This window comes from Metabacillus dongyingensis, assembly GCF_019933155.2.
Taxonomy (GTDB): domain Bacteria; phylum Bacillota; class Bacilli; order Bacillales; family Bacillaceae; genus Bacillus_P; species Bacillus_P dongyingensis.
This window is the reverse complement of the sequence record NZ_OK052578.1, coordinates 173,014-288,356: the sequence shown is the minus strand read 5'-3', so window position 1 is coordinate 288,356 and position 115,343 is coordinate 173,014. Positions and strand designations below refer to the sequence as shown.

109 protein-coding genes, 11 pseudogenes, 1 riboswitch and 2 other annotated features (2 of these 123 only partly in view) are annotated in these 115,343 nt (G+C 35.7%); of the genes and pseudogenes, 27 read left to right on the top strand and 93 right to left on the bottom strand.

Annotated elements, in window-relative coordinates:
- The 3 genes and pseudogenes from K8L98_RS26165 to K8L98_RS26155 form a co-directional block, all read right to left on the bottom strand.
- Nucleotides 1-329: the 5' end (the start) of a ring-cleaving dioxygenase gene (locus K8L98_RS26165; protein ID WP_243551263.1), read on the bottom strand. The gene continues 619 nt to the left of window position 1, outside the view; only the first 329 of its 948 coding nucleotides appear in the window; the start codon lies at nucleotides 327-329; the stop codon falls past the left edge of the window.
- 105 nt (nucleotides 330-434) lie between these two features.
- The gene (locus tag K8L98_RS26160; RefSeq protein WP_243551261.1) at nucleotides 435-1,376 is read right to left on the bottom strand and encodes a ring-cleaving dioxygenase; all 942 of its coding nucleotides are present in this window, start codon (nucleotides 1,374-1,376) and stop codon (nucleotides 435-437) included.
- Between the two features lie 29 nt (nucleotides 1,377-1,405).
- Nucleotides 1,406-1,869 (bottom strand): annotated as a pseudogene (locus K8L98_RS26155) (MarR family winged helix-turn-helix transcriptional regulator).
- Nucleotides 1,870-1,976: 107 nt separating this feature from the next.
- On the opposite strand from K8L98_RS26155, the pseudogene K8L98_RS26150 reads away from it, so the two are divergent.
- From K8L98_RS26150 to K8L98_RS26130, 5 genes and pseudogenes are all read left to right on the top strand, one after another.
- Nucleotides 1,977-2,051: pseudogene (locus K8L98_RS26150) on the top strand (NADPH-dependent FMN reductase); the annotation flags it as partial.
- Between the two features lie 86 nt (nucleotides 2,052-2,137).
- Complete coding sequence (gene ycaC / locus K8L98_RS26145) at nucleotides 2,138-2,782, top strand: isochorismate family cysteine hydrolase YcaC (RefSeq protein WP_243551259.1); 645 nt, start codon at nucleotides 2,138-2,140, stop codon at nucleotides 2,780-2,782.
- A gap of 130 nt (nucleotides 2,783-2,912) precedes the next feature.
- Entirely contained in the window at nucleotides 2,913-3,557 is a 645-nt protein-coding gene (locus tag K8L98_RS26140; protein ID WP_053535280.1) for a hydrolase, read from the top strand.
- Complete coding sequence (locus K8L98_RS26135; RefSeq protein ID WP_243551257.1) at nucleotides 3,554-4,147, top strand: antibiotic biosynthesis monooxygenase; 594 nt, start codon at nucleotides 3,554-3,556, stop codon at nucleotides 4,145-4,147. Before K8L98_RS26140 ends, K8L98_RS26135 begins: the two co-directional genes overlap by 4 nt.
- Before the next feature lie 13 nt (nucleotides 4,148-4,160).
- Nucleotides 4,161-5,996 (top strand): amidohydrolase, encoded by a 1,836-nt coding sequence (locus tag K8L98_RS26130; RefSeq protein WP_243551255.1) that lies wholly within the window; start codon nucleotides 4,161-4,163, stop codon nucleotides 5,994-5,996.
- A 123-nt stretch (nucleotides 5,997-6,119) separates the two neighbouring features.
- On the opposite strand, the pseudogene K8L98_RS26125 reads toward K8L98_RS26130, so the two are convergent.
- A pseudogene (locus K8L98_RS26125) lies at nucleotides 6,120-6,200 on the bottom strand (IS6 family transposase); the annotation flags it as partial.
- A gap of 482 nt (nucleotides 6,201-6,682) precedes the next feature.
- Nucleotides 6,683-7,219, bottom strand: coding sequence for a nitroreductase family protein (locus tag K8L98_RS26120; RefSeq protein WP_243551657.1), 537 nt, complete (start codon nucleotides 7,217-7,219; stop codon nucleotides 6,683-6,685).
- A 214-nt stretch (nucleotides 7,220-7,433) separates the two neighbouring features.
- Here K8L98_RS26120 and K8L98_RS26115 point away from each other — a divergent pair, with 214 nt between their 5' ends.
- Entirely contained in the window at nucleotides 7,434-7,784 is a 351-nt protein-coding gene (locus tag K8L98_RS26115; RefSeq protein ID WP_243551253.1) for a winged helix-turn-helix transcriptional regulator, read from the top strand.
- 279 nt (nucleotides 7,785-8,063) lie between these two features.
- Here the strand turns inward: K8L98_RS26115 and K8L98_RS26110 are convergent, their stop codons facing one another.
- The 13 genes from K8L98_RS26110 to K8L98_RS26055 form a co-directional block, all read right to left on the bottom strand.
- On the bottom strand, nucleotides 8,064-9,170 hold the full coding sequence (locus K8L98_RS26110; protein ID WP_243551251.1) for a phosphatidylglycerol lysyltransferase domain-containing protein: 1,107 nt from the start codon (nucleotides 9,168-9,170) through the stop codon (nucleotides 8,064-8,066).
- Nucleotides 9,171-9,546: 376 nt separating this feature from the next.
- On the bottom strand, nucleotides 9,547-10,134 hold the full coding sequence (locus K8L98_RS26105) for a hypothetical protein (protein WP_243551249.1): 588 nt from the start codon (nucleotides 10,132-10,134) through the stop codon (nucleotides 9,547-9,549).
- 93 nt (nucleotides 10,135-10,227) lie between these two features.
- The gene (locus tag K8L98_RS26100; RefSeq protein WP_243551247.1) at nucleotides 10,228-10,566 is read right to left on the bottom strand and encodes a nucleoside/nucleotide kinase family protein; all 339 of its coding nucleotides are present in this window, start codon (nucleotides 10,564-10,566) and stop codon (nucleotides 10,228-10,230) included.
- Between the two features lie 268 nt (nucleotides 10,567-10,834).
- On the bottom strand, nucleotides 10,835-11,272 hold the full coding sequence (locus K8L98_RS26095; RefSeq protein ID WP_243551245.1) for an NUDIX hydrolase: 438 nt from the start codon (nucleotides 11,270-11,272) through the stop codon (nucleotides 10,835-10,837).
- 107 nt (nucleotides 11,273-11,379) lie between these two features.
- A complete protein-coding gene (locus K8L98_RS26090; protein ID WP_243551243.1) occupies nucleotides 11,380-11,901 on the bottom strand; it encodes a DUF4279 domain-containing protein in 522 nt (173 codons plus the stop codon).
- A gap of 314 nt (nucleotides 11,902-12,215) precedes the next feature.
- Nucleotides 12,216-12,437: a hypothetical protein gene (locus tag K8L98_RS26085; RefSeq protein ID WP_243551241.1), complete on the bottom strand. Its 222-nt coding sequence runs from the start codon at nucleotides 12,435-12,437 to the stop codon at nucleotides 12,216-12,218.
- 139 nt (nucleotides 12,438-12,576) lie between these two features.
- A complete protein-coding gene (locus K8L98_RS26080) occupies nucleotides 12,577-13,410 on the bottom strand; it encodes a hypothetical protein (protein WP_243551239.1) in 834 nt (277 codons plus the stop codon).
- A gap of 210 nt (nucleotides 13,411-13,620) precedes the next feature.
- A complete protein-coding gene (gene metG / locus K8L98_RS26075) occupies nucleotides 13,621-15,255 on the bottom strand; it encodes a methionine--tRNA ligase (protein ID WP_243551237.1) in 1,635 nt (544 codons plus the stop codon).
- Between the two features lie 51 nt (nucleotides 15,256-15,306).
- Nucleotides 15,307-15,574, bottom strand: a binding site (T-box leader).
- A 243-nt stretch (nucleotides 15,575-15,817) separates the two neighbouring features.
- Complete coding sequence (locus K8L98_RS26070; protein ID WP_243551235.1) at nucleotides 15,818-16,267, bottom strand: hypothetical protein; 450 nt, start codon at nucleotides 16,265-16,267, stop codon at nucleotides 15,818-15,820.
- 394 nt (nucleotides 16,268-16,661) lie between these two features.
- Nucleotides 16,662-17,198, bottom strand: coding sequence for a GNAT family N-acetyltransferase (locus K8L98_RS26065; protein WP_243551233.1), 537 nt, complete (start codon nucleotides 17,196-17,198; stop codon nucleotides 16,662-16,664).
- 98 nt (nucleotides 17,199-17,296) lie between these two features.
- Nucleotides 17,297-17,413 (bottom strand): hypothetical protein, encoded by a 117-nt coding sequence (locus tag K8L98_RS26970; RefSeq protein ID WP_420828887.1) that lies wholly within the window; start codon nucleotides 17,411-17,413, stop codon nucleotides 17,297-17,299.
- A gap of 204 nt (nucleotides 17,414-17,617) precedes the next feature.
- On the bottom strand, nucleotides 17,618-18,541 hold the full coding sequence (locus tag K8L98_RS26060; RefSeq protein ID WP_243551231.1) for a cupredoxin domain-containing protein: 924 nt from the start codon (nucleotides 18,539-18,541) through the stop codon (nucleotides 17,618-17,620).
- A 318-nt stretch (nucleotides 18,542-18,859) separates the two neighbouring features.
- Nucleotides 18,860-19,063: a PleD family two-component system response regulator gene (locus K8L98_RS26055; RefSeq protein ID WP_243551229.1), complete on the bottom strand. Its 204-nt coding sequence runs from the start codon at nucleotides 19,061-19,063 to the stop codon at nucleotides 18,860-18,862.
- A 154-nt stretch (nucleotides 19,064-19,217) separates the two neighbouring features.
- Here K8L98_RS26055 and K8L98_RS26050 point away from each other — a divergent pair, with 154 nt between their 5' ends.
- On the top strand, nucleotides 19,218-19,541 hold the full coding sequence (locus K8L98_RS26050) for a four-helix bundle copper-binding protein (protein ID WP_243551227.1): 324 nt from the start codon (nucleotides 19,218-19,220) through the stop codon (nucleotides 19,539-19,541).
- Between the two features lie 137 nt (nucleotides 19,542-19,678).
- Here K8L98_RS26050 and K8L98_RS26045 read toward each other — a convergent pair whose 3' ends face one another.
- The 10 genes and pseudogenes from K8L98_RS26045 to K8L98_RS26000 form a co-directional block, all read right to left on the bottom strand.
- Nucleotides 19,679-20,125: a TVP38/TMEM64 family protein gene (locus tag K8L98_RS26045; protein WP_338037052.1), complete on the bottom strand. Its 447-nt coding sequence runs from the start codon at nucleotides 20,123-20,125 to the stop codon at nucleotides 19,679-19,681.
- A 463-nt stretch (nucleotides 20,126-20,588) separates the two neighbouring features.
- A complete protein-coding gene (spoIIP, locus tag K8L98_RS26040; RefSeq protein WP_243551225.1) occupies nucleotides 20,589-21,758 on the bottom strand; it encodes a stage II sporulation protein P in 1,170 nt (389 codons plus the stop codon).
- A 268-nt stretch (nucleotides 21,759-22,026) separates the two neighbouring features.
- A pseudogene (locus K8L98_RS26035) lies at nucleotides 22,027-22,247 on the bottom strand (C40 family peptidase); the annotation flags it as partial.
- Nucleotides 22,248-22,528: 281 nt separating this feature from the next.
- On the bottom strand, nucleotides 22,529-22,798 hold the full coding sequence (gene rpsN / locus K8L98_RS26030) for a 30S ribosomal protein S14 (protein WP_252201418.1): 270 nt from the start codon (nucleotides 22,796-22,798) through the stop codon (nucleotides 22,529-22,531).
- A gap of 112 nt (nucleotides 22,799-22,910) precedes the next feature.
- On the bottom strand, nucleotides 22,911-23,267 hold the full coding sequence (locus tag K8L98_RS26025; protein ID WP_243551223.1) for a hypothetical protein: 357 nt from the start codon (nucleotides 23,265-23,267) through the stop codon (nucleotides 22,911-22,913).
- A 252-nt stretch (nucleotides 23,268-23,519) separates the two neighbouring features.
- Nucleotides 23,520-24,722 (bottom strand): GTP-binding protein, encoded by a 1,203-nt coding sequence (locus K8L98_RS26020; RefSeq protein ID WP_243551221.1) that lies wholly within the window; start codon nucleotides 24,720-24,722, stop codon nucleotides 23,520-23,522.
- A gap of 121 nt (nucleotides 24,723-24,843) precedes the next feature.
- On the bottom strand, nucleotides 24,844-26,001 hold the full coding sequence (locus tag K8L98_RS26015; protein ID WP_243551219.1) for an FAD/NAD(P)-binding protein: 1,158 nt from the start codon (nucleotides 25,999-26,001) through the stop codon (nucleotides 24,844-24,846).
- Nucleotides 26,002-27,267: 1,266 nt separating this feature from the next.
- Nucleotides 27,268-28,404, bottom strand: coding sequence for a zinc-dependent alcohol dehydrogenase (locus K8L98_RS26010; protein WP_243551217.1), 1,137 nt, complete (start codon nucleotides 28,402-28,404; stop codon nucleotides 27,268-27,270).
- A gap of 16 nt (nucleotides 28,405-28,420) precedes the next feature.
- Entirely contained in the window at nucleotides 28,421-28,783 is a 363-nt protein-coding gene (locus K8L98_RS26005; RefSeq protein ID WP_243551215.1) for a spore coat protein, read from the bottom strand.
- 10 nt (nucleotides 28,784-28,793) lie between these two features.
- Nucleotides 28,794-29,009: a spore coat protein gene (locus K8L98_RS26000; RefSeq protein WP_243551212.1), complete on the bottom strand. Its 216-nt coding sequence runs from the start codon at nucleotides 29,007-29,009 to the stop codon at nucleotides 28,794-28,796.
- A gap of 140 nt (nucleotides 29,010-29,149) precedes the next feature.
- Between K8L98_RS26000 and K8L98_RS25995 the strand changes: the two genes are divergently transcribed.
- Together K8L98_RS25995 and K8L98_RS25990 are read left to right on the top strand one after the other, a co-directional pair.
- Nucleotides 29,150-29,362 carry a hypothetical protein gene (locus K8L98_RS25995; RefSeq protein WP_243551210.1) on the top strand — a complete coding sequence of 71 codons (213 nt, stop codon included), beginning with the start codon at nucleotides 29,150-29,152 and terminating at the stop codon, nucleotides 29,360-29,362.
- A complete protein-coding gene (locus K8L98_RS25990) occupies nucleotides 29,355-29,654 on the top strand; it encodes a spore coat protein (protein ID WP_243551208.1) in 300 nt (99 codons plus the stop codon). Before K8L98_RS25995 ends, K8L98_RS25990 begins: the two co-directional genes overlap by 8 nt.
- A 198-nt stretch (nucleotides 29,655-29,852) precedes the next feature.
- Here K8L98_RS25990 and K8L98_RS25985 read toward each other — a convergent pair whose 3' ends face one another.
- From K8L98_RS25985 to K8L98_RS25920, 15 genes are all read right to left on the bottom strand, one after another.
- A complete protein-coding gene (locus K8L98_RS25985) occupies nucleotides 29,853-30,800 on the bottom strand; it encodes a sigma-70 family RNA polymerase sigma factor (RefSeq protein ID WP_243551206.1) in 948 nt (315 codons plus the stop codon).
- A gap of 641 nt (nucleotides 30,801-31,441) precedes the next feature.
- Nucleotides 31,442-32,008: a GNAT family N-acetyltransferase gene (locus K8L98_RS25980; RefSeq protein WP_243551204.1), complete on the bottom strand. Its 567-nt coding sequence runs from the start codon at nucleotides 32,006-32,008 to the stop codon at nucleotides 31,442-31,444.
- Between the two features lie 95 nt (nucleotides 32,009-32,103).
- Nucleotides 32,104-32,289, bottom strand: a complete 186-nt coding sequence (locus K8L98_RS25975; protein WP_243551202.1) for a hypothetical protein — start codon at nucleotides 32,287-32,289, stop codon at nucleotides 32,104-32,106.
- 314 nt (nucleotides 32,290-32,603) lie between these two features.
- Entirely contained in the window at nucleotides 32,604-32,948 is a 345-nt protein-coding gene (locus K8L98_RS25970) for a hypothetical protein (protein WP_243551200.1), read from the bottom strand.
- Nucleotides 32,949-33,080: 132 nt separating this feature from the next.
- Nucleotides 33,081-33,872, bottom strand: coding sequence for a lipid II flippase Amj family protein (locus K8L98_RS25965; RefSeq protein ID WP_420828891.1), 792 nt, complete (start codon nucleotides 33,870-33,872; stop codon nucleotides 33,081-33,083).
- On the bottom strand, nucleotides 33,832-33,954 hold the full coding sequence (locus K8L98_RS26965) for a nucleotidyltransferase domain-containing protein (protein ID WP_420828890.1): 123 nt from the start codon (nucleotides 33,952-33,954) through the stop codon (nucleotides 33,832-33,834). Before K8L98_RS26965 ends, K8L98_RS25965 begins: the two co-directional genes overlap by 41 nt.
- A 155-nt stretch (nucleotides 33,955-34,109) precedes the next feature.
- Nucleotides 34,110-34,628, bottom strand: coding sequence for a GNAT family N-acetyltransferase (locus tag K8L98_RS25960; protein ID WP_243551195.1), 519 nt, complete (start codon nucleotides 34,626-34,628; stop codon nucleotides 34,110-34,112).
- Nucleotides 34,629-35,044: 416 nt separating this feature from the next.
- A complete protein-coding gene (locus tag K8L98_RS25955; RefSeq protein WP_243551193.1) occupies nucleotides 35,045-36,496 on the bottom strand; it encodes a spore germination protein in 1,452 nt (483 codons plus the stop codon).
- A 519-nt stretch (nucleotides 36,497-37,015) separates the two neighbouring features.
- A complete protein-coding gene (locus K8L98_RS25950; RefSeq protein WP_154318603.1) occupies nucleotides 37,016-37,399 on the bottom strand; it encodes a VOC family protein in 384 nt (127 codons plus the stop codon).
- Nucleotides 37,400-37,497: 98 nt separating this feature from the next.
- Nucleotides 37,498-37,776: an ArsR/SmtB family transcription factor gene (locus K8L98_RS25945; protein ID WP_243551651.1), complete on the bottom strand. Its 279-nt coding sequence runs from the start codon at nucleotides 37,774-37,776 to the stop codon at nucleotides 37,498-37,500.
- Nucleotides 37,777-38,219: 443 nt separating this feature from the next.
- Complete coding sequence (locus K8L98_RS25940) at nucleotides 38,220-39,389, bottom strand: MFS transporter (RefSeq protein ID WP_243551191.1); 1,170 nt, start codon at nucleotides 39,387-39,389, stop codon at nucleotides 38,220-38,222.
- 96 nt (nucleotides 39,390-39,485) lie between these two features.
- Nucleotides 39,486-39,674, bottom strand: coding sequence for a cyclophilin-like fold protein (locus K8L98_RS25935; protein WP_243551189.1), 189 nt, complete (start codon nucleotides 39,672-39,674; stop codon nucleotides 39,486-39,488).
- Nucleotides 39,675-39,770: 96 nt separating this feature from the next.
- A complete protein-coding gene (locus K8L98_RS25930) occupies nucleotides 39,771-39,920 on the bottom strand; it encodes a hypothetical protein (RefSeq protein WP_243551187.1) in 150 nt (49 codons plus the stop codon).
- Between the two features lie 100 nt (nucleotides 39,921-40,020).
- The gene (locus K8L98_RS25925) at nucleotides 40,021-40,590 is read right to left on the bottom strand and encodes a cyclophilin-like fold protein (protein ID WP_243551185.1); all 570 of its coding nucleotides are present in this window, start codon (nucleotides 40,588-40,590) and stop codon (nucleotides 40,021-40,023) included.
- A gap of 545 nt (nucleotides 40,591-41,135) precedes the next feature.
- Nucleotides 41,136-42,221: an alpha/beta hydrolase gene (locus tag K8L98_RS25920; RefSeq protein WP_243551183.1), complete on the bottom strand. Its 1,086-nt coding sequence runs from the start codon at nucleotides 42,219-42,221 to the stop codon at nucleotides 41,136-41,138.
- Nucleotides 42,222-42,458: 237 nt separating this feature from the next.
- Here K8L98_RS25920 and K8L98_RS25915 point away from each other — a divergent pair, with 237 nt between their 5' ends.
- A complete protein-coding gene (locus tag K8L98_RS25915; protein ID WP_243551181.1) occupies nucleotides 42,459-43,004 on the top strand; it encodes a TetR/AcrR family transcriptional regulator in 546 nt (181 codons plus the stop codon).
- A 75-nt stretch (nucleotides 43,005-43,079) separates the two neighbouring features.
- Here K8L98_RS25915 and K8L98_RS25910 read toward each other — a convergent pair whose 3' ends face one another.
- Nucleotides 43,080-43,232, bottom strand: coding sequence for a hypothetical protein (locus K8L98_RS25910; RefSeq protein WP_243551178.1), 153 nt, complete (start codon nucleotides 43,230-43,232; stop codon nucleotides 43,080-43,082).
- Nucleotides 43,233-43,497: 265 nt separating this feature from the next.
- Between K8L98_RS25910 and K8L98_RS25905 the strand changes: the two genes are divergently transcribed.
- A complete protein-coding gene (locus tag K8L98_RS25905) occupies nucleotides 43,498-45,261 on the top strand; it encodes a Rieske (2Fe-2S) protein (RefSeq protein WP_243551176.1) in 1,764 nt (587 codons plus the stop codon).
- 378 nt (nucleotides 45,262-45,639) lie between these two features.
- Here K8L98_RS25905 and K8L98_RS25900 read toward each other — a convergent pair whose 3' ends face one another.
- From K8L98_RS25900 to K8L98_RS25865, 8 genes are all read right to left on the bottom strand, one after another.
- Nucleotides 45,640-46,608: a cell wall-binding repeat-containing protein gene (locus tag K8L98_RS25900; RefSeq protein WP_243551174.1), complete on the bottom strand. Its 969-nt coding sequence runs from the start codon at nucleotides 46,606-46,608 to the stop codon at nucleotides 45,640-45,642.
- A gap of 700 nt (nucleotides 46,609-47,308) precedes the next feature.
- Nucleotides 47,309-48,208, bottom strand: coding sequence for a fumarylacetoacetate hydrolase family protein (locus K8L98_RS25895; protein WP_243551173.1), 900 nt, complete (start codon nucleotides 48,206-48,208; stop codon nucleotides 47,309-47,311).
- Between the two features lie 214 nt (nucleotides 48,209-48,422).
- Nucleotides 48,423-49,349, bottom strand: coding sequence for a dihydrodipicolinate synthase family protein (locus tag K8L98_RS25890; RefSeq protein WP_243551171.1), 927 nt, complete (start codon nucleotides 49,347-49,349; stop codon nucleotides 48,423-48,425).
- Between the two features lie 202 nt (nucleotides 49,350-49,551).
- On the bottom strand, nucleotides 49,552-51,018 hold the full coding sequence (gucD, locus tag K8L98_RS25885; protein WP_243551169.1) for an alpha-ketoglutaric semialdehyde dehydrogenase GucD: 1,467 nt from the start codon (nucleotides 51,016-51,018) through the stop codon (nucleotides 49,552-49,554).
- A gap of 62 nt (nucleotides 51,019-51,080) precedes the next feature.
- Nucleotides 51,081-52,256 carry a UxaA family hydrolase gene (locus tag K8L98_RS25880; protein WP_420828886.1) on the bottom strand — a complete coding sequence of 392 codons (1,176 nt, stop codon included), beginning with the start codon at nucleotides 52,254-52,256 and terminating at the stop codon, nucleotides 51,081-51,083.
- On the bottom strand, nucleotides 52,246-52,548 hold the full coding sequence (locus K8L98_RS25875) for a UxaA family hydrolase (protein WP_243551167.1): 303 nt from the start codon (nucleotides 52,546-52,548) through the stop codon (nucleotides 52,246-52,248). Before K8L98_RS25875 ends, K8L98_RS25880 begins: the two co-directional genes overlap by 11 nt.
- Nucleotides 52,549-52,600: 52 nt before the next feature.
- The gene (locus tag K8L98_RS25870) at nucleotides 52,601-53,503 is read right to left on the bottom strand and encodes a fumarylacetoacetate hydrolase family protein (protein ID WP_243551165.1); all 903 of its coding nucleotides are present in this window, start codon (nucleotides 53,501-53,503) and stop codon (nucleotides 52,601-52,603) included.
- 77 nt (nucleotides 53,504-53,580) lie between these two features.
- On the bottom strand, nucleotides 53,581-54,354 hold the full coding sequence (locus K8L98_RS25865; protein ID WP_243551163.1) for an IclR family transcriptional regulator: 774 nt from the start codon (nucleotides 54,352-54,354) through the stop codon (nucleotides 53,581-53,583).
- 1,023 nt (nucleotides 54,355-55,377) lie between these two features.
- Between K8L98_RS25865 and K8L98_RS25860 the strand changes: the two genes are divergently transcribed.
- A complete protein-coding gene (locus K8L98_RS25860; protein ID WP_243551161.1) occupies nucleotides 55,378-56,355 on the top strand; it encodes a 2-keto-3-deoxygluconate permease in 978 nt (325 codons plus the stop codon).
- A 522-nt stretch (nucleotides 56,356-56,877) separates the two neighbouring features.
- Here the strand turns inward: K8L98_RS25860 and K8L98_RS25855 are convergent.
- The 8 genes from K8L98_RS25855 to K8L98_RS25825 form a co-directional block, all read right to left on the bottom strand.
- Nucleotides 56,878-58,128: an ATP-binding protein gene (locus tag K8L98_RS25855; protein ID WP_243551159.1), complete on the bottom strand. Its 1,251-nt coding sequence runs from the start codon at nucleotides 58,126-58,128 to the stop codon at nucleotides 56,878-56,880.
- A gap of 1 nt (nucleotide 58,129) precedes the next feature.
- Nucleotides 58,130-58,387, bottom strand: a complete 258-nt coding sequence (locus tag K8L98_RS25850) for a GNAT family N-acetyltransferase (RefSeq protein ID WP_243551157.1) — start codon at nucleotides 58,385-58,387, stop codon at nucleotides 58,130-58,132.
- 843 nt (nucleotides 58,388-59,230) lie between these two features.
- On the bottom strand, nucleotides 59,231-59,605 hold the full coding sequence (locus tag K8L98_RS25845; protein WP_243551155.1) for a hypothetical protein: 375 nt from the start codon (nucleotides 59,603-59,605) through the stop codon (nucleotides 59,231-59,233).
- A gap of 179 nt (nucleotides 59,606-59,784) precedes the next feature.
- Entirely contained in the window at nucleotides 59,785-61,341 is a 1,557-nt protein-coding gene (locus tag K8L98_RS25840; RefSeq protein ID WP_243551152.1) for an NACHT domain-containing protein, read from the bottom strand.
- 173 nt (nucleotides 61,342-61,514) lie between these two features.
- Nucleotides 61,515-61,994: an SIR2 family NAD-dependent protein deacylase gene (locus K8L98_RS25835; RefSeq protein ID WP_243551139.1), complete on the bottom strand. Its 480-nt coding sequence runs from the start codon at nucleotides 61,992-61,994 to the stop codon at nucleotides 61,515-61,517.
- Nucleotides 61,995-62,179: 185 nt separating this feature from the next.
- Nucleotides 62,180-62,302: a hypothetical protein gene (locus K8L98_RS26645; RefSeq protein WP_275976773.1), complete on the bottom strand. Its 123-nt coding sequence runs from the start codon at nucleotides 62,300-62,302 to the stop codon at nucleotides 62,180-62,182.
- A gap of 286 nt (nucleotides 62,303-62,588) precedes the next feature.
- Nucleotides 62,589-62,768, bottom strand: a complete 180-nt coding sequence (locus K8L98_RS25830; protein ID WP_243551137.1) for a hypothetical protein — start codon at nucleotides 62,766-62,768, stop codon at nucleotides 62,589-62,591.
- A 1,009-nt stretch (nucleotides 62,769-63,777) separates the two neighbouring features.
- Nucleotides 63,778-64,398 (bottom strand): recombinase family protein, encoded by a 621-nt coding sequence (locus K8L98_RS25825; RefSeq protein ID WP_243551135.1) that lies wholly within the window; start codon nucleotides 64,396-64,398, stop codon nucleotides 63,778-63,780.
- A 1,414-nt stretch (nucleotides 64,399-65,812) separates the two neighbouring features.
- Between K8L98_RS25825 and K8L98_RS25820 the strand changes: the two genes are divergently transcribed.
- Nucleotides 65,813-66,634 carry a putative protein N(5)-glutamine methyltransferase gene (locus K8L98_RS25820; RefSeq protein WP_243551647.1) on the top strand — a complete coding sequence of 274 codons (822 nt, stop codon included), beginning with the start codon at nucleotides 65,813-65,815 and terminating at the stop codon, nucleotides 66,632-66,634.
- Nucleotides 66,635-66,932: 298 nt separating this feature from the next.
- Here the strand turns inward: K8L98_RS25820 and K8L98_RS25815 are convergent.
- The 5 genes and pseudogenes from K8L98_RS25815 to K8L98_RS26760 form a co-directional block, all read right to left on the bottom strand.
- Nucleotides 66,933-67,094, bottom strand: a pseudogene (locus K8L98_RS25815) (HAD family hydrolase); the annotation flags it as partial.
- Nucleotides 67,095-67,151: 57 nt separating this feature from the next.
- Complete coding sequence (locus K8L98_RS25810) at nucleotides 67,152-68,369, bottom strand: MFS transporter (protein ID WP_243551131.1); 1,218 nt, start codon at nucleotides 68,367-68,369, stop codon at nucleotides 67,152-67,154.
- A 53-nt stretch (nucleotides 68,370-68,422) separates the two neighbouring features.
- Entirely contained in the window at nucleotides 68,423-69,457 is a 1,035-nt protein-coding gene (locus tag K8L98_RS25805; RefSeq protein ID WP_243551129.1) for an ROK family transcriptional regulator, read from the bottom strand.
- Nucleotides 69,458-69,881: 424 nt separating this feature from the next.
- Nucleotides 69,882-70,550, bottom strand: coding sequence for a 2OG-Fe(II) oxygenase (locus tag K8L98_RS25800; protein ID WP_420828889.1), 669 nt, complete (start codon nucleotides 70,548-70,550; stop codon nucleotides 69,882-69,884).
- A 564-nt stretch (nucleotides 70,551-71,114) separates the two neighbouring features.
- Nucleotides 71,115-71,238: pseudogene (locus K8L98_RS26760) on the bottom strand (NUDIX hydrolase); the annotation flags it as partial.
- A gap of 62 nt (nucleotides 71,239-71,300) precedes the next feature.
- Between K8L98_RS26760 and K8L98_RS25795 the strand changes: the two are divergent.
- Complete coding sequence (locus tag K8L98_RS25795) at nucleotides 71,301-71,867, top strand: RBBP9/YdeN family alpha/beta hydrolase (protein ID WP_243551125.1); 567 nt, start codon at nucleotides 71,301-71,303, stop codon at nucleotides 71,865-71,867.
- A gap of 517 nt (nucleotides 71,868-72,384) precedes the next feature.
- Here the strand turns inward: K8L98_RS25795 and K8L98_RS25790 are convergent.
- Nucleotides 72,385-72,702, bottom strand: a complete 318-nt coding sequence (locus K8L98_RS25790; protein ID WP_243551123.1) for a MazG-like family protein — start codon at nucleotides 72,700-72,702, stop codon at nucleotides 72,385-72,387.
- A 95-nt stretch (nucleotides 72,703-72,797) separates the two neighbouring features.
- Between K8L98_RS25790 and K8L98_RS25785 the strand changes: the two genes are divergently transcribed.
- Both K8L98_RS25785 and K8L98_RS26755 read left to right on the top strand, forming a co-directional pair.
- Complete coding sequence (locus tag K8L98_RS25785; RefSeq protein ID WP_243551121.1) at nucleotides 72,798-73,379, top strand: LOG family protein; 582 nt, start codon at nucleotides 72,798-72,800, stop codon at nucleotides 73,377-73,379.
- Nucleotides 73,380-73,604: 225 nt separating this feature from the next.
- A pseudogene (locus K8L98_RS26755) lies at nucleotides 73,605-73,784 on the top strand (ATP-binding cassette domain-containing protein); the annotation flags it as partial.
- A gap of 130 nt (nucleotides 73,785-73,914) precedes the next feature.
- Here the strand turns inward: K8L98_RS26755 and K8L98_RS25775 are convergent.
- From K8L98_RS25775 to K8L98_RS25740, 8 genes and pseudogenes are all read right to left on the bottom strand, one after another.
- On the bottom strand, nucleotides 73,915-74,553 hold the full coding sequence (locus tag K8L98_RS25775) for an NAD(P)-dependent oxidoreductase (RefSeq protein ID WP_243551119.1): 639 nt from the start codon (nucleotides 74,551-74,553) through the stop codon (nucleotides 73,915-73,917).
- 190 nt (nucleotides 74,554-74,743) lie between these two features.
- Complete coding sequence (locus K8L98_RS25770) at nucleotides 74,744-75,073, bottom strand: hypothetical protein (RefSeq protein WP_243551117.1); 330 nt, start codon at nucleotides 75,071-75,073, stop codon at nucleotides 74,744-74,746.
- A gap of 196 nt (nucleotides 75,074-75,269) precedes the next feature.
- A pseudogene (locus K8L98_RS25765) lies at nucleotides 75,270-76,067 on the bottom strand (tyrosine-type recombinase/integrase).
- A 313-nt stretch (nucleotides 76,068-76,380) separates the two neighbouring features.
- Nucleotides 76,381-76,758, bottom strand: coding sequence for a lipoprotein (locus K8L98_RS25760; protein WP_243551115.1), 378 nt, complete (start codon nucleotides 76,756-76,758; stop codon nucleotides 76,381-76,383).
- 114 nt (nucleotides 76,759-76,872) lie between these two features.
- The gene (locus K8L98_RS25755; protein ID WP_243551113.1) at nucleotides 76,873-77,835 is read right to left on the bottom strand and encodes a proline dehydrogenase family protein; all 963 of its coding nucleotides are present in this window, start codon (nucleotides 77,833-77,835) and stop codon (nucleotides 76,873-76,875) included.
- A 198-nt stretch (nucleotides 77,836-78,033) separates the two neighbouring features.
- A complete protein-coding gene (locus tag K8L98_RS25750; RefSeq protein WP_243551111.1) occupies nucleotides 78,034-78,486 on the bottom strand; it encodes a GNAT family N-acetyltransferase in 453 nt (150 codons plus the stop codon).
- 136 nt (nucleotides 78,487-78,622) lie between these two features.
- The gene (locus K8L98_RS25745; RefSeq protein WP_243551109.1) at nucleotides 78,623-79,048 is read right to left on the bottom strand and encodes a hypothetical protein; all 426 of its coding nucleotides are present in this window, start codon (nucleotides 79,046-79,048) and stop codon (nucleotides 78,623-78,625) included.
- A gap of 160 nt (nucleotides 79,049-79,208) precedes the next feature.
- Nucleotides 79,209-79,787, bottom strand: coding sequence for a phosphatase PAP2 family protein (locus K8L98_RS25740; RefSeq protein WP_243551107.1), 579 nt, complete (start codon nucleotides 79,785-79,787; stop codon nucleotides 79,209-79,211).
- Nucleotides 79,788-79,987: 200 nt separating this feature from the next.
- Between K8L98_RS25740 and K8L98_RS25735 the strand changes: the two genes are divergently transcribed.
- Nucleotides 79,988-80,515 (top strand): isochorismatase family protein, encoded by a 528-nt coding sequence (locus tag K8L98_RS25735; protein WP_243551106.1) that lies wholly within the window; start codon nucleotides 79,988-79,990, stop codon nucleotides 80,513-80,515.
- 573 nt (nucleotides 80,516-81,088) lie between these two features.
- Here K8L98_RS25735 and K8L98_RS25730 read toward each other — a convergent pair.
- Together K8L98_RS25730 and fbp are read right to left on the bottom strand one after the other, a co-directional pair.
- Nucleotides 81,089-82,366 carry an IS110 family RNA-guided transposase gene (locus K8L98_RS25730; protein ID WP_243551104.1) on the bottom strand — a complete coding sequence of 426 codons (1,278 nt, stop codon included), beginning with the start codon at nucleotides 82,364-82,366 and terminating at the stop codon, nucleotides 81,089-81,091.
- 471 nt (nucleotides 82,367-82,837) lie between these two features.
- Nucleotides 82,838-84,769: a fructose-1,6-bisphosphatase gene (gene fbp, locus K8L98_RS25725; protein ID WP_243551102.1), complete on the bottom strand. Its 1,932-nt coding sequence runs from the start codon at nucleotides 84,767-84,769 to the stop codon at nucleotides 82,838-82,840.
- A gap of 927 nt (nucleotides 84,770-85,696) precedes the next feature.
- Between fbp and K8L98_RS25720 the strand changes: the two genes are divergently transcribed.
- Nucleotides 85,697-86,266 (top strand): biotin transporter BioY, encoded by a 570-nt coding sequence (locus K8L98_RS25720; protein WP_243551100.1) that lies wholly within the window; start codon nucleotides 85,697-85,699, stop codon nucleotides 86,264-86,266.
- Between the two features lie 130 nt (nucleotides 86,267-86,396).
- Here K8L98_RS25720 and K8L98_RS25715 read toward each other — a convergent pair whose 3' ends face one another.
- Entirely contained in the window at nucleotides 86,397-86,840 is a 444-nt protein-coding gene (locus tag K8L98_RS25715; protein ID WP_243551098.1) for a GNAT family N-acetyltransferase, read from the bottom strand.
- A gap of 184 nt (nucleotides 86,841-87,024) precedes the next feature.
- Entirely contained in the window at nucleotides 87,025-87,732 is a 708-nt protein-coding gene (locus tag K8L98_RS25710; protein WP_243551096.1) for a DNA alkylation repair protein, read from the bottom strand.
- A 637-nt stretch (nucleotides 87,733-88,369) separates the two neighbouring features.
- Here K8L98_RS25710 and K8L98_RS25705 point away from each other — a divergent pair.
- The gene (locus K8L98_RS25705) at nucleotides 88,370-89,968 is read left to right on the top strand and encodes an APC family permease (protein ID WP_243551094.1); all 1,599 of its coding nucleotides are present in this window, start codon (nucleotides 88,370-88,372) and stop codon (nucleotides 89,966-89,968) included.
- A gap of 113 nt (nucleotides 89,969-90,081) precedes the next feature.
- Here K8L98_RS25705 and K8L98_RS25700 read toward each other — a convergent pair whose 3' ends face one another.
- Both K8L98_RS25700 and K8L98_RS25695 read right to left on the bottom strand, forming a co-directional pair.
- The gene (locus tag K8L98_RS25700; RefSeq protein WP_243551092.1) at nucleotides 90,082-91,440 is read right to left on the bottom strand and encodes an amino acid permease; all 1,359 of its coding nucleotides are present in this window, start codon (nucleotides 91,438-91,440) and stop codon (nucleotides 90,082-90,084) included.
- A gap of 59 nt (nucleotides 91,441-91,499) precedes the next feature.
- Nucleotides 91,500-91,755 (bottom strand) — a binding site (T-box leader).
- Nucleotides 91,756-92,070: 315 nt separating this feature from the next.
- A pseudogene (locus K8L98_RS25695) lies at nucleotides 92,071-92,232 on the bottom strand (helix-turn-helix domain-containing protein); the annotation flags it as partial.
- Nucleotides 92,233-92,367: 135 nt separating this feature from the next.
- On the opposite strand from K8L98_RS25695, the gene K8L98_RS25690 reads away from it, so the two are divergent.
- Nucleotides 92,368-93,372 carry a DUF3231 family protein gene (locus K8L98_RS25690; protein ID WP_243551090.1) on the top strand — a complete coding sequence of 335 codons (1,005 nt, stop codon included), beginning with the start codon at nucleotides 92,368-92,370 and terminating at the stop codon, nucleotides 93,370-93,372.
- A 360-nt stretch (nucleotides 93,373-93,732) separates the two neighbouring features.
- A riboswitch (SAM riboswitch) is annotated at nucleotides 93,733-93,839 on the bottom strand.
- 245 nt (nucleotides 93,840-94,084) lie between these two features.
- On the opposite strand, the gene K8L98_RS25685 is transcribed toward K8L98_RS25690, so the two are convergent.
- Nucleotides 94,085-95,824 carry an ABC transporter ATP-binding protein gene (locus tag K8L98_RS25685; RefSeq protein ID WP_243551089.1) on the bottom strand — a complete coding sequence of 580 codons (1,740 nt, stop codon included), beginning with the start codon at nucleotides 95,822-95,824 and terminating at the stop codon, nucleotides 94,085-94,087.
- A 137-nt stretch (nucleotides 95,825-95,961) separates the two neighbouring features.
- On the opposite strand from K8L98_RS25685, the gene K8L98_RS25680 reads away from it, so the two are divergent.
- The 3 genes from K8L98_RS25680 to K8L98_RS25670 all read left to right on the top strand — a co-directional run bounded on the left by K8L98_RS25680 (nucleotide 95,962) and on the right by K8L98_RS25670 (nucleotide 100,792).
- On the top strand, nucleotides 95,962-97,410 hold the full coding sequence (locus K8L98_RS25680; protein WP_243551087.1) for an ABC transporter permease: 1,449 nt from the start codon (nucleotides 95,962-95,964) through the stop codon (nucleotides 97,408-97,410).
- Nucleotides 97,411-97,423: 13 nt separating this feature from the next.
- Entirely contained in the window at nucleotides 97,424-98,935 is a 1,512-nt protein-coding gene (locus K8L98_RS25675) for an ABC transporter permease (RefSeq protein WP_243551085.1), read from the top strand.
- Between the two features lie 75 nt (nucleotides 98,936-99,010).
- Nucleotides 99,011-100,792, top strand: coding sequence for an ABC transporter substrate-binding protein (locus tag K8L98_RS25670; RefSeq protein WP_243551643.1), 1,782 nt, complete (start codon nucleotides 99,011-99,013; stop codon nucleotides 100,790-100,792).
- A 622-nt stretch (nucleotides 100,793-101,414) separates the two neighbouring features.
- Here the strand turns inward: K8L98_RS25670 and K8L98_RS25665 are convergent.
- The 4 genes and pseudogenes from K8L98_RS25665 to K8L98_RS26960 form a co-directional block, all read right to left on the bottom strand.
- Complete coding sequence (locus K8L98_RS25665) at nucleotides 101,415-101,855, bottom strand: SRPBCC family protein (RefSeq protein ID WP_243551083.1); 441 nt, start codon at nucleotides 101,853-101,855, stop codon at nucleotides 101,415-101,417.
- Nucleotides 101,856-101,983: 128 nt separating this feature from the next.
- Entirely contained in the window at nucleotides 101,984-102,376 is a 393-nt protein-coding gene (locus tag K8L98_RS25660; protein ID WP_243551081.1) for an ArsR/SmtB family transcription factor, read from the bottom strand.
- Nucleotides 102,327-102,758 carry an SRPBCC domain-containing protein gene (locus K8L98_RS25655; protein ID WP_243551079.1) on the bottom strand — a complete coding sequence of 144 codons (432 nt, stop codon included), beginning with the start codon at nucleotides 102,756-102,758 and terminating at the stop codon, nucleotides 102,327-102,329. Before K8L98_RS25655 ends, K8L98_RS25660 begins: the two co-directional genes overlap by 50 nt.
- Nucleotides 102,759-102,997: 239 nt before the next feature.
- Nucleotides 102,998-103,330: pseudogene (locus K8L98_RS26960) on the bottom strand (CBO0543 family protein); the annotation flags it as partial.
- A 276-nt stretch (nucleotides 103,331-103,606) separates the two neighbouring features.
- On the opposite strand from K8L98_RS26960, the gene K8L98_RS25650 reads away from it, so the two are divergent.
- Genes K8L98_RS25650 through K8L98_RS25640 form a run of 3 tightly spaced genes read left to right on the top strand, consistent with a single transcriptional unit; the run spans nucleotide 103,607 to nucleotide 107,288 of the window.
- On the top strand, nucleotides 103,607-105,091 hold the full coding sequence (locus K8L98_RS25650) for a spore germination protein (protein ID WP_243551077.1): 1,485 nt from the start codon (nucleotides 103,607-103,609) through the stop codon (nucleotides 105,089-105,091).
- Entirely contained in the window at nucleotides 105,088-106,176 is a 1,089-nt protein-coding gene (locus tag K8L98_RS25645) for a GerAB/ArcD/ProY family transporter (RefSeq protein ID WP_243551075.1), read from the top strand. Before K8L98_RS25650 ends, K8L98_RS25645 begins: the two co-directional genes overlap by 4 nt.
- A complete protein-coding gene (locus tag K8L98_RS25640; protein ID WP_243551634.1) occupies nucleotides 106,176-107,288 on the top strand; it encodes a Ger(x)C family spore germination protein in 1,113 nt (370 codons plus the stop codon). The genes K8L98_RS25645 and K8L98_RS25640 overlap by 1 nt, the downstream gene beginning before the upstream one ends.
- A gap of 418 nt (nucleotides 107,289-107,706) precedes the next feature.
- Here the strand turns inward: K8L98_RS25640 and K8L98_RS25635 are convergent, their stop codons facing one another.
- Entirely contained in the window at nucleotides 107,707-108,117 is a 411-nt protein-coding gene (locus K8L98_RS25635) for a GNAT family N-acetyltransferase (protein ID WP_243551632.1), read from the bottom strand.
- Nucleotides 108,118-108,383: 266 nt separating this feature from the next.
- Here K8L98_RS25635 and K8L98_RS25630 point away from each other — a divergent pair, with 266 nt between their 5' ends.
- Nucleotides 108,384-109,364: an aldo/keto reductase gene (locus K8L98_RS25630; protein ID WP_243551630.1), complete on the top strand. Its 981-nt coding sequence runs from the start codon at nucleotides 108,384-108,386 to the stop codon at nucleotides 109,362-109,364.
- 384 nt (nucleotides 109,365-109,748) lie between these two features.
- On the opposite strand, the gene K8L98_RS25625 is transcribed toward K8L98_RS25630, so the two are convergent.
- The 7 genes and pseudogenes from K8L98_RS25625 to K8L98_RS25595 all read right to left on the bottom strand — a co-directional run.
- Complete coding sequence (locus K8L98_RS25625; protein ID WP_243551627.1) at nucleotides 109,749-110,549, bottom strand: phosphotransferase; 801 nt, start codon at nucleotides 110,547-110,549, stop codon at nucleotides 109,749-109,751.
- Nucleotides 110,550-110,956: 407 nt separating this feature from the next.
- Nucleotides 110,957-111,508, bottom strand: a pseudogene (locus K8L98_RS25620) (IS110 family transposase); the annotation flags it as partial.
- 207 nt (nucleotides 111,509-111,715) lie between these two features.
- A complete protein-coding gene (locus K8L98_RS25615; protein WP_243551624.1) occupies nucleotides 111,716-112,333 on the bottom strand; it encodes an NUDIX hydrolase in 618 nt (205 codons plus the stop codon).
- 215 nt (nucleotides 112,334-112,548) lie between these two features.
- A complete protein-coding gene (gene tatC, locus K8L98_RS25610; RefSeq protein ID WP_243551622.1) occupies nucleotides 112,549-113,271 on the bottom strand; it encodes a twin-arginine translocase subunit TatC in 723 nt (240 codons plus the stop codon).
- Between the two features lie 57 nt (nucleotides 113,272-113,328).
- Nucleotides 113,329-113,550, bottom strand: coding sequence for a twin-arginine translocase TatA/TatE family subunit (gene tatA, locus K8L98_RS25605; protein WP_243551620.1), 222 nt, complete (start codon nucleotides 113,548-113,550; stop codon nucleotides 113,329-113,331).
- Between the two features lie 27 nt (nucleotides 113,551-113,577).
- On the bottom strand, nucleotides 113,578-114,132 hold the full coding sequence (locus K8L98_RS25600) for a Rid family hydrolase (RefSeq protein ID WP_243551618.1): 555 nt from the start codon (nucleotides 114,130-114,132) through the stop codon (nucleotides 113,578-113,580).
- A gap of 54 nt (nucleotides 114,133-114,186) precedes the next feature.
- On the bottom strand, nucleotides 114,187-115,343 hold the 3' portion of the coding sequence (locus K8L98_RS25595) for an FAD-dependent oxidoreductase (RefSeq protein ID WP_243551616.1). 469 nt of this gene lie beyond the right edge of the window; the window shows 1,157 of its 1,626 coding nt (coding positions 470-1,626); the start codon falls outside the window, past its right edge — the gene reads right to left on this strand; it ends in the stop codon at nucleotides 114,187-114,189.

Genomic DNA, 115,343 nt, shown 5'->3' with positions numbered 1-115,343 from the left:
AAACGTACTGATTGAATAAACCTAATTCTAAATTTTTTCAAACGATTTTCCCAAAATTCAATTGATTGATTCGGGATGATAAAACTGGTTACTCCAACCTGTCCTGTTCCAATTCGACCTTTTAACTGCTTTGGCCATGGAAAAAAAGTTATAACAGACCCAGGTTGACCTGTTTCATTTCCAAAATAAAGATGATAGACTTCTGGACGATCAAAGTTTATCGTCTTTTTTACAAGTCTTAACCCCAGTATGCCAGCATAAAAATCAATACTTCTTTGGGCATCGTTCACCATTGCTGTTATATGATGGATCCCTGTTGTTTTTTGCAACCTCACCATTCCCATTCTTTTCATTAATTTGATCAAGAAATTAATTAGGTCTCTCTATGGAAAAAATCTCACCTGATTTTGCATAATTTGTACCAGCTAAACAGCTCACAACTCTAACTCTCTTACCTCAAATGGTAATAAACTTTGTTTAATCTGCCCTCTAGACTGTTCATACTGCTCTGGCAACATTAATTTTTCTCCCATCGTCGCTTCAGATTCATCGTGAGCAAATCCTGGAGGATCTGTTGCAATCTCAAAGAGAATTTCCCCGTGTTCTCTAAAGTAAATCGCATTAAAATAGTTTCGATTACGGACAGGAGTTACCCCATATCCGTTTTCCTCAACATATTTTTGCCATTCCAATTGGTCTTGATCATCCTTTGCCCGCCATGCAATGTGGTGTACGGTTCCAACACCCATTGTCCCGCGTCCTATTGGCGTTAATTTTAAGTCAATGACATTGCCAATTTCTGCTGAAGAACGGTAACGTGCAAAATCGCCTTCCTTGCCGATTAATTCTAGTCCAAATATATTTTCTAACAATGCAGCCGTTTTGTCAGGGTAGGTCGATAATAAAGTAGCACCGCCAAAGCCTTTAATAGCTACCTCAGGTGTTACCCCGCCAAAGGTCCATGTATTTACTTCCCCTTCTTCCCTTTCAACAATTTCCAAGTGTAGCCCATGAGGGTCATCTAATTCCAAGTATTCCTCGCTAAAGCGCTCCCTTACAGTAAAAGGAATATTGAAGGATTCCAGTCTTTTTTTCCAGAACTTCATAGCTCCTTTTGGAACAACATAAGATGTAACGCCTACTTGACCATCACCAATTTTCCCTTGACTAGCTCCTGCCCATGGAAAAAAAGTCATGATTGTTCCTGGTTTTCCACCCTCATTACCAAAATAAAGATGGTAGGTACCTGGGTCATCAAAATTGACAGTTTTTTTCACTAAACGTAAACCTAATACACCTGCATAGAAATCAACATTCTCTTGAGGATGACCAACAATTGCAGTAATGTGGTGAATACCCATCGTTTTTTTACTCATTTTATTTTCACTCCTATTTTTATTTCTGGTTAGACAATAACCTTAAAAAGCATCGCCAATTTGTCGATAATTGTATATACGACTTTATGGGTGTTTTTTCCTTTACCCGAAGGAAATTGTGATGCCTGAAATTGTTCTTGTTTTGAAACAACTTCATAAAAAAACTCTTTTCCAACCTCAGTCAATGAAAGGTATTTTGTTTTCCATTCCTGTTTCCGATTAATCAATCCCAAATCTTCCATTTTCCTTAACAGTTGAGTAATATTGCCTTTCGTAACAAAAAGCTTGTTTGCTAGTTGTTATTGTGACAATCGCTCATGAGAACCCACTTGAACTAAGATATCGAATTGAGCTGCAGTTAGATTCCATTTTTTAAATGTTGATTGAATTCCCGAATACTCTGGTTATATATTCGTGTTATTCGAAACCATAACATTAATCCTAGCCGTTCCTTTTTTTTAGTTGAGGAGCGATTCGTTATATTATCTTTCATAAATGTCACCTCATTCTTTTAATAGTCTGAATATTAGGTATAAGGCCACTTCTTTTATTTTGGTATATTATGGTACAATGAGATGATTTTAACAAAGGAGGAAATGTATTACTAAGACAATAGGCCTTATTTGTGGTAGTTTACGAAAAAACTCTTATAATCGAATCATTGCTCAATCATTAAACTGATTGTTACAAACGAAGAAATTTATGATAATATTCCAGTTTTAAACTTTCTTCGATTACTTAATTTTTAGGAGGAATACATAATGTCTGATCTCTATTCTCGTATTAATAAAGATGATGCTGTCGTTCTTTTAGTGGATCATCAAACTGGTCTTATGGCTGGACTAGTGCGTGACTATGGTGTTGATGAATTCAAGAACAATGTTTTGGCTCTTGCTCACACTGCTAAGTTTTTTGATTTACCAGTTATTTTAACAACAAGCTTTGAAAACGGACCTAATGGACCACTAATGCAAGAATTGGTTGATCTTTTTCCTGACGCGCCAAAAATAGCTCGTCCTGGACAAATTAACGCATGGGATAATGATGATTTTGTAAAAGCAATCGAAGAAACTGGAAGAAAACAACTTATTATTGCGGGTGTAGTTACAGATGTTTGCGTTGCGTTCCCGGCACTTTCCGCTATAAAAGCTGGGTATGAAGTATTTGCTGTTACTGATGCTTCAGGAACTTTCAGCAAACAAGTTGCAGATGCCGCCAATACGCGTATGGCACATAGTGGCGTGCAACTTTTGAACTGGTTTAGCGTAGCGTGCGAATTACAACGCGATTGGCGCAACGATGTTGAAGGTTTTGGCAATTTACTTGCTAGTAATCTTCCAGGTTATCAAAATATAATTGGAAGCTATATGGGAGCTCAGCGAGATCTTAGTAAACAAAATGCATAAATTTAGCGCTGATTTAATCAGCGCTCCTTTTTAAATAAGAAGTATAGCAAGGCTTTTATTTTTACGATTACAGCTGAAACTAATAATTGCCTTTAAGATGAAACAATTTTAAAAAAGGAGTGTTTTATGTATGAGTAATTTAGAATTGTTAACTCCGGAGAACAGTGCATTAATTTTGATCGATTTTCAGCCTCAAATGACTTTTGGAGTTGCAAGCATTGACAGACAAACATTAATGAATAACGTTATGCTGCTTGCTAAATCAGCAAAAGCTTTTAACGTACCTACTATTCTTACTACAGTTGAAACACAAAGCTTTTCTGGTTATTTTTGGCCACAAATTCTTGACATATTCCCAAACCATGAAATTATAGAACGTAGTTCAATGAACTCTTGGGAAGATTCAAAATTTGTTGAGGCAGTTAAAGCAACAGGTAGAAAGAAATTGATATTTGCAGCACTTTGGACTGAAGTTTGCCTTGCATTCCCTGTGCTTGAAGCAATTAAAGCTGGCTATGAAGTTTATGCAGTTGATGATGCTTCAGGTGGTACTAGTTTGACAGCACATAACGCTGCTATGCGTCGTGTAGAACAAGCTGGAGCAATTCCAGTGACAGCAATTCAAGTGTTACTTGAATACCAACGTGACTGGGCACGCAAAGACACTTATGATGCTGTTATGGAAATTGTAAAAGAACACACTGGCGCTTATGGTCAAGGCGTGGAATACGCATATACTATGGTACATGGCGCGCCTCCAAGCAGGAAAATATGAATCAAGAAAGAGAAACTGTCGGAGAAACTCATACAGGGAACACTATGGATGCTGGTGGTCCAGTAACAACAATTGTTACATGGGAAATTCAAGAAGGTAGAGAAAAACAGTTTGAAACATGGAGACATGAAATCGAAGCTGCCGCTACTAAATTTCCAGGGCATTTAGGCGTAAATCTAATAGTCCCCAATAACGGATCCAGAGAGTATACTGTTGTTTTTCGCTTTGATACGTATGAGCATCTACGTGCTTGGCAAGAATCAGATATTCGTCGAGATTTGTTAAAAAAGGCAGAACCATTTCAAGCTACTAATCCAACTTACAAAACTGAAAGCAGTTTGGCTTATTGGTTTGTTACTCCGAAAACGCCAGTTCCACCGCCAAAATGGAAAATGTCTATTGTTACCGTTCTTGGTGTATGGCCTCTTAGCATGTTAGTTCCTATAGTGATAGGACCTATAATAAAAAATATGAATCCAATTATGTCAGCCTTTTTTGTTTCTGTATGTATAGTATCCTTGCTATCATGGGTAGTAATGCCGATTCTCGGTAAAATATTTCATCCATGGTTACAGAATAATAGGAAGTAGACGAGGTGTGAACATGAATTTACCGGATATGATTTTATATAACGGAAAAATCACTACTCTTGACCCATCTCAACCTGAGGTATCGGCTATCGCCATAACTGATGGTTTAATCACTGCAGTAGGTGGAGATGAGCTTCTTGATAGTGCCACAGAAAAAACCAAAAAAATAGACCTTAAAAGAAAGAGAGCTATTCCGGGCTTGAATGACTCTCATATACACGTTATTCGTGGCGGTCTTCATTATAATATGGAATTGCGCTGGGAAGGTGTGCCATCACTTGCTATTGCTCTGGAAATGCTTAGAGATCAGGCAAGGCGTACACCTGCTCCTCAGTGGGTAAGAGTAGTTGGAGGCTGGTCTGAATTTCAATTTAAAGAAAGACGGATGCCAACTTTGGAAGAGATTAATGCTGTTTCTGAAGACACGCCTGTCTTTGTGCTACATCTTTACGATAGAGCACTTGTAAATCGTGCAGGACTGCGTGCACTGGGATACACAAAAGATACCCCAGACCCTCCGGGCTGTTTAATTGAGCGAGATAAACGAGGTAATCCAACGGGTCTTTTAATTGCCAATCCTAATGCTTCTATTCTTTATTCAAGTTTGGGTAGAGCTCCAGTACTTAATTTTGATGACCAGATTAACTCAACTCGCCATTTTATGCGCGAATTAAATAGATTAGGTATCACAAGTGCCATTGACGCAGGTGGTGGATTCCAAAATTATCCTGATGATTACAAAGTTGTTGAACATTTAGCCGAGAAGGATCAATTAACTTTGCGTATTGCTTATAATCTATTTACACAAAATCCAAATCATGAATATGAAGACTTTGCTTCATGGGCAAAAATTGTTTCTCCGGGTCAAGGAAATGATAAGTATAAAATGAATGGTGCCGGAGAAATGTTAGTATTCTCGGCAGCCGATTTTGAAAAATTTCAAATGCCGCGGCCCGACCTAGCTACGGTGATGGAAGCTGACTTAAAAAAAGTAATTTCTCTATTGGTGGAAAACCGTTGGCCATTCCGTTTACATGCAACTTATGACGAGTCAATAACACGTTTCTTAAATGTTTTTGAGGAAGTCAACAGAGAAATTCCTTTTAATGGTCTACGCTGGTGGTTTGACCATGCAGAAACAATCTCAGATCGCAGTATGGAACGTGTTAAGGCTTTAAATGGCGGTATTGCCATCCAAGACCGCATGGCTTTCCAAGGTGAATACTTTGTTGATTTATACGGAAAGGAAGCTGCAAAGCGTACTCCTCCGATTTATCGTATGCTAGACCTGGGTATACCTGTTGGCGCCGGTAGTGATGCAACGAGGGTTTCCAGCTATAACCCTTGGGTTGCTCTTTACTGGATGGTTGCAGGAAAAACCATTGGTGGTCTTTCGATATACGATGAAAAAAATAAACTTGACAGAAAAGTAGCCATGGAACTATATTCCAAAGGAAGTGCATGGTTCTCCGGTGATGAAGATAAAAAGGGAACCATTGCAGTAGGTCAGTTTGCTGATATTGCTGTATTGTCTGCTGACTACTTTACTGTGCCAGAAGAAGAAATCAAAGACCTTGAATCATTACTCACCATTATGGGTGGGCAGGTTGTTTATGGAAATGATGAATTTAAAAATTTATCACCTGAATTGCCGCCAGCATCACCTGATTGGGCACCGACGGGAGTTTATGGTTATGGTGGTGCTAACCTAGCCCACAATATACTTTCTCACGATGCCCATGATCACAAGTTACATAGTTGCAGTAACCCTCTCCATCAACACACTCATACCGTAATAGGAAAAGATGGAACTAAATGGGGTATTGGTTGTACTTGCTTTGCTTTCTAATAAGGGTTTGGGGCCGAGGACGGACCCAAATAGTAATGGTATTAAGATCATAATGGTAATATGAGTTCTGGTGCATATAATATGTAGATACGAAATAGCAGTGATTCCTAACGGAATCTACTACTATGCGGTAAGACCGAAGAGTTGATTGATTAACTTGATTTGTTTTTTGACAGACTTCTCTCCTTGCAAAGTCTGTCCTTTTTATATCCGCTATATTAATCGCCTATTTTATACCAAGGGATACAAATAAGAAACCTGAAGGGTCTGTTTTCTCTTCTTTTTATTAAAATTGGAGTAATATTTAATAAAAAAGACTTACCTATCTGCTATATTATTTCAACAGTGCTCTTTATTTCACTAGTTGGCTATTATACAACCCTAGAAAGTTATCTAAGTGGTCCTAATTTTGGATTAAACCACTGGCAAATACTATTGATTCGAGCTGTTGGTATCATTGGAATGTTAGTTTGTTACAGGTATTGCCTTGACTCTTCCTACCATCATTTCATTAATTGGACAACTAGCAGGATCTTCTCGTGGTATTGCTGTTTCGTTTCATATGTTTATGAAGCAAAAAAGCCCTAAAAACATTGGGCTTTTAATAATTACTCTTAAGACTGTAGTTTTTATGGGCTCTGATACTCTTTAATCATCGAACTATTTCACATAATCAGATAAGAACACTAAATTATTTTGTTTCTATACATTACCTTATTTACATTATGCCTTACGGTATTATGACCGGCTTTAGTACCTTTACCAATAGCAATAAGCATAACATCTAAATACCTATCAGAAATATTTAAGATTGCTTTTAATTTCTTAGAATCATAGCCTGACATAGTAATTGTTTCAAAACCTGCTTCATTTGCTAACAAAATTAATGACATTGACGCAAGACTTACATCTCTAGTTAATTCTAGCTTTAGATCTTCATTTGATTTATTTTCATAATATTTTATTGCAGCATTCGCTAGATAATCTCTTAGCAATTCATCAAAAAAACCTGCTTGAAAGCCTTCTTCATGTATCTTAATAATATTATCTTTATCAAATGCTTGATAATCACCCAACATAACAATTAAAGTTGAAGCTTCTACCACTTGATGTTGATTAAAAGCTATAGGTAGCAATAAATTTTTCAAGTCTGGTTCATCAATAATCAAGTATCGAGTTGCTTGAATATTATTTCCGTTAGGTGACTTACTCGCACTTTCAATTAATGAGGTTAGAATTTCTGAACTTATTTTATAACTTGAATCATAATGTCTAAACTGATCGTCTTTTTTCCAAGATATTTTTTACACTCATTTTATCAACTCCGAAATTTTTATTTATTGCTCCTTTAATTATAGTAAGCAATAATAAATGAGAAAATAACGCACAAAAATGTGGTATAGCCACTTTTAAGTGCCTATTCAGGAGGGACAGCACATGGTTAACTATAATACTGGAATCAACATTTTTATGAACATTGCGGGTGGAAAATGGAAATGTTTAATACTCTTTTTCTTAAGCCAAAAATCAGTAAGGACAAAAGAGTTTTACGAATTAATACCTGGAATTACACAAAAAGTCTTAACAGATCAATTGAAACAATTAGAAAGAGATGGACTTGTACGAAGAGAAATATTTAAAGAGGTACCACCAAAAGTAGAATACAGCTTAACTGATCTAGGAAGATCATTTGTACCAGTATTAAACACAATGTGTGAATGGGGTAATAAGTATGCAATTATAAAAGGTATAGATAAAGATTCACAAATTTATTGTGATCATAATTAAACCTAAATTCACATTTTTGACTTCTGAAGAAGCCTGGCGGCTGCATAAAAAAGTGGGGTTTTATGCAACCTCTTATTCAATATAATGGCCCGCTTGTTTATCAAACTCTTGAAACCAATCTTCAACTATACTGCCCTTTACTTTAATAAGAAGAGGCGATACTTTGTTAAGTAATCGCCCCCGATTGTTGAATATCATTTATGTTGTCTTATCGAAGAAAAGCGCCCGCTTGTTGAAGATCCTTAATTCAAATTAATTAAGTAATAGATAATGCTTTATTTATCCCGCATTTTTAAACAAATACTTAATCTTATCTATTACATACTTTGGATGTGGCTGGCTGTTGATTAATAAAAGTAATTGAATGACGACAATTGGCAGGAAGGATTTTTTGTAGGCTAAATACTTCGGTTCCCACGTGCAGGCAAATTTACTTTTAAATTCTTTCAGCCCTTTAAATTTATAAAATGAATTTCCGTGAAGAAAGGCTACTCGTGCCAACTTTTCTTTTTTAAAAGAAAATGGACTATCCCCGACATGTGCAAGAGGCGCCATTCCTAGGCTGCAGTGCTGATAGCCTCTTTCTTTCGCCCATTTAAAAATGTGAATAAATAAAACATCCATCGTTCCATGCGGGCTGTCGGAAGACTTCCTCATTAAATCAATGGTCATAGTCTTTTTATAATCGTTCGCCAGTGTCGCAAACGCTACGATATTTCCCTCTGGATCCGATAACAAAGCAATTGGAAAACAAGAAACATACTCCTCACTGAAAGATACGACTGAAAATCCCTTTTCCTTTTGGTCCCCTAGCCATGAATCCGAAATCACTTTAAGTTCCGACAGCAAATCATTGGAATAAGGAGGATTAATAACCTTAAAGGTGTAAGAATTACGGGTGAATTTATTAAGCCTCGTCCGCAGCTTTGCCCCCTGTTTTCCCTCTAGGGTAAATTTATCGAGGTTGACAATCGCTACTTCCCCTAATTTGAGGAACCGATAACCTGTGTCATGGTAATAGTGCATGAATCGAGGGCTAATTTGATAAAAAACAGGTGTAAGTCCTTTGCTTTTACTATACTTATTAAATTCTCTAATGGCCGCTTGAATAGACGATTCTTCGCCAATCGGGTCACCGAGAATAACCAATTTATTTCCAATTTTCTTATATGCAATTAAAACTCTTCCATCCTGCGCCCAGTACACATCTTTATCCTGTAGCAAGATGAGGTGTGACAGATGGTTTCCGCCTTTTTCTTCTAAAAAAGGAATAATCCGCTTCAGTTCAAGCTCTTCGTAAGCTGAAGAAAATCTCTTGTTAACCCTATATAAAAAATAATTTACAAAACCAATAGTAAATAAAAAGAAAAATGTCATTTCAATCATTAAGGTAAACCTCCTGATAAAATTCACCTTTATAAAGATAACATACAATTACTTGAATAAATAGAGAATTTCTTTTCTGGAAGTTTTAAAATTCTGAAAATAAAATAAGTGCCACCTACTTAAAGACTGGTTCAAATGTATTATCAATAATAGAAAAAGTGAAAAAGGATGCTTCACAAAAGTTATGTAATTTTTTGGAAACATCCTCAATTTCGGAAATTCTTAAATAAATGTTATCAAAATGTTATTTTTTTGTTCAAACCTCATTTTTCTTCATTACAGGAATGCTGCCCTTTACTTCAATAAGAAGAGGCGACACTTTGTTAAGCAATCGCCCCCGATTGTTGAAGAATAGTAGTCGGCAGCATTAAGAACTTTACCAATGCGGCGAATTACTTTTTAATAGCTGGTTGTATTCATCCCAAAAATCTTCATACATTTCTTTATCAAAGTCATCAGAAATCAGCTTTTCTTTCGAGTTATCAAAGAGTTTTTTAGCTTGAAGAGCAAATGAAACAACTTGGTTTGTATATTCATTTTTGCTTAATTTGATTTCTAGTCCAGGATAATAAATACTTCCCGTTTTTGGGTTGGTTGTAGTAACCTTAACAAAATCCGATAAAATCACTTGGCCGTCAATATGTTTTACAGTCCAATGTATTGAAATAGGGCAACCCATCATTAAAATTGTACCGCATCCGTGGAGAATTAGACCTTCCTCAATATCGGGGTCACAAATATAATCTTTATCAAGGGTTCTTAACAATGCCAAAGCAGACTCACTAATTCCCCATTCTTCGTCTATATATGATTGAGTAATGATAGTTCCATTAACGTTCAAGATAATTTCACCGTGAGAACATAAGTCTTCTTTATCATTGCAAAGCCATCTTTGATTCTCAATTTTTATTAATAAAGGATTTGATTTTTTCATCAAAAATTCACCTTTTTCTTTATCAATCATAATCGCTAAATCGCTTTTCTTATATTTATATAGCTTTCAGAGGTAATGGCGACTCTTTGTTAAGCAATCGCCCCCGATTGTTGAATAAGATGTTCATTTAAGTTCCAATGAATACAATGTCTGCTCTATCAAATGGTTTTTACTCTTCCATAAAAATGTCTTCTGAAATATCCAATTATCTTCCCACATTTCACGAGCATCTGCTCCGTCTCTTTTAATACCTCTTGAAAGCCTTATTTCTCTAGGACAATCAATCCATATTTTTATATCATATTTATTTTCTAGTTCTTGCCGAATGGAATATACTCCTTCAACAACGACAATGCCACCTACAGGTACAGTATGACATTCTGCTAAGATATCCGTTTCCCAATCATATCGTTGATATTGCCCTTCGCTCCCTTGGCTTATTGGTTCAAGTACCTGATTCAAAAGACGTTTCCAGTCGAAATCTGCACCGACTGGCTTTTCTGTATAGCTCTTATGAATTCTTTAAAGGAGCTAAATTGTCCTCGTATTATTTTAAAATCGCTCATAATTTTAATTCCCCTCTGGATTCAAAAATCTGTACACCTACATTAAGAAAATTCAACAAAAATAGGTGTTAATTCTTTTTGGATTAACACCTACAATTACTTAATTAGAAAAGAGCGATCTCCTTTTGCTGCAATCGCCTCCTATAACGGAATATATATTACTATCATTTAACGTAGGAATTTTCTTGTAGTATTTTCTCTGCTTGTTTAATGTTGTCCTTTAAATATCCAGGTAGCTCTGTATTAGCAAGAATCTCTGAAGTAGTTAACCAAATAATGTCATCCACTTCTTCGCTGCTTTTAGGATAAGGCTCCCCCGACTTATGGTGACATAGAAAAACAATATCAATCACATTCATCCCTGAATCAGTAACAAAAGAAGAACTATTTACATATTTAAGACCTGTAACTTCGCAGCCAACTTCTTCAGAAATTTCTCGTTTTAAAGTTCTTTCTAAAATATCAGATGAAAAGCCTTCAAGTTCGCATTTTCCACCGACTAGTGAAAGAGTACCTCCTGCGTGTTCTTCCTTTTTACTCCTCAAGATTAAAAGCCATTTACCGTTGTGGTGAATGGCACCTTCTACATTAACTACGAACATAAAAATCCCCCTTAATAGATATATTCCATCTTCAACACCCCTGCACAGATTATAAAGTAAATTGCGGATATCTTATGCAGCAATCGCCCCCGATTGTCGAATAACACTTACCTTGCTTTCTGGCCATTAATCATATTCTTAATTCTATGGAAAATATCATAAAATCGATCACCAATTGTAGTTGGATAAATGTACGTATCAAAATTGATTGTAGTTCCTGTCAAATAACAAAACTCAATAATCTCCTCATTGAAGGCAATATGAGGTTTTTCCCCACCGTAAATACTTGGTACAACCACCAGTATGTAATTTACATCGTATGTTTCCTTGAACCTTTGCAACACTGATATTTTATTTCTTAAATTCTTTATTGTATCTAAACATTGTGCTTCGACATCCAAAATGTCTTTATCAGATCTTTCTGCACCCCAAGAAGAAAAAAGATATTCTGAGCCATCTCTTCTTTTATCACCTTTCTGCCAGAACTTGAAAGGTTGAATCCCTAATGCATCTGTGATGTCATTAGGATTAAAAATCCCATTTTTGTTTCCAACTAATCCTTTTGAGCTAATCCATCCATTGCTCTCTATTCCAAAGTATGTATACGTTTGTGTATATCCTCTCTGCATAAAACCTTCCAATCTAAATTTTTTCTTTGAACGTTTAAACCTCTACAAAAGGAGCTATCGCACTGTGCTGGAATTGCCCCCGATTGTAACTATTGGTTTATTTCCTTGCATTTATATAGATAATGCAACACTAAGTTCGTACTCGCTGAATTGCGGATATAATAAAACTGCTGTTTTTTTCATCATAATTATTCCTCCATTTACAATAATAAAATAAATGATTCCTTATTCAACTATCCTGCCCTTTACTTTAATAAGAAGAGGCGATACTTTGTTAAGCAATCGCCCCCTTTAATGGAATAAATAAAACTCTTTTAAATAAGTCTGGATTGAACAAATAAATAGTAAAACGAATAGAAAAGACATACCATCCCTGTTAACATTCCAAAACTTTTAACTTTTTCTTTATTGAGCGAAATAAAGAATATACCTGTACAGAAAAAACCTATAAATATACCAATTTCAATTTGCAAAATACCAAAAACTAAACCTAAAATGCCCACTATTTGAATGAAAGAAATTAAACTTATTTTCATTGAATCCCCCCTTGTCTTTATTCCATTAAACTGGACAAATCTTAAATAAGGAAGAGAGCAATCACTCTCTTCCGCAAACGCCCCCGATTGTTGAAGAAGAAAAATAAAAAAACACCAATCCGTGGGTGTTGTCACAACATCATACAACCATATCTAAAATCTCATTTACCCATTCAGGATTTTCTTCAATTCCAACTTGTTTACATAAACTTTTATGAATTTTTATAAATTCGGGAATTATCCTTCTTATTACGTTCAGTATTTCGTCTGGTTCTCTATTGCTTTGCCATTCTGCTAGAAGGGATAACTGCCACTCTTGCAGTTTACTTCTTTCTCCTTCTAACTTTGCCCAATCTCCAAATGTATTAGGCTGTATTCCTGTTTCCATATACCAAGCCGTTGCCATAGATAGTCGTAAGTTATCTATACAATGTAAAGCATAATAAATTTCTCTTCTCATTACTCTTCGATAGGCTTCGTGAACATATGCAAAAAATTTCGTTCTCCATATCTCCACTTCTTGAATCGTTGGTAAATAGGCTAAAACCATTGATTTTTCTAATACATCTTTCATCAAGCCAGTAGTATCGTGAACAATTTTAATATTTTGAAGCCAAACTGATGGCACAATATCCTTTGTTTTGTAATAAAAGGTATCCACCTTAATAAAAGTATCATAATGTGCAATGCTATGAGTTGCCCAAGGGAAGTCTTCAAAAAATAGAACTTTACCCCAGTTTTTAGCTCTCTGTTTTTTGTTCAACCTATATTCTTCAAACACTTCATTTTTGACAACTATTCGGAGGTCAATATCAGAATATAAGTCTGTATTTTGATTGCCTAGTGAACCTCCATAAAAAATAGCTAATATATTTGCATCACTTAGTAAATCATTTTCAATTGCATTTAATAAAATATGACGATGTTTCGGAATTTCAAAATCTCTTTTTTTCCACCTTATTTCAAATCCCACACACAACAATCCAACTCCCTTATTGAAATACTTATGAATTATTAATTTCGCTAAAAAAGGACTAAACCCTCCTTCAACAATCCTGCCCAAGTTCTTAATAAGAAAAGAGCGATCACACTGTGCTGCAATCGCCCCCGATTGTGGAATATCATTTAAGTTGTCTTATCGAAGAATAGCTCCCTTTAATTGAATAAACTTGATTAATTACATTCATGAAATTCCATTATTTAAGTTCTCTAATTCCTCTTCTATTCTTTCTTTTTCAATCCTTTCAAAAAGTGGTTTAATATCCTTTAGAACTATATTGGATAACTCAATTTCTTCCCATTTCAATTCACTAAGACGCAACATATTTTTTACTTCATGGCTTGAAAAAGGAAGAAAAGGATTAAGAAGTTGTGCAAGATTTGAAATGATATAGATACAATTTGCCATCGTATTATCACATAAGGATTTTTCTTCTTTAATTTGAACCCATGGCTTCTGCTCATCAAAATATTTATTTGCATATCGCACAAATTCAAAGATTTTCTCTAAGGATTTTTTTAAATGACCATTTATAATTAGTGAGTCAACTTCTTCATAGAGTTGACCGATTTTAGCTTTAATTTTTAAATTCACCTTACCTTCTGGTGTTTTACCATCATAAGATTTTTCGATAAACTTTAGCGTGCGATTGACAAAATTACCATATGCACCAAGTAATTCGCTGTTATGACTATATACAAATTCACGCCATGAAAAATCAGTATCTCGATTTTCAGGTGCATTGATTGTTAAAAAATATCGAATTGAGTCAGCATCATATCTCTCTAAAATATATGGAACCCAGACTGCCCAATTTTGACTCGTCGATAGCTTACGCTTTTCTAGAGTTAAATACTCATTCGAAATTATATGTGCTGGTAAAGCAGGATTATTGATGCCCATTAGAATAGAAGGCCAAATGATCGTATGGAATGGAATATTATCCTTCCCATGAATATAATAAGAAATGGTGTCTTTATTCCACCAATCTTCTATGTTTTCGTTATTTTGCTCCGCCCATTCTATACTTGCAGTTAAATAGCCTGCCACGGCTTCGATCCATACATAAATTTTCTTACCTTCAAAACCTGATATAGGAACTTCAACACCGTTTGGCAAATCACGCGTAACAGCTCGGTCGAGTACACCCTCTTTTAAATATCTAGTTGTTAACGAAATCGCATTTTCACGCCATCTATTTTCCTGCTGTGCCTTCCCCACAAATGTTTCTAATTGTTTCTGGAAATGACTAAACGAGAAATAAAAATGCACCGTTTCTTTAATGGCAGGTTGGTTCCCACAAATCTTACAACGCTTATCGATTAAATCAAGTGGATCTAAAATGGCAGAACAATTATCACATTGGTCCCCCCTTGCTTTCGCGCCGCAATTCGGACAAATCCCTTCTACAAAACGATCTGGTAAAAATTGATGATCCGTTTCACAATAAGCCTGCTCAATCGTCTTTTTGTAAAGATAGCCATTTTCAAGCAATTTTAAAAATATGGTCTGTACTGACTTGTGATGATGTTCGGCATCTGTACGAGTGTACAAATCGTAGGAGAACCCAAGCTTTTGAAAACTCTCTACAAATTCTTCGTGATAACGGTTTGCAATTGCTTCAGTTGTCGTATTTTCTTGATTTGCTCGTATCGATATTGGTGTGCCATTACAGTCACTTCCTGAAACATAAAGCACTTTTTCTCCTTTCTGTCTGTAATACCTTGCTAAAATATCTCCTGGTAATAAGGCTGCTACATGCCCTAAATGCAGTGAACCATTAGCATATGGCCATGCTCCTCCAATAAAAATGGTCATATTTCTTCCTCCCCTAAATTAAAAAAACCTCGCCCATAGACAATTTGATTGCCTAAGGACGAGGTATATCTCGTGTTACCACCTTAATTCACTAATAATTCACATTATCAGCCTCAATAAGTACGGAGAGAATGAATCACTCTTATACTTTGACATTTATAACGAGTGCCAAATCTCGTCAAGGTCTAATTCATTAACTGAAAGTCGACTTTGCTACTCAAAGGCCATTTTCAATCAACTATTTTCTGCTTCTTTTCAGCTACCAAAGCTCTCTGTAAGAAAATGATGGTTGACTTACTTTCCTCATCATCGCGTTTAACAAATATATTTTCCTTATTATTACACAATAATTGGAAATTTAGAAGTGTTTTTAAAGGTAATTATTAAAAATGGTTCTTCAACTATATGGTCCTTATGTAGAATAACTTTAGAATCCGCTTACTCCGTTAAACTGCCTTTTAGCTGAATAAGAAGAGGCGACACTTTGTTAAGCAATCGCCCCCGATAGTTGAAGAAGAATAAACAGACAGATGCTCCTGACAATTGTTTTGGATGGATTTATTTAATCAAGTTCTTTGAATTTTTGCCCATTGCCTTCAAATAATGGCTCTGTTGTTTCAGCATCTAAAATAATAAATTTATGCATAAAAGTTGTTTCATTGTCAATTATCGAACAGTAAAAATATACTTGTCGATTTGGGCTGACATTATCATTGGTATTTATATAGATATTGTTTAGATTTAAGTAGTAATTATCATTAACTTTCGAGCGAATAAACTTCTTTAAGTCTTTATAAGCCAGTTTTTGTATTAGATTTATATCTGCACCTTTAAATTGACTGTACCCTCTTAAATTGCCCGTACGTAAAAATTCTGTTGCACTAATAAAGTTCTTTTCCTTGTTATCAGGGTAAAGATAAGTATTTTCAGCATTTATGTGGTTGTTGCTATAAAGACACACTAATGAAAAAAACAATCCAAGTAACAAGGTTAAATATAATCGTCGGTTCATTCGTCTCCACTCCTCCTTAAGAGTAATTTTTCCAGATGGAGCGAAAGTATTACCTTATTAAGCTAAACTGCCATTTACTTCAAAAAGAAGAGGCGACACTTTTTAAGCAATCGCCCCAATAAACAAATATATATTAAGGTAATTCATCCTGATTCTTTACAACAACTTCGTTAGGATCAATTTCCTTATGCTTTTTTTTATTTATAAACCTATGAAGCAAAAAATAAACAATGTACATCCCTACTAAAGTCAAGACAATAAACAATAAAAGCGGAGCTGATATTATATCCATTTATACCACACCATTCTTTAATTTGTAGAAATTATCATGTGTTATTTCATGATTTTCATACAAATTAAAGTTAAACTCTAGAATTCCTTTAGCTTAATAAGTTTATATAAAATCATCATTTAATAAACCGTAGTATTCGACATCCTCAAATTTTCCCCACTTTAAATCGTGTTTAGGAAAAGTCCCTTCGTGATTAAAGCCGTTCTTAGTCAAAACCTTACTTGAAGCAATGTTTTTCTTCATTACAGTTGCCCATATTCTGTTCAATCCAACATTTTCAAAACCAAATTCTAATACCTTGCCTATGGATTCTGTTGCATACCCCTTTCCCCAAAAAGGCACTCCAAACCAGTAAGCTAACTCAGCTCTTTTGTGATTATTTTCAATGCGTAAAGTTACTGTTCCTATAAGTTTACCATCGCTTTTTTCTTCTATTGCAAAAATATAGCTCTCTTTTTTCTCAGCACGTTCTTTGTGTTTTTCAATCCAGTTAACAGCACTTCCAGGTGGATAAGGGTGAGGAATAGTAATTGTAGTTGCTGCAACCCTTTTATCTCCTGCTAACTCCTCAACAAAAGGTGCATCTTCTGGCTCAAATGCCCTTAATAAAGTTTTTTCAGTTTCAAGTTTAGATAGCATATCTAAAACCTTACCGTTTCTTTTATAAATGAAGAGTTATTCCATTAAACATTCTCAAGTTTTAAATCTTTATCTTAGTAAGAATAATAGAATTATCTTTAGATACGACTTTTAACAATATTTCCAATTTTAAAGTTAAATTCATTTCTAATTTCACTGGGTATATTTATTTGTCCATTTTTTCTTAATTTGACTTCTTTGATAAAGATTAACAAAGGTGCTCACCTCATGAAGAAATTATTATAATAATCTTATAAGAAATATTTGAAGAAATTATGGAATAAATGAAAAAATTCTACACAGCTGTGGACTTTTTTAATATTCGGTATAACACATAAAAAACATACTCTTCATTCGGAGTATGCCTTTTATTAGAATAAACATTTCACATATTACATTCTTAACATACGTTATTGTCTCTAAAAGACACTCATGCTTCCTATCATACCTGACTCTTTATGACCTGGTAACGTACAATAATATTCAAAAACACCCGTTTTAAGTGCTTTGAAAGTAATAGATGATTGTTCTCCAGGCATAGCATGAATATGTATTCCTTCTGCCCCGTGTCGATGACTTTCCATATTAATGATCTCTGCTTCCAATCCATCAATTTGTATATCATGTTCAACTGCGCCGGTATTCTTAAAATTAATTGTAACTTGCTGCTCGTTCTTTATTTTAAACTCTACAGGATTATATTTATAATCTTTTGCATCGATTTGAATAACATTTATTTCTTTATTTTTTACAGTCTGATTTTCAACGTTATGATTCTCATGAGAAGAATGATTACCTAATGTATTTGAAATAGTAATAGTGCCAGTCGTATTAAACAGAAAAAAAAACGACATAAGCGCAATACCTGAGATCATTGGATTTTTCAACCCCTTCACAAAGAACCAATCTTTTCGATCTCGGGTTTCATTTACTATTAAGTATAAAATAATAATATTGAAAACAATTTCAATTAGAAAAAGGATCTTGATAATTGAATCAATATTTACGATGGAAATCATTGCTCCTAACATAGCTCCCATCATACCGCCCATTAGTCCGGATAGCATTCCTTCAATACTTGCCAAGAAAGATAAAGGAAGCCCAATAATGGCTCCAGCAATCATTCCCATACCTAAACCAATAATGGTAGATAGATAAAGATTTTCAGCAAAGTATATACCGACTATTGTTCCACCCAGCAATCCAATCAGCATCCCCATAGACATTGCAGCCATCATACCGGTCATAGCGCTAATTTCCTTGCTGTGTTTATTAATATAGACAAAAGTTAGGAAAAATGTGCAAATGACTGTTGTTATTAAAATCACTAAAGAAATAGACAAGGTCAATTCCTCCTAAAAAGAAGTTTGTACAATATATGTAGACAAACTCCTCATTAGACGTTAATCTTATGCCAAATTGAAGTCTTTTCTTAGCTTTTCAATGCCATATCATCTAACTTATCTTCTTCTATTTCAAGATAAATTTGTTGAAAAGTTATGAGCTCGAGCTCATCGTTTTCGTGTTTATTCTAGCCAATTGTATTTCAATATCATATGGTTTGCTAATAAAATCATCTACTCCTGAGTGACATGCATTCAAGATATTATTTTTATTCATATTAGAAGATATTAAAAAGGACGGGACATTTGAAATCGATCTTATTTTATGGCCCTAAATTCTGTTCCACATTGAGATTGCTCTTTTACATCTAATAAAATAAGGTCTATGGCATCTTCATGAAGAAGCTCGGTTGTTTCAATTAAATCCAGTGTTTGTTTAACACGAAACCCTTTCTTTACAAGCATCGGTAATAAGTGTTTTTGATTATATGTTTCTTCTCCAATTAATAGAATTGAATTCAAAGAATCCCCCTTCCTTTCAATTTCATTCATTAGCTTATTATGAATTGTAATTGTGCAGAATTAATGGAGTTTTTCATTAGGACCACTTTTAAGTTTTATATCTCTTTGAATGGGAAATATAGAAGGCGTAAGCAAATTAAAAGGAGATGTTAACATGCAGAACCATTATGAATGTATTAAAGCCTGTTTGGAATGTGTTGAGGCTTGTAATGTTTGTTTCGACAAATGCTTATCAGAAGAAGATGTAAACATGATGAAAGAGTGCATTCGCCTTGATCGAGAATGTGCCGATATTTGTTCATTTGCAGCTCAAGCTATGATGAGAAACAGCGAATTTGCTCAACAAATATGCCAATTGTGTGCAGAGATTTGTGAAGCATGTGGGAATGAGTGTAAGAAACACGACCATGATCATTGTCAAAAATGTGCCGAAGCTTGTTATAAATGTGCTGAAGAATGCCGGAGAATGGCTGCGTAATAAATACTTGCAACTTCAAAAGCACCTGTTTATTCATTCAGGTGCTTGTTTTTATGGCACGTTTAATTAGATGTATCGATCAACTTTCTTAATGTGGGACCTTCTTTAACAGAGGGTTCTCTTCTTTTTATAGGTCCTCACTTCTTTTTCTTTATCTTTTTATAGCAAATAAAAATCCCATAACAAGCAGCTAAACTCAGGATTATTTTTCCTTGCACACTTACAGTTGTGACTTGATAAACAGCATAGGACTCCATAAGCATCGCTGGTAATTTACCTATAGTGCTCCCAAGGAAAAAAACCAATATAGAAACACTGCCAATCGCTGAAAAAAAGGTAACAATTCCCGATGGAATAAAAGGCATAATTCGTAATGATAGGATAAGTAAAAATGCATCTTTTCCGTCAAGATGCATGAGTGAGTTAACTCTGGGATGCCCTTTTAGCATTTCATGAGATATACGTTTAAATCCTTTACGATATAAATAAAAGGCAATTAAAGCACCTATTGTTTCACCAATAAAAGATATGATTGTTCCTTGCCAAAAACCAAAAAAAATAAGGTTAGCAGCTGTAACAAACACGCTCGGCACTACACCTGCAATTGAAACCATAATATTTATAAGGATACTTATTATAATTGCTATAGAGGAGTGGTTTTCAAAAATCCGAATTAATTCTTCTTGGAAAAGATGTCACCTCAATATGTGTTGAGCTATTAGTAGAGTTGTATTTGTTACTAATTCTATCCGTTTTTTTCTTGCAAATCTATATATCCTAGTACGTTTTGTGAATACTTCTTAAACGGATTAAACGCAACTAAAAAAGACCTAAATTGGTCTTTTTAAGTTAGGTATTTGTTTTGATAACACCATCTAACCTCTTTAAATTTTTCTGGATAACTCTTCTTTGTATAAATAAGCTACTGAAAAGAATAGGCCAGTAACAAAACATGAAATGGTTATTGAAGAAACACCTATACCTGTGATACTAATAATTGTGGAAAGAAAGGTGAATATTAGCCATTTAACAGATGTAGTAAGCTTTTTAACCATCTCCGTTCACCTCTTTAGCTTGACGTTCTTGCCAATAGATATCTGAAAAGACTTCTGAGAAAATATCAACACTTCGATCCAATTCATCGAAATCATTGTCTACTCCGCCTATTTCAATAAGAATAGCTTTATCAGAAATACCTTGATTGTATTCACCGTTGCCCATACTTTTGGCTTTTAGAAAAACACCTCGACTTAAACCTGGATACCGTTTTTCAATTTCATTATGAATTTTCTCTACAAATTTCAAGTTTTTCTCATAATTTTTATTTGCTTCACCTACAACAAAATATAACTTTGCATATTCTTTTCCATTAATCGTTTTAGTAGTCATTTTCTTTCTAGCTGAATCACGGTGTATGTCAATGTAGTATTCTGAATCCTGAGACTCATTCGCGCTTGCTTGAATAATGGCCCCAGACAACTTATAAGATTTTGTCGTGCTCCATTTTCTTTTAAGCAGTTCTTTAGTCATATTTGTTTGATCGTGTTTGACAGCAATACCTTCTTCCATCAGTTTATTCGATAGTCGGCTTCCCAGAGCAATAACATTCACCCTTTGATCATTACTAATTGCATCATTTGGAACCTTTGCGTTTTTTAATAAGGGAAGGAAGGATTCCCAGCTGTGAGTTTGATAGATATATACGGGATTATTCTTGTCATTTACTTTTTTAGGTTCTTCAGATGGAATTTTATCTTCTTCTCTCCCTTTTAATTTTTCCTCTACTATCTCTCTTTCCTTTAATAAAACTTCAGTTGGAGGAGAGGATTCAAATGGTAGAGTAGCCAAGTTTGTCCCTTCACCGGCAATTACAATTTTTGTGTCATAGAGAGTAAGTCCAGGTAATTCTCTTCCTAGGAATGTTCTAGCATCTTCTGGTACTACATTTGTTCCTAATTTAAAAAGAACCTTTGAGATATGGCTCATTGAAAACAAATCCTTCTCATTTTCCTGGGGCTGATAAAAGTAATGATTTTCAGCTCTTAAAAAATGAGTATAAATATCTTCGGATTCCAATCCTTCCATTACACTCTGAATAAATCCAGTTTTATATTTCACCTCTGAGTTAACTAAAAATCCTATAAAAAAGAAAATAAGTATTATAGTAATTACTCCGCCAAAAACGAAAGATATACTGTGATTTTTAAGTTCTTTCATGGACAACCTCCTTCACCAAACTATATGAGAGAGTTTTAGAAAATATTAATAGAAGGAGGTATTCTTAGCTGGAAAGATAATCGGTCCTTTGTTAATAAGGAAACTTTGAATTTAACTAGTAATATATATTAAATACCAAGGAGATGGTCAACACACTGTTTAAGATTAGACACAAAAAATGCAAACCATCAATTGATAGTTTACATTTACATAAATCGGAAATTACTTCCTGATATATTATTCAATTTGGATAAATCTAAATCCCGCCTTAATATTTTTCAGCCCCTAAATATCTCTCAGACCAATAACTATTATTCATAGAGCTAATACTTACACCTTTAGAAGAAGAACAATGAATTGATTATTCCCTAAATATATACCTGCATGAGAGGCCCCTGGCTTATATGTCTCAAAGAATACTAAATCACCTACCTGAGGTGATGAAACTTTAACTCCCTGCTTATAAATATCAGCTACAGTTCTAGGTAGGACTGCTTAATAAAGCACCGGTTAAGATAAAAGATGCGATTAATTTTTTCATTCTTTACCTCCATATTACTAACTTGCTATTCTTAATATTAACATCATTAAGTAACAGCAATGTTGAATTTACATTTCAGTTAATTTACAAAATAATGCAAAATATGTGCAGATTATACATTCTTCGCTATTATTGGAATTCAGAATTAATCGTAAAAAAACCCTCCTGATATCCGAAGGGTTCTTTTCAACTCATATTTTTTACTATCTAATATTATATAGAAAGTTACTTACCAGCTTGCTTTTTTCACTCCTGGAATCTGACCTTTATGAGCATATTCTCTAAAAGCAATTCTGGAAAGTTTAAATTTTCTTAGGTATCCTCTTGGTCTTCCAGTTACTTCACATCTGTTTTTTAAACGTGTTGGCGATGAGTCTCGAGGCAGTTTTCTAAGAGCTTCAAAATCTCCTTTTTCTTTCAGCTCAATACGTAATTCTCTATACTTCTCAACTAATGCCTGACGTTTTTTCTCTTTTGCAACCTTCGACTTTTTGGCCACTGCTCTCATCCTTTCTTTCATAATTAAAATAGAATAAATCGTAATAACCATTTCAAATGCACTCTGTTATGAAACCTGAATCTTTAATCAAAGTTCTACGTGTGCATAATACTCAAGTTACAAACAGAAAATATTTCATCTTTTGTTTTGTCTTCTCCTGATTTTTAATCACTTTCTCTGTATAGTCGATCCATTTATGTTGGTCTATTCTTTTATCCAGTTCACGGTTTATTTCATTTTCAATCTGCTTCATCAATCTATATGTTTCATCCACTGTCATACAAAAATGATTAGCCGCCTGCTGGAATGGAGACCTTTGGATAAGCAGGTTTAGAAATTGCTCCTTTGTCTCACATTGTGAAGCCAGTCTATCTTCCAAACTTTCAATGTATTGATATAGGTTTTTTTTCTTAGCAGGCAGCCGTGCAATAATGCTGCGTGTTAAGATATTCATTAGCTTATCGTTCATCACTGTCACCTCTTAAACATAAAGTCAATCCATTCAAATAAGAATCATTACGATTTCGATTATAACCTTTTACTTTCCTAAAATCCAATTCATGTATATCTTGTTAAGGCTATGACAAGAATAACGTAGATTTTTCACTTCCCAAAAATCCAGCTCAAATATAAATTTTACATCTTTATTCAAAATAAACCTTCTTTCAATTCTTAAAATGAATTTAAAAAAGTTAATATAAAAAAAACAAAAATAGGGTTATTATTTCGAAGTAGGTATCTCCCATTCAAATGGATCCTCAAGTTTGTTCCAGTCGGAATCAAATTCATCATTTGTAAGTAAACATTTATCCAATAGCTTCACAACATCACGTTCGTTCATATCCACCCCAATAAAGACAAGCTGTGTCATTCGATCTCCAAACTCTGGATCCCATTCTGCCTGTATATGAGGGTTCTCTTTCAATAGTGCATCCCGTTCAAGTACGGGCAAAGTTGCTACCCAATAAGACACGGGCTCGATAATAATAGAAGGTCCTGCTTGTGAGACAGAAAGGGCAAGTTGATTTCTTGTAGCACACCAGGCTATTCCTTTGACCCTGACCACATTTCCTGAAAGAGAATGCATCAATTGATAAAAACGGTCACTGTGAAAAGGCAGTCTCCGTTTATAGACAAACGATGTTATGCCGTATTCTTCTGTTTCCGGCTGATGGTCTTTATGCCCGGTTGTTAACTCTTTAATCCACCCAGCAGATTCACTGGCTTTTTCGAAGTCAAAAAGACCGGTCTGAAGAATTTCTGTAGGCTTGACTTGACCCTTTTCTGTTCGAATGAACCGTGCCCCGGGCTGAAGCTTTCTTAATACCTGTTCGAGTTTATGTAATGCTTCCTCCGTTACGAGATCGCACTTGTTTATGATGAGAACATCACAAAATTCAATCTGATCCAATAATAAGTCAGCAATTACTCTATCATCTTCATCACTTAATGCTTCTTTTCGATCAAGCAGACTATCACCTGATTTGAAATCATGCCAAAACCGATTTGCATCAACGACCGTAACCATTGTATCCAGCATGCAAAAACGAGTAAGGTCGATCCCCAGCTCCTCGTCGATATATGAAAAGGTTTGAGCCACAGGAACTGGCTCGCTAATACCAGTTGATTCGATTACGATGTAGTCGATATTTCCTTCGAGTACAAGTTTTTCTACTTCGACAAGCAGATCTTCACGCAGCGTGCAACAAATACAACCGTTTGACATCTCAACTAACTTTTCTTCTGTTCTCTTTAACCCTCCCCCTTGCTTTATCGTTTCTGCATCTATATTGATTTCGCTCATATCATTAACGATAACAGCAACTCTTAGCCCTTCTTGATTTTGAAGGATATGATTTAATATGGTTGTTTTGCCGGCACCTAAATATCCGCTTAATACTGTTACAGGAATTTTTTTGGTCAAGAAGCTCTCTCCTTAAATCGTAATCATTACGATTTAAATATATGATATAAATTCTAAATTGTAAAGTAAAACCAAAATTTCTTTCTTTTTTTTATCTATCAATGAAATGGTTTTGATTAAGTTAAATTGATGATACGATTTGTTCAGCAGCTTGTCTTGCACCGGAAATATTTCTAGCAATGGGTCCAATCTGAAGTTCAGCTAATGCTCCGGTTACGTACAAGCCTTCAGCCCATTCAAGACGCTCTGTTACAATTGGATATCCGCATTCTGCACATTTTAGCTTTTCCCTTTTCATCAGTGGGGAAATCCATTCTCTTCCTGGGAGTGTAGGCTTAAAACCAGTCGCTAGAATAATTGATCTAGCTAAGATCTCTTTACCCTCTTTAGTAATCAGTATTGTGCCGTTTTCAACTTGCTTAAATGTATTAATTTCCTCATCTAACCAGTCAAGTTGCCCCCGTCTCTTCAAATGGTGAAGTTTCATATGAAGATCTTGAGTTATGGAACCTCGGTGTCTGGCTTCAATAATTCTCCTGCGCCGGCTTGAATAATCTGGATTATTTCTAAATGAAGCCTGCTTTTTAGGGCCAAGCCATCCTGGATCGCTATCAAACAGCTTTACTCTGAATGGATGCCTTTTCACCATTGTTACTTCACCAGGGAAAATGCTTGCCAATTTATTCACGAGATGTGCAGCTGTCATCCCACCACCAATAACTACGATAGGCCCTAATAAAGATTCAAAATTAAAATTATCCTCAAAAATATGATGAATGGTCTGCGTTTGATCTTTTAACTTTAGTGCCCATTCAGGCCAATAAGGCTGTTCTCCAATACCAATTGCAATCACCACATTCTTTGTGGCTAACTTATTTCCGTCATCATTGACAATTTCCCATTTAACCCCAGTCTTCTGAACCTCTATAACCCGACCCTTTATCCAGCATTCTCTCATATTTAATTCATGAAACAGATGATCACAATGCTGCTTAAAAAGACTTAATGATGGTCTTTTAAAACGTCCATAAAAAGTTTCGCCATGATTCTGTTTGGAAAATCGTTCAAGCCCAAATGGATTTATCTCAATATGATGAACGGATGGAGATCTCAAATATGGCATTGAAATCGCTTTTGTGCAACGTTCCCAGTTTTCCAGCGGCTTAGCGTGCGGATCTATAATTCGTATTTTACAAGGTGTTGTTTTTTTGCTTTGCAGAAGAAAAGTGGCCATTGTAACCCCCTGTACTCCTCCTCCAATAATGATCCATTCATACATTAAAAATCACTCCTATTATTTAAAGCGTAATTATTACGATTTGATAAAAATAAGTGTAACGAAAATAGCTCTTACTTGCAATAGCCATAAGAAGATCTGCTTTTTAGAAGCATATTCACAAGGATTAAGAATCTAACCTTAATCCTCTGCTATTTTTTATAATGTTCTTTTTGTTGCCAGTATTTCGGCTGATCTCAGCTTGCACAGAAACTATTTTTTTGATGATGAAATTATGTCCTTTAATCAGGATTTCTACTTGTAAATAATTTACAAACTTTACAAATTATTTTCAACTCGAATGGGTCAATTGGTACCTGTAGAAAACCGTACACTCCACTTGTTATTAATGTAAACTTAAACGTTTTTTTCAAAATGGAGAGGGGCGTAATTTTTCGATCAATCAAAACTTTTTAGTAGCTATCATTTTTGGTAAATCCATAACTGACTCCTAAGTGTTATGTGATTTTAGTATTAAATTGACTTTGGATAGCATTGATTTTCGACTTAGCTTCATGTCTCTTAACAGCATTACTTCAATGTAATCATTGACCACAATATCATCCATGTTGGTTCCTCCTAATTTATCTTTCTGAAATGATGTAGTAAGTAGTCTTTATATAATTTTCAGTTTTTCTTTTTATTCCAACTTTGTACTTGTACTTTTCTAATAGCTCTCGAAACTTATTTACAGTAACGTATTGATTCTTCTTATTTTTCAAATTCAAGCTGACAATGATTCCTATCACTTCTTCTTTTGTGAGCCTAACCTCTAAGTACTTTTCTTCAAGTTCAATCTTAACATCAGGAAGCTTCTGATCTTTAGTTCGAACTACAAGTAAATCAATATCGTGTCGAATTCTTCCTCGTACTTTTTGTTAAGTAATCGCCCCCGATTGTTGAATAAAGGACACGATCCACTATTTGTGTAATGCGTCCGATTGCTGAAGATCAGAACTATAAAATTATTATCCAACAATACCTTTAACCATAATGATTATCGGTAATTAAGAAATCATTGATTCAACAAAAAAGACGATGGATGATCACCGCCTTAAATGATTGTTTTATCTTTCTGTAAATTTATTTTTGAAATAAAGGTACTCAACCTTATGTTTTTGTGGCCATTAGTTGTGATGCAAGTATTGCGGTGTAGATAGTTGTTAATAGTATGCCAAAAACTGCTATCCCTAATGAGTTCTTGTTATTCAAAATAACAACCTCCATTTCCAAAAGAATATATAGGAATTCATCTTAGATTTATTCAATTTAAGGTTTTAGAATGACTTTTATACAATTATCGGTCCTTGTGTCAAAAACTTCGTATCCATGCTTTGCCTGGTCTAATGGAAGTACATGTGTAATTACATCACCAATATCAACCTTTCCTTCAGATATAAGATTGTAAAGAAAAGGCATATACGGAATAACTGGGGCCTGACCCGTTTTAATGTCAACATTTCTTTGGAAAATGTCTCCTAACGGGAAACCATTATAACGTCCCCCATAAACACCGGTAATTTGGATGGTCCCAGCTTTGCGTACAGCCTGTGATGCAATGACAAGCCCGCCCATTGCACCGCCATGAAGCTTCATTCCGGATGCAAGATATTCAAGAGGCGTCATCTTGCCGCTCATACCTGAACAATCAATAACTATATCTGCTCCACCTTGTGTTATCTCTCTTAAATATTCGCCAACGTTTTCATGTTCTTCAAAATTTACAGTCTCCACTTTATTGGTCCGTTTCGCATGCTCAAGCCGGTATTTGAGGTAATCGACCGCAATAACACGCTCAGCACCTTTAAACCAGGCAAATTTTTGAGCAAGGAGACCTACTGGACCACATCCTAAAACGATGACAGTATCACCAGCTTTGACACCAGAGTGATCTACACTCCAATAAGCTGTTGAGGCTGCATCTGCAAGTAACACTAACTTTTCATCTTCTACTTCGCAGTTATCCGGTAATTTGAATGGAGTAAAGTTTCCATATGGAACACGCATATATTCAGCTTGTCCGCCAGCAAATCCACCGGTTGTTTCTGAATATCCAAAGAAGCCGCCCATTTCACCATGAGGGTTTGAATTATCACATTGGCTGGTTAAGTCATGGTTACAGTACCAGCAATGCCCGCAGCTTACATTAAAAGGAATAATTACCCGATCCCCTTTTTTCAATTTTGTTACTTCCGGTCCTACTTCTTCGACTACCCCCATCGGTTCATGGCCTATTACGTAATCAGTTGGCATATTGGGAATCATTTGATGAATCAAATGCAAATCGGATCCGCATATAGCAGAAGTTGTTATTTTTACAATGATATCATCGCCATTTTTAATTTTTGGGTCTTTTACTTCTTTAACCTGGACATTTTTATTCCCCTGGTACGTGACAGCTTTCATTTTTCTCTAACCTCCCTTATTTATTAGGCGTTGCGAACATTCCAAGTCTATCCGTATCATTCGGGAATAAGTTCATCCCGGCAATCATTAAAGCATTGTCGGCAGATTTAAGATCCAACTCAACTTGCTTGCCAACATCTTTCGGATATAACCAGCCCTTGCTTATCATCAATTCAGATATCTCGGTGTGTAAATCAATAGATAGTTCCATTTGCCTGTATAATGCCTCTCTTAACTCCGGGCTCGCTGTTTCAGTTAACGCAATGGCATATGTATGAATGCCCGTTTTAACTGAAAGAAGAAACTCCAATGCAATGCCCGAATCTGCCATTTCTGGCATATGTTCAGCTCCTTGGGGATCCAAATAATCCATTTCCATTTTTTTCACCTCATTCTATATAATTGGTTCTTGCCCCTTTATAAAATTCTTTAAGTTCATTTATCGCTGCAATTGACTGTTGAACATTTTTTTCCATCAGTGCTTTTAAATCTTTATCGAAACAAAGGCCCTGCATAAGCTTTGATTTCAATAAGCATACAGTTTGCAGGTTTAATACCTCATGTGTTTCCATTGTTTCATGATAAGCCAAGCTTTTCTTCTCCATGACTTCACCTCCTAAAGTTAAAATCCCTTAATATGTGTATATTATTCAATAACTACTGGTTATTGGGATATTTTGGGTGGGATGTGTATCTCCAGACTGAAGCAAGATAAGAGAAGTTTTTAAAGATTGGAGCGATACTCTTGACAAAATATTTAGGACTTCATGAAACACTGGAGATACTCGAGTTAATTGCATTTAAAACAGTATGTTTAACAAAAGCTGTAACTATGTGCAAATTGCTTCCTGATGGAGATCTTAAAACAATTCTTTCTGGTGATTTAGAATCAGGAAGTCAAGGTCTGAAGCAACTACAGACCTTTATTACAAACCGGGAGGAGACTCACAATGACTAATCTCCTGCAAAATATGGCTGGAATGGGAGGATTAACAGAACGGGCAATCGCCTCGGATTTTCTGATTTCATCTAAATCTGCTGTCAGAAATCTCGCATTTGCTATTACAGAAACAGCTACACCTGAACTGAAATCAGCTCTTCGCGAGCAATTAAGAAATGCAGTGGATACACATGCCAAGATAACAGATTTTATGACTGCCAATGGATATTATCACCCTAATCATTTAGGTGACCAATTAAATGTGAGACTGCAGGATGCACATACCGCTTTAAACCTTAAAGATCAATAGGGGCAGTATCGTATGTTTTATGCAATAAAAAATCAGCTGCTATTAAACAGCTGATTTTTTCCTTCAATATATTACAAAGGTAGATCTTCAACCTACAAAGGTAGAAACGATTCCCAACTATGAGTTTGGTATACAAAAATCCTTTTGTCTTTCACATTTCTTTCAATAGCTGGAGGAGGAATATCACTGCTGCCTTTCCTATTTCCAATCAACAACAGGTTTATCGATTTGTACCGGGTAACCTAACTCTTCAGAGGAAGCAAACATAAATTCCTTCCTAAAATAATAACTACGATGATGAACAATTTTCCCATTTTCAATTTCTTGATACTGGATATCGTGAACTTCTGCACCTTGTTCTCCATCATAAAATAAAACAATGACATTTTTTCCCCAAAGTTTGTACTTTTCAGCTCGGAAACCAGGTAAACCGAACTGCATAGAGCCTGACCGCATTTCATCCTTAGAAAACTCTTGGAAACCTAATGAAGCTTCATTATAAGCATCGTCACTAAATATAGACAGTACCCCTTCAAGATCTCCATTATTCAATGCATTTAAGTATTTTTCAATAATAGGATGCTCACTATTTATTGATTTTGATGTAGAATTAGACTTTGAATTTATTTTAGGTGGTTGGTTATTCAATTTTTTCCTCATGCGTTGTAAAGTTGCATAAACAGCACCTGGAGTTGTCCGAACAATACCGGCCACTTCTTTAGCTGTAAAGGAGAATACTTCCATGAGTAGAAAGACAGCAGATTGTCTAGGAGTAAAAAGGGTTATTAGATGATTAAGAGCTTCTTCTACATCTAAACCATCGGGAATTTCTTCTGCTGGAACTTCTTCTACCTCTAAACTACCAATTACTCTTTTTTCTTTACGACAGTGATCAATCCATGTATTAGTCGCTATTCTGTATAGATACGGTTTTGGGTTTGTTGGATGCCATCGTTGATATATGCTACCAAACGCCTTTACCATCGTTTCTTGATACAAATCTTCTCCATCCCAAGGTGAACCAGTTAAATAACGACAATACTTCCACAAACCTTCTGTAAATTCATCAACTAACTGGTTAAACTCTGTTTTAAGCTCTCGAGATTTATCATAAATTGAAAGCTTTTGATCACGTGAAATAGTCATAATAGCCTCCTTCTTTTTTATTCATTCTGTATAACGATTTAGAAGGTCAAAATTATACGCACGTTAAACAATTTTTTCTAAGTGTATTAAAAATAAGTAAAAATCACACTTATTAATAATTTGCGACTATATAATATTTTCTTCTTTTATTCAAGAATATGGCCCTTATGTAGAAGAACTTCAGAATCCGCTTGCTCCATTTAACTGCCCTTTAATGGAATAACATACCACTTCAAGCAGGGGAGGAGGGGGTTATTCTTGGGATATCTTCTTTTGAGCATTGGACAGCATAAAAGCCATCCTAACGGAAGGCTTTTTCTATTTTTGTGACACTTATTTAATTAAAGCCCCCGATTGTTGAAGATCTTCTATTAATATCTTATTAAAGAAAAGCACCCTTTAGTTGAATAACAAAAGACAAATTCTATTCTATTCAAATCCAAAGTATTTCTCTACTTCTTCACTTGCCTTTGGCAATTCCATTCCCTTTTCCCAAATTAAAATTTTAACCTTTGGCGTACCATAATACCCCCGTCCTGTTTTGGATAGGGGTAAAATAAAGTTTTATTTAACAATCGCGCCCTTTTCTTGAAGACTTGAATTGAGATAATTCTTTTTAGCTGCCTTTAATTTAAGCAATGTTAATTTATTTTGGAATAAATACAAGTGTCAGTCAGCTTGCTGCCATCTGCGGATAGATCCTCCTTCCTTAAAGTACCTTCAAATATAAAACCAAGTTTTTCCGGTATAAAGCGACTTTTAAAGTTTCTTGATTCACATCTTATTTCAATTCTCTTAAATGCGAGGTGATTTAATCCGAAGTTAGCTAACTCCTTTACTGCTTCCGTCATATATCCATTACCGCTATATTTTGTATTAATCCAGTATCCCATTTCACATTTTGGAATGTCCCAGTCAATCCCATGAAGGCTCGTAGTTCCAATAAAGTCCTTGCCGCCACCTTTATCAAAGATAAGAAAACGAAAACTTTCTCTTTTTAAAAAATTTATATGAGCATTCCTTAACATGATCTCTGTTTCTTCAACAGTAGGAAGTTCTTGGAAAAGTGACAACCACGCTTTTAATTCATAAAAGGAATCTCTAATTGCTTGGTTCACAATTTCTCCGTCTCCAGTTTGAAGTGGTGCTCGCAGAATTAGCCTTTCTGTTTCTAATTGTAAAGGAATATCTAATAACAAAGGGTTCATTTGATTTTCCCTCTCCTTGATTATACTTCTAATTGGCTAAGGTTTTTCCTTTCTCTTGCCTTCCTTAGACGGCTTCCGATTCTTAACTCCTCCATCTATTCCCCCCCTCTTTTCATCTCTGACGGATTGACTCCCTGGAACTTACCGTATAAATGGATTTCTCCAAGCATTGTCTCTTTGTCACTAAAATCCATCGCTTTTACATTTTTAGTACTTATACCCCAGTTTTGATGAGGGTCCGGTAAATTCATCCCGGGCTTAATTGGCTGAAAAACGTTCATTTGAACCCCATATGGTTCTCTTTCATCAAGGGCTATTACATTTATGGGTTTAGTTTTTTATAAAGTGCTAGTATTCTTCTAAAATCAGATGATTGCATGTTACCGATCTTTTTCTTTAAAAGAATTTTTTTGCTTGAAGGGCAAATGAAACCTCAATTGGATCATCTCTTACTTTATTATACATTTTATCCAATAATAAGATAAGACTTATTCCCTTAAACTGCCCTTTACTTTAATAAGAAGAGGCGACACTTTGTTAAGCAATCGCCCCCGATTGTTTAATACCGATCCTTGAATACTACGGGGTTATCTCATTAGAAATCTAATCCAGCATACAACCTGGCTGTCGTAGAAGGAGAAAAAGTCACTTTGTATTTAGTACCCAGTTCTTTCTTCACTTTTTCTGTAAGGTGTTCGCCTAATTTATTATGAATATTTTCCAACCCTATTCCATTGGGACGCAAAGTATCTTTATCCCAGTTAATCCAATCACCGTACATCATTATCCATCTGACAAGCTCATCTTTTAATCCATTTGAGATGGGAGCTTCCTCTATATCAAAGTTACAGCCGCATTGATTACACCAAATAGGATCTGTATCAACTTCACCTTCAACTTTTAAATTATATGTTTCCTTGTGCTCACAAAAACATCGCATACAAAATCCTCCTCTATTAAACCTAATCTTGTTTAAAAGGACTTATTATTCTGCTATTCTGTCCCAAACTCCAATGAAAAGAGCGATCGCACATTTTGCTGCTATCGCCTCCGGTAGTTTAATAGCCATTTCTTATATCCACTCAGAAAACCACGCTACATAATATGCCGCAGGGATAAAAATAACCTGTGCAACTATCGTCCCTACAAATTTCGAACTAATCATAGTTAATGAATAACTTTTTAAGAAGATATATTTACTCTCTTTCTTAACAACCCTGTCCGCTAGAACCGATGCTTTTGGATCTATGAACAATGTTAAGAGAATGGTGGCAATTCCGTTAATAATACCCGAAGACATTAATGCTGCCTGTGCGTAATCTTTCGGCACCAGCATTGAAGCATAGATTGAGGAAAGCACACCAATTGTAAATACGGCTGAGATAATGACATTTATACAAAATAGACGCTTTGGAATTGTCCTTAAAGTAATTCCACTTAGGTAAGAAATTCTAGGGAGCCTTATACACTTAATAACTTTTTTTATCCCAGTGATGTTTAAGTTTTTCACTACAAGAGACACAATCGAACCTCTTTCATTTGACAATTGAATAATGGCTCTGGAGAATATTGAAATAAACGTGGGGAATAAAAGTATTCCTATTAATACACCTATAGATGTTACACCAATAAGCAAGCGATATTGTCCTTCAATAAAATTCAATTTGTTTGCATCCGGTGCCTCAGCAATCAGTTTGGCCGTAAGAGGCTGCTGGATCATTGTAGAAAATCTCGAAAGGATAACCATCGTACTAAATAAAGATAGAGCTGTTGCTATAAGCTTCACTCTAGCACCAGATATTCTCGTTGAATAAGCCAGTGTTTCAATGATGGTTATGATTAATAGAAATACAGAAATCAACATTACTTTGCCTGTTATTAGTGCCATTAGCATATCCTCCAAAGGAAATAATAACAATTATTTCAAATGTCTGATATTTATACAAGCCCAAATAAAAAAGCTTATCTATCCAGATAAGCCCCCTTTAATAGAATAACTGCCATATGGCCTCAGTCCTAAAATTGTTCAACTCACAATTCTTCTTTAACTGACGCACCAAATAGTTCAACAAGATAAACAACGTTTAAATCTTTGTTGCTCTTATTCAAAACATATTACTGAGATGTCTTTCCAGCCATACGCAACATCCTCTACTTTGGTTCCACCAAACGTACTAATCCTATGAATATATTCTATTCCTCCCATACGTTCGTAAAAACCAAGTCCAGATTTATTCTGTTTCATTACCCAAACCATCATAGAATAAATACCTTTTTCTTTAAAATGCTTGGCAATAGCTGAAACAAGCTGCCTTCCTACACCTAACCCTCTACATTCCTGTAAGAGATATAGTGAATATAATTCTCCATCAAAATTCTTCTCATCAATGCTTTTACCTGATGCAAAACCTATAATTTTCCCTTCATCATTAATTGCAACATAAATAAAAGGTTCATTTTCGTTATCTGAAAAATCAATCCATCTTTTTTCTGCCTCTTCGTATGATAATTCTTTCAGATAATCGTCTGGTACTAGACCACGATAAGTAGTTCTCCAACTATCAACATATACCCTTGATACCTGCTTTAAATCTTCTTTACTTGCTTTTCTAATCTCCAAGTTATGTACCTCCGGCGTAAAAAAGTAAAATAATAAATTTTATAATAACATCCTTTGTTCAACTAACCTGCCTTTACTTCAATAAGAAGAGGCGATACTTTATTAAGCAATCGCCCCGATTGTTGAATAGAACAAGAACAAATTAATTATATAAGTAACATTTTTAAAGCTTCCTCAATATCGGTGTATAAATCATTTTTTGAAAAATCATATAAAGTTCCAGAACCTTTAAAGTATCCACCAAAGTAATACCATAACTCAAATTCATTTGCATATCTTCTTGGATTGAAGCCCCTGAATAAAACTCACTATTCGGATGAGTTTATCTTCTATATCCTGAGAACTTAGAATCATTTCCAATCCGCAAAGGAAAAGTCAACATCAATAAAGGTCCGCTAATAATGTACGAGCAAATATTAATCATTATCTTCGGTATAAGAATGCTTGCTATTAATAAGTTTCTGTAAATCTTCTCTATAAAATGTATCTTTCAATTCCTGCATTTTAAATGGAATTAAAGGTGAAAGATAGGGAACACCTACTGAATTTAGACTCACCATATAAATGATTAGAATTGTTGTAGCAATGATTATACCGTTAAACCCCCAAAAATTAGCAATAATCAAAAAAAGCATTCTTAAAGTGGTATCAGCTCCCACTAGTCCTCTATTAGCCCCTAAGAAACTAGAAAGAGATGTTATCCCTATAACGATTAGACTTACTGGGTGGATTAATTTTGCAGTAACCGCTGTTTCACCAATTACGATTGTTCCAATTAAAGATACCAAAATTACCCCACTTTTCGGAAGACGAAACGCAACATCTACTAACATTCTTATCAAAAATATAAGAATGAAAATTTCCCAAAAGGTTGGTAAGAGCTCCTCCTTAGAAATGATTGCTTTTGATATTTTGTTTGGCAAATCATCTTTATGAAAATTTGCTATCGCAATATAAACGCCAGGTAGATATACTCCTAATATAAAGGCAATCAAGCGCATGATTCGGTTAGTAAACCTGCCCATTGATATGTGATATTCATCAGGGGCATGCATAAAATCAATAAATAAAGCAGGGGCTATGATGGCGAAAGGGTTCCCATCAACAATAACTACCACTCTTCCTTCAAATAAGGAAGATACTACCCCGTCAATTCGTTCTGAATGTCTTACTCGAGGAAAAAAAGACCTTGGTTTTCCTTCTAACACATCCTCCAATACTCTTTCACTAAGGACATACTTTATGGTAAGACTTTTTAGCCTCTTTTTAACTTCTTTTAATATTCCTTTATCAACAATACCTTCTATATATAATATAGAAACAGATGTTGGTGAAAGAGAGCCAAATTCTACTGTTTCTACACAAAAATCGGGAGTTCTTAATGAACCTCTTATCAAATTAATATTTGTTTTCATTTTTTCTGTTAATCCAATTTGCGGACCTCTTGCTGAACGTTCCCCTATTGATGCTTCGATGCTTCTTTCCGCCCACTTAGGAGATGGTATAATTATTCCTTTTTGATACCCGTTAATCAGTAAAACGGTATTTCCTTGTACGATAGCATCGATCAATTCTTTATACTTAGTAGTGGTTTTCACATCTGCCGATTCAATTATTCTTTCAATTATTTGATCAATTATTGATTCCTTAAAACCTACTGTCTTGAATGGTTCTAATAAAGGCTTGACCACATATTCCTGAATAAGATCTAAATCAATAATTCCGTCCAGATAGACAATATCTATTTCTAAAGGACCTTTGAAGCCCACTTTTATATTTCTTACGATAATGTCTGATGTATCGTGAAAAGTATTCTTTATATTTATGATATTTTCTTTAAGGCATTTTTGAATTTCTATGTTAGGCATCCTTCTTCCTCCCTTAAAGTTAGTATTAGGAAGTGTCAAAATACTATACTTTTTTACATAACCTGTACCGTTCGAAGAAGAAAAATGCTGCTTTTTTTTGCAGCCAAAATAAGCAGCACATTAGTGTCATTAGTCAAATGATACAAATGTGCTGCTGTAAATGTATTGCCTCTGAAGTTGACACCTGCATTATTTAACGCCACAAACCCTATCAATAAAACTATATGTATCCATACCATACATTTTACGATTAATTCTGCCCAAACTTTCTTTCGTAAACCATAGTAAAGGACAATAGTAAAAAATAAGAGACTAACTATTCCACGAAGGATACTACCGTCTACAAAGACTAAAACTACATTTATCAATCCGGAAATAATAACCCTTAAAAAGGTATAACCCCGTCCTAAAATTAGGACAGGGTTAACATAAAGTTGTTTATTTTTTGATAAAAAACACTTCACTGAACTTAAAACTTACCAATAAAGTCGATAAGAACTACGTTGCTTCGTCATGAAGTTACTTCTGCACGATCTGAATTAGGTTGCCGCATGTATCGTCGAAGACAGCTATTGTGACTTCGCCCATTTTTGTCGGTTCCATAGTAAACTTCACGCCTTTTTCCATTAATCGTTCGTACTCTTTGCGAATATCCGCAACGCCAAACATTGTTGCTGGGATGCCCTCGGCAGATATCTTCTTTTGATACTCCTTTGCGGCAGGATGTTCATTCGGTTCGAGTAAAAGCTCGGTACCGTCTTGATCATCGGGAGAAACAAGCGTAATCCATCTGAATTTCCCCATGGGAACGTCATGCTTTTTTAGAAATCCCAGCTTTTCTGAATAAAATTCCAGTGCCTTGTCTTGGTCTTGTACGAATAAACTGGTAACAATGATTTTCATAATGTTTTGCCTCCTTTGATATTTACCATGTTGGTGCTCTGCAAACAATCTGGTTCCAAGCAGAAAAAACCTACATTCGTCAGAAGTTTTTAAATAAATTACTCTATCCATCCTTTCAGCAAATTTTTAAGTGGTTCGTTGTTAAATATAACTACTCGATATTTTCCCTTTCTTTTTGATTTTGCGAGCCCTGCATCTTCCAGTACAGAAAGATGTTTAGCTATCGCCTGTCGCGTAATGGAAAGGTCGTGCTTCGTAATAAGACGTACCGTGAGTTCATACAACGTCTGCTCGTTGCGGTCGGAAAGTTCGTCTATTATAAGCCGCCGAGTCGAGTCGCCAAGTGCTTTGAATATAGCGTCTTTGTCCCAATTCATATATCGAGTATAGGCAACTCCACGGTTGCTTGTCAAGCATAAGCAACTGTATGGTTGCGTGATAAAGGAACCGTAGCATGTAATCTTAACAAGTTAAAGTCACATATTAGCAGTTTGAACCATTATAGAAATTTAAACTGTATTTCAGCAAAAAAGTCATTAATCCTCCTTGGATCAACACACTAGTTAAATTATAAGCACCTTGTATGTTTTTTTATTTTTAACACGTTTCTTTTTCAACTCCAGTTAGTTTAATTACATTTCCTCACAATCTCATACAATTTAAATATCCATCTCATAAGAAGTGTTACTCCATTAAATGGCCCGATTGTTGCAAAGAAACAAATACCCGTTATTTGTAGCAATTCGTACTAAAAGAAAATAGGACAGAGATCATAAATCAATAATGAACAGGAAAATCTCAAAGAAATTGAAATGATTCCTTATCTAGAAAGTTGTTTTGTAGGACTATACTTATAATTTCTAAGTAAAATAAATACCAAACTCAATATTAACGATAAGAATCCCACTAATACGATGTATTGTGTACCCATCTCTGATATAAATAATCCACCTGCTGCAGCACCAATCGTTGTACCCAAATTAACTGCTGTTAAAAATATTCCATTAGCGAAATCAGGAGCTTCGGGGGCAGAAGACGTGATCCAGTATTGATTGATATTACCCCCTATACCAGCTATAATTCCCCAAATTAACGTAATGATAGCCATAGGTATGGTGAACTGTCCAAATAAGAATAATATGATGTAAACGGCTCCCAATGCAAAAGGGAAAATCACTACAGAATAGTTAGCATTTTTAGTGAGTAACTTTCCTGCCGCAATGTTTCCAATAATATTGGCTCCTCCGTAAATAAGTAACATTAAACTAATAGTGTTCGAAGACATATTTGTTACAGTTTTCAAATATTCAGCTAAATAACTATAAACTCCAAAGACGGCTGAGTTTAATAAAATGACAGCCACAATGGAAAGCCATGTAATTGATTTTTTTAATACGGATAATTGCACTCCGTAAGAAAGTCTTTCCTCAACAGGCATAGATGGTACAAAAATCAATGTAGCAATGAATACAATAGCATTAACAATAGCAAAGAATGCCATCGCCATTTCAATCGAAACGACATTAGCAATAAAACTTACGACTGGCACACCAATGACCATTCCCGCAGATACCCCAATAAATACTTTAGAAACAGCTTTTGGAGCTTCTTCCTTGCTAACTGAGGCTGCAGCTACTGTAAATGCCAATGAACAGTAAATGGGATGAAAAAAGGCTGGAACTACACGAGCAATTAAGGCAAGGGTAAAGTTAGTTGTAAATATGGATACAACATTCCCCAAAACGAAAACACCTAGTACAAGTAACATAACCGTCTTCCGATTCATCCCCGAAAATAATAACGGCATAGTTGGACCAGATACAGCAACAGCAAGGGCAAAAAGACTCACCAGCAATCCTGCTTTTGATACACTGACATGAAAGTGATCAGCAATGGAAGGCAAGATTCCAATAACTCCCATTTCAGTATTAATAATTCCGAAAACACCGGTGGTTAATATAAATATAAGTAAGTTATTCCGTTTAGTCATAAAATAGATTCCCTTCTTTCAGGAAAGTGTCATTTTCTAGCTGCGTAAAGGTGAGTTATTAAAGGAGCTATTTTCCTTTATCAAATAGTCAGCTTTTTAAATTGCAACTGTAAAATCACTGTTGATATCTAGAAATTTCTCTACTCCAGATTCGATCATTCCTAGTTTAATAAGCCCCTCTGAATAACGCCAATCTTCATAAAATATAGTTACGTCAATCCAAGGGGCATAATAATCGAAATCTCCAGCCGAAGGAACACGACCAGATAGTGCACTTTCTGTCACGTACAATTTACCATCATAATAATCGATTACAGAGGGTGCCCAAGTTTTGTACTGATTGAAGATGATATAGATATAGACCAAGGAATCCTCAAGGTTTTAAGCTAGTACTTCGTATCTTTGATTTTTTAGCTCATCTAAATAATTTTTACGTTCATAAACTGTAGTTTGTTGTTCATTCTCAGAACAGCCCTCAATTATAAGTATTGCCAGAAAAATACCGCTAAAATTTTTTTCAACTTCACTCACCTCTATCTTTCGAAAATCATTTCAGAACTAATCAACAAGGAATACAGTTTGCTTTGAAGAGAATTGAATTGAAGTCTTGAAATGAATAGCAGCACTACATTTAATCCATTTTTTCAATTTCCACTGTAAAATCGCCGTTAAGATTTTCAAGCTTTTCTATGCCAGATTCAATTTCCCCTAGTTTAATAAGCCCATTTGAATAGCCAAAATCCTTATAATATATAGCTAAATTCCCCCATGGAGCATAATAAGTGAAGTCTCCAACTGCAGGGTCAATTCCTGATGGTGCCTCTTCAGTAGATAATTTATCTGATGGATAACTAATTTTTTCCGTTCCTGCATAATCTTCAAATGTTAATGTAAGTGGGAGTAATGATAAAAAATCCTTACTTGTTGGATTATCATCCATGTTGACAATGACTTCTTGGTTGTTAAATGTTAATTTTATTCTTATATCTTCCATAGCATCTGACCCTTCATTATCAAGTGTAGAATCTTGGCTATCCCCGTTGTTTGATTCATCAGCTGTCACTCCTTGTTTGCTGCTTTGATGGGTAGTCAAATTTTCTTCGCTGCTTGTGTTTTCTTCATTGGTCCTGTTATTGCAAGCTGTTAATAATATTGAGGATACCATGAGTGATAACAGTATCCGTTGAACGTTCTTTTTCATTAAAATCCCCCTAGTGTATTTGCATATAAGTTAAATATACAAACATTACCATTAACTTACTTTTAGTATTAAATACCTCAAAACGATGAGGCATTTTAAATTGAAAGCTTTTACGACCATTTCCCCAGATTTTGCACCAGAGGCATTCTCTTCTTGTTGAGACATGTCCTTTGTATCAGAACTAGCAGTAATGCAAATAAATGAAATAATCGTTTTTTTATCCCGTTTTCCTCCTCATAATTTCGTTTTATTGTCCCGTAAATTCATCGTGACTTGGTTTCTATCTGACCAGTAATCCAAGTTGAATATCGTTATCTTTAGATGGTAAGGGAATTACTTTCATACTGACTTCTTTTCTATTCGTTAAAGCATAAAAAACTCCAGCATATGGTAATGATTAACAACATCCTTCAAATCTACATTGCGTATGGAATTCAATTCAGACAAAAAAGTGTGAATCCCGACAAGATAGGCAGGATTCACACAGTGGTTTCACTCAAATTACCATTGGCACGCAAAGCTCTCTACGATCTTCAACACAAGCCTTATTTTTTCTTTAGATTTTCTTTGAAGAAGGACTCGAGCTTGTCAAAAGGGATTAAATTCACCCGGTCGTACAGATCCACATGACCTGCGCCCGGAACAATGTAGAGTTCCTTCGGTTCGCCCGCCAGCTTGTAGGCGTCTTCGCTGAACTCTCTGGAATGAGCGTTTTCACCTGTAATGAAAAGCATTGGACGAGGAGAAATCGTCTCTATGTCTTCGAACGGGTAGAAATTCATGAACTTGACGTTACTCGTCAGCGTCGGGTGTGTCGTGAGTTCAGGTGACGAGCCCTTTGGAGTGTATTCACCTCTTGGAGTGCGGTAGAAGTCATAAAACTCACGTTCAATGGCGGTAGAGTTTTCATTTAGTTCATGTACTGTCCCACTGGTGTATTTGGTTTTACCGCCTGTGAACTCCACATAGCGTTGTTCCGCTGCCTCTTCGAGAATTTTCTTTCTCTGCTCGAGAGTCTGTGAGTGTTTAAGCCCGTTACGATTGGCGGCACCCATGTCGTACATACTGACTGTCGCAATGGCTTTCATGCGCGGGTCGATCTTGGCTGCGCTGATGGCAAAGCTCCCGCTGCCACAAATCCCGAGAACACCAATCCGATCCCTGTCAACAAACGGCCGGGTGCCCAGGAAATCCACCGCAGCACTGAAATCCTCGGCATAGATATCCGGGGAAACAGCGTTGCGAGGGTGACCCTCACTTTCTCCCCAGAAAGACAAATCCAAGGACAAAGTAACGAATCCCCGTTCAGCCATTTTAGTGGCATACAGATTCGCACTTTGTTCTTTTACTGCGCCCATAGGATGCCCGACAATGATCGCAGGATTTTTGGTGTTCTTCTTCAAACCTTTAGGAATAAAAAGATTCCCTGCAACTTTCATGTTGTATTGATTTTTAAACTCAACCTTCTTCATGGTTACCTTGTTGCTTTTGTAAAAGTTGTCTGCTCCATTGGACATGTCCGGCGTGTATGCATCACTAGCGCCGGTCTTGGATGCAACGATGGTTGCGGATAAAAGCAAGCCCAGTGCTATCACTGTGAGTACACGTGTGATAATAGATTTTTTTTTCATTTTAAAAATAACACCCTTTCTTATTTTTGATTTGAAAATAATTCTTTTGTGACTATCATGGTGTACATTGACTTCGTTCAAAAAAGAAAAGCATCATTGATTGATTAATCAACATCTGTTTATAATTATTAAATAGAAATACGATGCTCTCAATGGTTAAATCAACGCAATTCGTTGATTACTCAACAAACCAATAAAAATTGTTGATTATCTTTAGGAAAGTCTGGTGACCAAACATTGCCAAAAGTAGATAGAAGAATAACCAAAAGCCAGGAAGCCATTAAAAAGGCTCTGATCGAATTGATGTCTGAAAAAAGTTTTGATGACATAACCATTCAGGATATTGCCGACAGGGCGAATGTGAACCGGGGAACCATCTATCTTCATTACTTGGATAAATTTGATCTGTTAGATAAGATCATGGAAGAACATATAAACAACATGAGTAATTTTTGTGAGTCGGCAACTGAAATGGATTATATTGAATCGACTGTACACTGTATGGAATACTTTAAGAGTAATTATTTATTCTTTTCGACGATGCTGGCGAGTGAAGGAGCTCCATATTTTCGTAGTCAGTTCCTTAAGTTTAATATCGAAGAGTTCAAGAAAGATGTGGACATAACAAAAGGAAAAAATTATGGTCAAAATGAAGATGTAATTGTTCAATTTGTAGCAAATGCTTACGTTGGAGTAGTGGAATGGTGGTTAAAGAATGGGATGCCTTATCCACCTCGTGTCATGGCAGAAAAAGTGGGGGATTTGTTAGAGAGAATTGTATAGTTACCTACTATAAAAAACCCTCCCTTAAATTAGTGAAGAAGAAAAGGATAGACTATTTTTCACATCCATATTTTTTTAATGATTGGTTTGATCCGCTTCATCATTGATCGGTATTCCTATTTTCACTTTCCTTGTCCTTGTTGCCCTATCTGTATTAAATGGTCTCATGCGTTTATCATTTATCATTGCGATCACTCTGATCATGATGATTTTGTGAGATGCTGACATCGGTTTACTGGTCCATAGCCCACAATGGTCACATGCGTACTCCTTTTTCGGGATATGGTTTTCATTATCATCATCAGATACATTTACAAGTTGTCTAAACCCTCCAAATAAGATGTTTCAACAATCTCAGACTTTTGGATGAGAAAATTTTCAACTTATGAAGGATTACACTTTTTTATAATTAATATAAAGTAGTAGATAATGATCATCATAGAAATTAAGAAGCTGTGTTGGAAGGATGAACTTTTAAAGGAGAGTGTGTTCATTGGCAGAGGCAATACATGTTGGCCAACTTGAGACGTTGAAGAATGATGGTGCAAAAGTTGTTAAGGGCGGTAAACACGGTATAGCTGTATTTCTACATGAAGGTGAATTACATGCTGTCGATAACCGTTGTCCGCACATGGGTTTTCCTTTACATATGGGTAGCCTATGTGATGGAATTCTGACTTGTCACTGGCATCATGCTCGATTTGATGTAAAGAGCGGTGGCACGCTCGATCCTTGGGCGGATGACGTGCCTACCTACCCTGTAGAGGTAAAGGACGGAGAAGTTTGGGTGAAGCCGAAACCACACCATAAAGTAACCGTTGAAAAATTACAGCAACGACTCCGAGAAGGTCTAGAGCAAAGCTTAAGCTTAGTCATCGCTAAAGCAGTTGTCGGTCTAGTAGAAGCGGGGATCTCCACTAGCGAAATCGCAAAAGTTGGCGTGGAGTTCGGAACAAAGCATCGACAAAGTGGATGGCGTTCTGGTCTGACGATTTTAACAGCGATGACGAACATATTACCTAAACTGGACAAAACAGGTCAGATTCTTGCCTTGTATCAAGGTCTGGTCCATGTAGCTCGTGAAAGCTCTGGTATGGGAACACGCTTTTTACTAGGATCATTGCCGGTGACGAATGAGATGGAAAACCAATCTGTCGAACAGCTTGCAAAGTGGTACCGGCATTGTGTGGAGGTCCGTGATGCACAAGGTGCTGAGCGTGTTTTGTTGACAGCTATGGAATCAGGTAGCACGGATGTACAATTAGCGGACATGATGATGGCGGCAGTAACGGATCACTTTTATATCAATACGGGACATACACTTGACTTCCATAACAAGGCGTTTGAGATTTTGGAACACATCGGAGAAGAATATCGTCCCTATGTGTTGACTTCATTGTTGCCTGGTATTTCAAACGTGTCTCGGAGCGAGGAATCCCATAGCTGGCAATCTCCAGTCAACCTTGTCAAACCATTAAACGAAGCTTTTGAAAAACTAGAAGACACCATCAAAGCTGGAAAGTCAATAGAAGTAGCCGATTTTGATGAAAATGCATTGGTTGAACAGCTCTTATCTGACCAGCCGATTGAAACGATCCAGATGATGATGCAAGCTCTTGAGTCTGGTGTCACACCTGTTCGGTTAGCACAATTGGTTTCATTAGCTGCAGCTGAAAGAATTGCGCGCTTCCATACACAAAATGATTTCAATGATTGGATTACTGTACTTCATACGTTCACCCATACACATGCGGTACACCAAAGCTTGCGACGTTCCACAACTGTGGAATTGACACGTGCTCTATTCCATGGTGCAATGAGTGTTTATCTTGATCGTTTCCTAAACATGCCTACTGCTAGAAAACCACAACCCGCTGAAGCTGTAAAAACACCTCATGATCCTTCAGAATTATTGGAAATCATGAATAAACAGCAGCAAGTGACAGAAGCTGCTCGTTGGGTAATGACGTATTTAGTGGGCGGCGGAGAAAAAGCCCCCCTCTTCAACATACTCGGTCATTCCTTGCTTCGAGAGGACGCTGAATTTCATTCTTTCCAAATGTATGAAGCAGGTGTCGTTGAGCATGATTATTGGGCTGGAGAAGAATCGTCATTATCAGAACGAGCACAGGAAACGATGATTCTCGCGATGACAAGATACCTTGCAGGTCATGCCCCTACCGCAAGAGAAATGCCGCACACAGTTCGGATTGCGATGAGACTCCATGAAGGAGAAAAGCTTTTTGAAGAAGAATGATTGATTTTTGAAAAAGGCTGTTCCCTTTTTCTGCAGCCTTTTTCATCCTTGCTAAGTTTTGTTTACTTGACTCTTGTAGATCTTGACTAGCTTCCGTCAAAAAGACACACCGGTGGTAGGTTCATCGCAAGATATTTAAGCGACTAACTTTAAGCTGTGTAAGATCCTGTCCCCGTTTTGGTTTGCATTCCATAGGATGGAGGTCTGTTAAATCCTCGTTTGTCAATCTCGAGCTGAATCCCCAAAGCATCTATCATCCGCCAAATGAATAAGTTTGAAGCATGCTGAGTTCCTAACTTCCATGCTTTTTTATTTTCCAAAAGCTCCAGACAAATAGAAAAAAGCCCTGATCATTCATCAGAGCTTTGTAATCCATTATTATTGAAAAAGTTTTGCAATCGTAGTTTCAGGCAATGCATTTACGCCGCCGACAATTTCATATTCTTCAGCTAGGTCTGCATATTTCTGTACTGTCTGTTTTGTTGTCGCTTTAGGCTCGTTTGGATCTGTCAGAATCACACCGTTGAACCAGCCGGCTGCAAGGGCTGAAGCAGAAAGAGCATCCGGGAAGTTTGTTCCTGTAGCAATGAATGGATAATCCATATCATAGATACCCTCTTGAACTGCAAAGTCTACAATTTGGCTATTTGTCGCATAACGGTTACTTCCGCCAAGTCTAATCGTTTCCGGCAATGTTTCTGTAGCTTTCTCTGATACGACTGCTGATCCGCCCGCAACAATGGCGAAATCTGCATCTGCTGATTTGACATAATTTTTAACGACACCCGGAAGATCTGTGCTTCGAGTTAACAGAATTGGGGATTGGATAATCCCGGCGACCGGTGCAATGGATAACGCATCAGGGTAATTCTCACCTGAAGCTACCACAAGACCTCCTGCTTCAATTCCTACCTCTTTCGCCACTTTTACAGATGTATCATATCTGTCAATTCCAGCAATACGTGTAATTGTGTTTACTCCTGCATTTTTCAGCTGCGTCTCAACAGCAGTTGAGATAACGCCAGTTCCGCCGATCAGGTAAACCTTCGTCACGCCAAGTTCTTTTAACTTCGTAATAACGCTGCTTGGAACAGCATTTTTATCTGTTAACAGCAATGGTGCTTCATGCTTAGCTGCAAGCGGAGTTGCACTTAAGGCATCCGGATAGTTTCTTCCAGTTGCAAGTACAGCTACATCTGATTCCACCCATTCATCAGCAAGTGCTACTGATGTTTTAAAGCGGTCCTCTCCTGCATAACGGTAAGTAGGTGCTGTTTCGGCTGCACTTGCCTGAGCAAAAGGTAGGCTCAAAGCAAATAGAGCTGATAATACAATTGTTTTTTTCATAAAAGATCCCCCTGTTTATAATCTAGCAAACTTCTATATTATACTTTTATACCAGTTAAAACGTAATATATTTATTACAAAATTCAACATAATAAGGTGTGAAATTTTTCGACAAAAATCTACCTTTTACAAATTCCGTATACGCAGCACATCACTGTTAATATCCTGCACTATAAACTTTCTTCTACAAAAAGAGCAGCATTACTGCTGCTCACTGAAAATAAGGTTCATTATGTAAACAAGTTAATAAAATTAGCCGGAAAATCCTCAATAATGCTCATATCCTCGATTAAATATGAATTATTAAAGTAATCGATACAATGGTGACAAAAATGTGCATCAGATTCATACTTTCTATATACAATTATTCCATTTTAAACTGGTCCATCACAAGTTGTTAAATCTTCTTAAGTCGGCTTTTCACCACATGATAAACAAACATATTGAAACCATTTATACATAATCTGGACAATCATGAATTTGAACTTCCCCACCATCTTTTATATAACTATATGTATCTATAAAATTACCGATGTCTCACTACACAAGTACATTGTTTTTCCGAGTTTCTACTATGAATGCAAGTCTATTCAAAGCAGATGGTACAGATATTAAAACGTTCTGCGCTTAGAAAACCCTGTAAACAAAAAGCAAGCAATGAATGCACCGCCCCCGTTTTCTCCTAGATCACATTATGAGACTAATATTTATTTATTTTTCTTAATGTATTTGTCAAACACCCCAACTTTTCAACCTCAATCGTTACCTCGTCACGATCTTTTAACCAAACTTTCTTTTCCTCAGGATAACCTGCAATAACTCCTTCAGGAGTTCCAGTCAGTATTAAATCCCCTGGGTAAAGCGTCATATGATCGGAAATATAACTTACAATTTCATCACAAAAGAAAATCATATCTGAAGTAGAGGAATCTTGTCGTACTACCCCGTTTACGATTGAGCGGATATGCAAATTGTTCGGATTCCCTACTTCCTCAGCACTGACAAGATATGGACCTATAGGGCAAAATCCATCACATGTCTTCCCAAGTAACCATTGAGGGGTTTTGAATTGCAAGTCTCTAGCAGACAAAGCATTAGCATTGCAGTAACCATAAACATAAGAGAGCGCTTCTTCCTGTCTAACATTCTTCGCCTGTTTACCAATAACAATGGCTAATTCGGCTTCATAATCAACTTGAGATGATTTTTCTGGTAAAGGAATATCTGTTCCATGACCGGTAAGCGTATTATTAAATTTGCTAAACAAAAGGGGTGCTGTCGGATACTCCATCTTACATTCATCTGCATGTTTTTTATAGTTAAGCCCGACACAAACTATTTTTTGCGGTTCGGGTACACATGGCCCAAATATCAATGAATCCTCCGAATAGAATAAATCCCCCTCATGATAAGCCCTATCAACTATTCTTGCTAACGCTTGCTTTCCTTTCTCACCTTTAGAAATAAGCTCTGGAACAGATATAGGGGTATCGTCTAATTCAGGAAACTTTGCAATTGCAGCTTCTACGTCAAGAATTCCTTTATCCGTTTTCACACCAAACCTTAACTGATTATCTTTATAAAAAGTTACAGTAATCATCCCTTACTCCCCCTCAAAAGATGAGACAGTGTTACGGACAGCTAGTTTTTATGACATATATGGAGTGGCAAGCATAAAAGGCTAATTAGTATTCAGAGCAATGAGTTTCCTGTATATTTAGACCCTTATCCTGCAGAAAATCCATATCATGCTGTTTAGTATTTTAAACGATCAAACTTATCTATCTATCCTAAACAGCAAAAAGTCCTAAACTTTAAGTCAGCAACTTCTCTTCTGATTCTAATAATGAAGCTTGTGTAAGTATCTTTCTTAATTCTTCTTTTTTATCATTTTCTAACGGTTTAGCAGATGGTAATACATAAGTAGATATCTTTATACCACGCATATGAATCGCTTCTTTAATGACATTTGCAAACGGTGAATCTAGTTTATATAGGAGTGGAAGATTTGCTAATCTTTGATGAAGCTCTATTCCTTTTTGATATTCCTTAGATTGAAATGCATGATACATACCGACTGTTAGTTCAGGAGCAAAGTTACCACTTGCAGGGATAGCTCCATCACCCCCTAAAGAGAGTGTGTTCCATAAATGGTCATCATAGCCGGCAAACACAGAAAAATCAGGACGTTCCGATTTCACTTTCAGGATGATTTCACCAATATGACCAGCAGAATCGATTGTATCCTTAATACCCACAATGTTTGGATAGGATTTTGCTAATTTTAGAACCATGTCGGGTGTCAAGTCTTGTCCAGTCAAAGCAGGAAAGTTATACAAAAGAATAGGAATATCAACCGTTTCGGCAATGATGCCATAGTGTCTGTAAAGATTTTCATCCGTTAATGTCATATAATATGGATTAATGATCACAACACCATCTGCACCAATCTCTTTGCTGTGCTGACTTAAAGAAATGACTTCACGAGTATTTGGACTACCTGTACCAATTAAAACAGGCAATCTTCCATTTACATAGTCTGTTGCAAAAGCAGCTAATTCTTTTCGCTCCTCAATCGACATCTGACTAAACTCACCACCAGTACCAAGGAAAAAAAGACCATTCACTCCTGAATCTATCAAATAATCAATTAACAGTTCCATTCCTTTACAATCAATTTTTCCCGTACTGTCAAAAATAGTAGGTACAGGGGGAATTATCCCGTGAAATTTAGGTTTCATATCGCTTCTCACCTTTCCAATCTTCCGTTTCGGCCTTCTTAAGAAGGAACGATCTTCCCTTTTTATCCCTTAGTCTTCATCTCTTTACTTCACTATTTCCCCTATAATTGTCAGCTAAACGGTTAAATCAACAAAGGGACCGCTATTCAATTAGATAAAGCCTCCCCTATTTTCAATTCCAGGGGAGACTTTCAAATTATCGTTACGGCTTTACGAAGACTGTTTTTATGGAGGTGAAGAACTCGATGGCTGCTTGTCCCTGCTCACGGGAGCCAGAGCTGGATTGCTTCATTCCACCAAATGGAGCTTGAAGTTCCACTCCAGCACTTTCTGCGTTAATCCGAACAAGACCTGCATCCATATCATTAATAAAAGTAAGAATATTGCCAATATTCTTGGTGAAGATAGAGGCACTTAATCCGAACTTAACATCATTTGCAACCTTTAATGCTTGTTGGATGGTTTCTGCCTTTATTAATACTAAGACCGGTCCGAAAATTTCCTCCTGTGCAATTATCATATCTGAGGTGACATTTTCAAATATAGTTGGCTGTATATAGAATCCGTTTTCAAGCTCATTTTCAATGCATCTGTCGCCGCCATAAATCAAAGTGGCACCTTCTGCTTTTCCCTTTTCGATATAAGATAATACCGTACTCAATTGACTTTCACTGGCACAAGGCCCCATCCATGTCTCCTCGTTTAATCCATGACCTATTTTAATTCCCTTTACATACGCAAGTAATTTCTCCTTAAACGTATCGTAAATTTCACTTTGAACAATTACACGGCTTGTGGCTGTACATTTTTGTCCTGTCGAACGAAGTCCTCCGCTGATAGTGGCTTCTACAGCTAAATCAAGATCCGCATCGGCTGCAACAATTACAGGGTTTTTTCCACCCATCTCTAGTTGATATTTTGCTCCGCGGTCTAGAGCTCCTTGACCTACAAGCTTACCTACTTGGTCTGAACCGGTAAACGTAATTCCATTAATATTAGGATGATTGACAATCCCCTGGCCAATCACAGATCCAGACCCTGTTACCATATTTATAACACCAGCTGGTAATCCAGCTTCGGCTATGCATTCAATCACTTTTGCTGCAGTAACTGCTGTTTCTTGTGCAGGTTTAAGAACAACCGTGTTACCATACACAAGGGCTGGGGCCATTTTCCATATAGGTATGGCCACAGGGAAATTCCATGGTGTAATTACACCTACTACTCCTAGCGGCACACGACTAGTAAACATAAGAGCTTCTGCATCAGTAGAAGGAATGACATCTCCTACTGGGCGCATTCCTTCACCCGCATAATATCGAAGGATAGCCACCCCACGAGCCGTTTCTCCTTTGGCTTCAGGAAGCGTTTTTCCCATTTCTCTTGTCATTGTTTCTGCGATTTCATCCAGATTTCTTTCCAAAATATCAGCCATTTGAAAAAGATAGTTCCCCCTGGCAGGAGCAGATAGTTTTCTCCATTGGATTTGGGCATTATTTGCTGCTGCAACTGCCAAATCTACATCTTCTTTGGATGACTTTTGAATATATCCTACAATATCATGTTTATTTGCAGGATTAATACTAGCTGCTACTTCATTGGTAGAGGAGGATTTCCATTCTCCATTGATAAAGTTTAAATAAGTTTTCACTTTGGTTTCAACAGCCATTATTCGTTCCCCGTTTCCTTTTTTAGTTTTAAATATGTTATAGAAGCGATAGAAAACTAAAGTTAAAAGGTTGGACCAATGCGCCAAATTCCAAAATCATGCTGTTTTAATATTTCCGCCTTGGTCAATTTCCCTGAACAGACCATTCCAATTTCATCGAACATACGCTGTCCAACATTATCAATTGATTCTTTGCCTTCAATGATAGTTCCCGCGTTAAAATCGATATTTTCTTCCATTTTTTCAAATATTGAGGTATTGGTTGCAATTTTTATCACCGGAGCAATCGGAGAACCGGTAGGGGTTCCTCTTCCTGTGGTAAATAACACGACTTGAGCGCCACCTGCCACCATCCCTGTCAATTGTTCAATATCATGTCCTGGTGTATCCATCCAAACCAGACCTTTTTTGGATGGAACTTGGGCATAATCAATTACTTCTTGTAGAGGTCTGCTTCCAGACTTATTCGCAGCACCTAATGATTTTTCTTCCAGTGAGCTGAGTCCGCCTTTAACGTTTCCAGGACTTGGATTGCCTGTACGAATATCAATCTTCATTTCAATCGAACGATTTTCCATGGCTCCAATGACTTCGTAAACTCGTTTTGCCACCTTATCGTCCACAGCTCTCTTTGCCAATAAATGCTCTGCACCAATAAGTTCTGTTGTTTCAGCTAGAATAGAAGTGCCGCCGCAATCAACAATCATATCACTTACGACACCTACTGCTGGATTAGCAGAGAGACCCGAACAAGCATCAGATCCACCGCACTCAGTACCGATAATTAATTCGTTGAAATCAGATAGTTCCCTCATTTGGGACGAAGCATCTTGAACCATTTTTGCAGCAATTTTAGCTCCCTGAGCGATTGCCATAAGCGTTCCGCCATGATCCTGAATAGAAACCACTTCAACAGGCTTGCCAGTCTTTGCAATTTCCCCCGCAACACTTCTTGCTTGATGGGTTTCACATCCAAGGCCTAAAACGACAACTCCATAAACATTGGGATTGGTCCCCATTCCGACATATGTACGGAAAGTTTGTTCATAATCAACACCGACTTGAGCACATCCATGCTGATGAATAAATGAAACTGTGCCATGAACAAGCTCAGTAATTTGTTTTGCAGCCTGTGTTGCGCACGTGATGGTAGGCAAGATTAATACATGATTTCTTACTCCAACTCGGCCATCAAAACGTCTATACCCCCAAAATTTCGTTCCATTATTAATTTGCAATTTGATCACCTCTTCCTCGTTTTCCTTCTAGATTATGGACATGAACATGCTCTCCTGTATGTATATCTTTAGATGCTCTGCCAATGACCTCGCCATATTTGAAAATATCTTCACCTTGTGAGATAGGTACTACCGCAAACTTATGACCAAACTCAATATTTCCCTTGATATCAATAGAGAAACTTCGATTTTGACATGTCACTTCGATACGGCTGTTTGCTGGAATATTCTCTAACGCAACAGCTACTTTATCCTGTGGTTTCATCATTACGGTTTTATAACGAGTATTCATAGAAAATTCTCCTCCGTATAGGTTTTTTTCGATAGAATGCGTTGATAGATGATTACAAAATAGATACAGATACATTTGCTGGTGCGACAACAGAGTTCTTTAAAATACCAATATCCGAAATTTCGATTTCAATTTTGTCCCCGTTTAGTAATGTGAATTCATTGGGCGGAACGATACTAGTCCCTGTCAATAAAACAGTACCATCAAAAATCTGGTTATCTTTAATAAGGTAGGATATGAGCTCATCAAATGTTCTCTTTAATTGGCTAGTGTTGGCTTTCTCTTCTACAACTTTCACATTGTTCCGGAAAATTCTGCATGTTATTTCAAATTGATAAGGGTTTGTAACCGTTTCTGCCAGGAGAATGGCAGGACCGATGGAACATGCATTTTTCCATATTTTTGCCTGAGGAAGATAAAGGGGATTTTCTCCCTCAATATCCCGGCAGCTCATGTCATTCCCAATGGTGTATCCTAACACTTCTCCCTTCTTATTAAGGACTAGTCCTAATTCTGGTTCGGGAATTTGCCAGTTGGAATCACTGCGAAGATAGACTTCATTATTTGGACCAACTGTCCTGGCAGCAGTGGATTTAAAGAAAATTTCTGGTCGTTCAGCATCATAGACCTTGTCATAGAACGTTGTTGAATCCAATTTCCCACTTGAAGCCTCAAAGTTTCTTGCCTCTCTGCTTTTTTCATACGTTACACCGGAAGCCCAAACTTCAGGTGCTTCAACAGGGACGAGTAATGATAATTCTTCAACAGCTTGTTTAATTGGCTCCGAGCTATTGATAACGCTTTCAACTAATCTAAGCGGAAAGGTATTTTCTTCCTCAGCTTGTCTGACTAATTCCATAAAATCTCTTTGCGGTAGTGGATAAACATGAAAATCAACTGTTAAAGCAGCTAGAATAGGGACCGAATTTTCATCTAAATATCGAATAATACGCATAGAAAAACCTCCATAAGTTTTATATTATAAAACTGTGTTTTTATATATAGATAGAAAGACAGAAGATAGAGAAGCATCTATTTCTGCAGAATTGGTACCCCATTTCCCATCTGTTCTGACAATTCGGATGCTGCTTGTTTAAGCCGGGCAACAAACTCCTCCAACTCAGCATCATCTACACGGGATGTAAGTGTAGAGATACTAATAGCAGCAATAACATCATTGAGATGATTTCGAATTGGCACTGCAATACAGCGAACTCCTGGTTCGTTCTCCTGATTATCTATTGAATATCCTTGATAACGTACCTTTTCAAGTTCGAGCAAAAAGTCAGCTTCATTATTGATGGTGTTTTCAGTTTGTACGCTGTAGACATAACCACTTAACAACTTGTTTATTTCCTCTTGTTTCTTGAAGGCAATCAGGGCTTTTCCCACTGCGGACGAATGAAGAGAAATTCGCCTACCGATACGGGAATAGCGGATAACAGACCTGGGACCTTCTACTTTATCCACATACACTCCTTCCTTGCCATCCAATATAACCAGATGAGTGGTCTGCCCTGTTATTAGTGACAAATCTAGTAGATACTTCTTGGCTAAAGGCCTAATGTCCAAAGAATGGATCACGCAACTGCCTCTTTCAAGGAGTTTCATTCCCAGGCTATACCTGCCATTTTCCATATTCTGATTAATGTAGTGATGCTCTTGAAGCGTTTTCAGCAAAGAATGCACGGTACTCTTGTGAAGACCCAAACGATCGCTTATGTCTGTTATCTTTATTTCCGTTGTATGCTCATCAAATAGGTCAAGGATTCGAAGGGCACGATCTACTGATTGTATAATTGGCATAAGACTTAACCCCTTTTGTTTTATATTATAAAACCAAATTCTACTATTCTGTCTAATTGGCTTATTTTCACTATATTATAGAATGATTTGAAAAATCAACCATTTTTTATCATTTTACAAATAATTTAAAATATTAAGAAAAATAGGTATTGTTTAATTATGTAAGCGTGTGCTATATTGAGAGCAATTCAAATTTTGGTTTATATGCATCTCTCTTTTCATCTATAATACAAAACTGGGTTTTATATTATAAAACAAAAAAGGGATTGATGGAGAAACAGGACCAAATTCTTGTATCTTTCTTTGATAAGTAAAACAGAGTTAATTTTTAAAGGGTTCCATAATTATGGAATTCAGCTATCCTTCTTCTCCTTCATATAAACTGGCAGAAAGGGCTGATATGAATAAATCTATTGCATACATTATGATAAACTTCTCAAAACATCGATAAACTCTAGCCTTAGGATTTACAGCCTGATATCATTTATTTGTTATTTTGACTGTAGATTATTTCAACTGTTATGTTGCTGAAAGTATGAATAATTCCTTATATGTTCTCCTCCCCCACGACTCATGCCTAAATGATTGTAATGAGGACAAATAAATCTCGCACCATGGTTAATCCTATCAATATTCTTCTTGATCCAATTCAGGGACGACTATATACTGGTGATTTTCTGTATATTTAACGTTTGCTTAAACGTTTAGGACAAGTTCTTTCATTTCCATTCACTTCTGAGAATTCCCATACTTTAATACCTAATTAATCTAGAAAACTTAAAACTCATTAAGCGATTTTTATTTCCATACCAAAACTGAGTTTTATAATGTAAAACTCACACTCAATTTAAAGTTGATTTTGCTAAGACGCAAAAGGGTTCAGTCGATAGATCATTTTAGTACTTAGTGATTATGCTTTTCCCATAAGGCGGTTAGAGGGAACTGAATGTTGCTATTTTTGGTAAGCGTTTACAAATCTAGTGTCAGTGATTTATATCTATTCTCAGGAAAGGGTGATTGGGTATGCCAATTAAACGAACGGTTGAAAAAATCCCTGGAGGGATGATGCTTGTCCCCCTACTGCTAGGTGCATTAATTAATACATTCTTCCCTGATACTGCCGTCTTCTTCGGGTCCTTTACAGAAGCGATTTTTAAAGGAGCATTACCGCTTATTGCGGTTAACTTGTTTTGTTTAGGAACGACTATGCACTTTAAAGCAGCACCAGCAATTGTTAAAAAAGGTGGGGCCCTTCTTTTTGCAAAGGTCGGAGTTGCTGCACTTGTTTCAATTATTGCAGCTAAATTTATTGGGGATGGTATGGTATTAGGTGGATTATCCGTATTAGCGATAGTTGCCGCAATGAATGATACCAATGGCGGCATGTATATTTCTTTAATGAACCAGTTTGGTAAGAAAGAAGACGTTGGAGCAACAACTATCATGAGTTTAGAATCGGGTCCATTCTTAACTATGATAACTCTTGGAATAGCAGGACTATCTGTCTTCCCATGGCAATATATGTTAGGAGCAATACTCCCTCTTGTAATAGGCATGGTTATAGGCAACCTTGATCACGAATGTCGTGATCTATTTGGTAAAGCAGTTCCTGCTTTAATTCCGTTTTTCGCATTCGGACTAGGCTATGGAATCAACCTAAAAAACGTGTATCAGGCTGGTTTAACAGGAATATTACTAGGCTTATCAGTTATTTTAATTACAGGTACTGTATGCTTTATCGCTGATAGATTGACAGGTGGAACTGGTGTCGCTGGAATTGCAGCATCAACTACAGCTGGAAATGCAGCAGCGGTTCCTGCCGTGATAGCAGCGTCCAATCCCGAATATGCAGCTGTAGCCCCATCTGCCACAGTCATGGTAGCTGCAAGTGTTGTTGTAACAGCTATTTTGGTTCCTATATTAACAGCTTGGTGGGCAAAACGGGTAAGCACTTCACAACAAATAAAAGAGAATCCTCATTTAAGGCACGATGTCGTTTAACAAAAAAAGTCGTTTCATATTATGTTAAGAATAAACAGAAAAAATGGTTTGCCTTTTTCATTACATTGATTTAAAAGTCGATAACAAGTGCTATGTGACTAACCAGATTAATATATAACATCAAAAAGCGACCTTGTTAATTCTAATTCGAATAACAAGGTCGCTTATACTATTTTCTCAATCTTTCAGTTTACATTATCGGTTATTCTTTATTTTATTTTTATCATTCGATTGATCCGGAACATTACGGTAAAATTGATGGAACAAATATGTAAGGTAAAAGTTTAGTTTAAATGGATCGTTATTAACCAAATCAGACAACTCTAATTTACTTTCCCTCGACAATATCCCCCCCTTAAGACATGATATCTCAAAGTCTTAAAAACAACTATTTTTGACGATTGCACCACGAATTATTTTTAATTCTAATAAATATGGAAAATTCGTCTCCTCTTATATGTAGTAATGCCCTCGTTTGTTCAGCAAAAATTGCTATAAATAACCGATTGTAGCTCTCTCAGTTTAGGTTATCTGAGGTAAAAGAATAATAAATTCTGTCCCAATACCCTTTTCACTGTTCACTTTTATTTTACCTTTGAAAGAATGGATAATTTGAAAACTTACCATCATTCCTAGTCCTGTTCCCTTTTCCTTTAAGGAATAAAACGGATATCCAAGCCTATCTATTTCCTTTTTTGTCATACCAATACCTTGGTCCTTAATCATAATCTTTATATATTCATCATCCGTTGAAGTACAGGTAATCCAAACAATCCCACCATTGGGCATAGACTCTATCGCATTTTTCAAAATATTGATTAAAGACTGGTTCAATTTTTGAGGATTAGCATATGTCCAACAGTTATAAAGAATATCTGCTTTAATCTCAATTTTATAATTTATGGTGTAACTTTGAATAATATTTATAACGCGTTCTAACTGATAACCTACTTCGATTTTTTCGTTGTTATAAATCGAGGGTTTTCCAAAAGATAAAAAATCATTAATAATTCCATTTGCTCGATCTAATTCTTCAATGGATATTTGGATATACTCCTTCTTTTCATTAGGCAGATCTGGATCGTTTAGAAGTTGAAGAAAGCCACGAGTAACTTGCATAGGATTTCTAATTTCATGAGCGAAAACACTAGTCAACTCACTTATAACTCGTAATTTCTCAGAATCTTGCACCTCTGAACGCAGCTGGTGAATCTCCCTGATCATTTCATTTAACATAGTAAAGAACCAAGTAACTACCAATACAAAGATAAGATGAATAATCTGTACTTTCAGATAATCTATGGAAAACTCTCTTAGAATACCAAAAATAGTAAGGCCAATAAAACAGTAGTAGAAGGAAAGACCTACCGCAATTTTACCTCTTTTATCTTTTTTTGAATTTGCAAACGATTTTTGGAAATACAATATAACAGGCAGTGATAATAATAAGACAAGAATAGTATTATAAAAACCTATACTGATTCCAAAATAAAGGCGAAAAAGGATGATCAGGGCTGTTAGGAACACGCCTGGCCAAAATCCGCCGTATAAGGTCCCAAATAATAGAGGAATAATTCTTAAATCCAAATGAGCATTTTGACCAATGCTCACTGGAAAGGACATGCATAAGAATATTGATATTCCCCACAAAATAGACATTATAACGTTTCTATTTTTACCACTCTTTATCCTCTCCGTAATAAATGTAAAGTAAATAAATATAGGTATTACCATAAACGTTAGTTGCAGCAAAAAATCTTTTATTATATCCATCTTATGACAATCCAATAAAATCCCGAATTGTTATTGTACCGATAAGTTCTGCATTATCTATTAAAAACACATTACCATTGTCAATTAACTTAGGATGATTTCTAATCCAATTTTCTGCAGCCTCAAGAGGATAATGATGGGGCGTATCTAATGTAGTTTCAGCCACTGCTGTGTCACCTGCTAATTCAGGGAATCTTGGAGTGTCACTAAATTTAAAAGGACGAAGAATTAAACCCTCTGTTTGTAAGTTAGAAATCATATTGCTGCACTTCCTTTGTATTTCAAACTATCTGAATTATATCATTTTTATGATTTCTTGCTCAGCCATTCTGTTTCGTTCAATAAAAAAACCTACTCCTTATTGAAGTGAATCTCCCTTTAACAGAACAACTATTTTACAACAGCTACAGAAAAAGTTTCCCCTGGAGTGCTTAATCAACACTTATTTGTAATGAAACATCTATTCGTCTTTAAACAGCAACATCTGACATCCACCTTACAACTCAAAAAAGAGCAGTTCTCACTGCTCTTTTAAAATATAATGCTGTCTATAATCTGTATTATGTAAACTTAATACTTTTGTTATGAGAAATAAAATAAGTAGATTAATTTTTGTTCGTTGACAAGACTGTACCTACATTAGTGTCTTGAAAGTCTCTACAATAAAAGATTTGTTGAATAAATACTATTTTAAGTATTCGAAAAGTAAGTTCCACAAACGTTTAATTTTCTAGGTTTTTGAAGTTTATTTTATCAACCTAAATAATTATGTGTTCAAATTCCTTTTATAATTTTGGGAACTTTAGTTTTATAACTTACTTACTTTGGACCCTTCAAAAAATGGCCATTGATTTGACTTAATTGAAATTGTCACTCGAAACTTATTGCAGTAGAAAAGAGGTGAAATCAACTCTTATTATTCGTTTTTTCATTAAAATCTTATATCTAAATCCACCATCATAAACGGTTGTTTTGCCGTATTTGTTAATTAATTATATCTAACAATTTTAATACTTGTAATTGATTAATAAATTTTACATATATTTTATTAATTAAATAATGTTCTATAGTAGGAATTGTAAGAGTAATTTTCCATTTTATTTTATCTATTATCAAATAAGAAGTTTATCTTTTTACGATCTTCTTCTAAACTTTTTAATAGGTATCTATTTAATTGTGCTATATAAGTGTCTTGAACAACTAAAGGGATAGGATAGTTTTCTTCATTGTATTCAGTATATGACCCAGAATCTAGACATTGAAATTGATGTACTAAAAATCGATACCAATGTTTTTTAGCCAGCCCTATTCCCTTTTCGTACCAATAAATATATTCATCGGATTGTATCTCTTTCAAATGTTTTGCAAAAAAATAAATACCTTCTACATAGTAATATTTAATATGCTTTAAATCTTTTATTGCGGACTTATACAAAAAGTGAGTGTCATTTTCATCTTTTGCTACAAAAGCGGACATTAATTTCTTTAATCCTGAAGTGTATGGATTAGTTATTACTAGTTCTCGAAAATTTCTTAAGTCGTAATCTCCTAATTTAGCTCTAATATACGTAGCTTGCATTATTTCAATATGATTTTTTTTGAATAATTCACCAATGTAAGTATCAATTTCATCTTGCAGTAGTCTATTTCTATTACCTATTTTGTAAAATTATCATTGTTTTTATCATATATTCTTTGGGCAGTGGGGACATGAAAGGACTCTAGATAATACATCGTATTTGCTAAGTACTCATTATATTGAAATGCTCTCTTATAATATAGACTTTTTTCTTGTGAGCTTCTTTTTTCAAAGTGAACTTCTGCAAATCTACCGATTATTGATTGTAATTTAACAATACCTCCAGATGTTTCGACTAAAGATTTATTCTCTAAAGATTTTATTTCTCTATAGCTTACTTTATTTGCTTCTACCTTAAATTCTTTAGAATCAAAAAATTTCTTGAAATTTTCTAAGAATATACCATTAGGAAATAAACATAACATTTCAAGAGCTAATTGCTCTTTTGGTTTCAATCTTTTGTATGAATAATTTATTGATTGAAATACAGATTCTGAACGCTCTATATTTTGATCTACGGCTTCGTTAAAAATATCTTCATATCCAAGAGTTGTAGCACTAAAAAAGTCATCTGTTAGTTCTTTTTTTAAACTACTCATAGACATATTAGGTACACTAATTTTAGTTATTAGTTTTATTGCTAATGGATTATTATTCAATAATTTTTCTAATATATATTCTTTTAGAATCTTTATTTCCATTTCGTCATTTTTTACACGATATAATTTGATAAATAACTCGTAAGCTTCTTCAGTACTAAGCAGTCTCAATTCATGTCGGTTTTCAAAATCAAATCCAATCCATTCACGAGAAGTTATTAGAACCTGGGTGTAATCACATATAAAATTTACTAATTCTTTTATCTTCTTTATTTGGCTAAGATATAGCAAAGGCTCAAAGTTATCTAAAATTATCAACTTATCCGCCATCAAATGGTTTTGCTTTAAATGCTCTCTAAATTCAGATGTTTTTTCTAACTGAAAACAAGAAGCTATTTTTTGCTCAAAAGTTTCATAGCTTGTGATATGTTCACAATCAACAAAGTATATACCATCGTTAAAGTAATTTCTCTTTGCTAATTCTAATGCTACTTTTGAAACAACTGTTGTTTTACCAATTCCACCAGAGCCCTTAATTGTTAATATCTGATTGTTTTGATCTAATATCTTTCGCGTAATATCCTCAATATCAGTTTTTCTTCCAACGAAATTAAATAAATTTCTTGGATTAATCTCTTCAGAAACAAAAGTTTTATTCTTAAGATTTATTAGATTAGTTTTTATCTTACTGGAATTAATTGGTACCAATTTTAAATTTTCTTTATTAAAAAATATACAATTTGATATTTGATCAATATTAGCCTTTTTCAGTAATTTAAAAATAAAGCTATTTAAATCATTTTCTTTATCTAATTTAACAAGGGTTATCGGTAATTTTTTTATTTTTATTTCTTCTACATTAAAATGATTATCAGAAAATATAAAGATACCTTTCACTAAATCGCTACCTATCATATCTTCAAATTTATATAAAGGAATAGGAGTAGCTTTTAAATAATGATCTTCAATAATAATTTGCCCTTGAACAATAGAAGTAAAGACAAAAATATAATCGCAATCAATTAAATTATTCAAATTATTCTCTGATAAATAATAAAAATATAATTCTATATCCAGTTTATCAAATTGTTTAAGAATTTTATCAATATCATAATTAGAATTTCTATCAAGTGAATCAGCAATAAGAACAGCAATTGTAATAGTACTTACTTTAGACTCAGTAGGAATAACAATACTTTCATCCCTAGCTAATAATTGATTTTTTTTTTTAACATTTCTAAAAATATTGGGATATCACTCCAATTATCTAACTTAATTGGAGATACACCGTAATCTTTAAGCTCATTATTGTCTGAAGTTGTCACAAAATAGTGTGTTTTTCCTAAACCTTTATAAACTTTGTTTATATATTCAAATTGCATTTTTACAAAAGGATCTGATAAACTAAAACCTAAAAAAATTATAGTTTGATCCGTTATTATACTCTTAAGTCTTTCGATTGCTGCTGTATTTTGATTGTATAAATCATCATAATCTGCTTTAAACAAAACACAACTCGAAACGTTACTAATACATCCGTGTAATTTAAATATATAATTTTCCAATCCATCTAAAGTAGCTAAATCAAACTCATGTAATTGATCAATTTTTTGAAAGTTAGGATTCGCCTCTTCAAGTGATTGATCATAATTTGTAGTAATAATTTTTGTTGTAATTTCGCCCAGCATTCTATGGTTGTCTAATAAGTTCTTATGCTCATCTGTTAATTGAAAAATTTTTCTTAAAACTTCATATACTTTCCTTTTATTACCTGGATTATGCTCTTTTATTTTTTCTAAAATCTCAATTGCTGTGAAGAAACTAAAAGCATCTAATAGTTTTTCATATTCTTCATCTTCTGACTTAAGTTTTTTTACACATCTTTAACTAAATTATTCCAATCGGGAAAACCAAGAGTTTTTGAAAATCCAGAACCAACAAAGAAAACTAGTTTATTATTTTTTATTGCTTCAGTAATATCCATTGGTATATTCATAATAATGCCTCACTTATTTATATATTTAATATAAATTATTACACATTTACTACATTATGGATATAACTTTTCACACACAAAATTTTTATTCCCTAATAGATTAAGAGTAAGAACGTCATAATTTAATATATAACAACGTATAATTGAATCACTTTTACAGTATAAAGTTTAAAGTGAATATGTAATCATAATTAATGATCATTGGTTCTCTCTATTCATTAAAAATAATTAACGGAGAATGGTTTCTATTTGACGAGTTTCTTCTATTATATTGAGTGATTTTATTTTAGCGGTTTTGATTCTCCTTGACCAACTTATAAAAAGTTGTCTTTTTAACACCTAATTCCCCCATTGCTTTAACAGCTTTCATCTCTCCTGCTTTCCAACGAACATAGATTTCTTTGAATACATCTTCCCTTTTACTTATGGCAGTCCAAACGACACACCGTTTCGTAAAGCCAGCCAAATCTCCCTTCACGCTGCCTTTTTCGAATTAGGACTCGTTCTTCTTGGAACAACCCTATATATTCACTATAACAATATCCACCTGCATGTTTTTCGTGATGCCTCCACACCTGTAAAATCTCTCATTAGTGCCAAAGAAAATATATAGTTACATATTCAAATAAGGAAAGTGACCTCATGTTCATTATTCCATTTGAATCATTCCTTCTCCATCGATATAATGAATCACTTACCTCATAGCCTACCTGGAAGTTGCGGAGGCAATATTCTTTTTCAGCTTCAAGATTAATAACACATTCATCCAATATATCCCCTTCCTACAGATGGATATAAAAGCTGCAGCTATAAGAAGGGGCACTGGACCAATCGTTCACATCTTTTTAATGCCTTTGCAAATAACCGCTCTTCATCCTTGTAGCTTGCCACAACCTGAGACTATCAAAGGAAGCAATATCAAGGTCAATAATGCTTTCAAATTATACGGTCACAGAATTATTTCTATTCTTTTGGAATCCGTAACGAAGGGCTATGATTCCGGAGATACAAGAAAATGAATGTAAGAGCAAAGAATAAGCCGTTAATGATTAAACCAATTACAGAAATAACAATTAATACCATCCGGAGGTTTTAGAGCATTTCCATGTAACTTCTTCACAAATACCACCCAGGATTGCAAGAATAGGAATCCAAGGTTTCATTATTTTATCTCTTCTGCCGGAACGATCCATTTAACTTCTGCATTTTCTTTCAAAAATATAGTACATTGAAAAAGGCAGTTAAATATTATAGTATTCACTTCAAAGAATTTTCACTTTTTAACCAAATATGATTTGTCTAAAAGTTGTATCTTCTAGACAATTATATTATTTAATTTATTATTTAAATATTTTTTGTAGAAATCAGTCTAAAAGAAAGATAGTCTGTAATTTGATGTATAAAAGATTATTGACTTATAGACAAAAGGAGCTCAATACTGAAAATTGTTTTTTCTTTTTGCCGAGTTTCTACTATTATATACTGATCTTTTTAAAACCTTTTTCATGTTCATTAACCAACTTATAAAAAGTCGTCTTTTTAACACCTAATTCTTCCATAGCTTTTACAGCAGTCATCTCTCCGGCCTTCCATCTGGTATAGATTTCATTAAAGGCTTCCGTAGCCTGTATTTTTGGCCGTCCAAACGTTACACCATTCTTTAAAGCAACATCTATCCCCTCACGCTGCCGTTTACGAATACGATCTCGTTCTTCCTGAGCCATCCAGGAAAGGATCTGTAAAACCAAGTCAGCAATAAATGTACCAAGGCTATCTTTATATTGAGTAGTGTCTAGTAACGGCATATCCATCACTACAATATCTGCTTGAATATTTTTAGTAATGTCATTCCATTCTTGAAGAATCTCCTCTTTGTTCCGTCCAAACCGATCTAAAGAATGAATGTAAAGAACATCTCCTTTACGAATCATTCTTTTCAGCAGCTGATACTGTTCTCGATTGAAATTTTTTCCACTTTGTTTATCCAAAAAGATATCGCGTTCGTTGAGACCATTCTCCAGCATGGCTTGAAGTTGACGTCCTTCATTTTGATCTTTGCTGCTTACTCGTATGTAACCAAATTTTCTGACATCCATTTTTTTACTCCTCTTCCCTTTTCTTTCTCTAATTCTATCAAATCCGTTCGGAAAAGTGTATGTAAAATAGAGAACGTTCGAATAATGTTTTCATACTTAAACGAACGAAAAAAAGAAATGAAATAATAAAAAAATATCCCGTTCGGAAAAGTGTACTTTTGCGAACGGGTTAAAATAACAAATCATAAAAAATCAAAAACACATAATCTTTCATTAATGAATAAATAGGGAAACCTTACATACATTATCCAACTATACTAGCCTTATCAATTAAAACACGCCTATTTTACTATACATGCCTTATTAAATAGTAAATGCCTTTTTAAAATGTAAAAACCTTATTAACTTACATACTTCTTTTTCATTCAAACATGCCTTATCTAACTGCACATACTCTATTAAAGACTACTTACCTTTTTAATATGTATAGCCCTTATAAACTTACATATTTCTTATTTAATCAAACATGTCTTATCTAACTGCACATACCCTATTAAATTCTACTTACCTTTTTAATATGTATAGCACTTATCAACTTACATATCACTTATTTACTCAAACATGCTTAGTCAAACTGCACACATCTTATTAATCTCTACTTACCTTATTAAAATGTACAGATTTTATTAACTAGCATATTTCCTATTCAATCAAATATGCCTTAATAAACTGCACACACCTTATAATATTGTACATGCATTATGAAACAGTATGTACCTAAGCTTAGACTATAACACTATCATTCTTAATAAATCCTGTACTAAGAGAGAACCCTTCAAGACGTTACTCTATCATGAATCTTTAAACACTACTTCTCTGCATCCATTAGGGAAGTTATTTTGAATGAGGCAAAAATACCTTTGCTTCCCTGATCCAGTCTGTTAAAAAAAGTCGTTATTTTTTACTTATTAATTTTAAACAAACGTTTAATTAAAATGGAAAGATGGAGCAAGCAGGCATTTTAACCTTGAAGGGGGAATGCTTATGAAACATGAAAAATGATCTACTGATGAACCGGCATTTCTCAAGGTATCAATATAAAAGATGAATTGAAAAGAGATGCTACTAAAGAAGAGATCGATAAATGAAGGAACCACTTTATCTCTTGATGAGAAAGATCCATGTTAAACATAAACACAAAAAGAACGCCACTTTGCGCCGTTCTTTTTAGCATCACCTATAATCTTTGGCCACCCCTGCAGCTTTTAGCATCCCATAAAAGACAGGGATCAAGGAAAAGTGTGCTACTTTTGCTAATGCTGCAAGTTCAGGCGTTACGCCCCTTAAGACGAACATAGTGATCCAAGTCTCGTTTACACCGGCAGTAAGGAAGGATTTCACCTTTTTTTAACGAAGTAATAATATTAATAAACTTAAAAAGGTATCAAGAGTGGTGATTTAAATAGGAGAGCAAATTAATTTTAATATATATGACGAAAGAGAAAAAAGTATAATCACCAGGCTTCGATCCGCAGGTTGTGTCTTTGCGGAAGATGAGACCCGGTTGCTCCTATCAGAGGCACGGACTCCGGCTGCCCTTGCCGCCATGGTTGATCGGCGAGCAGCCGGTTTTCCTCTCGAACACATAATCGGTTGGGCAGATTTTTGCGATATCCGGATAGCTGTAGAGCCGGGAGTCTTCATACCCCGACGCCGTACCGAGTTTCTCGTCCACAAAGCCGCTGCCTTCGCCAAGCCAGGAGATATCATCGTGGACCTGTGCTGCGGAACCGGTGCGGTGGGCGCCGCGCTAGCCTCAACACTGGGATGGATTGAGTTGTATGCAACCGATATTGACCCAGCCTCGGTGCGGTGTGCCCGCCGTAACATTACTTTCGATGGTGGACATGTGTATGAAGGTGACCTCTACGAACCACTGCCAATCAAATTACGTAGTCGTGTGAACATCCTAATCGCAAACGCACCCTACGTTCCTACAGAGTTAATAGGGCTGTTACCACAAGAGGCCCGCGTACATGAGGCGCTTGTTGCGCTCGACGGTGGCGCGGATGGGCTTGCCGTCCATCGGCGAGTAGCTATTGAGGCACTTCACTGGCTGGCACCCGGCGGTTATTTATTGGTTGAGACTAGCAAGCGGCAAGCGTTACAGACCGTTGATCTCTTTGCTCAATACGGCCTAATACCACAAGTAGAATATTACGACGAACTGGATGCTACTGTGATAATAGGAACCAGACCCGACCTCCAGCCGAGTACGGGAAACTGCAATAAATGAAGGAGATAATCCAGCAATGAAATATCGCTCTTCAAATCGGGGGCTTTTCTTAAGTAAGAAGGAGTCTTTCAGAAAGCTCATAAGTTGAAAAATACATTAATTCTGGAGGGCTCCCCTCTAAATAATTGATGGCTGCAAATTCCATCGTACGTCCTTCCTCCCTTTCATGGTTATGCATCGTCCTATTTGATTTAATTAATAACGGCATTATAAAAGTAGATTACTATTTTTTTAACTAATAGATATTTTAGGAGGAAAAAGCAGTGAATACTCGCAACCCTCCTCCCCTATTAACCTTTTAATGGTTATTTTCCTGTAAGGATAACATTTGAATGATTGTTTTCATTACAGCATCTTCTTCATTTGAACGTGTAATAAAATTTGCGGCATCTTTTATTTCTTGAACTGCATTTCGAACAGCGAAACTATATGTTCCGCAAACCAGTAGCTCCATATCATTAACAGATTTCCCCCACTCTTTTACTTTTCAGAAAAACTTTTATTGATCCCAGCATAATCAAAATGCTGTTGAGCTTGTATCTTCCCTATTTAATAAACCCTGCTTTTTCAGTAAGCTATTTAATTTTTCTGAACTTAGAAGCATTGCTGCGACAAAAACAACGATACAAAATGGGAAGATCCCGATTGTGGAATGAGATGCAATGAAACCAAGTAGTGGTGGCATAAGTGTACTACCTGTATAGGCAACAGCCATTTGATAGCCCATAATTGTCTGGGAATGCTTCTTCCCAAAACGTGTTGGTGTCTCGTGTAACATACACGGAAATATTGGTGCTAATCCCAATCCAATCATAATAAAACCTACAAGCGAGAAAGTGGACGGCAATGGCAGGAATAGAAGGGCAGCACCGACTAATGCGATTAGTTGCCCCATCCGAATGAGAGTAAGATTACGAATCTTAAAGGTGATAAAACCTGTAATAAATCGACCAATTGTTATTCCTCCGTAATATAAGGAAACCCATTGTGCTGCAAGTGCAGCATCTAACTCCTTAACATTTACCAAAAAGCTGCTTCCCCAAAGACCAACTGTTGATTCAACCCCACAATAAAACAAGAACGATATCAGAGCTAGTTTAACTCCTTTAATTTGTAACGGTTTTACATCTTTGGCATCTTCATGATCATCTACTCGTTCTTCATTTACGGTGATAGTGCTGGTTTTTGTCACTCTGTTCCATAGGGGCAATGTTAAGAAAAGGATGATCACTAACACGAACTGAATACCAGCAATCGTAAAATAGCCGTTTCTCCATGAACTTTGTCCCGAAATAAACTGAGCCATAATAATAGGACCAAGAGTGGCTCCGACTCCCCAAAAACAATGTAACCAACTCATATGATGTGCTTTATAATGTGTAGCAACATAATCATTTAATCCTGCATCGACAGCTCCTGCTCCTAATCCAAGCGGTATGGCACATACAACTAGCCAAACAATTGATGGAGCAAAATGAAATCCTAACAAAGCACCAGCAGTCATTAAGACGCTGACAACTGTGACTTTGCTAGTCCCGAACCGATTAATGACCTTTCCGCTGACTAAACTGGAGATAATGGTACCACCTGCAATCGTCATAAATAGGAATCCGGCAGTATCAAGTGGGGCACCAAAGTCAGATTGCATGACAGGCCAGGCTACCCCCAACAATGAATCAGGTAAACCCAAGCTGATAAACGCCAAATAAATGATGACTAAAAGGAATATTGTCATGTTTAAACCTCGCCTTGTATTATTTAGTAGTCAATTGTTCTTTCCAATCCTTTTTACTTGTTTGTTCCATTCATCATAAGATTAAGTCCAAGACTCTGTAATCCATATAAATAATCTTGTTTCCAATCACTCATTATAAGCTTTGGAAGATGTTCTGAAGGGATATATTTTCCGCTGCATATGGCAATTTTGTCTACCATTTCTTTTTCAATTTCATCTTTACAAAAAATGATGATGTGCGGGTTAATAATCGCTACAAACGAGGCTACTAATCTGCTAATTGCATCAATCTCATAATCCTCACTGATCCTTAAATTTTTTAGTCCACTTCCATTTTCTAACGCTTGCTGAAAATTTCGGTCATTATACTGAGGGACGAATGAGACCTCTCCTGAGAAAAAAGTACTTCCACGCACGATATCTTCATTTATCATAATTCCTGCACCAGGGCCATTTTGACCAGAATACAAATAGATAAGGGATTGCTTTTCTTTCTTTACCCTATAATTGTAATATCCGAGAACAGCAGCATTCATATCATTCTCTACTACAACGGGTATCGAAAAATGTTCTTCGTAGTATCCTTTTAAATCAAAATTATGAAACTGCTCATATCCTGGTATATAAAAAATCCGGCCACTATTAACCGAACCAGGAACGCCAATTGCCATAGAACTGATTTTTGGATATTTAGTCATGATGTTTTCAATGCACATAGTTAATAAATTTAAGCCATCATCTATTAATACACTTGGAGCTTTTCCCTGTTCCTTTACTTCTCCTATACAATTAAAAATTATATAATTAGTCTCTGTTTTCTCTAAAAATATGGCCAGACCTAAAACATACTCAGGATTGTATGTATATCTTTTTGCTCTTCTCCCGCCACTAGAATCATCTAGACCGACTAAAATAATTTCCCCATCTTTCTCCATCTGTGCTAGAAACTTACTTATTGTCGGAAGACTAATTTCTAATGTAAGGCTGAGTTCTAGTTTTGTTGCACTTCCAAGTTCTAAAAGACTTGTACGAATACCACGGAGAATTATCATCTTCATAGATTTTGGAGTAGCAGATAATTCATTCATTAAATTCACCACCTAAGAGCATTTATTAAAGAACTTTTTAAAGATCTTTAATAAGTTATGGATAATATATCATATTGATTTTTTGAAAACAATGGAAATTTATATTTATAGGCTGTGCTAAAATAGTTCCTTTACAATTCGATAAGGATTTTGTATAGAAATCTAATTTAAAAATAAAAAAACCCGTCAAATCAGACGAGTTTTTTTACTGTAATTTTGTCATTTAAGTAGTTATTTTTGAAAAACCACCTCAAAACGGAACCCTTTATTTGGAGAAGATCGGCTTTTCCTTCATTATTTACATTTAAATTGTAACTATGCGGGATAGGTTCGGGTTCCTGCCGGCTGAAGATGTAGTCGGTTTGCGCTGTTTTACGATTCGGATTCAAAAGAGAAAAACAAAAAAGCAGCCATGAATGGCTGCTTACCATCTATCAGGATGCAGATTATTTTTTTGTCTTCTCATCCATTGTGTTGCAACCCATTTTTCTCCAGTTATAACTGGTGCTCCACCATGTAAAGTTAGTTCGTTTATATTTTTATCGTTATAGAAATATTCGAAATACACCGCCATCCCTTTTTGTGGGGATACTGAAAAATTCAGTTTAGGAAAAAAGGTTTCTCCCCCATCCTCCACATCATTTAAGTACATAACGATTGTGCTAATTCTATTATTTTTTGCTGCTTTACTGGTAGATGCAAAAAAATCAAAATGAGCTTTATACTCTTGACCAGGAGTATATTTAAGAATTTGAATACCATCTCCATGTTCAGTGGGTATATTCATGATAGATGATATTCTTTTTTCAATTTTGGTAATGATGTTATTTTCATTTTCTTGAAAAAACATACTACTGCTTGTTCTTATCTCATCTACTTCACGTGTAACTCCTATTTTAGAACGATGCATTTTGTCTTTTGACAGTCTTATTAGTTCTTCACATTCTTCGTTACTCAAAACATTTCCTAAAATGACTATTAGTGGTTCTTCTATTCTAGCAATTATATTAATTTCTCTATCTTCTGTTTTGATTTTATTTCCAATGTGATTAAAAATAGTTAGTTCTTTACTAGTTGATTCTTTATTATCTATTGTCAACTTTCATCGACCCCTCAAAAGATTTAATTTTCAGAATAATTATTCGGTTTTTTTATGTAAGCGATTAACTATAATGTAGTAATTATATCATGAACATCCAATTATATATGCCATATTTAATTATTCCATTAAAGAGCGCTTCATTAAGGAAATTGTTCCAAAAGAAGTTGTTGTAAAAAATCAGGTGGAATTATGAAAGGAAAAACCAGGTGAATTACTCTAATGGGTTCCGTTTTGGGAGGGAAAACCAAAAATCAACCCTATTTAGCACCGGGAATAGCATTAGGATTAGTACACTAATCCGCACCGCTTTTAGCGGTGTTTTTTTGCATACAAAAACTCAGTTCATTGTTGAACTGAGTTAATAAGTTATTCCATTATAGCCCCCTTTTGTTGAAGATCAGCAATAATTATTAAATAATAGTATTCGTTTCATAAAAAAATGATTAGGACTTACGAAAAACTCTTTTTCTAATTTAATATACTGATAATTTACTTTTTATCAATCCCTTTGAATCGGTTATATGTATGTAATCTTCTGCATTCTGAGAATCCATCCAAAGCATGATGTCCTCTTTCTTCGAAAAATACTTCACTTACAGAAAAAACAACATCTATCTCTACATCTAATCCTTTTTTCTTCTTTCACTTCACGAATTACAGAGTCTTCAAGTGTTTCTCCTACCATATAGGTTTGGATTAGTAATATACTGTTTTTGTATCAAAAAGAAAGGGAGAGTAGCAATGGGAAAACAAGTATTTATTATCCATGGATACGGAGCTTCACCAGACAATCATTGGTTCCCTTGGTTAAAAGAAAAATTAATAGCAGATGATAATCAAGTTTTGGTTCTTCACATGCCAAATTCGTCTGACCCCAAGAAAGAAGAATGGTTGGAAACATTAGCTAATAAAATAAAGAATTTAGATAACAACACTTATTTTGTAACACATAGCTTAGGGTCTATCACCCTATTGAACTATCTAGAACAATTAGATCCGTTACCAAGCTTTGGAGGCTATATTCTTGTTTCTGGCTTTTCTGAACCATTATCATCCTTACCTTCACTAAATCCATTTACAGTTAAAAAAGTGGATTATAAAAAAATAATTTCTGCAACTAATTCACGTGCTGTTATTGCTGCAAAAGATGACTATATTGTTCCTTTTCAAGTAAGTCAAAATTTATCAAAACAATTGGATGCATCATTTTATCCTGTTGAAAAAGGCGGTCATTTTCTAGAGGATGATGGTTTCATTTCTTTCCCATTGGTTTATGATATTTTAAATAATATGATGAAAACTGTATAAATAATGAGGGATGTCAACTTTTCGTGACACCTTAAAATTTAAAAATGTTCCTAAACAATCTGGCCCGATTGTTGATCAGAACTTTAAACAAGGGATCTTCAGTTTGAACCCTTGTTTATTACCTATAAGTTTCATTATGGTAACCGGGTTGGTTTCGCTATATGGAATAAAAAAACTCTTTTTAAATAAGATTGGTTTGAACACATAAAAAGTAAAACGAATAGAAACGAGATATCATCCCTGTTAACATTCTAAACCTTTTAACTTTTTCTTTATTAAGCGAAATAAAGAATACACCTTTACAGAAAAAACCTATATACCCATTTCAAATTGCAAAATACCTAAAACAAAATTCCCGTCGACTATCTGATTGACTTGTTCAACTAAACTGCTTACGTTAGTTGAATAAAATTTCAAAGGGGTATGCATACAAATTTAGTCAAAATAAGCGAGGTTATAGGCACTGAAAAAAGGATCTTCAATTAACGCATCAGTTAGTTGAAGAAATAACAATTTATTATTCCGAGTAACGTTTTGATAACTTCTTTTTATGTGAAAGAAACACATCTTCTAAAGGGATCTCGTACTTGTTTGCAATCACTATTAAGTTACCTAAAACATCACCTAATTCTTCGGTTAATTCCTGTTTATTGTCCTCGAAAGAGCCAGTTACTTCATCAGGTCTATTCCTGCCAATTTCAAGAGCTCTTATAGCTCTGGCCACTTCTCCTGTTTCTTCTGCTAAAAAACCAATACGAATAAAGATATCTAAGTCTGACCATCCACGTTTTTCATAATAAGCTTTAACCCAGTGTTGAAATTCTGTTACATTCATTTTTCAGCCTCCTTGTTTATCACTACTAAGTTTAACAAATCAGTATTTTCTTTGTTATACTATTTTACGGTGGTTAAAAGAGGAGGAAATACAACATGAGAAGTGTAGCTGTCTTTTGTGGATCAAGTAACGGAAAGTCTAGTATTTATGTAGAGGAAGCTGCTAAATTAGGTGAAGAACTTGCAAAACGTAATATCGGACTTGTATACGGTGGAGCAAGTGTAGGTGTTATGGGTGCTCTTGCGAATTCTGTCTTGCAAAATGGTGGTCATGTTACTGGAGTGATGCCACGCTTTTTGGAAGAAAGAGAAATATCACATAAGAAATTATCTGAACTAATTGTTGTAGATTCCATGCATGAAAGAAAAGCAAAAATGACTGAATTAGCCGATGGTTTTATTATGTTACCTGGCGGCCCAGGAACTTTGGAGGAGTTTTTTGAAATCTTCACGTGGGCACAATTAGGACTTCATCAAAAACCTTGCGGGTTCTTAAATATTAATCAATACTTTAAACCGCTTATATCTCTGTTTGATCATATGACAACAGAAGGTTTTCTACAGGATAAGTATAGAGGAATGTCCATCAGTGCCGAAAATGCTAACGAGCTTCTTAATAAGTTTGATAAATATGAACCTCCAACTGTTAAAACTTATATTACTGATCAACAAACATAAAAAAAGTCCGAGCCTTATTGGCTTGGGCTTATTCATCTAGATACATTTCAACTAACGCCCCCGATTGTTGAAGATCATTTATGTTGTATTATGGAGGAATAGCGCCCTTTAATTGAATAACTAAAATCTGAAATCACTCATAAAATCACTTAATTCTTATTAAGCTAACGGACCCGTTAATTTAAGTACAATTCTTCACAAACGGAGGAAGAATAATTTGATGCAATTGAATTAAAAAATCCCACGAAACAATATAAGGTTCAAACGGTTGTTGATTCACTTGCATTTTCAGTTAAAGAAGGCGAGTTTTTTGCGCTATTTGGTGAAAATAGTGCAGGGAAAACAACGTTAATTAAAATGCTTTGTGGTTTACTGACACCAACGAGTGAAGATGCAACTGTTCTTAACATAATTCCTTCGACACACTTTCCTGCATCTCAATTAACCTGCTTCTTTAGTTCAATAAGAAAAACTGTCACAATGACAGCTCTGATCTTAAAGTAAAGCACCCATTAGTTGAAGAGGACAATTAATATTAATTTGAGATAAAAGGTGCTTTTTGTACATACTTTAGATTTTCAATTTGGTTAATGATAAAAATCGCTATATCTCGATTAGTTATTTTAGTACCTGGCATATCTGTAAGATTTTCTTTTATAAACACTTTTTCTGTGCCATCAACTATAAATGGAAGCCTAATTAGAGTCCATTTAATTAGTTTATTACGGTTAAGAATATGCCATTCTTTTTTCTTATCTATCATCATACTAGAGTAGATGATTTCAAACATCTTTGCCCCAACTCTATTTAAAAAGCTCTTTTTATCCCCATTAATAGTTAGAGAACCACCCGTAACACCAATATAACGATCAATTTGTAAATCAGCCATTACCTCAAGTATTTTTTCAGTTACACTGCTATAAATCGGTTTCTCTTTGAGTGGCTGACCAAAAGTATTAATAACTACTTGACAATCTTTTAGTAGTTTTTGAATATCCTCTAAATTTTGTACATTCCCTTCTACTATCTCAATCCTAGCGTCTCTGAAAGTTAACTTTTCTGGATCTCTAACAAGCATACGGACTTGATACCCATTCCCTAACGCTCTAGAAGCAATATGACGTCCCACTTTCCCCGTCCCACCGATTATAGCTATCTTATAAGGATTATCCATAATATACCCTCCAAATAAACATAATATATGTATACGGTCAAATGCCTTTTTGGTTTCAAATATTCCGTTATTTAACTAAACTGCCCAATTCCTGAATAAACAAAGAGCGATCACAGTCCTGCAATCGCCCCCGATTGTGGAATAAAAAAATCAAATAAACAAGGTTAAAAGATAATTAAAAACTTTGAGTTCAATTTCCAGAAGTGCTAAGAGATAAATAATCTGTCTGTGAAATAACATCTACTTCTTGTCCATCTTTTTCGTAAACGGTTAAACTACCTTCTTGCTCTTTTTTCTCCCAACCCCATTGTTTAATGATTGCTCGGTACCTTAAAGGCAGACCATTTTCTTCTGAAGCTGGGCCCCAATTATAAGCTTCTAGTTTACTTTTATTAGCTGTCATCTCAGCAGTTTTGGGTACTGGAAACCCCTCGAATTTTGCTGATTCCTCATATGAAAAAAGAATTATTAAGGGAATGCCAATTAATAAAGCAGTAAATGCAATTAACCCACCTGCCATTTTTTTATTAATCTTTGATCATCCTTCCACCTTGTTTTTATCGAATTCAAAATTACACCAAAATCTTCTTAATTTCTTCTTCCGTTAAACTGCCCAATAGCTTAATATCAATTATTTCAAAATTTGTAAAAATTAACAATCATCTAAAAGCAAAAAATATAAAAGACACATTCACTTTGAATGTGTCTGCCATAAATTAAAAGTATTTGCTATATAGATCCTGTCTGAGCTTACCGCTTAATTGAGCATAAATTTTTGTGGTCCCGCTCTTCTCGTGACCAAGTAAGCTTTGTATAACTTCTATAGGAGCACCATTATTTATCATATGAGTTGCATAGCTATGTCTTAGCTGATGTGGATGAATGTTCTTTTTTATCTCAGCTTTGCTTGATATCCTTTTAATAATGTATCTCATTAAGTCTATGCTCATTCTTCTGTTAGGACGCCTTCCTGTAACGAATAAGCTTTTCTTCATCTCCTCTTTCCTCCAAGTATCTTTTCAGCCATAGTGCACATCGTGTATTAAAGTAAACTTCTCTTTCTTTATCTCTTTTGCCTTGGACAATGACAGAGTTTATAGAGAAAGTTAATGTCATCTCTGTTAAGTTTTACAACTTCTCCAATCCTGTAGCCGGTTGAATTCACGCAATTGCTCAATCTCTATTTCAGTAAGGAACTTCGGAATCCTTTTACCCAATTTCGGTTCTTTTAATTTGGCTGCCGGATTCTTCTTGATAATCCCTTCTTCATACGTCCACCTGAATAAAGATCGTATGCATCGTACTCTATGTCCAAGACTGGAAGGCTTTAAATAATTTCCTTTATCGATGAGATAAAATTTCAGTTTATTTGTGGTTATATCATTCATATCAACATTTCCAAAATAACGTAATAGCAAATTGAATTGAAAACATTAAGTCTTAATTGTAAGTACTGAATAAGCTTCAATCTTCTTATCTAGCTGGTATTTTTCCCAGACTTCAGTTAATAGCATATATTCACACTCCTACACTATAAGCCAATTAATCTTATTTTGATTATGGACGAAAGGAACGGATTACATACGTACTTATTCAACAATACAAGAAATAAAGAGCAATTACCCAATTTGGTGATTCCCCCCCCCCCCCGTTTATAAAATTAAACTTTTTCAATAATGCAGTGGATCATCTAAATTAGATTAGATTAAAATTATTTATCCTCTTTAAGATTATATTTTTTCATTAGTTCTTGGGCTTGCTTGAATAAGAGCGATCACACTCTGCTGCAATCGCCCCCGATTGTTAAGTAATTAATTTCTCAATTCCCTACTCAGCTTTACTGTTTTTTAAATAAAATGTTTCCTCATTTTTATCGTCCCATCTAATGGTAACCTTCTGTTTTTCATCTTTTTTCGTTACATAACATCCTTTGCAATTAGATGAAATATTAATTGTAGCACCTTTGAAATTTTCTTCTGACTTTGTTGTACTTCCATCGTTTATGATTACTTCAAGCAACTGAAATTGAGTGTTGCCATCTCCATTCTTAAAATGAAACTCGTAACTACCGTCCTCATCATTACCATCGATATTCGCTGAGTATTTTCCAGTCCAATTCTTACTTTCTCCGGTAAGGTTTATAAATTCATTGCTGCATCCAGTCAAAATCAACAATAATAAAGCAGTAAGAAATATTTTTTTCATATTATCCCCCGTTCTCTCAGCAGTACATCTTACTACACAAACGCCCCCGATTGTTGAAGATCGTTATTGAAGTAAAGCACCCTTTAGTTCAATTAGATTTTTTCACATTCTAATTTAGTAAAATTGAGAAGAGTTTCCTTCTCCACGAATCATATCCGTAATTGCAACATAAATGTTTGGTGGATATTCTGCTATTCTATGAGTAAGATATAGATACCACTCCATACCATATGTTAAATAAACCCGAACAGGTAACCCCTTGTCTTTAAGTTGTTTACAAAGTTCAGGACGAATTCCGTATAACATTTCTGCTTCCACATACGGATTTTGTAAATAACCACGCTCCATAATCTGTTTATACATAGCTTCATCGTGAGAAGCAATTGAAACCTGATGGCCAGCCTTAACACATAAATCCACTAATTCTAAATAACGTTGGTCCAACTCATCTGAACGAGGGATACAAATATCTGATGGTTCTTGATATGCTCCTTTAACAATACGAATTGCCCCAGGATAATTAAGCAATTCATTAAGGTCATCAAGTGTTCGATGAAGTTGAGCTTGAAGTGTAACCCCAACGTTAGGATATTCGACAACAACTCTTTTGTATAAATAAAGTATCTGATCCGTTTTAGCCGATTCCTCCATACTAATCATAAGAGAAAGATTATAAAATTGTGCTTCTTTTGCCATCTCTAGTAAGTTTTGATAGGCAAGTTCAGGATCAACAGATAAACCTATATGAGATAAATCAAAAGAAATACGAGAACTTATTCCACGATTTCCACATTCCCTCATCAATGCTATAAACTCATCTTTAGCTCGAACGCACTCCTCTTTGTTTGTAGTATTCTCACCGATAGATTCCAGCGAAATGCGGTAACCCTTATTGATAAGTAAATCACCAATAGATAATCCATCTTCTCTTGATTCACCTGTAACAAACCTTTTAGCAGCACTTTGAAATAACGGATAAAGTTCAGAAGATTGCTGAATATACTCCTTTATTTCTAAATTTCGAGCAACGGATTTTAAAGCATCTGCAAATTGTTTTTCAATTAATAGAAGTTCCAATCATATCCCTCGTTTCATTTGAATTTCCATAGTAATTATAATCCAAATAATGGTCGCTGAGGGGGGTTTTGTACTATGAATTTCAATTCAATTAAACTGACCCGTTAGTCGAATAAGAAAAAGGCTGCCTTTTTGCAGCCAGATTTTTAAGATAAGCACCCATTAGTTGATTAAGAATTAAAGTTTTTTGTATTTAATTCAAGAAAGGTTCATTGTCATTAATATTCGAGTCTCGTTTGTCACAAAGCCGTTTTTTCTGAAAAACAACTCCGGTTTACCTTTGCCTCTCTCGGTTGATAAATATACGGTATCGACTTTTCTCTGTTTAAGGATAATCCCTAAATATTTTAGTAAACTCGAACCAACCCCGTTTTGTTGGATATTATTTAGAACACAGATTTCATTTATGTAAAAGTTCTTGCTATCAGCCCATTGCTCTTCATTTCCGACTAAAAAGCCAATCATTTGATTATTAGAATTAAAATAACCTATTCCTATATACCCAGGGGTCTTACTTATATCTAACAATCGTTTGTATGATGTTTGAAAAATCCAAGGTTCGTTCCAAGGATTGGAGCTAAAAACATTGGTGAAAATCTTTGATACTTCTTCTAAATCTTTTTCTGACAATTCACGAATTGTATTCTGCATTAATAATTCCTCCTTCCAATCAACCCTATCACAAATTTTTGTTTAACATACTAACCATACTAACTAATGAACTAAACTGCCCCGATAGTTCCATAAGAAAAAGCTGCCTTAAAGACAGCTCCGATCTTCAGCTAAATCACCCGTTAATTAAGAAAATTTTTTTCAGGGCTTTTGCATTATCTTTATCTAACTCTCCATAACTTGCATTTTCATTATTGCTAATAATTGTTGCTGTACCTGCATTTTCATTAAACCAAATTTTATATTCATAAAGTTTTTCAGGCATATTTTCATCAAAAGTGTAAAACAAAGTAGCTTTTATATCTGGTTTTCTAGCCATTTCCATTTTAACCATATTATTATCCCATTTGATTTGTTCAAATGCCTGCCTTAACAACTCTATTAATTCGCTATCTGTTATCATTACGACATCTTCGTAATTTCCTTCTGTATCAATTTTTTGAACATCTACTCTTGTTAATTGTCTTTTTTCTTCTCCCATACAACCGACCAATAACACCATAAAGACAAAAAGAGAAGTAAAATTTATTATCTTTTTCATCATACACCTCCATAAATTTAGACGTTTATATTTCAAAATAGTTCCAGCTTATCTTTAACTATCCTGCTTCATTAGCTCCATAAGAAAAAGAGCTGCCTAAGCAACTCCCTTATTGAAGTAATGTACCTGTTAGTTTAGCAAGATATATAATCTGCCATAGCTAACAATCTTTCATCCTACCTTGTCCTTGGAAAATTGGCCTTTCAATTAGCAATGTTATGGGTTTTACCTTGAACAAAAGGTAATGTGTAAATAATGCTATTATCACCCCATTTAAAATTCCTGCCACTACATCTAAAGGATAGTGAACCCCTACCCATATTCTTGAGAAAGCTATTACTACCGCAAGAATAAACCATGTATATTTAAAATGATGTGATGATAGCCAAAGAGTAACAGCAATTGCTATTGCAGATGTAGCATGGTCACTTGGAAAAGAGGAATTAGCAGAATGCTCAACGAGTTGAATAATTTCATGCGATATAAACGGTCGCTCTCTATAAATGAATAACTCAATAATTCTATTTATTGAATAAGCCAAAGTAAATGAAAACATAGCCTGAAAAGCTATCACACGGAAATTACTTTTATTTAGTAGCCATAACATCAAAATTAATAAAACAAAAGCATATTGAACATATTCCGCAAAGAAAATCATTATGTTATCTAATAATGGATATTGTTGGACTTTACTATTGATTAATTTAAACCATTCATAATCTGCTTCTATAAAACTCATTTCATAATCTCCTTCAATGCACTTGTTTAGTTAGCTGTTCTCCAATTCTCTCTATTTTAATTTTAACAATTATTACCTATTGGTTCAATTTCTTATAGAGCTAACCTGCCCCGTTAGTTCCACAAGGACATTTTCTTTTATTGCAAAATTTAATTTCCACTTGGTATATTTAAAAAGAAACTAACAGGAAGTGTTATTTGATGAAACAGGCTCTAATAATCATTGATATGCAAGAAATTTTCTTTAATTATCCCCAAAACTATTTATTTAATAATGAGCAATTAGTTATTAATATAAATGAGCAAATTAAGCAAGCTCATGAAAAAAATATACAAGTTATCTTCATTCAACATACTAGCCAAAACGAAAAAGACGAACTTTTTGAAGGGAAAAATGACTGGAAACTTCATAAAAATTTATTAGTATCCTCTACCGATAAAATTATCAAAAAATCAAAATGGGATTCGTTCTATCAAACTGAACTCTTAGATTATTTAAGAACCAATGAAATAGAACAACTCATTTTTGCAGGAGCACAGACTGAGTTTTGTCTCGACACAACTATTAGAGCTGCCTTTAGTTTAGGGTATCAAAAAAATCTACTTTTGAAAGAGACACATAGTACATTAAATGGTGTAATTTTAAATGCAAGTGATATTATTAATCATCATGAGTCTATTTGGAATAATAGATTCCTAACTGTTATTGATGGTGAAACAAAATTATAGATTACTACTTAAAGAACGGTTATTTACCGTTCTTTTTCTTTTAGAAAAAGGGCAATTGCTCCACTTCCGCTTTTGAATCTTTTCTACATAATGTGTTGATGTGTTGACCTCAAAAATATATTCGAGTGGAATGTTAGCTTCTTTTCTTCAACTATACTCCCTCTATAAAGAAAGAGATAACTCTTGATTTCTCGCTTATTCTTAAGTTTGCTATAAGATTTATTTATATAAGACACTTTAAGTATGGATAGATGTTGAAAGTAAGGGTAATTTTGGTCACGAAGAGAAAAAGAAAGCTCACCTACCTAGCCACTTTAATCCAAAAAGTGGTTAACTAGTAAAAGTATGGTCGCACTGGTGGATGTCCACATGTCTCATGGAGGTCAACCCTCCCATGTCTCACAGAGTCTACGCTCCAAAATTCCTTCGTCCAACCTTTCCATGAGGTGGATGTCAGTGATGCTGCCCGACAGGATCAAAGTCCGTACTTTAATTGTTTTACTGACTAATCCGTGCTTCAAATGTCTAAATCATATTCCAAAATAAAACCCATTGAATATTAACTAATGAACCCTAAGCTGCTTTCAGTAATGGTGCCATATGGGGAATATCCTTCAACATTCTATCTTCACTAAATTCACATTGTTTTGTACCAATCGTAAAAAGAATTCGTATCAGCTTATTACATATCGCTATAAGAGACTGCATTTTCTTTAGAGGATTTGTTTTACGTGTTGTAAAATACTCATGTAAAGCTTTAAAAGCAGTGTTCTTAGCTACCAAAGGCATTGCTACTCGGAAGAGGAGAGCCCTTAGTGTCTTCCTGCCTCTCTTTGTAATCTTCGTTTGTCCTTTGTGCTTTCCAGAGGTATTCTCCTTTAAACTCACCCCAGCTAACTTGATGATTTGTCGAGGGTGAGAATAGTAACTTAAATTCCCTACTTCCGAAAAGAAGCCAGCTAAAGTGTCCTTGCCGATTCCTGTGATGGCCAACATTTGTTGAACACCTGGTATCCGTTCAAGGAGTCCATCAATATCAGATTCTAGTTCTTCGAACTTTTCATTTATTAACTCATACTTGTCTAGTAAAGTGCGAAGCTCTAATTTAGCCATCCTTGAACCTCCACGAATACCAATAGAGTCTTTGGCTACTCGTTTAAGTTCTTGGATTTTACTGAGTCCAACCGCACGCTTTACAGCTTTTCTGAGGTGAATAAGGATCTCTTGTTCCTCGACTCTCTCTAACTCATGTGGTAATACGTTTAACTTTAATATTTGTAATGCTGCTTTTCCTTCCCAATCCTTATACACTGTAAAAAATTCAGGAAAATATCGATCTTGAATTTGCCCCTGCACAGCTTGTAAGTCAACAAATAAGAGATCGCGTATTTTCCTTGCCACACGAAGTTCTGCATAAACTCCTTGTGGAATATTCGGTTCGGCATATCTTCCATCTTTGACTAGCTGTGCAATGACTTTAGCGTCCTTTACATCATTTTTGGTTGGAGAATTATCATCTAATTCTTTAGATTTCTTCACATGCATAGGATTTACAACGACAAACTTAATCTCCTCTTCTTTCAGAAAATGAGCGAGGTTGAGCCAATAATGAACTGTCGGCTCCATTCCAATAATCACCTTATCCATGCCGTGTTGTTCCATTAAATATTTTATCCAGCCTAAGAAAAGATCAAAATGTGATTTGGTATTTTCAAAGTGACAAGGTGTACCAAACTCTAGGCCTCTAAAGTCTTGAGCACGAGCTACATGCTTGTACTTCGCAATATCTACACCTATAATCAGTGTTTCAGAAGTAATTTGAGCAATCTTTTCATTTTGGTTATAATTCATATTGAAGGCCTCCTGGTATATATGTTTTGTCCTTTTCGCTGCCCGGCTTCAGGACACTCATATCATACCAAGAGGTTATTTTTTTGTTCACCTCATTTTTCCTCATTACAGGAATGCTGCCCTTTAATGGAATATCCATTATTTATATCATATAAATCCCATTTAAATGTGGTCTGTCAGTAGTCATCAGGCAATAAAATATTGGGAATTCTCAGGGCCAATTAGCACAAAAAATAACAGGTCTAATCCATATGCGAATTAGCCTGCTATTTTTAGTGCTATTTACTGTTTTCCCTCCGTAAACGGAACCCCTTAGAATTACTCACCTGGTTTTAAATCTGAAGTAATTCTTTAACAATCACCACAAGGGTTTCACTCTCTTAATTGTTGTTGGTTTGGTTTAGCGTGGTATTACCTGCTACATCACCTTCTGTGAACATTAAGTTACCTTCTCTCCCATTCACTAAAACTTTAGCTATAGCGATATTCCCTCAGACTATTCAAAATAGAGATTTCTTGTATTAATTCCTCTCCAACATTTGTTTCTAGAACCTTTTTTCTCTCTAGTTCTTTATCCACCAATCTTTTTACTGATAAAACATCTGTTCCATTTAGTAGAACATCTTCTTTTGAATTAAAATGTTTATGTGCAACAAGTTGCATTCCGTAGGAATTATATAATAAAGTGTATCCGGCAATCCCTGTTGTTGAATGATAAGCCTTGGAAAAGCCTCCATCAATGACAATTATCTTTCCATTTGCTTTGATTGGATTTTCTCCTTCAATTTCTTTCACTGGTGTATGGCCGTTTATTATATGGCCTTGATCAGGATTAAGATCAAACTCTGTTAGGATATTGCGGCAGACCTCATCATTTTCACGTAAATAATAGTATGGGTTTTTTTTCTCTTTATGGGTTGCCTTATCCTTAATGAAATACCTTTCAAAGGTTGTCATTTCTCTTTTTCCAAAGAGTGATGAATATTCTCCTGTCCATAAATACCAGACCATATCTGTTGCAAGATCATCTGTCTCTTCAGGATGTGCAAAAGAATATCGTAAATAATGTTCAAAAACATCAAGTAATTCACGACCTGCATAGGTTTTATCTTCAATTGTCATTTTTTCCATATTTCCTTCTTCATCTAAAGGAATACAGCCGTGTATTAATAGGTTTCCATTATATTTCAAATAAAGACTGCCTTTTTTCATCAGAAAATTCATATGTCTAGCAAGCTTTTCCGAGTGCTGAACTGAAAATAACAGCTTGTCCATTACTTGCTCTTCTTCCTCTAATAATTGATCTGGCTGCTCTGGATTAACAGTTGCAAAACAAGTATTTTCTAATGGATATGTTTTCCCTTGTATCGTGATGTTATTTTTGTCATAATCAATTTTCTCAAGCAATAGCCTTTCCGACATATTAAAGCTCGAGCGTCTTTTTATAATTGGACTCTCAAGCTTGAACTGAATCATCGCAATCGCTTGATGAATTTTTGTAATTTGTAATTGTTCTTCCTCAGAAATATTAGCATCTGATTGGATTTTTGGTCTAAAGACCGGGTTGTCTCCATAGTACTTCTCCGCTAAATTAAGAAGTGGTCGTAGATTGATGCCATACACATCTTCAATAATATCCAAATTATTGTAGCGAGCACAGATCCGAAGAATATTCGCGAGACAAACCTTTGAACCAGCAAAAGCACCTATCCATAGAACATCATGATTCCCCCACTGAATATCGACAGAATGATAATTGATAAGAGCTTCCATAATTTTATCAGGTTCAGGACCTCGATCATAAATATCCCCCACGACATGAAGATGGTCAACAACCAATCTCTGAGTCGTATAAGCAAGACCTATAATGAGCTTATCAGCTTGTCCGAGGGAAATAATTTGCTGAACAATTTTTGAATAATAAGGTTCCTTAAAATTCGTGAATTCATCCGTTTTGTATAGGAGCTCCTCAATAATATAAACAAACTGATTAGGCAATGCTTTCCGTAATTTCGAACGTGTATATTTGGAGGATGCATAAGAAATCAGCTTAATCATACGCTCAATGATTACTGTGTACCATTGGTGTAATTCTCTTTCATTGTCAAAATTATTTTTAAGTAACTGAATTTTTTCTTCAGGATAATAAACTAATGTTGCAAATTCTTTAATTTCTTTTTCAGTTAATACCTTTTTATAAATGTCTTCTATTTTCTCTTTTACCTTACCCGATCCATTTCTCAACACATGTTGAAAGGCTTGATACTCCCCATGTAAATCACTGACAAAATGTTCTGTCCCCTTTGGTAAATTAAGAATGGCTTCAAGATTAATAATTTCCGTTACCACTTTTTCTTCACAATCATACTTTTGGGCAAGTAAATCTAGATATTTTGTGTTCAAAATCATGTATCCCCTTTCAAAATATACTATTTATATTCCCTTTTAATAAATTGAGATTAAATACTTATTATAAGATAAACTTAAAGGTTCTGGTGCAAAGATTGTATTTATTTGAAAGAGGTATTTAGATTCCTAATGGGAATCTGATCTTATTCATTCATTCTAAATAGTTGATGAAAGAACTTTACTTATTTTGGACAGAGATAAACACATGGGTCGTCCTTCACAACGAGAAAAAAATAGAAGAAGCCCTACGATTATATAATAGCAAAATACGAATGGATTAAGTGTGAAAAACATCGTGAAACTGAGTACCTAAAGTAACTTTATAGTGGCAATCAGAAAAAAACGTGCAAACAACCTAGAAGAGGTGTCGCACATTTTGAATATTCCAACTTAATATACTTCTCAAAAATCCGATGCACTGCTTAAGCATCGCGCCCATTAATTGGATCCTGGGCACATGTCGAATGGGCCACAATGAAAGAGCCACTGCATCAGATGATAGTAAAACTGCTAGCCAAACATCCTGTCTAATCTAGGTTGCAAACATAAACGAACAGTAAAATAGGAACAAACAGCTGGCTGGTATGAGCTATTTTCTCCTTCTGCACTGAATTGTCGCTTTCCTTTTAATTATTTATCCATTTCAGATAAGTGGGACTTCTTTGACATACCTGTTCTGCGAATAAAAGCATCAACTTTCACATCTGCCTTTATTTCTGAAAAGTGAACATCGTTCCATAGAATATTTTTCCTAAGTGATATTTAATTGGTGTTCCTAATATTATGATGATGATGTTAATAGGGAACGATGCGGGAGTAACAAGACCGCCTTGTTGCCGTGTAAAAAAAGATTCCAATTTTCATCATAATTATGTTAACATGATTATTAATTTAGTTAACATATTAAAAGGAGACTCGAAGATGGTCGTAAGAAATGAAAGATTAAGAATGTTAATTTTATGTTCTATGTTCGCTGCCATTACCGCTGTATTAGCTCAAGTCGAGATTCCATTACCTATTGTGCCAATCAGTGGACAAACACTTGCGGTAGGACTTGCGGCAACGATTCTGGGCAGTAGATACGGAGCTCTATCCATAGTCTGCTATGTAGCCCTTGGAGCAGTCGGGTTACCTGTTTTTGCCGAAATGAAGGCTGGATTTTCCGTACTTTTTGGCCCTACAGGCGGATACATATTTGGATTTATTTTAACTGCACTTATAACTGGGTTTATCCTGGAGAAAACATCATTTACGCTTAAGATGGGTATGATTGCTAATACGGTTGGAATGATCGTCACGTTATTGATGGGAACCATTCAATTAAAACTCGTACTAGATTTTTCATGGTCTGAAGCATTAGCGGTCGGAGCCTACCCCTTCATTGCAGTGGGACTAATAAAAGCCTTTTTAGCAAGTTGGATTGGAATTACCGTGAGAAGGCGATTAGTACAAGCGAATATGCTTCAACAGAAACAGGATATTCCGGCATAAATAATAAAACCAGCCAGTCCCTGCTCTTTATGAACTTGGGATGGCCGGTTCAAATTTAATTTGGAGAAATCGGGCTTTTTTCAATACTCCATAAACGCGCCCTTTAATTGAATAATAGATCAAACGGTTATTAATTCAAACTTAATTCATACTGATAAAATTGTGAATCCCGTATGTATCCATTTTTTTCATATAGCCTTTGAGCAGAATAATTATCTGGTGCTGTACTAAGACTTATACTTTTAGCACCTGTTTCAATGGCGTATTCTTTTGCTTTATACAAGAGTAATTCTCCTATTCCTTGTTTCCTTGCTTCTGCATCTACATACAAGTCATTTAATATCCATGCTCTTTTCATGGATATTGATGAAAATGCAGGATAAAGTTGAGTAAATCCAACATACTTTTGTTTGTCTTTAACAACAAATATCACAGAATCCTTGCTCTCTAAACGTTTTTTTATGTAAGTCTTAGCACCTTCTATATCCGATGTTTGTTGATAAAACACACGGTAAAAATTAAATAAATTTGATACTCCTTCTAAGTCTTCAATTGTAGCTTGATATGTTTCCATTTGAATTCCCTCCCTATTTGATCGAATTATACACTTTATGGAGGTGAAAAAACATTACGATACCAGCTCAAATCTTTAAGTAATGCGCCCGTTGTTGAATAGCCACCGATCCTTACTTGTCAACAACCTTCGAATGATGTACGGAGCTCTCGTTTCGGTTAGTGTAGGTACACTACAAACTATACTAACACCTTACATATTTGCGTTTGAAACCAAGCTTACCTCTATCTAATTCCTTTTGAATATTTTCGGACGCAAGCAGGATGCTGCTTTTTTTCTTGCCCCGCTTGATTTCGACTGGGCCTACTGCCTTAGCCGTTTCAACCGCCTTATCATGAAGCGGCAAATATGAAATTCCGACAGTGTAAATAAAATTATTCATAGCGGATTTTGTTCGATCTGGAGAATCATGAATCGTATTTTTCACCTGATCAAGCTTACTGGCAATCGAGCTTTCGCTAAATTCAGCGTCCGGGCGATTACCCAAAAGCCAGCAATAACAGCTCCACCCTGCCGACATTTTAAGTTCTTCACCGCTTGCGATCCATTTATCCGCAACAACTTGCGCAAATTCGGTTTCTGCTAAAGTTACTGCAACTACATAATCTGACAGCATATAAAAATACGCTGAATCAATCCAACGATCAAAATCTTCCTCAGTCATTGTCATTGGGTCAGCAATGATGCCGGCAAAATACATGGCGTCATAGTTCCCTGTGGCGTAAAGCTGCTCGGCTAAAGGCTGATTTTTCTTGATTTTCTTTGCGAGCGGCTTCATTGCGCCCGTAGCCACGCCAAAAAGCGGCTCGTGTGCACCATTGCTTATGTAAGTCTTTTTAATTCGTTCCTTACCGAGCGCTTCCAGTTCCTGCATAACCATTTCAAAATCCATCGTTTTGCACTTCCTTTCTTTATAAACATACCCACTTCATTGTAACACCATCTAAATCGTATTCTTTATCAAGCAATGCTTTAACTTGAGGTAAAAGATCTAAAGTAGCATGCCAATCCAGAGAAGTCAGATCAAATACATTTTCCCCGTGCACCTTTGGTACAAATTAAACCTGAACCTAATAAGACTTCATTAGGTTTTTGAACGAATAAACATTATTCATTACTGGGAAACTCTTTTTTCTGTATCTGATCAAGAAAAACAGAAAGGTTATCCCTTATTCTCACTACCTCTTTTCAACATTTCCATCTTCATAAATTCTTGAACTTAATTCCTTTATCCTGCCGTTTATTAAAAAAGAACTACATAAACAGCTCACCGATCTTCAACGTAAGCGCCCAATTCCTCAATAAGAAAAGGCCGATCAGGTAATAAACAGCTCCAGCTAACTTCAGGGCAGGCCGAAGATTCTACAATTTGAAATCACGCCATAAATTAAGTGTTAAACTGCATAGCAATATTTAATGTATGAAATGTATGATTACGCAAAAACCGACGAAGAATATTAAAAAGACGAAAGATATTATAGTAGAGGGGGCTAGAAACGGGGATTTTAGGATAATTAAGGAGGAAGTAGATGTCACATCAAGGACCATTCAAAAAAACGATATCATTATTAGATCTTATACTCATAGGATTAGGAGCTATATTTGGCTCGGCCTGGCTTTTTGCCGTAAGTAATGTTGCTTCAAAGGCAGGTCCGATTGGAAGTTTATCCTGGGTAATCGGAGGAATCATTGTTCTTTTAATTGGGCTGGTTTATGCAGAGTTGGGTGCAGCTCTACCACGAACTGGGGGGATTTTACGGTATCCTGTTTACTCGCATGGCCCCTTGGTGGGATACCTTATATCTTTCATCACCATCGTTGCTTACACTAGCTTGATTTCTATAGAAGTAACAGCGGTAAGGCAATATATCGCCTATTGGCTTCCCGGACTTACAATAAAAGGGTCAGATTCTCCAACCATTGCAGGATGGCTTGTTCAATTTAGTTTGTTGTGCCTCTTTTTCTTGCTTAACTATTGGAGTGTAAAAACATTTGCCAAATCGAATATCATCATTTCGATTTTTAAATATTTTGTACCACTCACTATCATTGTAGTGCTAGCCTTTCATTTTAAAGCCGAGAATTTTTCTGTAGGAGGATTCGCTCCCTTTGGAGTACAAGGGATTCAGGCTGCCATTTCAACGGGCGGGGTAATGTTTGCCTACCTGGGGCTTCATCCAATTGTATCTGTAGCAGGAGAAGTCAAAAATCCACAGCGCAACATTCCTATCGCTTTGATTGTTTGCATTGTTCTTGCAGCGATTATTTATACTCTCCTTCAAGTGTTGTTTATCGGCAGTATTCCTACAAACATGCTTTCAGATGGCTGGGAGAAAATTCAAACTGAGTTCGCACTCCCCTTTAAAGATATTGCTGTAGCATTGGGCATGGGATGGCTAGCTACAATCGTCGTGCTGGACGCTATTATATCACCAGGAGGAAATGGTAATATTTTCATGAATACTACCACTCGCTTAGTTTATGCATGGTCTCGTACAGGGACGCTGTTTAACGTATTTTCCAGGGTGAACAAAAAGACAGGAATACCGCGGCCATCTTTATGGCTGTCATTCGTATTATCCGTTTTTTGGACACTTCCATTCCCTTCTTGGAACGCGCTTGTAAATGTATGCTCAGTGGCACTAATACTGTCGTATGCAATTGCCCCTGTCTCTGCTGCTGCTTTCCGGATAAACGCAAAAGATCTTCATAAGCCGTTTACGCTAAAAGGGATGAGTATTATTGCACCGATTTCCTTCATCTTTGCAACTTATATTGTTTATTGGTCTGGATGGAAGACGATTTCCTGGCTGCTCGGTTCTCAGCTGCTAATGTTTGTATTATATCTTCTCTTTTCGAAATATGTGCCGAAAAAAGAGGTTGGCTTGGCACAGCAGCTAAAATCGGCATGGTGGTTAATTGCTTACTATATTATGATGCTGATCATTTCCTATTTTGGTTCATTTGGAGGCGGGCTTGGTCTACTGAAAAATCCATGGGATCTTATCATAATTGCCATAGGTGCTCTTGTCATTTACTACTGGGCCAAGCATTCCGGATTGCCAAAAGCGATTATTGATAATGATGCCCCTGAGCATGAAGCATCAAAAGAGGCTGTTCGAACTTAACCGTGCCATAAAGAGGGGCCAATGGAGAAAATGGACTTTAGTTCATAGTGAAAAAAATATAAAAAAAACACCACTTATATAATAAGCAGTGTCTCTCTTTATTAAAGGGAAAATCATGCAGCTTGTCTTCTGGCAAAACGTGTACGGGCTCCAAAGTAAGCCGCTGTAATCAATAAATAAATTAAGAGTGTGATAGTCGTCACAATAATGGAAGTAGTAGCAATTACACCAATCAATATAGCAAGCAGCGCCAATAGAGCTATCCAAGTCGTGTAAGGAAAAAAGCGAACATTGTAGCTGACTTGCTGTGTCTGATTTTTGCGAGATTTCAAATGCGCCATCGCAATAATAATCCAAATACATAAAACGGTATATCCAAGAGAACCCATTAAATAATTAAAAGTCTTGCTTCCAGCAAATAGAGAAATAAGCACCCCTACATACAGCGAAGATGTACAAGCCAGTATCGCATAAACAGGCACCTGCTTTTTAGACACTTTTGCGAATAGTTTTGGAACACGTCCATCCACCGCTTGTGTATACAGGACACGCGACGATGCATATAGTCCGGAATTCATAGAAGAAATTATAGCTAACAATATAATGGCGTTCATAATGTGATCCGCATATGGAATTCCTATCATTTTAAACACCGTCACAAACGGGCTCTCCGGAACGCCATTCACTTGATTCCAGGGGATCAGGCTCACAATAATAAAAAACGGTAAAATATAAAAAGAAATAATCCGCGTCAATGTGCCTCTTACAGCTTTTGGTATAACCTTTTCTGGATTTTTTACCTCTGCCAAAGTAACGCCTATCATTTCAGTACCGCCGTATGAATAAATCACCACAAGCATCGCCATAATCAATCCATGTATACCATTAGGGAAAAATCCGCCATGCTTTGTAAGATTAGAAAAGCCAGTTGCGGCATGGTCTTGAAACGGTACTAATAAAATGATTAAGCCAAAGATGATAAATAATACAATTGCACTGATCTTTAACAGGGCAAGCCAATACTCAGTTTCTGCAAATATCTTTACTGAAAATAAGTTTACTAGGGTAACGATGGCAGAAACCATTAAAGCCAGTATCCAAACCGGTAAGTCCGGAAGCCAGTACTGCAGAAAAATAGCGGCTACCACTGATTCTGCTGCTATATTTAGCACCCACATTTTCCAATATATCCAGTCAAGAAAGTGCGCGGCATAACCACCTAAAAGCGGCTGAATTAAATCACGAAATGTTCTAGCCTCTTTGTTCCTTACTGCCATTTCAGCAAGGCCCTGCATAATTAAAAGCAATATGATTCCTCCAATCATATACGCAATAATTACTGCCGGGCCTGCCATATCGATGGCTGTGCTGCTTCCTTTAAATAACCCTGCACCTATAGCTCCTCCGAGCGCCATCATCATAATATGGCGTGATGTCATGGTTCGTTTTAAACTCTCTTGTTTGTTACTCATACATTTAGCCTCCTAATCTATGTTGTGTTGTAAGTATGCAAAAAAGCCCATCGTCTCTTAAAAGAGACGATGGGCTTTAGGCCAACCGCGGTACCACTCTTATTGACTCCTATTCTTACAGAGTCCAGCTTAGCGCACAGTATAAAATGCTAAACCTTGTAACGTAGGTTAATCGTTAGAACCTAAGATAAACATATCCTATTCAGCTCTACCACTCCTAGGCGAGTTCAAAGTGCCATGTGACTGCGTTCCACCACCCCGCAGCTCTCTGCTCATCATGTACATTCTTCTACTTTTCCTAATCATAGTGTTCGTTATTTCCATCATGTAATGTCGTGCACAACTAATATATTGCTATACTATACAAGCTGAAAACCTCATTGTCAATGAATAAAATGATTTTTCTAAAACTTTACTGATGACCTTTGATCCTTTACGCTCCTCATCCTTCTTTCCCACTTTTGTTTCTTAAATTCTCTCCTAAATTCGGTAAATGAAGGAACTATTCTTTATACACTGGGTTGCACGCGGATTTTGTGCACTAAGAAAATTTCAACAGAGCTTGTTTTGCTTGGGGCTTGACTGGAACTTCGTTAATCTGTTTCTTAAATAATGATTTTTTTAATAATATTCGAAGTTATTACGCAGTTGATTGATTAATTCTTTTGCTGGTAAAGGTACGTAAGTCAAAGGTACAAGAGGCGCTGTATAAACGGCTCCTTTTTTTAATAATTTTGCCAATACTTCATATAACATTGACCTAGGTACGCCTGACCTTTTAGCTATCATGTATAATGGCGAAATATAGTTTCAATAAGAAAAAGCCGCCGTAAATGGCAGCCTATAACTGAATTAAAGCACCCTTTAGTTTAATAAGAAATTCATATCTATTGCTGAATGAGTAAATAATATTCAAGAGGTGATAATGTGGATAAGAATAAATTAAAACTCACATCTTCTGAAATAGGAACGCTATGGGGACAGTATATAAACGGAACAATGACTGACGTAGTAAATAGATATATGCACTCTATTATTGATGATGAATCAATTAAAACAATTTTTAATGATGCTATTAAGACGTTTGAAAAACAAAAGCAACAACTCGTAACTTTTATTGAAAACGAGGGTTTTCCAGTTCCAATTGGATTTACTGAATCTGACCTCAATAAAGGGGCAGAGAGATTGTTCACGGACATTTTTTGCTTAAATTATTTACATATCATGACTTTACATGGTTTGTTAGGACACACCACTTCATTAGGCGTTTCTGTTAGAGAGGATTTACGGCTTTTTTACGATTCATGTGATAATGATGGAAAAAAAATGTACCATCAAACCATTGAGTTATTGCTTGAAAAAGGGCATTTCCAGAGAGATCCTTTGTTTTACCCTACCAAAAATCCTGAATTTATTTCCAGTAAAGATTTCACAGATGGATTTTTCGGGAAAGGCAGGCGTTTGTCTGCAACAGAAATCATAAGTATTTCTTTAAACCTTAAAAAAAGTATTATGGCTAAAACACTTTCTATTGGATTTAGTCAGGTCACTCAATCAAAAGAAGCAAGAAAGTTTTTAGAGGATTCTGAGAAATCCGCTGATGAACAAATACAAGCTTTTTCAAAAATAATGCACACAGATAATTTACCAGTTCCTAGGTCGTGGGAAACAGAAGTGACAACTTCAACGGACTCTCCTTTTTCCGACAAATTAATGATGTATCATGTTGGTTTCTTGTTTCAAGCTGCACAATTTTATCATGGAGCAGGTTTAGCATCAGCCATGCGAACAGACCTTGTAGCGACTTATGAAAGCATCATACTAAAAAACATAATGTTAACTAAAAAATGGTTTAATATCATGGTACAAAATAAATGGTTAGAACAACCACCACTTGCTCCTAATAGAAAAGAAATAGCAAAGGAAAAATAATATTACTATAGTTTGTATATGAGAATAAAAGTCCTTTTAGAGCTAGGTATAGCCCAAGGCAAAATCAAATTAAGAGAATGTGTTCAGCGAGAATACTCAGTTTATTTACAGGGAATAATTAAGTATGCATCCGAATAATCGGGTGCCTTTTTATTGGAATCAAGCAACCGTTCGTTAAAGATCAATTTCTGTTGCTTAGTAAGTCCTATCGTAAAAATCATCCAAGAACTGTGACTATTCCTCGATTCATGTAAAGTATAAAACAGAAAGGTATCGGAAATCTTCACCCCTCTTCAAATATAGAGTAAATAAAAACTCTTTCTAAAATAAGAAAGAGTTTAGGTTTGAATCGAATATCTCATCTTATCTTTCAAGCCCATTCCTGCTTGTTGGAATGGGCACAGTACGTATAAAAGCCTGTTGTCGAGGTTTCATAGGGCCATTCCCTCCACCTCTCTAAATTAGAATATATGTTTTTTTACATAACTTGATAGGCTCATCTCTCATAATGATAAATACACGAAAGGCTTCCATCTCTAGTTCTCAGGTTACTTGAATGAAAGCCAGTGAGCGAATTCCATTAAAAAGTTTGTTGTTAATATCAAATTAATAAAATAAATCAGATGTGCCATGTCGGAATTCAAAATAATAGGTAGTTACTATACTACTATATGAATTTATGTATTGTACAGTATAGTAAATGTGGGTTTCATTAATTCTTCACCATTGCGACCCAATGATCTTTAGACACTTCAATAAGCTCAGAATTCAGCAAGTTGTACTTGTCGTCTGCAGTTTGTTCTTGCAATAAAACCCGTTTCTTTTTTGATTCAATTTTCGGATCCGGTATTGGAATGGCAGAAAGCAATGATTTTGTATATGGATGCTGCGGATTTGAATACAATTCTTCACTTTCTGCGAGTTCAACAATTTTTCCGGCATACATGACGGCAACACGATCACTAATGTGTTTCACCATCGACAAATCATGGGCAATAAATAGATACGTCAATCCAAGTCTATGTTGTAAATCTTCAAGCAAATTTACGATTTGTGACTGAATAGATACATCAAGTGCTGACAAGGGTTCGTCACAGACAATGAATTTAGGCTCCACAGCAAGCGCCCGTGCAATGCCGATACGCTGACGCTGTCCTCCTGAAAACTCATGCGGATAACGGAGAGCATGAGAGGGTTCAAGACCAACCATTTCAAGCAGTTCCTCAACTCTTCTCCTGCGCTGTTCTTTACTGGAGGTAAGTTTATGAATATCAATGGCCTGACCTATGATATCCAGTACTTTTAGCCGAGGATTCAGTGATGAATATGGATCCTGGAATATGATTTGCATGTGACGCCTCATTGTTTTCAATTCCTTTTTTGTTAACCGGTTAACTGACATTCCCTCGTATAAAACTTGGCCGTCAGTCGGTTCATGAAGCCTTAAAATTGCACGCCCAGTCGTGGATTTTCCTGAACCTGACTCTCCAACTAAACCCAGTGTTTCCCCATGACGTATAAAAAACGAGATATCATCAACGGCTTTTACTGTATTTCCCTTGCCCATATCAAAGTGCTGCTTAAGAGACTTGACATTAAGTAATGGTTTCTCAGGATCATTTTGGAAAGCTGAAAGAGGTGTGCGTTTCTTTTTCTTTTTTTCATCTAGCCGGGGCAAAGCATTTAATAATTTTACAGTATACGGATGCTTTGGACGCTCAAAAATTTCTTCTGTTGTTCCGGTTTCAACGATTTCCCCATCTTTCATTACAATTACACGATCACACATTCCCGCAACAACGCCAAGATCATGGGTAATCAAAATGATGGAAGTGCCTAGACGCTGCTGAATATCTTTCATCAAATTCAAAATCTGCGCTTGAATGGTAACATCGAGCGCTGTTGTGGGTTCATCTGCAATTAGCAGTGTTGGCTGGCAAGCAAGGGCAATCGCAATCATAACACGCTGTCTCATGCCTCCCGAAAACTCATGCGGATATTGATGGAACCGCTCTTCGCTGTCACGAATTCCAACAAGCTTTAACATTTCTATCGCATGTAGTTTTGCTTGATCCTTCGCCAGATTCTGATGTTTTATCAGACTCTCTGCAATTTGTTTTCCAATACGGACAGTAGGGTTTAGGGACGTCATTGGATCCTGAAAGATCATTCCTATATCACGGCCTCTGATCGATTCCATTTCTTTTTCTGATTTAAGTGCGAGATTTTCACCTAAAAACGTCACTTCTCCTTGTTTGATGTAAGAAGGTGGTGATGGCAATATGCGCATAATTGTTCTCGCAGTTACACTTTTACCACTCCCGGATTCTCCGACAATACCAAGGGTTTCCCCTTTTTCCACTTCAAAACTTACACCTCTGACTGCCTCGAACTCCTTTTCTCCACTCTGAAATGCCACACGTAAATTATTAACTTTTAAAATCGTTTCCAACGTCTTCACCTGCCGCTAATAAATAATTGAATGAAATGATTGCTCTAAAAATCGATTGACTTTTATTAGATACTTAACCTAAAATATACTAAACTGGTCGGAATAGTCAAATTTAAACAGAAAGGTTGCCCCATCCTATGAGCACAGAACTTATAACTACTAAAAGGAAAATCGACTTATTAAATCCCATTCTCCTAACCTATAATAAGATTCAATTGCGTCCCACCTATCATTTTTTACTGCTTATCCTAGGATTTCCCGTTACTCTGGTAGTCTTATTATTTTATTTTTACAGAAGAAAGAAGGATTCGTTTACATTTATTGAAGAAGAAACAAAAGCAATGCTCCATGCAGCAGGATATAAGGAGCAAATGAAACAGGAGTTTAAAGATCAGCTTTTAAGAAAGCAGATTTTTTTCGGAAAATCTGTTCATATGAAGGAAATCGGACAGCAGGCAGATAAATGGGCTGAAGAAGAACTGCAGAAAGCAGTCATAACAACAACCTATGAAAAATTAGAGGCACTTGGGGAAAAACGGGTTACATTTACAGAAACCTTTCAAACACTCATTCAAAGCCCATTGTTTTTACTCTTATCATTTATTCCGGGATTACTCATGTATTTGTTCATTTTTCTGTACAGCAATTTTTATCTTAAAAACATATTTGAACGATTGTTTATGAGTATTTTTGTCATTGTAGGTGTCGTCATTCTTGTATTTTCCATTTTGTATATATCTCCTTTTGATCCGGCAGCAAATCTTCTCGGTGAATCGGCAACAGAAGAGCAAATAGCTTCTTTCAACAAACTGCACGGACTTGACCAGTCCTACCTTTCACAATTATGGAACGCTATCCTGGGAATAGCGACATTCAATCTAGGATCTTCCTTTACAGGCAATGAAGACGTTGTTGCCACTATTGCCAATAGATTTCCAGTTACATTTAATCTAACGATTTTCGCATTAATGATGGCCATAATTATCGCTATTCCGGTAGGCATCATATCTGCAACCCGGCCAAAATCATTTTTAGATTACTCGCTAATGTTTGTAGCATTAATCGGATTATCCATCCCTAATTTTTGGCAAGGACTCATCTTCATTTTAGGATTTTCTATCAATCTCAAGTGGCTGCCTTCTTCTTACGTTCCATCAAATTGGTTGTCGATGATCATGCCCGTTGTCGTACTTGGTACAGCATTAACAGCCTCGATTGCGCGCATGACTCGTTCTTCAATGCTTGAAGTTGCGAGCGAAGACTATATTATTACCGCAAAAGCAAAGGGCCTTAGTAAGCGTTATATATTATGGAAACATGTTTTTGGCAATGCAATGATTCCAATCATCACAGTCATTGGTTTGCTGTTTGGGGGAATGCTTGGAGGGGCTGCTGTGACGGAGAAAGTATTCAATATCAGCGGAATCGGTAGTTATATCGTTGACAAACAATTTGTTCCTGACATTCCAAGTATTTTAGGCGGTGTAGTTTACATAGCCGTTACGATTTCAATCGTGAATCTCATCATTGATTTGTTGTATGCGTTTATCGATCCGCGCATCCGCTCAAAGATGAAACAATATTAAAGCAGGTGCACTGATGTCCATTATTAAACTAACAGAAAATAAGAAAAGCTCATTTGTACTTAAAAGCTCTTCCGAGTACACACAGGCAAGTTTCACCTTAATTACTTCGCTTGTATTATCACTTATATTGCTTGTAAACAGTTTTGACTTTAAGGATTTCTCAATAAAACCTGCTGTGTTCATCACTTTTATGCTGTATGCCTTGTTTACAGGCATTCAATTTTTCATTTCACTTCGAATTAAACAGGATATTATGGAGCATGGCCAAATAAGGACTTCCACAAGGCGCCTTGGATATGTCCAACTAATAAGCATTTTGACAGCTAATATTTTTATTGTCAGCTTTGCATTCAACCTTATCCAGAAACGAAAAACATCTGAATATACATTTGCCGTTTACATGGTGATGGTTCAATTCTTCATTATTGCAGTATCGGCATTGAATATATTTAAGCCCTACGTTGCTGACTTATTTCCTATTGGAGTGCTCATTTTAATGATTATCGCTATTTTTTATATTGCAGCTTTAGTTATTGTTGCAAAATGTGCAGAAAGCAATACGACTCACCAAGTATTATGGTTTCTAACCATCCCTCTGATACTTACTTCGATAACAGGTAATCTGTTTGCCCTTCTATTAGGTATAAGTTTGATCATCAAACTACGGAATCAAAACCGTCTGGGCATCGGTCAATGGAGTTTAATCTGGGATAAAATCACACGAAATATAACGGCAATGCTTGGCATGTTTTTCATTATTTTTGTCTTCGCTATCTCAATATGCAGCTATTTAACCTTTGATTATGATTTGGCAATAGAAAATAACTATGAAGTTCTGCTTCAATCACCTAGTTTAGTCTATCCATTAGGAACAGATAATTTTGGCCGGGATTTGTTTTCACGCATCGTTTTCGGTGCACGTATTTCGCTTATCGTTGGAATAATATCCACTTTTATACCAGTGGTAATTGGGGGTATTTTAGGAGCTCTTGCAGGATATTACGGCCGTCAAATGGATAATGTGCTTATGCGGCTGCTTGACGTTTTATATGCAATTCCTGGTATTTTGTTAGCTATCGCAATTATTGCGGCATTCGGAGCGAATACGATGAACTTAATTATTGCACTAAGTGTCGGTTCGATACCAACTTATGCTAGGACCATGCGTGCAAATGTATTGATGGTATCCAACCTTGAATACGTAGATTCCGCCAGAGCACTTGGGTCAAGTGATCTGGCCATCATTTTCAAACATATTGTGCCAAATTCACTGGCACCGATGATTGTTAAAGCTACATTGACCATCGGCGGTGCTGTTATAGCAACAAGCAGTTTGAGTTATTTAGGACTTGGGGTAGAACCTCATATTCCTGAATGGGGAAATATCTTAAAAATCGGCAGCACATATCTTGAGTCGCATTCTTATCTGGCTATCTTTCCTGGCCTAGCAATTATTGCACTCGTCCTGTCTTTTAACTTTCTTGGAGATGGACTTCGGGATGCCCTCGATCCAAAGATGGATTGAGTTTATTCATAATAAAAAACACAAATACAGGGGGTTTTAAGATTGAAGAAGAGTTTACTGCCATTGTTACTGATCATGGTATTGGTATTAACAGGCTGCTTGAATACCAAATCTGAAGTAACTGAAAAAGCAAGCACGGCCACTGATGGTGGAAATAACACTGTAAAACCAGAAATTGAAATTTTGAGCATGAGTTCCAATGAAGCCGATGTCAACATCGTCCGTGATCAGCTTGTCAAAAATGGATTTGAGGTTAAATTGAACCTGCAGCCTGACTATGGCAGTTTCACTTCCCAAAAGGATGCAGGCAATTATGATGTTGCCGTATCAAGCTGGACAACTGTTACAGGCAATCCAGATTATGCAGTTCGTTCACTTTTTAAAACAAATGGCGATAACAGCATAATGGCCGACAAAGAAATCGATGAATTGATTGACTTAGCAAGCACTCAATCACCAGAAGATTATACAGGTACATATAAGAAATTAGAAGACCTGCTGGTATTCGAGAGAGCATACATTGCCCCTCTATACAGCTCGTACAAAACTCAGGGAATCAACAAGGATATTTTAGACGAAAAAACTGTAAGACTATCCAAATCTCGTGCTCTTGCTTGGGAAACAATCGACTTTGCAGATAAATCAAAAAGAGAAACAGATCCGCTGATTTTAACACAGGCCATTTCAGCTTTGACTTCACTTGATCCAATCAAAGGAAATGATGGCTCCATCAATCAATTAAACACGAATATGTACGTAAGACTCGTTAATTTGACAGATGATGACATTGTAACAGCCAAAGGTTCATTATCACATAATTTCGCTATTGCTGATGGCAACTCAGACTATTACTTCTTGTTAAGAGATGACATTAACTTTGCAGCAGTTACGGATAAAAAAGCTGTGGATACCGGAGAACGTGTCGGCGCTGATGACGTTATTTTTTCACTGGACCGAGCAAAAAATCCAAAATCTGTCCCTGACCATCGCACATACAGCTTGCATGAACACATTGATAAAGCAGAAGTCGTAACTGATCTTGCTGAACTTGATGTCGCTTTATCTTCTGGTGAAGGTACAGTAAGAGATGCATTAGAAGCTGAGCTGAAAACGGGAATCTCGGAGCTTGTAAAAGAAAAGGACGAAGCAAACAATGCTGAAGGAAAATATCAGGTTGTCAAAATGACAACGACGGAACCATTTCCTCAAGTATTGAACTATTTAGCTCACCAATCCGCAGGAATTGTATCAAAGAAACAAGTAGAAAGCATCAACACATATGATGTTGAAACATTTGATGTGAATAAAGATATCCCGTACGGTGATCAAAACACTGTGACAGAAGGCGACAAATACAATAATACCCTGTATGCGAGCGGACCCTATATCTTGTCACATAAAAATGATTATGAAGCCGTATTTCTAAAAAACCCTGCTTACATGAAGGAAACTGAGCATGAACCTAAAATCTCAAACGTAACAGTTCGATTTATTGCGGATCCTGAAAGCTCACTATCAGCACTTCGCAACAGCGAAATTCATTTATACTACGGTGTCCCTGAAACAAAATATGAGGTTGTGGAAAACGATCCTAAGTTAAGTCTTCAAACGCTTGAAAGCAACGGAGTCAGCTACATGCTTTTTAATACTTCAAAACGTGAAGTTGCAAAAAGCGAAGACTTGCGCAAAGCAGTCCTATATTCGATCAACCAGGATGAATTTATTAATTACTATCAAGGAAATAAAATCAAAGCCGTTTCTACAGTAAGTACACTTGTGGATACCGGGAACGAACTCGTTGCAGATCCTGGCAAAGTAAAAGAGTACTTAAATAACTATCAAAAAGGGAAAAAGTAACATTTCAAAAAACAATCCGGGAGTTTATCTCTGATTGTTTTTTAGTATGCTAAGTTTTACTTGCTAATACAGTTTTGGAGATATTCGCCAAAATCTATTGCTGCACTGCCAAGATATATCTATAAGTTTCCTCATCTCTCCTGCCGGGTCGAGGTGTAGCCGGCTTGCGCTGATTTACGAATCAGATTCAAAAGGGAAAAAACAATAAAAAGCAGCCTTGAATGGCTGCTTACTATGCAATCTATTATTTTTTAACAGTTATCCTCTGATTATTCGCTTTCGATTCGTCCGGTACGGCGGCTTTCCGAAAATAGAACAGGAACCTGCGGCATGTTGACTTATGCCATACAGATCTTAGTTATCAGCTATTTATTGCCGAAGCGACACATACAGAATGACAGAAAAATACTCCTTATTTTCTGATCAGTCTGTAGTGCAGCCGCTAAATTAATAGATAAAATAAGCTTTATTAATTCATAGGTAAACGAAAGAAATCTTCATTTTTCAACTTATATTATTAAACAAACGTTTAATTAAATAGCAGCTTCTTAAAGATAAAACTTCAATAACAGTATATTTTGCCATCCATCAATGAGGGGCATGTTACTTCTATCCTCATTTATTAATGAATTAATGAAGCTCTCAAATTATTAACTTCGTTTTCCAAATATCCCTTTAAGCAAGTTAATGTATATACCCAACCTTCTTTTTGTCCTATCATTTTTGCCACAATCTCTGGGTCTTCTTCTTTTAGTCCTGATTCATTTACTTCTATAATTGTACTTGTATCATCCTCTATTAGAATAATTGAAACCACCGTTTCTTCACCATGTTCTTCTCCCCAAGAGAACACTATTCTCTTATTGTCCTCGATTTCGAGCACATTTATAACCCCTTCTGCATTGTACTCATCATACCTTAATGTAATCCTCTTGCCTTTCTCCCATCTTTCTGAACTTGATGAGAACCAATAGTTTCCGATTTTTGAAGGGGATACGAATGCTTCAAAGACCAAATTGGCAGGTTTGTTAATTTTTATTTTAGTTGTTACTTGTGTATTCATAATTTTTATCATCCTTTTATCAATTAATGTATGTTCAATTGTGCTTTAAAATTTATCATTTTAATTCCGGATCATTGAAGATATGTTGGTTTTGATGTTTCCATAGCAAGTGATATGTGTTGTTACGTCTAATCAGAGTTATCTTTTGTTTCTGCTATGTGCTTAATCCTTTCCAATCGTCTGTCCCAATCTGCTGCTAGATTTGCCATCCACTCTGCTGTTAGGGATAGTTGATGTGGACACACTTTATATCTTACTTCCCGCCCAACACGGATGCTGGATACAAGCCTAGCATCCTTTAGGACAGTTAGGTGTTTGACAACTGCCTGACGAGATACAGATACAGTAGTTGACAAGGTTGTTGCTGTAGCTTGTCCCTTTAAAGCGATGAGGTCAAGCAACTGACGGCGAGTTGGGTCTGCTAATGCAATCAATACATTTTCGAAATTATTCCTGTCTGTGGTCACCAATTCATTGCTCAGCACGCTTCCGCAATACTTCCATTTGTATCCCCCAGCCATTAACATTCTCTTTATAGAATTTACTTCGCTCTATCCCGGATAGAACAAGGTTAGAAAAGCCGCTTTCAACTACACTTAGCAAAGTTCCCCCATCCTTTGCAGTCAATTTAAACTCAACTAGCGTAGAGTTCCCTTCTTGTGGATCCTCTCCGGGAAATGTACTTGCCCACCGGCATGCAAGGTAGTTTGGCGGTTCTGATTGTTCAATCAACACCGGGAATTTGCCGTACTTCGTATCCGCCACCACACGTGATCCATCGACCTGTACATTGTCCGGACCTGGTGCATCACCCACCCACCATGCAGGTTGACTGATTAACTCCCATACCGTTTGGAGAGATGCGTTAATAAAAATATCTCTTTCAATTCGATCATTATCCATTACTGCTCCTCCTCACTTTAATATGTGCAACCAAATGGTAGCACATATTGCTCTAAATGTGCAACCTTAAGATTGCACATTTAGGAGTAAAGTATTAACCCAAAATATTTACTTTCCTTGCTATAAGATTTTGAACACCAACAGATATACATTCTTCGTATAGCAACCATGCGTTCCTAGAGGAACCTTATGTACCGCATCGAATAATTAGTTTTAATTTATTGTGTTGTAATGACAGCTTATTGTTTAATAGGTTGAAAACTTTTTACTTTACTTAGTCTAGAACTTATCAAATATATAACAATGTAAATAGGGAAAGAATAGAAGGGACTCCATTCTAATTCGACGTAAAAGCCTAACCATTTAAAGAATGGTTCTCCAACAAATGAACTAACTCCGGCAAATAATATTCCTTTTAAAATGGGGGACCAATGAGGCTTAAATTGAATTAAAAACATGACAAACACAGGTATAAGCACAAAATCCCAAGGGATGTAAGAAGGTATAGTTGGAATAACTTTTCCGGTATAATACCATTTTCCAAATGCCACCCCTAAAAAATCAAGCATCGAAGAAAGGAAAGTACAGCGCGTCTATTATTTGCTGGGTATGATTGTAAAAAATAGTGATAAAAAAAGTCCCAATGAAAAAGGGTATTTTTTTTTGTTGTAAAATATCCCAATACCCTTCCTCAATTAAGCCATTTACAAGACAAAGCAGTCTGCTTTCGATGCCATTTTCCGCATACAAACCTGTCCTAGTGGCAGCAATCCACCAAAGTTATTGAATGGAATAAGCTCGTTAATATTGTGCAAAATAAAGGAAAATATTAATTAGGGTGAAAAGAATTGAATAACCTGGGTATGCAAAATTCATTTACCATGGAAAACATAACAAACGACTTAAATAAAAATATTTCTCTTATAAAGGAAACAATGAGCAAAACTGATGACTTAATGGTAAAAGACTTGATTTTCAAGGCTCAAAAATGCATTTTAATTTATTTAGATTCAATGATAGAGGAACAAATAATAAACGATATAATCATTGAACCCCTGTTACAACAAAAAATAGAAACATTTGAACAGTTAGCAAAAGGTTCAAAATTTCAATTGTCTACTGATTTAACTGAAATCACCAGCAGTCTAATGCTGGGTTATTGTATTATTTTGGAGGAAAACCAATCATTCGTTTATATGGCTTCTGTTCCAAAATCGCAAGGACGTTCCATAGAGGAACCTATGAATGAAAAAACGACTAAAGGTTCTCATGAGGGATTTGTTGAAAGTTTACATACAAATATTCATCTTATCCGTAAAAGGATTATAAGCCCGCTTTTAAAGGTAAAATATTTCAAGGTCGGGAATATATCAAATACCAAAATTGCAATTATTTACATAGATCAACTTGTGAATCGAACAATCGCTGAGGAGATAGAAAAAAGGATATCAACTATAAAAATAGACCTCCTGGTATCTTCAGGCAGTCTCGAAGAACTTATCGAGGATACATCTTTTTCTCCATTTCCACAAATACTGAATACTGAAAGACCAGATAGGGTTGTTTCTTACTTAAATGAAGGGAAAATAACTGTACTAGTGGATGGTGATCCAAGAGTATTAATCCTTCCTATTACTTTTTTTGCATTTTACCAGTCTTCAGATGACTATACTACCCGTTGGTGGATAGGTTCCACTCTTCGTTTTATAAGATTTTTTAGTTTTATTATCGCAATTAGTTTTCCAGCTATTTATATCGCTATTGTTTCGTTTCATTCTGAAGTACTTCCGATCGGTATTCTGTATACAGTAAGAGTTGGCCTAGAATACGTCCCTTTTCCTCCTTTTCTAGAGGCATTGGTTATGCAAATTATCCTTGAATTACTGAAAGAAGCTTCTATTCGCCTACCCTCTCCAGTTGCTCAAACGATCGGTATAGTTGGCGGATTGGTCATTGGAACAGCAGTAGTAGAATCTAATTTAATTTCTAATACAATGATTGTTGTCATAGGATTTACAGCTATTGCATCGTTTGTTATACCTGTAGAAGAAATGGGTACGAGTGTTAGGTTATTAGGCTTTCCGATGATGGTTGCTGCAGCGTTATTTGGGTTCTTTGGGATTGTAATGATGTTTATGCTATTGTTTATCCATTTAAGCAAGCTAGAATCTTTTGGTTCACCCTATTTTTCTCCATTATCTCCATTAAAGATAAAAGAATTAAAAGATTCATTCATAAGATTTCCGATTTGGATGCTAAACAACCGGCCGACCGATTCAAAGCCAAAGTTTATCCAACAACAATGGTACTCTAGGGTGTGGAAGAAAAAATGAATATGAAGAGCAAAATTACCAAATCCCAGCTTTATTTTGTTATGATCCAAAGTCAAATGGGAATCGGTGTATTATCTTTACCATCCGTTACGCAAAAAACCGCAAAAGGAGATGCTTGGATAACAACCATTATTGCAGGTATATTTATTGAAATTATACTTGTTATTTATTGGTTATTGCTTAAAAGGTTTCCAACTCTTATACTCACTGAATTTACAAAAAAGATCGTAGGTAAAGGTTTAGGCAAAATCCTGAACATATCCATTTATATGTATTTTGTCTTAACTGCATGCTTTGCTGTCATTTTCATTGTAAATTTGATAAATACATGGCTGCTGCCTTTAACCCCGTCATGGACCATCTCCTTGTTAATTATGATTGCAAGTGTTTACTTAGCCATTGATGATATAAAAATAATAGCTAGATTTTTTACCCTTGCTTCTTTTCTCATACTAATAATTATTATTCTTTCCGTTTTAAATTTCACTCATGAACTGGATTTTCAATATGTACGTCCAATCGGTCACTCTGGTATTAAAAACATTGTGCTAGGATCAAGCGATTCTTTAATCTCTATGTTAGGATTTGAAATTTTATTGCTGACCTATCCTTATGTGCAAGATAAGGAAAAAGGATACTTAAAAACGATATCCCTTGGCAATCTTTCCATCACTTTTCTTTATACCTTTTTTGTCTTTACCACTTTAATAAGTTTTAGTCCGGTTATAATTAAACAAATAAAAGAACCTCTCCTCTATATATTCAGAGGATTATCTTATCAGTTAATTGATAGGCTGGATTTAATTTTTATATCCATTTGGATTGTTCCTATGACGACATCAGTCGTTGCTTATCTTTTTATGGCGAGTAAAAGCATCAGTAAACAAAAAAAATCTTACTCTAAATTAGTAGTCGCAAATGGTATATTGATTTTTTGCATTACCCTGATTCCAGTAGACGATTTGCTTCTAAATAAGTTAAGCGAACTGATTAAGTATTTAAGTTACATTTTTGCTTTTGGACTTCCGTTATTTCTTTTATTAGTGTCATATATCTTTAATAAACAAGAAGTGGATGATGTGTAATGCGAAAAGGTGTTTTTTTACTAAAATGTCTTGTTATATGTTTAGTATTAACCGGTTGTTGGGATCAAGAGAGACTAGCAAAAAAAGCACTAGTAAATGGAATAAGTTTTGATAAAGGCGAAAATGGAAAAATATTAGGTACAGTACGTGTATTAAGACTTGTCAATAAAGGTGGAGGGCAGTTTGAAGCAATTGACGAACTTATTCGTTCGGAGGGTTTGTCAGCAAATGAAATTGGTCAAAGCATCAATATGATGACTTCGGGACAATTAGATACCAGCAAAGCAAATATTGTCATAATAGGAGAAGAAATCGCAAAAGAAGGTATTATCCCGCTGCTCGAACCTTTTTATCGGTCAAAAAGGGCCTACTTAAGTTCTAAAGTGATTATAGGGAAAGGGAGTGGAGTCGATATTCTTTCCACTGAAAAAGAAATGAGTCCGATTGCATTTGAAATTCTGCAAATGATTGAAAGTGCTGAATCTTCTAGCGTCATACCGGAGGTTTCTATATTTTCCCTATGGTCAGATATGAATGATCCGGGTAAAGATACAATGGTTCCATTTGTAGAGAAAACTCAAGGAAAAATAAAAATGGCTGGCTTAGCATTTTTCAATGGCGGGAAATACTCTGGGTTATCTATATCTAATAAAGAAGCACCAATATTGATGCTCTTATTAGATAAACTTCATAAAAGGAATAATATAGAATTGCAAATAAAAGATAAAGATGCAAGAATCAATCCATTAACCCTTCGTGTGTCAAAAGTAAAGAGACGAGTTAAGGCGGAAGTTAATGAAATCAGTAAGGAAATTACATATTCAATGAAACTTTCGATTTCAGCAAATATATCAAGTAATCCACATCATTCAAATAAAGCCGTTGACATAAAAAAATTGGATAAACAATTATCATCCCAGTTAACACAACAAGCAGAACTTATTACGAAAACACTCCAAGAATCTAACTCAGATGTATTGAGCATTGGAAGAAATATTGAAAGTAATTATCCGGAACTTTGGAAAAAAGTCGATTGGAAAAAGGAATATAAAAACGTTAAAATCAAGCCTGAAATCAAAGTGAAAATTATTGATACCGGAACTCTTTATTAAAATTAAACTGCCTCTATAAAGAAAGGAATAACTCTGGGCTTCTAGCTTTTTCTTAAGATTTCATCATGTTTTATTTTAATTAGACATCAAAATTATGGCTGCACAGTTGGATGTCCACATGTTTCATGGAGAATCAACCCTCCCATGTCTCACAGAGTCTATGCTCCATAATTCCTTCGTCCAACCTTTCCATGAGGTGGATGTCAGTGATGCTGCCCGATCTCATAGGAACATTAACATTTAGGGAAGCTGAAAATGCCTCCAGGTATTGCTCTCTATTCCAAAGTATGTATAAGTTTGTGTGTATTCTTTCTGCATAAAACCTTCCTATCTAAATTTTTCTTTTAACGGTTAAACCACTACAAAGGGAGCTATCGCATTGGGCTGCAATCGCCCCCGATTGCTTAATAAGCAATGCTTAATCAAATTTTGCAAATGAGACTAGATCACCCTTATCACACGAGGAAAATCCGTGTTTTTCATAAAATGCTCTTACATCTGCTGCATCATTGGTTAATAATACTTTTTGTCTCACGTCATTATAATTTGATAACACTAACTTGAGAAGCTGAGAGCCAATACCTTTTTTATGATATGTCCTTAACACCAATATATCCTGTATATATATAATTGTCCTTCCATCTCCGACCACTCTTACTAATCCTACTAATTTTTCATTATCCCAAGCAGCGATAACCTTCAAAGAGGATTTCATTGCTTCCATCAACCTGGGCATATCACTAGTGTAGGATGTCCATTTTACATCATCATATAATGCTTTGACCTCTTGAACTTCTAGTTGGGTAGTTTCTTCAAATGTGATTGTCATACTAACGCCTCCTTCAATTTCACTACTAGCACAAGCCCCTCCTTATTCCTCCATCTTTGATATTTCCATTATAAGGCATATTCATCTGTTCGTTAGTGCTTGTGAGAAAATTAGGCAATCATTTGATACGAATGAGATAACAGTCTATTTTCCTTTTATTGCATAATAGAAGTACATAAAGATGAAACAACAATTTAATTAAAGTCATCAATACTTAGGAAAGAAAGATTTGCTATAGAACATCTGTAGAAAGTGAGGAATATCAAATGGAATATGTGAAACTTGGAAATACCGGCTTGGATGTTTCCCGGCTTTGCCTTGGCTGTATGGGCTTCGGTGTAGCGGAACGTTGGATTCATCAATGGGTACTTGATGATGAGAAAAGTCGTCCGATTATCAAAAAAGCGCTTGAGCTTGGAATTAATTTTTTTGATACCGCGAATGTGTATTCAATAGGAACAAGCGAGGAAATCCTAGGACGGGCTCTAAAGGATTTTGCCAACCGTGATGAAATTGTACTTGCCACGAAGGTACATGGACAGATGCATGAAGGTCCAAATGGTGCAGGTCTTTCCCGAAAGGCAATTATGAGCGAAATTGATAAGAGCCTGAAGAGGCTGGGAACCGATTATGTAGACCTATACATTATCCACCGCTGGGATTACACTACCCCTATTGAAGAAACGATGGAAGCATTGCATGATGTGGTGAAGGCAGGCAAGGCAAGGTATATTGGTGCTTCTGCTATGTATGCTTGGCAGTTCCAAAAGGCATTGCATGTAGCAGATAAAAACGGTTGGACTAGGTTTGTGTCGATGCAAAATCATTTAAACCTTATATACCGTGAAGAGGAAAGAGAGATGCTGCCACTTTGTAAGGAAGAAAAAATTGCGGTGACTCCCTACAGTCCGCTTGCATCAGGGAGATTGACTCGTGATTGGTCGGAGACAACGCATCGTTCCGAAACCGATCAAGTTCAAAAATCTAAATATGATGCAACTGCGGATGCCGATCGATTGATCGTGGAGAGGGTTGCAGAAATCTCATATAAACGCGGCGTTCCCCGTGTTCATGTTGCACTTGCCTGGCTGCTGCAGAAAGAACCGGTCACAGCACCTATTATCGGTTCTACAAAAATGTCTCATCTAGAGGATGCGGTAGGCGCTCTATCGGTAAAGCTGACACCTGAAGAAATCGCGTTCCTAGAAGAACCATATGTACCCCACCCTATAATTGGTTTTAGTTAAGAATGGTGTGACAACAGCTCATTGTTTAATAACCGAAGAAAAACCGGATTTATCACCTGCAACTAAAAAATTCAAACAATTTGTTTTGGACCATTCCTATGAAGAATAGGAATGGTCGTTCTTTTGCCTAATTTTGAATTTACAATATATAAATCTTGTTTTATGATGACTATCCTCTTATTGAACTAAACTGCCTTGCATTAGCATAAAGAATGCCTTGCCCTTATTAAAGCAAAGCACCCTATAGTTTAAGTACATTTCTTCACAAACTTGCCTTTTTTCAACTTTATTTATTACAGGAATGTTGCCCCTTTAGAACATTAACATAAATAGCGTCAAACCTGCTAGGCTTAACGCTATTACTATTCATTTAGTTCAAATTTTTTAGTAAACCCACTCTTTTCCATGTTTACGAATGAATTTAATTTCTTTTTGATAATGTTCAAGATGTCCTTGGTCCATCATCTTTTGAAAAGCAATGTCACCTTCACTCGCTCTTTTTATCATGTATTTACATAATCCATCTAATCGTAGCAATACCATCTCTAAATAGTCTTCTTCCATTCCCTCGATGCCGTAAGATTCAAAAAACAATTTAACTCTTTGTTTGATACGGTCGGCATCAGTCGATGCATCATAATAAACCGCCTCACCTGTTTCAGAGTGATAAAGCCTACTTAAAGGAACGCAAGTGTAAAGAGTATAGGCTATATCCCAAAGTCTTGGACCAGGAGCAGCAACATCAAAATCAATAATACCTACTGGTTTTTCGTGATTAAAAATGATATTGTATATGGCAAAATCATTGTGACATATAACCTCCATTTTTTCTGGAGTATTATCCATCGGTTTCCATTCATCAGATAACGGAAAATCACTCACAGCATCATGATAGAGACGAAGCATTTTCGCTATTTCTTTTAAAACATCATTAGACCACATATATTTTTTTAAAGGATAATTACCAGCTTCTCCTTCAATAAATGATAATATCTCTCTATTTTTTTCATCAATACCTAAAAACTTCGGTGCATAATCAAAGCCTTTACTTTCCAAATGCTGCAATAATTTATGAATTTTAACACTATCAGGCTTTAATTCTCGTCGAACAGTATCTTCCGAACGATATACGTTTGAGACATTTCCTCCTGTTAGTATTTCTTCGTTTTCGTACTGACTTGTCATTTAAATTCCCCCAAAAATAGGGACGCTATGATTGTGCCAATAGAGATGTATTTTTACCCATAATTAAAAGCAGATATACAAAGGTATCTGCTTGGTAATGGGAATTTAATTGTCCACACCATGAATCCCTTGAATGATTTAAGATAGACAAATAAACGTATCCTTAACAATAGGAATCGCCATCGTCTCTCTATCCAATTAACTAATCATTTCAAAGTAATCCACATGTGTAATATAGATTCCCCTTTCTTTACATCTCTATTTTAGATATTACCAAAGATTGCTAAATAAATAAAGATGATTTTAGCTATTTATTAAAGTATTCTGTCTATTTTCAATACCCCAAAAGAATACATCATTCCGTTCTTGAACAATTAAAAGTATCATGTTCAACTAACCTGACCCGTTAGTCGAATAAATTCGGGAAAGTAACGATCAAGCCAGTTATGAATTTGTCCCTGAACGATCTGTAAGTCAACATTGAGAAGATCGCGTAATTTTTTCGCCACCCTGAGTTCTGCATAAACACCTTGTGGAATTGTTGGTTCGGCGTATCTTCCGTCTTTGACTAACTGTGCGATGACTTTTGCATCTTTCACGTCATTCTTTGTAGGTGAATTATCATCTAATTCTTTACTTCGTTTAACATGTAGTGGATTTACAGATACGAACTTAATATCATTCTCTTTCAGAAGATGAGCTAGATTTAACCAGTAGTGACCGGTTGGCTCCATGCCAACAATCACTTGGTTTAGCTTACACCCTTTTACTAGTTGGTCAATCCAATCTAGAAACGATTGAAATCCTTCTTTCGTATTTTCAAAGAAACACGTTTTACCTAGTTCCAACCCTCTAAAATCTTGTGCTCTCGCGACATGATTATGCTTGGCGATATCTACCCCGACAATTAAGGTTTCAGAAGTGATTTGAGAGATCTTATGATTTTGGTTATAATTCATTGTGAGGCCTCCAAATAGATGTTTTTGTCCTTTTTAGCTGGCCAGCTCAGGACACATTCATCTTATCAAGAGGTCTTTTTTCGTTCAAATCTCATTTTCAGTTATTACAGGAATGCTGCTTCGTTAGTGCAATAAAAAAAGCCTTACTCCTTATTGAAGTAAAGCACTTCGTTAATTGAAGAACAGGACGGATTTTTTTAAACAGACTTAATCAAAATAGACGGTTTCTTTGGGATTATGCAAATGCTTAAAAGCCATCTCAATTTGTGTTTTTGTATTCCTAGCTATTGATAACGGTGGTAGTTCGTTTTCAGCAAAGAACTCAACTGCACTTGTTTCTATACCTTCCATTGGTTGCCCACCAATAATTTCACATTGGATAAACATTTTGTAAACGTGATAAGGAGAAGGAGGATGTGGGTGGCACTTCTTATCAAGTACAGCCAACAACTTGGTAGCTTTTACGTCAAACCCTGATTCTTCTTTTACTTCTTTAACTGCGACTTCACTTGGAGTTAATCCAATATCACCCCAACCACCAGGTAACGACCAAAAACCATCAGTATTTTCTCTGACCAATAATATTTTATTGTCCTTAAAGACCACAGCCCTAATATCTACTTTAGGTGTTGCATAACCTGTTTCATTTGCAAATAAATCATTAATTACTTTCTTATCCATATCTGTATGTTGTGACAATATTTCAACGCTTATATTTCTTATTAATTCAAATCTCTCTAAGTCGTAAACGTCTTTTGAATAAGTCAATCCTGCCTGTGAAATGGATTGAAGTTGTTTCGCCCATTCAAGCCACTTAGGTTCCATAACATCACCACCAATTTGATAATACCTAATATTACCATATGGAGTATAAAAGTCGATAATTTCTTATTGATCAATCCTGCTTCGTTAGTTTAAGTACATTTCTTCACAAGCTTATCTCACGGTGTTTTTATTATGGCTTTTAAGTCATGAACAATCTATAGGAAAAAGTCAAAAAGCATCGTAGTGATCTAGTTTCACCAAAGCACTTTGAGGTGTCACATTGTGACTTCGTTGACCTGTCTCTTCATATAAACAAACTTGGAAATAGTGACACTCAATTCGTAAAGAACCAGTAAAGGAATAATGACCAGGATATCTGAAATAAAATCAGGAGGAGTAATCAGGATTGACACGATAATGAGGACAAAATAGGAGAGTTTCCTCGCTTTAGCCAACCTTCCTGGATTGAGAATCCCCAGTCTCGTTAAAAACATCACTACCAACGGCATTTCAAATAAAAAGCCGAATGGTAAAGTCAGGTTCATTATGAACCGGAAATATTTATCTGCCGTAAACATCGTTTCAAACTGCCCCGCGGACAAACTCATTAAAAACCCTAACACAATTGGAAACAGTACAAAATACCCGAAACAGATTCCGATAATAAACAAAATAAATAATCCTGGGATAAACCGTAAAGTGACTTTACTCTCGTCTTTTGTCAGCGCCGGAGCTATAAACTTCCATGTCTGATAGGCAGCTGCAGGAATAGTTGCCGCTATAGCAAATACACATGAGATCATCATATACACCCATAAAATATCACTTGGCCCTAGGACGGCCAATTTTTCATCCAGATCTCTAATTAACCAATTATAAATATCCTGGACAAAAATAAACGCACCAACGAAAAAGAGTATGAATGCTAACAAAACTTTGATAATTCGTTGGCGAAGTTCATCCAAATGTTCAATGAGTTGGATATCTTTATTTTTCATGGTGACGCCTCCTGTTATCAAAAAAGAAGTAGACGAGTTTCCCCGCCTACATATTCATTATGAGACTGCTGATTTATCTTCATTTTTTTTAACAGTCTTTAACTCAGGTTTTATCTCTTCCTCTTTATCTTCATCAATTATCTCCCTTGTTGCACTCTTGAACTCAGATAAAGTCCGTCCAAAGGCCCGACCGATTTCAGGTAATTTTTTAGGACCAAAAATTACAAGTGCAATGATAAGAATGATAACTAAGCCTGGAACACCGATATTTTGAAACATAATCATCCACCCCTTTCGTCTAACTTTTTATTTTGATTTTGATTTATTGTTATTTTTATAGGCTACTTCTGCTTCAATCTCAATTAGATAATCGGGAGAAACCAGACTTTCCACACCTACTGTTGAACGTGCTGTTTTCACTGAATTTTCTTTTGTATTAAAGAACTGTGCATAGGCATCAAACCATCCTTGATAATCTGGTATATCTCCTTTGTTTGGATCTGGCGCGACATATACACGCAGATAGATTACATCAGCGAGGGAAAGTCCTTTTGCTTTCAAATCCGCTTTAAATTTCTCTAAGATTCCGATTGCCTGCGTTTCTGTATCGCCATATCTTTCATAAGTAGTTTTTCCATCCTTATTCAAAAGAGGAGGAACTGTTCCACTAAACGATAACCGGTTATAATGTTGAGGTACAGCAACTGAACTGGAAATTGAAGAAGTTGGGGAACCAAAGAACGTTACTTTATCTGATTTCAAATCATCTTTTTCGCTGCCTGCGGAAGCAAAAGAGAATCCTGCGATTAAACTTATACCTAAAACAGCAGTTGCAATGACTGATTTCATAGGTTTTTTCATAAAGTCAGCTCCTTTTATTTATAAATCATCGATTATTAACTACCTTTGGTTTATTTATCCAGCTATAGATGATGCCTTACCTTCTTTTAATACTTCTTCATGAATTCGGCTGACTACAATTCTTGCTGATTCAAAAGCACCTGCCATCCATCCAGTTAAATAACTGAGGTGTTCCCCAGCAAGATGAATTCGACCTTGCGGCTCATTTAATACAGGATAGTAGTTTTCCCGATCCGATGAGGAGTATTCAGCCCATCCGCCTTCATTGTATTTAATTTTATGCCATGCAACAGAAAAGGAATTTTCGATCTCTCTAGCAAACTGAGGATGTATTTTTCCTCCTTGAGATAAAGCACGAGCATGTCTTTGCGAAAGCGACAGATTTCCATAATCTATTGCATTTTGACCAAAATTATAGTAGCCAATTAAGACACCTTTTTGAGTTAAATAGTCATTCGATGGATACCAAATCTGTGAAATATCCATATTTGTTGTTGTAATCCCGCCGAGAATACGGTCATCCTGCTCCCAGAATCTATTTTTAAACTGAAAACCAATTTTTCCAGTCTTTGCATACTCGATATTCCTAATAGCATTTTTCATTGGTGCTGTAAAATCAGCCGGGATATTTTTCAATACAGGGAGTGGAATGGTACAAATACAATAATCCCCTCTTATTTCTTTTGTTTTTCCATTTTCTTTTGTTTTGTAGACAATCCGAACTCCATCAGCTGATTGTCTAATCTCTTGAACTTCAGCTCCAAATGTTATCTGCCCATGCAGCTTTTCTTCAAGAGCTTTTGGAATCTGATCTATCCCTCCGACAGGTTGAAACATCATTGGCTGTTGAGTAAAACTATAATCGCCACTAATGTTATTCATCATCCCTGATTGCAAAAGCTCCTTAAAGGCATATGGGGTATCTTTTGTACCAGGCTGAAGACCTCCGCCAGGTAACTCCTTATATCCCCGGCGACTTGAACCTTTATAAGTATAATCTGCAGATAAATCCCCTTCACTCTTTAAATAAGCTCTTAATCTTTCAATATCATCCTTTGAAAGAGGAGAATCTAACGCTGTTTTATCTGCAACCTTTGCTAACAGCTCTGATATATAGCCTCGGGTATCAGATTTCAAAGTACCCTTTCGAATTTTCTGATTAGACAGAGGCCCAGCATTTTCTTGATAGTAGTATGAGAACTCATTTGAAT

Bases quoted from the DNA above. Each gene is read 5' to 3' on its own strand.
- K8L98_RS26160 (WP_243551261.1), bottom strand. From the start codon at position 1,376: ATGAGTAAAAAAACGATGGGTATTCACCACATTACTGCAATTGTTGGT.
- ycaC (WP_243551259.1), top strand. From the start codon at position 2,138: ATGTCTGATCTCTATTCTCGTATTAATAAAGATGATGCTGTCGTTCTT.
- K8L98_RS26140 (WP_053535280.1), top strand. From the start codon at position 2,913: ATGAGTAATTTAGAATTGTTAACTCCGGAGAACAGTGCATTAATTTTG.
- K8L98_RS26135 (WP_243551257.1), top strand. From the start codon at position 3,554: ATGAATCAAGAAAGAGAAACTGTCGGAGAAACTCATACAGGGAACACT.
- K8L98_RS26130 (WP_243551255.1), top strand. From the start codon at position 4,161: ATGAATTTACCGGATATGATTTTATATAACGGAAAAATCACTACTCTT.
- K8L98_RS26115 (WP_243551253.1), top strand. From the start codon at position 7,434: ATGGTTAACTATAATACTGGAATCAACATTTTTATGAACATTGCGGGT.
- K8L98_RS26110 (WP_243551251.1), bottom strand. From the start codon at position 9,170: ATGATTGAAATGACATTTTTCTTTTTATTTACTATTGGTTTTGTAAAT.
- K8L98_RS26105 (WP_243551249.1), bottom strand. From the start codon at position 10,134: ATGATTGATAAAGAAAAAGGTGAATTTTTGATGAAAAAATCAAATCCT.
- K8L98_RS26095 (WP_243551245.1), bottom strand. From the start codon at position 11,272: ATGTTCGTAGTTAATGTAGAAGGTGCCATTCACCACAACGGTAAATGG.
- K8L98_RS26090 (WP_243551243.1), bottom strand. From the start codon at position 11,901: ATGCAGAGAGGATATACACAAACGTATACATACTTTGGAATAGAGAGC.
- K8L98_RS26085 (WP_243551241.1), bottom strand. From the start codon at position 12,437: ATGAAAATAAGTTTAATTTCTTTCATTCAAATAGTGGGCATTTTAGGT.
- metG (WP_243551237.1), bottom strand. From the start codon at position 15,255: ATGACCATTTTTATTGGAGGAGCATGGCCATATGCTAATGGTTCACTG.
- K8L98_RS26070 (WP_243551235.1), bottom strand. From the start codon at position 16,267: ATGAACCGACGATTATATTTAACCTTGTTACTTGGATTGTTTTTTTCA.
- K8L98_RS26065 (WP_243551233.1), bottom strand. From the start codon at position 17,198: ATGCTATCTAAACTTGAAACTGAAAAAACTTTATTAAGGGCATTTGAG.
- K8L98_RS26050 (WP_243551227.1), top strand. From the start codon at position 19,218: ATGCAGAACCATTATGAATGTATTAAAGCCTGTTTGGAATGTGTTGAG.
- spoIIP (WP_243551225.1), bottom strand. From the start codon at position 21,758: ATGAAAGAACTTAAAAATCACAGTATATCTTTCGTTTTTGGCGGAGTA.
- K8L98_RS26025 (WP_243551223.1), bottom strand. From the start codon at position 23,267: ATGAACGATAAGCTAATGAATATCTTAACACGCAGCATTATTGCACGG.
- K8L98_RS26015 (WP_243551219.1), bottom strand. From the start codon at position 26,001: ATGTATGAATGGATCATTATTGGAGGAGGAGTACAGGGGGTTACAATG.
- K8L98_RS26010 (WP_243551217.1), bottom strand. From the start codon at position 28,404: ATGAAAGCTGTCACGTACCAGGGGAATAAAAATGTCCAGGTTAAAGAA.
- K8L98_RS26005 (WP_243551215.1), bottom strand. From the start codon at position 28,783: ATGGAAATGGATTATTTGGATCCCCAAGGAGCTGAACATATGCCAGAA.
- K8L98_RS26000 (WP_243551212.1), bottom strand. From the start codon at position 29,009: ATGGAGAAGAAAAGCTTGGCTTATCATGAAACAATGGAAACACATGAG.
- K8L98_RS25990 (WP_243551208.1), top strand. From the start codon at position 29,355: ATGACTAATCTCCTGCAAAATATGGCTGGAATGGGAGGATTAACAGAA.
- K8L98_RS25985 (WP_243551206.1), bottom strand. From the start codon at position 30,800: ATGACTATTTCACGTGATCAAAAGCTTTCAATTTATGATAAATCTCGA.
- K8L98_RS25980 (WP_243551204.1), bottom strand. From the start codon at position 32,008: ATGAACCCTTTGTTATTAGATATTCCTTTACAATTAGAAACAGAAAGG.
- K8L98_RS25975 (WP_243551202.1), bottom strand. From the start codon at position 32,289: ATGAACGTTTTTCAGCCAATTAAGCCCGGGATGAATTTACCGGACCCT.
- K8L98_RS25970 (WP_243551200.1), bottom strand. From the start codon at position 32,948: ATGCGATGTTTTTGTGAGCACAAGGAAACATATAATTTAAAAGTTGAA.
- K8L98_RS25965 (WP_420828891.1), bottom strand. From the start codon at position 33,872: ATGTTGATTTCTGTATTTCTATTAATCATAACCATCATTGAAACACTG.
- K8L98_RS25955 (WP_243551193.1), bottom strand. From the start codon at position 36,496: ATGCCTAACATAGAAATTCAAAAATGCCTTAAAGAAAATATCATAAAT.
- K8L98_RS25950 (WP_154318603.1), bottom strand. From the start codon at position 37,399: ATGAAAATCATTGTTACCAGTTTATTCGTACAAGACCAAGACAAGGCA.
- K8L98_RS25945 (WP_243551651.1), bottom strand. From the start codon at position 37,776: ATGAATTGGGACAAAGACGCTATATTCAAAGCACTTGGCGACTCGACT.
- K8L98_RS25940 (WP_243551191.1), bottom strand. From the start codon at position 39,389: ATGACTAAACGGAATAACTTACTTATATTTATATTAACCACCGGTGTT.
- K8L98_RS25925 (WP_243551185.1), bottom strand. From the start codon at position 40,590: ATGAAAAAGAACGTTCAACGGATACTGTTATCACTCATGGTATCCTCA.
- K8L98_RS25920 (WP_243551183.1), bottom strand. From the start codon at position 42,221: ATGAAAAAAAAATCTATTATCACACGTGTACTCACAGTGATAGCACTG.
- K8L98_RS25910 (WP_243551178.1), bottom strand. From the start codon at position 43,232: ATGTCAGCATCTCACAAAATCATCATGATCAGAGTGATCGCAATGATA.
- K8L98_RS25900 (WP_243551174.1), bottom strand. From the start codon at position 46,608: ATGAAAAAAACAATTGTATTATCAGCTCTATTTGCTTTGAGCCTACCT.
- K8L98_RS25895 (WP_243551173.1), bottom strand. From the start codon at position 48,208: ATGATTACTGTAACTTTTTATAAAGATAATCAGTTAAGGTTTGGTGTG.
- K8L98_RS25890 (WP_243551171.1), bottom strand. From the start codon at position 49,349: ATGAAACCTAAATTTCACGGGATAATTCCCCCTGTACCTACTATTTTT.
- gucD (WP_243551169.1), bottom strand. From the start codon at position 51,018: ATGGCTGTTGAAACCAAAGTGAAAACTTATTTAAACTTTATCAATGGA.
- K8L98_RS25875 (WP_243551167.1), bottom strand. From the start codon at position 52,548: ATGAATACTCGTTATAAAACCGTAATGATGAAACCACAGGATAAAGTA.
- K8L98_RS25870 (WP_243551165.1), bottom strand. From the start codon at position 53,503: ATGCGTATTATTCGATATTTAGATGAAAATTCGGTCCCTATTCTAGCT.
- K8L98_RS25865 (WP_243551163.1), bottom strand. From the start codon at position 54,354: ATGCCAATTATACAATCAGTAGATCGTGCCCTTCGAATCCTTGACCTA.
- K8L98_RS25860 (WP_243551161.1), top strand. From the start codon at position 55,378: ATGCCAATTAAACGAACGGTTGAAAAAATCCCTGGAGGGATGATGCTT.
- K8L98_RS25855 (WP_243551159.1), bottom strand. From the start codon at position 58,128: ATGGATATAATAAAAGATTTTTTGCTGCAACTAACGTTTATGGTAATA.
- K8L98_RS25850 (WP_243551157.1), bottom strand. From the start codon at position 58,387: ATGATTTCTAACTTACAAACAGAGGGTTTAATTCTTCGTCCTTTTAAA.
- K8L98_RS25845 (WP_243551155.1), bottom strand. From the start codon at position 59,605: ATGTCCGCTTTTGTAGCAAAAGATGAAAATGACACTCACTTTTTGTAT.
- K8L98_RS25835 (WP_243551139.1), bottom strand. From the start codon at position 61,994: ATGCTGGGCGAAATTACAACAAAAATTATTACTACAAATTATGATCAA.
- K8L98_RS26645 (WP_275976773.1), bottom strand. From the start codon at position 62,302: ATGAATATACCAATGGATATTACTGAAGCAATAAAAAATAATAAACTA.
- K8L98_RS25825 (WP_243551135.1), bottom strand. From the start codon at position 64,398: ATGGATGTCAGAAAATTTGGTTACATACGAGTAAGCAGCAAAGATCAA.
- K8L98_RS25810 (WP_243551131.1), bottom strand. From the start codon at position 68,369: ATGACAATATTCCTTTTAGTCATCATTTATTTGGCGTTTATCAGCTTG.
- K8L98_RS25805 (WP_243551129.1), bottom strand. From the start codon at position 69,457: ATGAATGAATTATCTGCTACTCCAAAATCTATGAAGATGATAATTCTC.
- K8L98_RS25795 (WP_243551125.1), top strand. From the start codon at position 71,301: ATGGGAAAACAAGTATTTATTATCCATGGATACGGAGCTTCACCAGAC.
- K8L98_RS25790 (WP_243551123.1), bottom strand. From the start codon at position 72,702: ATGAATGTAACAGAATTTCAACACTGGGTTAAAGCTTATTATGAAAAA.
- K8L98_RS25785 (WP_243551121.1), top strand. From the start codon at position 72,798: ATGAGAAGTGTAGCTGTCTTTTGTGGATCAAGTAACGGAAAGTCTAGT.
- K8L98_RS25775 (WP_243551119.1), bottom strand. From the start codon at position 74,553: ATGGATAATCCTTATAAGATAGCTATAATCGGTGGGACGGGGAAAGTG.
- K8L98_RS25770 (WP_243551117.1), bottom strand. From the start codon at position 75,073: ATGGCAGGTGGGTTAATTGCATTTACTGCTTTATTAATTGGCATTCCC.
- K8L98_RS25760 (WP_243551115.1), bottom strand. From the start codon at position 76,758: ATGAAAAAAATATTTCTTACTGCTTTATTATTGTTGATTTTGACTGGA.
- K8L98_RS25750 (WP_243551111.1), bottom strand. From the start codon at position 78,486: ATGCAGAATACAATTCGTGAATTGTCAGAAAAAGATTTAGAAGAAGTA.
- K8L98_RS25745 (WP_243551109.1), bottom strand. From the start codon at position 79,048: ATGAAAAAGATAATAAATTTTACTTCTCTTTTTGTCTTTATGGTGTTA.
- K8L98_RS25740 (WP_243551107.1), bottom strand. From the start codon at position 79,787: ATGAGTTTTATAGAAGCAGATTATGAATGGTTTAAATTAATCAATAGT.
- K8L98_RS25735 (WP_243551106.1), top strand. From the start codon at position 79,988: ATGAAACAGGCTCTAATAATCATTGATATGCAAGAAATTTTCTTTAAT.
- K8L98_RS25730 (WP_243551104.1), bottom strand. From the start codon at position 82,366: ATGAATTATAACCAAAATGAAAAGATTGCTCAAATTACTTCTGAAACA.
- K8L98_RS25720 (WP_243551100.1), top strand. From the start codon at position 85,697: ATGGTCGTAAGAAATGAAAGATTAAGAATGTTAATTTTATGTTCTATG.
- K8L98_RS25715 (WP_243551098.1), bottom strand. From the start codon at position 86,840: ATGGAAACATATCAAGCTACAATTGAAGACTTAGAAGGAGTATCAAAT.
- K8L98_RS25710 (WP_243551096.1), bottom strand. From the start codon at position 87,732: ATGGATTTTGAAATGGTTATGCAGGAACTGGAAGCGCTCGGTAAGGAA.
- K8L98_RS25705 (WP_243551094.1), top strand. From the start codon at position 88,370: ATGTCACATCAAGGACCATTCAAAAAAACGATATCATTATTAGATCTT.
- K8L98_RS25700 (WP_243551092.1), bottom strand. From the start codon at position 91,440: ATGAGTAACAAACAAGAGAGTTTAAAACGAACCATGACATCACGCCAT.
- K8L98_RS25680 (WP_243551087.1), top strand. From the start codon at position 95,962: ATGAGCACAGAACTTATAACTACTAAAAGGAAAATCGACTTATTAAAT.
- K8L98_RS25675 (WP_243551085.1), top strand. From the start codon at position 97,424: ATGTCCATTATTAAACTAACAGAAAATAAGAAAAGCTCATTTGTACTT.
- K8L98_RS25670 (WP_243551643.1), top strand. From the start codon at position 99,011: ATGGTATTGGTATTAACAGGCTGCTTGAATACCAAATCTGAAGTAACT.
- K8L98_RS25665 (WP_243551083.1), bottom strand. From the start codon at position 101,855: ATGAATACACAAGTAACAACTAAAATAAAAATTAACAAACCTGCCAAT.
- K8L98_RS25660 (WP_243551081.1), bottom strand. From the start codon at position 102,376: ATGGCTGGGGGATACAAATGGAAGTATTGCGGAAGCGTGCTGAGCAAT.
- K8L98_RS25655 (WP_243551079.1), bottom strand. From the start codon at position 102,758: ATGGATAATGATCGAATTGAAAGAGATATTTTTATTAACGCATCTCTC.
- K8L98_RS25645 (WP_243551075.1), top strand. From the start codon at position 105,088: ATGAATATGAAGAGCAAAATTACCAAATCCCAGCTTTATTTTGTTATG.
- K8L98_RS25640 (WP_243551634.1), top strand. From the start codon at position 106,176: ATGCGAAAAGGTGTTTTTTTACTAAAATGTCTTGTTATATGTTTAGTA.
- K8L98_RS25635 (WP_243551632.1), bottom strand. From the start codon at position 108,117: ATGACAATCACATTTGAAGAAACTACCCAACTAGAAGTTCAAGAGGTC.
- K8L98_RS25630 (WP_243551630.1), top strand. From the start codon at position 108,384: ATGGAATATGTGAAACTTGGAAATACCGGCTTGGATGTTTCCCGGCTT.
- K8L98_RS25625 (WP_243551627.1), bottom strand. From the start codon at position 110,549: ATGACAAGTCAGTACGAAAACGAAGAAATACTAACAGGAGGAAATGTC.
- K8L98_RS25615 (WP_243551624.1), bottom strand. From the start codon at position 112,333: ATGGAACCTAAGTGGCTTGAATGGGCGAAACAACTTCAATCCATTTCA.
- tatC (WP_243551622.1), bottom strand. From the start codon at position 113,271: ATGAAAAATAAAGATATCCAACTCATTGAACATTTGGATGAACTTCGC.
- tatA (WP_243551620.1), bottom strand. From the start codon at position 113,550: ATGTTTCAAAATATCGGTGTTCCAGGCTTAGTTATCATTCTTATCATT.
- K8L98_RS25600 (WP_243551618.1), bottom strand. From the start codon at position 114,132: ATGAAAAAACCTATGAAATCAGTCATTGCAACTGCTGTTTTAGGTATA.